Origin of the sequence: Flavobacterium psychrolimnae (assembly GCF_003312425.1) — a bacterium.
GTDB lineage: Bacteria > Bacteroidota > Bacteroidia > Flavobacteriales > Flavobacteriaceae > Flavobacterium > Flavobacterium psychrolimnae.
Genome location: NZ_QNUX01000010.1, coordinates 57,672 through 153,138 on the forward strand (window position 1 = coordinate 57,672; position 95,467 = coordinate 153,138).

Here is a 95,467-nt window from a genome sequence, read left to right on the forward strand (position 1 = left end):
AGTTCAGCGCTATCAAACAAAATCGAAATTATACCAACTACTTTTTACAAATGGAACTTTGGATTTCTGAAAAGCTGCATCTGGAAACTGGAGTGGCATTAAACACAACCAAATATTCGTTAGAAGATGTTTTTGAAAATAATTCCGGCAGTCAAAAAATGCCTTTTACTTTTGGAAATGTTTGGTCGCCAAGAGTTGGTTTGTCCTATAAAGTAAGCAATGGGAAAAATATATTTACGTCCGTCAGCAAAGGATTTTCGGTTCCATCAGTTGCAGAAACATTAACTCCCGAAGGTCAAATAAATACCAATTTGAAACCAGAAATAGGTTGGAATTATGAATTGGGTTTTAAAGGAAATTGGCTTAAAAATAAAGTATACACGGAAGTAACGTTTTATACCACACAAATTGAAAATTTATTAGTGGCACGACGCACCGCCAATGACCAATTTGTAGGGATTAATGCAGGCAGTAGTTCACATTCGGGTTTTGAATTCTTGGTTAATTACAAACTGTTGGAACTAACCCAATTTCAAATTACACCCTATTTTTCAGGAGCGGTGAATAACTTTAAATTCAAAGAATTCTTGGATGGTGACGCGGGTTATTCGGGAAACCAACTTACGGGCGTTCCCGAAAAGCAATTTAATTTTGGAGTGGATTTAAACACCAAAAACGGATTTAGTGTAAACACGTCTTTCCGAACGATGGGTAAAATTCCGTTAAATGATTCCAATACAAAATACAGTGAGCGGTATTCGTTGCTCGATATTAAAACGACGTATGTTTTTACGATTCTTAAAATCCTAAAAACAGAGCTGAATGCCGGAGTCAATAACGCATTGGATACCAAATATGCGGCTAATATTTTGCCTAACGCAGTTGGTTTTGGAAATGCTGCTCCACGTTATTTTTATCCAGGAAATCCCATCAATTATTACGGTGGTTTTTCAGTAGCGTATGTTTTTTAGATAGAAATCCTAAGTCTGCATTTTATTTTTTGATGGCAGCAACTTCTTTCTCGGTTACAACTTTCGTTTGTTTATTGCTCCAAGAAGTCATAATGTAATTCATCACATCAGCCACTTCCTGATCCGTAAGTCCCATTGCCGGCATGCTGCTATTGTACTTTGTTTTATTGACAACAATTTCGCCACTTTGTCCAAATTTTACGGCAGTAATACTTTCATTTCTCTTGGTTTTCAACCAGTCAGAACCGTCAAGAGGAGGGAAGTTCTTAGTGTCTCCTTTGCCATTTGCGCCATGACATTGCATGCAAAAATCAGCATAAATTTCTTTTCCGGGTGACTGAAGTTTTGAAATAACAGCGGTTTCGGTATTCAAGTCAATATAGTTGTCTGCGGAAAATGGGTTTTCGAAAGAGAAGCTTCCCAATACAAACACACCAAATCCCCAAAATAATTTCGTTGTCAACATAATTTAATTCGGTATAATTTTGAGTATTCCTTTTCCTTCAACGCCCATATAAATATAGCCATCCGGACCTTGCACCACATTACGCACACGACCAATATCGGTTGCAATTTTTTGTCTGCCTATAACTTCATTGCCTTTCAATTTTAGCAATTCAAGATATTGGAATTTTAAAGAACCAACCAACAAATGTCCTTTCCAGTCTGGATATTTATCACCGGTTACAAAAGTCATTCCGCTTGGCGCGATAGACGGCAACCAATAATAAATAGGTTTTTCAATGCCAGGTTTTTCGTTTTTTTTACTAATTGTTGTGCCGTCATAATCGATACCATAAGTAACAACTGGCCATCCGTAATTTGCTCCTTTTTTGATAATATTAATTTCATCTCCACCTTGAGGACCGTGTTCATGCGCCCAAATGGCTCCTGTTACTGGATTTTTGGCCATTCCTTGCGGATTGCGATTCCCGTAGGTATATATTGCTTCTTTTGCTCCGGTCTGACCTACAAAAGGATTGTCTTTAGGAATTGTTCCATCATCATTTAATCGGTATATTTTTCCGCCATCGCGTTTAATATCTTGCGGATTTACAAAATGCTCACCACGTTCTCCAATAGAGAAATACAAATAGCCATCGTTGTCAAATACAATGCGGGAACCAAAATGCTGTCCTTTTGTAGTGTTCGGAGTAGCTTTATAAAGTGATTCGATTTGTGTAAGACTTCCGTCCAATAATTTTGCTCGAATGAGTTTTGTGTGGCCGCCGGTTCCTTCACCTTCATCTGAAGCAAAAGTCATATAAATCCAGCCGTTTTTAGCATAATTAGGATGTAAAACAATATCTAGCAATCCGCCTTGTCCTCGAGAATATACTTTGGGAACATTTTTTATTTCGGTTTTTATACCATTTTTCACATGATATAAAACACCACTTTTTTCGGTAACTAACATGCTGCCGTCTGGCAACCAAGTCATACCCCAAGGGATAGCAATATCGGAGGCTACGGTTTCAAGCGTATAGTTTTTTACTTCGTCTTTAAGAGCAATGTCATTGGATTTTACCTGCGCATCGCAACTGAAAGAAAGAAAGGATATAATTGAAAGTGAAACTAATGTGATTTTTTTCATGAGTTAGGTTTTTGAGTCTTTGTAAGACATAAATCTTTTTAAAGGTAGTAAAAGAGGATTTAAATATTCAATTCAGTATATAATTTTTCGTATAATTAACAAAACAATGCGATTTGAGTTCTGTTTTGATTATCAGATTTCAAGTCAAAATTTGGAATGGGGCATAAAAAAACCACCTAAAAATCTAGGTGGTTTTAATGTAATTTACTTATTTCTTAACGCTGTACTTTGTAGTTCTGGCGTCTTTAATTATCCCTTTCCAGTTTAATCCAAAACCAAAATCATACACATTTCCAGCAGCATCCTTATAGGGAATCATGTCATGAGGAACGTCTTCCAGTTGCTTTTCAACAGTTGACATATTCAAAGGCATTTGTAAAGGCAACAATCCGGAAGGTTCTGTTTTACCGGAAACAATATCCAACAATGCTTCTACTTGTACGCCAAATTCTCCCACGATGGCATCAACCTCTTTTTCAAATTCTCCAAAAACCATTGGATTAGAAATATTCACAGATACTAATACTGGCTTTCCATTCATGGCTTTTTTAGTTTCCAGAATGGTATTTAAATCTGGATATGAATTTGATTTTGATGTTTTATTCAAATACGAGCGGTTCGTAATCGTTGGGTCAATCACAGGATCTCCGGCAGCAATACTTTGCGCTCTGGCATCGACTGCGGTATAGTCTTTTAATTGTAAACTGATTGGCACATATCCATTTCCACCGGATTCTCTGTCGGCTCTGCTGTATCCGCCACTGATAGGGCTTTTGATAAATACAATCGCAAAATCCGCTTTAGCAGGATCATCCGTTACTGTGTAATATTTTTTAATTAATTCTAAATTAACCGGATATTCAATTTTTTCAGGTGATGGTTGACCAAAAAAATTGATTCCCGCTTGAGTAACTCTTTTTGGGATATAAACAGTCTTTCCTTTTGCGATTGGTAAGGTTTTATTTTGGTTTTTAATCATCACAACAGACTTTAATTGCGCGTCATATCCTGCTTTCATAAAATCAGGTTTTCCCACAATAGCTTTGGTCTCATTAGGGTCTAAATAAGAGTTTTCGAATAATCCCACTCGGAATATATTCAAAAGCAAACGAACTGCAGATTGCTCAAAACGCTTGCGCATGAATGATTCACCGTGTTCTTTTATTCCCATTTGGTAGGCTTCAAGCACTGGATTAATGTCATTATTCCCTCCAAATTGATCCACTCCAGCCATCAAAACTTTATAATGTCTTTCGGCTACACTTAATTTTTCAACACCCCAAGATTTTCCTGAAAAAACATCTGGTTTAGGTCCTTCATCTGCAGTAATTAACCAATCGGTGCAAACAACTCCATCATACCCGTATTGGTCTCTTAACAAATCTGTAATGATGTATTTACTGAATCCGTTACCCACATTTTCACCGTATTTTTTATCCTGACCATACGAAATCGTGTAATACGGCATCACTGCTGAGGCTTTTTTAGTTGCACCTTTTAATTGAAAAGCACCTTCGGTAAAGGGTTTTAAATGGGTTTCGAAATTATTTCCAGGATACACTGCAAATTTCCCGTACGCAAAATGACCATCACGACCTCCCTCTTCAGGACCGCCACTTGGCCAGTGTTTGACCATCGCATTAACGCTTTGATTTCCCCATCCTTCATAAGCTTTTATCGATTTTGGAGACGTTTGAAATCCATCTACATATGCTCTAGCCATATCTGTTGCCAGTTTTGGGTCTTCGCCAAAAGTACCCACAAAACGATTCCATCTTGGCTCTGTCGCTAAATCAATTTGTGGCGATAGTGCTGTGGTGATTCCCATAGCTCTGTATTCTTTGGCTGCAATAGCACCAAATTGTTCTGTAATAGCAGCATCAAAAGTAGCAGCTAATCCTAATTCTTCCGGCCATTGTGATATAGCGCCACCGGAACCGGCATTGTATTCGGCATCTTTATTGGCTCCATTTCTTGGATCAGAACTGTTATTGGAAGGAATTCCCATTCCAATACCTTCTACTAATGCTTGTATATTATTATTCCATGCTGCGGCCACTACTGGACTTTCAACAGAGGTCATTAGTACATGACGTAAATTATCTTTGGTTAAAAATGCAATTTGCTGATCAGACAAATCAGACGATTTTGCACCACTTTTAGAAAATGGTTTTTCATTATAGGTTCCGGTAAACATTCCTGCTTCGGCTGCAGGAATAGCCTGATGCCTGCTATATAACATTAACCCAGCCATTTGTTCTACCGTCATTTTAGAGGCAAGATCTTTGGCACGTTCCGCTACCGTTTTTCTCCAATCTTCATAAATATCTAACTTTCCATTTTTGTTGAGGTCTTTAAAAGCCAAGCCGTCTGCTTGTATGATTTTAATTCCTGATTTTGGAGAATATCCTAATATTTGTCCTCCTTGGTTTTGAACAATGTTATGGGAATCTTTGGGTGTTTCAGTCCACTTAGTTTGCGCCTTCAATGATACAGCTAGTAACAATAAAGACGGGAGGAGGAAGATTTTTGATTTCATGATGGTTTATTTATCAGTGTAATAGCATTTTATAGTTTCCAAATGTAAAAAATAAATGTGTTATTTCGACACATTGAAAAATTATTTTTTGGTTATTCCAATATGATTTAAATACCACATTAATTATTGCCTCTCATAGCTTAATTATGTTGGTGATTTGTATTTATTGTTTAACTTTGCGTCAAAATATTTAAACAAAATATTCTTTTTTTAAAATTTCGGAATCGTCTTTTGTTTTGAGTAAAATTTGGTAATCAAACAATACTTTTGAACGAATAAATATTTTGAATTCGTTTTGAAAAAATCATACATGAAACCAGTCGGTATTAATTATTTATCTTTAAATAAAAGAAAAAGTAAATGGAAAATAAAAAACCAGATAATGTTGTATACACAGTTGAAGCGGGATATAATGCCAATATTTTGCCTTACGCAACTGGAGTTGGCGCACCCGTAATTCGAGTTGATGATGTGGTTTCTTGGAAAAGTAGAGGAATTGACAATGTGAATAAAGAGCTAGGGAATAAATTTAATGAACTCAAGCTTCAATATGAAAAGTTAATGCAAGAATACGAATGGAACGAATTAGTATACAGTGCTAAATTTTCATTTGAACCCGTTATTGGCGAAATTTATCATTTGTACAGAGATGCTGCAGGCGTAAATTTTCTTTCGTTGATAGGTCCGAACGAATGGAACAAAGAACACATAGGTACTTTTAAACTCAACAGTGATAAAAAATGGATTCTCCTGAATGCAGTTGATTCGCAGCTGTACTAATCTAAAATAATCGAGATAATTTGGAGATAGAGCGTTTCTTCATATTTCTAAAAACAGAATAGTTTTCTAAAATGGCATTGAACTCATAGTGTTGTTTTCTTTGTATTTTACGTGTGATTTTTAATTTTTTTATTCAAGATTGGCAATAAATCCTAATCGTTCTTTTTTAATTGTATTTTTATCCGGGCACTAATAAAAGGAACTATGGAAGAAATTTTAAGACAACAAATTGAGAAAATTGTACCATTAACAGATGATGAATTTCGATTAGTGCTGTCTCACTTTTCGGTTGGTAATTATAAAAAACATCAATATATTGTTCAGCAGGAAAATCCTGTTCCTTATGTTCATTTTGTTGTAAAAGGATTATTGAAATCTTTTTATATAGACAAATCAGGTAAGAATCATGTCCTGCAATTCGCGATGGAAGACTGGTGGATAACGGATAACCAAGGTTTTTATAATAATCAGAATGCCACACTCAATATTGACTGCTTAGAAGACGCACAAACTTATTATATCACTCTTGAGGACAGAGAAAAATTGTGTAATGAATTACAGAAAATGGAATTCTTCTTTTTGCAAAAAATGACGGCCGGAAATATTGCGCTTCAAAACCGAATACTATCGTTGATGAGCAAAAATTCAGAAGAACGATACATTCAATTTATCCAATTATACCCTGATTTGATTCATCGCATTCCTAAAACTTTGATAGCATCCTATCTTGGTATCTCAAGGGAGACATTGAGCCGTTTGTGGAATTAACGTGATATAGGTCACAAATTATATGTGAGGTATGTCCTTTATAATCCATGGAATATTTTAGAATTTTGTACTTGATAAAATTTTAAAACAGAAACATGGAAAATATAGCACTTGTAGTTGGAGCGACTGGAATAACGGGTAGCAATCTCGCAGAAAAACTTATTGACAGAGGCTGGATTACTTATGGTTTAGCCAGAAACCCACGCAAAGACATAGAAAACCTTCAGCCAGTTGCTGCAGATCTTTTGGATTTGGAGAATTTAAAAACAGCTTTAAAAGACATTTCTCCCACTCACATTTACATTACAACTTGGATGCGTCAAGATACTGAAGCCGAAAACATTCGGGTAAATAGCTTGATGATTAGAAATCTTCTCGAGGCATTATCTCCTAAAAAATCAGTGCAACACGTTGCACTTGTTACAGGATTGAAACATTATCTTGGACCGTTTGAGGCTTACGCCAAAGAAGGATTTCTGACCGAAACACCACTTAGGGAAGAGCAACCCCGTCTTGATTTGGAGAACTTTTATTATGCTCAAGAAGATGAAGTTTATGCGGCTGCAGCGCGAGATGGTTTTACATGGAGCATCCATCGTCCGCATACGGTTATTGGAAAAGCGGTAGGTAATTTAATGAATCTTGGTACTACGCTCGCTGTATTCGCCAGCATTTGTAAAGAAACTGGAAAGCCATTTCAGTGGCCGGGTTCAGCAGCACAATGGAATGGACTTTCTGATGTTACGGATGCCAGAGTTTTGGCAGAACATTTGATTTGGGCTGCCACTACTGCAGCGGCTCGTAACGAAGCATTCAACGTGGTCAATGGAGATTTTTTTCGTTGGAAATGGCTTTGGAAAAAAATAGCGGAATCGTTCGGGATTGAGGCAATAGGTTTTGATGGTACTATTCATACTCTTGAAGAACAAATGAAAAATGAAGCTCCGGTTTGGACAAAAATTGCTACGAAATATGATCTTGAAGAGTCTGATTTAAACAAGCTGGCTTCTCCTTGGCATACGGATCTTGATTTAGGACGCCCCATAGAAGTGATGACGGATATGTCTAAAAGTCGTAAACTTGGTTTCCATGTTTTTCAAAGAACGGAAGATTCCTTTTACGATTTGTTTGAACAACTTCGCGCGGACCGATTGATTCCTTAGTCATTTAAAGGTGGTCTACAAAAAAGAGGATTCAAAACAGCACGTTTTGGATCCTCTTTTTTATTTTGTCTCTTTAAGAATGTATGAAGTTGCTTTTTCTGATTTTCTAAAGACTATGCAGTTTTCACTACCGCTTTAAAACAAAAAAGACCTTACATTGCTGTAAAGTCTTTTTAAAAAGCTCCCTCTCTTGGGCTCGAACCAAGGACCCTCTGATTAACAGTCAGATGCTCTAACCAACTGAGCTAAGAAGGAAACTGTATATTTTTATTCTGGTGTGAATGAACGTTTTTAATTGCTTTATTGTGATGTTCGTTTCAGTTGTAAAGCGGTGCAAAGATAGGCTATCATTTGGTTTGTGCAAATAAAAATCAAACTTTTTTTTATTTTTTTTACTTCCCTACAATTGCCTTGTAAATGTCATTTCCGTTAGCAAATAGTAACAGTGTTATAAGTAATACGAAACCAACCATTTGCGCATTCTCTAGGAATTTGTCACTTGGTTTTTTACCACTGATGATTTCATATAATAAAAACATAACGTGACCACCATCAAGTGCCGGAATAGGCAATAAGTTCATTACACCAAGCATTATCGATAATAATGCGGTGATGTTCCAGAAAACTTGCCAGCTCCACGTATTAGGAAAAATATCAAATATGGCCTTAAAACCACCCACTGATTTATATGCACCTGTACTTGGACTGAAAATCATTTTCAATTGTTTTCCGTATCCTACTAATTGATCTTTTCCTCTAGTAATCCCAACCGGAATAGATTCTAAGAAACCAAATTCCTGTTTGCTTACTTTGTAATAGCCTAGTTTTTCCAGTGAAGCCATGCTTAATTGTCCAATACCAATTCCTAGTTTTCCATCACTAGTAACCATAACTGGAACTTTTATTTCTTTCTCGTCTCTTAAAATAGTTGCCGCAATCGTTTTGTTTTTGTTGCTTTCCAAAACCACTTTAGCTTGGTCAAAATATTTTGTCGGTTGCCCGTTCAATGCAAGAATAATATCTTTTGGTTGCAACGCAGTGTTTTTTGATCCAGGGGTAACAGCTCCTACCACAAATGGCATTCTGATATCCAGCAACACACTTTTTTCTTGTTGTGACAATTGATCCACAAAATCGTTTGGCATTTTGATGGCTTGTTCTGTTCCATTTCTTACAATAAGCACTTCTTTTGCCATGATGACTTTCATGGTAAGATCATTGTCAAATTTGACTATTTTTTCACCATCCACAGAAACTATATGATCTCCAGTTTGGAAACCCACTTTTTGCATCGCCTTGTTTTCTACTAACAAACCGTCTTTCAAATCCTCATTAGCAATATAGGTATCGCCGTACGCAAATGCCATTCCGATATATATAATGAAAGCCAAAATAAAATTCACCGTAACCCCACCCAACATAATAATCAAACGTTGCCAAGCCGGTTTAGAACGAAATTCCCATGGTTGAGGTGGCAAAGCCATTTGTTCCTTGTCCATGCTTTCGTCAATCATCCCGGAAATTTTCACATAACCGCCCAAAGGCAACCAACCAATACCATATTCGGTTTCGCCAATTTTCTTTTTGATAAGGGAATATTTAACATCAAAAAATAAGTAGAATTTTTCAACTCTGGTTTTAAACAGTTTTGCAGGAATGAAATGTCCTAATTCGTGAAGTATAATCAGTAATGATAAGCTCAATAAAAATTGAGAAAGCTTGATAACTATGTCCATTTATTTGTCATTGCGAGGAACGAAGCAATCTAATCCTCTTATTAATTTAATTTTATAACTCACAAAAGTAAGGTTTTCTATTTGTTTATTTTACAATAATTGTTCCATACCATTTTAAAAGTTTGTTAATTAATCTAAATTGAATTCTAAGTTTGAGTTGTGAATCTTAACTTTACTTTTTTGAAATGAGTATTTCTTGTTTCTTTCACTTTTAAAATAAAGATATGTCTTCAAAATTATTTTCTCATCTCACAATAAAAAGCATCACGCTAAAAAATAGAATTGCCATTTCACCAATGTGCCAATATTCGGCCCAAGATGGGTTTGCCAATGACTGGCACCTCGTACATCTTGGAAGTCGCGCCAGTGGTGGTGCGGGATTAATCATTCAGGAAGCTACTTCAGTTTCTCCCGAAGGCCGAATTTCACCAGAGGATTTAGGACTTTGGAAAGACGAGCAAATCGAAAAAATGCAGCAGATTAATCAATTTATTATCAGTCAGAAATCGGTTCCCGGAATCCAATTGGCTCATGCCGGAAGAAAAGCAAGTGCCGCATCACCCTGGAACGGAGGCCGAAAAATAGACAAAACAAAAGGCGGTTGGGATACCGTGGCGCCAAGTGCGATTGCGTATCATCATACTGAAAACGCTCCTGTTGCATTAGATGAAGCGGGAATTCAAAAAGTAGTTTCCGACTTTAAATCAGCCACAAAAAGAGCCGTTCAAGCCGGTTTTCAGGTAATGGAAATTCATGCGGCGCACGGGTATTTGTTGCATCAGTTTCTTTCGCCATTATCCAATTTTAGAACAGATGCTTATGGAGGAAGTTTTGAAAACCGAATCCGTTTAACACTCGAAGTCGTGGACGCAGTTCAATCAGAATGGCCGGAAAACTTGCCTTTATTCGTTAGAATTTCGGCTACAGACTGGGCAGAAGGCGGATGGAATGCTGAAGAATCTGTACAGCTTTCTAAAATACTAAAAGAAAAAGGTGTGGATATAATAGATGTTTCTTCGGGAGGATTAGTGTCACATCAACAAATTCCGTTGGGCCCAAATTACCAAGTTCCTTTTGCGGAAAGCATAAAAAATGAAACCGGAATTTTGACTGGCGCCGTAGGTTTAATTACTGATGCCGCTCAAGCCGAGGAAATAATTACTTCAGGAAAAGCGGATTTAGTGTTATTTGCCAGAGAATCCCTTAGAAATCCGAATTTAGGGTTGACATTTGCCCATGATTTAAATGCGGATATCGAATGGCCAAAACAATACGAAAGAGCTAAAAAGTAAGTTTTTGATTTTGAAACATATAAGTCATGTCAGTTTTTTCTAAGATTTCTTAGATGACTTATATGTTTAAATTTTGAAACATATAAGTCATGTAAGTTTTACTTTTAAAAATTATAAAACAACTATATAGAAATATTCCAATTCTTATATGAACTTATATGCCTTATATGTTAAAAAAAGCAATCAGTCTCCATTTTAAAAGAAAAGATATGACAGGTACTTAACTACTTATTTGATTTTAAAAACTTCCATGACTTATATGTTAAAAAAATAGGTTTCAGTCTATATTTTAAAAGAAAAAGAAATGACAAGAACTTCTTTATTTATTTAATTTTTAAAAACTTACAGGGCTTTATTGATTAAAAAACACACGCCAATAATTTGAAAAATAATACCATGCAAAAAATAAAAACTGCTTTACTTTCCTACGGGATGTCCGGAAAAGTATTTCATGCTCCTTTTTTAAATTTTCACCCCGGATTTGAACTTCTTGGTTCTTGGGAGCGAAGCAAAAAATTAATACACCAGGATTTTCCTTCGGTAAAAAGTTACGCTACCATGGAAGAGTTGTTGGAAGATGATGTTGATTTAGTCATCGTAAATACGCCGGTGGAAACGCATTACGAATATGCAAAACAAGTCCTTTTGGCTGGAAAACACGCTATTGTCGAAAAAGCTTTTACCACAACGGTTGCCCAATCGCAGGAATTATCGGCTTTGGCCAAAGAAAAAGGATTGAAACTGGCCGTTTTCCAAAATAGAAGATGGGACAGCGATTTCAAAACCGTCCAGAAAATTATTTCAGAGAAAGTAATAGGTGACATTGTGGAAGCCGAATTCCATTTCGACCGCTACAATCCTATTTTGAGTCCGAAACAACACAAAGAAACGGCCAATTCCGGTGCTGGAATTCTAAAGGATTTAGGACCACATTTGATTGATCAAGCGTTATGTTTATTTGGTTTGCCACAATCCGTTTTTGCGGATATTCGCATCACACGAGAGCATTCGTTGGTAGATGATTACATTGATATTTTACTGTATTATTCCAATTTCCGTGTCCGACTCAAAGCAGGATTTTTTGTTCGGGAAGCAATTCCGGCGTACGTCATTCATGGTAAGAAAGGTTCGTTCCTGAAACCGCGTGGTGATGTTCAGGAAGACGAATTGAAATTAGGAAATAAACCAAATTTAGAAACTTGGGGAACAGAATCCATCGAGAAAAGAGGATTGTTGCACACTGAAATTAATGGAGAAATTGTTCAGGAAATTATCCCCACACTTCAAGGGAATTACTACGACTTTTTTGACGGAGTTTATCATTCGATTACAAATGACGTTATAGAACCGGTTACGGCACAAGATGGTGTTCAGGTTATGCAAATTATCGAAGCTGCGATACAAAGCAGCGCGCAGAAAAAAGCAATTGACCTATAAAATCTACCGCAAATTCGCGGTAACCACCTTAAATAAATAAAGCTATGCTTTGTCAAAATAGAAATTTAGCCACAGATTCACAGATTTTAACCATTATGAAATCTGTGAATCAGTGGCCTTTTTATTTAAAAACCAATTGTTAGACCTATAAAATCTACCGCAAATTCGCCAATTTTTTTACTTTTATAAAAATTAGCAAATTCGCGGTAACCACCTTAAATAAATAAAGCTATGCTTTGTCAAAATAAAAATTTAGCCACAGATTCACAGATTTTAACTTTTATGAAATTAGTGAATCAGTGGCCTTTTATTTAAAAATCAATTGTTAGATTTATAAAATCTACCGAGAATTCGCTAATCTTGTATACTTTTTAAAAATTAGCGAATTCGCGGTAATCATTTTTTATAAACAATAACGTTGTATTTTCCCTCAAATGTGTTGTTTTGACACAACCAATGAATGGTTTTTGTAATTTTGACCGATTAATGCTAAAATAAATCACTTTGATAGATTTAAACTTTTTAGGAAGGTCAAAAACGAAAGCCAAACTCAAGAAAACATACACTGAAGCTAAGGTTTCTTATCTGAACCGAATTCGTTGGGCAGTTTCCATGTTCTACTTTGGGATGGGTTTATGTTTTGCCACTTGGGCAAGCCGAATCCCGGATATCAAAACGACTTTGAACCTCAGCGAAGGCGATTTAGGAAGTATTTTATTCGCTTTGCCATTAGGACAACTAGTAGTAATGCCTTTTTCTGGAAAATTGGTCACTCGTTTTGGAAGCCACAGAATCTTGATATTTGCCCTTTCATTATATGTTTTTAGCATGACAAATTTAGGTTTGGCTGTTGCGGCTTGGCAATTGTCGTTGGGATTATTTGTGTTTGGAATCTTTGGAAATCTATCTAATATTGCCGTAAACACACAAGGCGTTTACACCGAAGTGCTTTTCAAAAAAACCATCATGTCCTCCTTTCATGGGATGTGGAGTTTTGCCGGATTCATGGGAGCATTAGTAGGATTAGGAATGCTGGCTTTTGAGTTAACACCTTATATTCACTTTCTCATTGTGGCCGGAATCGTATTTTTGATGATGGCTTTCAACTATAAATTTTTAATAAAAGCTAAAGAAACTATCCAACCCAAGAAGAAAAAATTGTTCTCAAAACCGGACAGTGCGCTGATATGGTTGGGAATAATCGGATTTTGTTGCATGGCCAGCGAAGGCGTTATGTTCGACTGGAGCGGTGTTTATTTCAAAGATGTCATCAAAGCACCCGGACCATTAGTTATTCTGGGGTACACTTCCTTTATGATTATGATGGCCGGCGGACGATTCTTAGGAGACGGTTTGATTGGTAAATTTGGTCGAAAAACCGTCTTGCAAATCAGCGGCATCATGATATCAGCCGGACTTTTTACAGCCGTATTCTTCCCATTTGTCATTCCCGCAACCATCGCGTTTATGTTCGTTGGTTTGGGAGTTTCCACCATAGTTCCCACAGTTTACAGTGTGGCCGGAAAAACCCCAAATGTATCTCCCAGCGTAGCCTTGACGACAGTTTCAAGCGTCAGTTTTCTGGGTTTTCTTATGGGTCCGCCAATCATCGGGTACATTGCGGAGCTGTCAAGTCTTAGATTTTCATTCGCATTTATCGGCGTATTTGGGATTCTAATCGCCATAATGGTGTCCCGAATCAAAGCAATAGAATAACTATAAATTTTTAGGAGCATTACATTTCGTTTCCATAAAAACGAACTCTCCCGCTGTTCGCAGTATCCACGCCCAAAAGCGTGGGATACTTGCTGCCATCGGGGCTACTGAATTCGTTCAGATTATCTAAGAACTTTCCTCGAAAACAGATTTGATAAAAATATTTTCATTGAAAATCAATATGTTAGTATTTTTTTTAATACATTTAACATTATTATTCTTTCATAGAATGTTTTCATTTGATACTGCATGCAAAATACCACTCAATCAGCAGTATCGTATTTAAGGTTTATACCACTTTTTCCAAAATTCACTTTTAATTATTTAACGTTATCCCATTTCGGATAACGTTTTCAATTTTTGTAGTTCAACCGTTTCAATTCATTGTAGCGGTTGAACTTATTATTGCAATTCCCGCTTATACTGTAACCTCATCATCTGAATTTATGAATAAATTTTACGTTGTGTTCTTTTTTATGATTCATATTGGATGTAGTATTGCACAAAACAGTACGGGTTTTTTTGGAAAAATCGTGGACTCAAAAACCCAAAATCCATTAGGTTTTGTCGTCGTCAGTATTCAAAATACGACTTTAATGCAACTCACTAAAGAGGATGGTAATTTCAGTTTTGATTCCGTTCCCACAGGAAACATACTGCTTTTGATACACAGTCAGGGTTTCAAAGATGGCTTATATCCGGTCGAAATTACCGAAGGAAAAATGCTGGATTTAGGAACCATAACTTTAGAAGAGGACCAATCCACAGAACAACAAAGCAGTATTATCACGCTTATCGAAAGTGATTTTGGCGAGGACAACAGCAGTTCTGAAAGTACTTCCGGACTCTTGCAATCGTCCCGAGATGCTTTTCTGCAAGCCGCTGCTTTCAATTGGGGACAAGCTCGTTTTAGAGTTCGCGGATTAGACAGCGAACATTCCACGATGATGATTAATGGCGTTTCCATGAACAAAATTTATGACGGAAGACCACAATGGGGAGAATGGGGCGGATTGAATGACGCGCTCCGCAATCAGGAATTTACCCTGGGAACTGCGCCTTCGGATTATACTTTTGGAGGTATTTTAGGAACACAGGAAATCAATACGAGGGCTTCCATTTACAGACCGGGTTCCCGAATCTCCTTTTCATCAACAAATACTAATTACAGTTGGCGCACGATGGCAACACATGCTTCCGGCATGAATTCCCGTGGTTGGGCTTTTGTAGTTTCGGCAGGAAAGCGCTGGGCGCAGGAAGGATATTTTGAAGGGACAAGTTATGATGCGAATTCTTTTTTTATAAGTCTTGAAAAAAAATTAAGCGAGAAGCATTCATTAAATCTGACGGCTTTGTACACGCCCAATTCCAGAGCCAAAAACTCTCCAAACACTGCCGAAGTTACGCAGCTGACAAACGTAAAATACAATTCGTATTGGGGTTTTCAAGATGGTGAAAAGAGAAATGCCCGTATGAAAACCATTGAAGAACCTACGTTTATGCTGAATCATTATTTTAAAATTAATGATAAAACTAACTTGAATTCGAGTGTAATGTATCAATTTGGAAAAATTGCTAACAGCAATATCGATTATCAAAATGCCAATAGTCCGGATCCTACGTATTATAGAAAAATGCCCAGTTATTACAGCTCGCTTTATGCACCGGACAACGGAGAATTTTCGGGAGCATTTACTCCGGATTATGAAAATGCAGAAAAAAGCAAAGCAGAATTTTTAGCAAATCCTCAAATTGATTGGGCGGCATTATATCAAGCCAATCAAAATCCAGTTTTTGATACCAATGGAACAATTACGGGCTACGAACCCACAAAAAGTAAGTACGTTTTGTATGAAGATCAAGTAGAGGATGAAACGGCGGTGGCCGCAACAAATTTGACTGCGCAACTGTCAGAAAATATCTTTTTAAATGTTGGAGCGTCTTTCAAAAAACTAAAATCGCATAATTCTCAAAAATTGTTGGACTTGCTTGGCGGTTCTTATTTTGAAGATATCGATGCTTTCTACAGCGGGAATCAATCCCAATCTGATTTGAATCATCCAGACCGTCAAGTAGTTGTTGGTGACACGTACGGATACAATTATAATTATTTCGCCAATACTTTAGAGGCTTTCACGCAATTTAAATTCACGTACAATAAAGTAGATTTTTATCTGGCTCAGAATTTTTCAAGTGCCAATTATCAAAGAGAAGGTTTGTACAAAAACGGAATTTACGAAACCAATTCCTTCGGGAAAAGTGAAAAAGTTGCGTTTGAAAATTTTGGCTTCAAAGCTGGATTCAATTTGAAAATCTCTGGCAAACAGTTGGTGACTTTTAATACGGCACATTTGACCAAAGCGCCTTCTTTGAGAAATACTTTTGCTAATTCCCGATTGAATAATGCAATTGTGAACGGAATCGAAAGTGAGAACATCAGCAGTTTGGACGCGAGTTATGTCTACCGTTCACCAAAACTGAAAGCCCGTCTGACGGCTTATTATTCCCTGATTAAAAACGCAACTCAAATTTCCTTTTTTTATGCCGAAGGAATTTTTGATGATGGCTCGGGCTATCTAAATACCGATGCTTTTGTGAGCCAAACATTAACAAAATTGAATAAGAAGAATATGGGTGCCGAATTTAGTTTGGAATACCAAGTAAGCCAAACTTTTAAAACGACTTTTTCAGCGGCTTTTGGTGAATATACGTATGACAGTAATCCACATGTGACATTGACAAACGATGCCGAAGCAACTCCAGAAAACACCAGTCCGGTTTTTGATTTTGGAACGGCTTCCCTCAAAAATTACAAGCAAGCGGGAATGCCACAACGTGCGTACTCCGTGGGAATTGAGTATCGAGATCCAAAATATTGGTGGCTTAGCGCCAATGTAAATTACCTCACCAACAGTTATATTGATATTTCACCTATTTCCAGAACCGAAATATTTTATAAAAATCCAGCAAGCGGTTTTAATTTTCCAGAAGCAACAGAAGAACGCGCCGCGGCACTTATAAAACAAGAAAAATTTGATCCAACGATGCTGCTCAACCTCGTGGGTGGAAAATCATGGCGCATTTATGGAAAGAATGTTGGGATTTTTGCCAGCATCAATAATGTGCTTGATGTTACCTATAAAACGGGCGGTTACGAACAAGCCCGAAATGCGAATTTCAGACAAATTAATCAGGATGTTTCCAGCGGTACGCCTTCTTTTGGACCAAAATATTTCTACGGATACGGAAGAACGTATTTCGTAAATCTTTATATCAATCTATAAATTAAAGCATATGAAATCAACATTTTACAAATCGGTTCTATTTTTACTGTTGACAATTACATTTGGCAGTTGCGTGACAGATGAGGTTGTGGCTCCAAAACTCATTTGTACGCAGCCGGATTTGGTTACAAATAAATCAGTCAGCGAGGTTTATGCTGTTGCAAACGCCATTGTAACGCAATACAAATACGATGATGTCATCGAGGCGTATGTGGTTTCCAGCGATGAATCGGGGAATTTTTTCAAGTCAATATCCTTTCAAACTTTGGCAACAGCCACAACACCTGCCATAGGATTTAGCGTTCCTGTGGATGCTACAAATTTGTATATTGACTATAGATTGGGCAATAAAGTATACATCAAGTTGAAAGACCAATACACGGATATTTCGTTTGGTGGAATGCGTATCGGAAGCATTTTTGTGAATTCCTATAATGAAGGTGGAGTGGGGCGGCTTTCACAGAATGAGTATAAAAAAGTGCTGAACGCATCTTGCACGAATGTAAAGGAAGAGGTTTTAGTTCGGTCTCTGACCATGTCAGAATTACTGAATGATTCTAATTTGAATACGTTGGTTGAGTTGTCTGATGTTCAGTTTTCAGCTGCAGCAATAGGGCGCCATTATTTTGAAGAAACGAATAATGTTGGCGGTGCTACGAATTGGAGTTTGGTGGATAAACTAGGGAATCAAGTGTATTTTAGAACGAGTAGTTTTTCTGATTTTGCGACTAAATTAGTCCCTAATGGAAGTGGAAAAGTAAGAGGAATTTTGACGAAATACGGGAGTGATTACCAATTATTACCGCGTTCCGAAAAAGATGTGGTTATGACCGGAAACAGAGCGACTCCTTTTTTCTCGCAAGATTTTGAAACGGTTGAAAACAATGTTAAACTAAATCTTCCCGGCTGGGCAAATATGGTCCAAAAAGGAACGCTTTTCTGGAAAGGCACTGTTTATTCCGGAAACGGTTATGCCGAATTTAATATCACAGGAACCAAAGTCGTTTCGAATGTGGCTTGGTTGATTTCGCCAAAAATAGATATGGAGGTTCATACGAAAGAAGTCTTGACTTTTAGAACGGCTCAGCATCACTTAGATGTTGATTCCCAGTTAAATTCTTTGGAAGTTTATGTTTCCAGTAATTTTGACGGGTTGAATATTACTACCGCAACTTGGACTCCGTTAGTTGTTAATTTGCCTAAACAAGCTACGCCTTGGTATCAATTTGTAGGAAGCGGCGCTGTAGATTTATCTTCGTACAAAGGTAAAATCAACATTGCTTTTAAATATACGGGTTCCGGTAAAAACCTGGCTTTGGATGGTGCTTTTCAAGTAGATGATGTTCAGGTTTTTGGAGACAAATAATTTTTATTAAAGGCTTTACTTGAATTACTATATTTGCAGCCTTAACATTTAAATTAAATTATGAAATCTACTTTATTAGCCCTAATTTCTTTATTATTTGTTTCTTGTTTATCTGATAACGAAGCATCTAAACCTGTTGATTACACCGTTCAAAACGAAAAAGAAATCGTGGATTACGTTGCCAAAAATAAATTGACTGCCACAAAAACCGATTCAGGATTGTATTATGTGATTAATGAAGCTGGTGATGGAGAACAACCTACCGCAACCTCTAATGTAACAGTTGCGTACAAAGGGTATTTTACTAATGGAAATGTTTTTGATCAAAGTAATGCTTCAGGAATTTCATTTGGTTTGAACCAAGTGATAAAAGGATGGACGGAAGGAATCCCTTATTTTAAAGAAGGCGGAAGCGGAATCCTTTTGGTACCTTCTCATCTTGGTTATGGGAGTAATGATTACAGTAGTATTCCCGGAGGTTCTGTACTTATTTTCGATGTCAAACTGATTAAAGTAAATTAGTTTAAGGCTATTATTAAATCAAAAAAGGCTGTCTTTTCGGACAGCCTTTTGTAATTAATTATTTTTTAATTTCGACAATGCTTATTGCATAACCTCCACCAGGAGCACTGAGTTGTGCCAGTTTCGATTTGTTAGTTATTGTCATTTTACGAATTGTATACGCTTGTGGATTGGTTTTATAATGCGCATCTTTTGCATCAGCATAAATCGTTGCCTCATATTTTTTTCCTTTTTCCAAGAAATCAAATTTGATCGTTGAGGTACGAGAAGTTTCTCCATTTACATTACCGATAAACCAATTGTTCGTCACTTTTGCTTTACGCGCAACGGTAACATATTGACCCGGTTCTGCTTCAAGGTATTTACTGTCCGACCAATCTACTGCTACATCTTTGATAAACTGGAACGCATCCGGAAAGCGGTCGTAGTTTTCTGGAGTATCAGCTGCCATTTGCAACGGGCTGTACATCGTTATATACAAAGCCAATTGATTTGCAATCGTGCTGTTTACATGGGAGTTGTTGTCCTTATTCATTTTACTTAAATCCATTTCAAAAATCCCAGGAGTGTAATCCATCGGTCCACCCACTAAACGTGTAAAAGGCAATACCGTCACGTGATTTGGTTTAGAACCTCCAAAAGATTGATATTCTGTTCCTCTTGCCGCTTCGTTACCAATTAAGTTAGGGTATGTTCTTGCAATTCCTGTTGGGCGAACTGCCTCGTGAGCATTCACCATAATTTTATAATCAGCTGCTTTTTCTATTGCGAATTGATAATGGTTATTCATAAATTGGTTATAATGATTTCCGCCATTTTCAATGATAGAACCTACGTAACCACTTTTTACGGCATCATATCCATTGTCTTTCATAAACTGATACGCTTTATCCAAATGACGCTCGTAATTACGAACTGAACCTGAAGTTTCATGGTGCATCATCATTTTAACGCCTTTTGATTTGGCATATTCATGCAATCCTTTGACATCAAAATCCGGATATGGAGTCAGAAAGTCAAAAACATAATCTTTGGAGTGACCAAACCAGTCTTCCCAACCTTCATTCCAGCCTTCGACTAAAACGGCATCAAAACCATGTTTCGCTGCAAAATCAATGTATTTTTTCACATTAGCGTTATTGGCTCCGTGTTTTCCATTAGGCTTTGCTTTTGAAAAATCAGTTACGCCAAGTTGCACTGTAGGAAACTCATCCGTATATGCCCAAGAGCTTTTTCCGGTAATCATTTCCCACCAAACACCTACGTATTTAACCGGTTTTATCCATGATGTATCTTCAATTTTGTTAGGGTCATTTAAGTTTAAAGTCATTTTTGAAGCTAGAATTTCTCTTGCGTCATCACTAACAATTATGGTACGCCAAGGCGAATGATTTGGAGCCTGCATGTATCCTTTGTCCCCTTTGGCATCTGGTGTCAACCAAGATTGGAAGACCATGTTTTTATCATCCAGATTCAAATGCATGCATGAATAATCGATTAATGCTGCTTCGTGTAAATTGATATACAATCCGTCCGCGGTTTTTAGCATTAGTGAAGTTTGAACTCCTGTCAAAGAAAAAGAAGTTTGGGATACATTTGCCGTTTTTGCTTTTTCAGCCAATCCTCTAATTTCAGATAATTTTGAGGTTGTATAATCATATTCCTGGGTGTCATAATCACCAGGAATCCAAAACGCGGTATGGTCACCTGTCATGGCAAACTGAGTTCTTTCTTCTTTGATTACAAAGTAAGTAAGGTTTTTTTGCGAAGGGAATTCATAACGGAATCCTAATCCATCGTCAAATAAACGGAAACGAATAACAATTTGTCTATCGGTTTCTTTTTGGTTTAAAGTTACTGCCAATTCGTTATAATGATTGCGAATGGAAGCTACTTCTCCCCAAACTGGTTTCCAGTTTTCATCAAAAGTTGCTGTTTTGGTATCAATAACAGTAAAATCATTTAACAACGATTTTTTGTCGTTTTTCAACTCAAGACCTAATTTACTTGGCTTTACTACTGCTTTATTTTTGTAATTTAAACTGTAACTTGGGGTTCCGTCATTTTGTAAGGAGAACTCCATTACAAATTTTCCATTTGGTGATTTTAACTGCTGCGATTGTGCAGCGCTAAAAAACGCGAGCCACATTAGGGCTGTGAAAAGAAATTGCTTCATTTTTTAAATAGAATTTGATAAATTAATTTTTCAGGTTTGCTAATAGATTCTGATTTTCACGAAATCGATTTATTGAAAAATCCATAGTTTTCCATATTTCGAGAAAGTAAAAGTAAACGCTTTACACGCTACATATTTTTGTCATAATAAAAAAGTAGATTGTATTTCTATTTTTTATATGCAATATACTGAATAACTGTTTATTATGTGAATTTAGTATTTAAAAAAAGTGGTGAATTTATAATAAAAAAGTGGTCTTTGAGATTGTTTTAATCCCGAAGACCTTCTTGAAAAACAGTATTTTTCTATTTTAGATTGGTTCCAATCCGCATTACGTTAGCTTCAAAATCTTCTCGTGGACCTGCTGCTTTGTTTTTGAGTTGGGAACGGTAATTGTAAATTGTGGATACCGAATACCGAAGAAAAGTCGAAATTTTTGCGCTGTCTTTGATGCCCAAACGAATGAGTGCAAAAATCCGTAATTCCGTATTCAGCAGTTCGCCTTCTTTCAATTGTATCTCTTCGTCATCAATCAACAAAGCGCTGAATTCTGCTATGAAATTAGGAAAGAGTTGTAGGAACGTCTTGTCGAAATTCGTGAGAAATGCAGCCAGTTCATTTTCGACAAATTGTTTTGATTTTACGGCACTAATCAGGTCGTTCATTTTTCCCGTTGTTGCCATCACATTCAATTTTCGGCGGTATTCGTCTAATTTTCCGATGTAGTCCGAACACTGATCCATGTAACGACCGATATATATTTCTTTCAAAAGATTGGCTTCGGTCAGCGTATAATTGGTTTCGTTCAATTTCTCATTGAAAGTGTTCAATTCTGCATTTAATTCCGAAAGCTTGCTGTTGGCCAAACTTAAATCCTGCTTTGCTTTGGACAATTTTTTCATTTGCTTAAAAAGTAAAAAAAGCACCGCCAACAGGAACACGGATAATATACTCACACTTATTAAAAAAAGTACCAACTGAAATCGATTGGTTTCATTTTGTTTTTGATACGCCTCGTTAATAATGGGCAGCATCTTCGATATTTCGTAGGTTCGTAGGCGTGCATTACAAAAAAGAGCATCTTCAAGCGAGCGTTTTATGTATTTGTAAGCGCGATCAATATCCCCGTTTTCATACATTAGAAAAGCCAACGAGCGCAACGAAATATATTCTTTTTTGGCCAATTGCAAATCGGAAATGGCCGAAATGGTCAACCATTTTTTTTCTTGATTAAAGTCTTTTTTTTGGTGATACGCCTGCGAAATAATGTAGGCAATAACCGCTCGATCATCACTGTTGTGAGCAATTTTGGGGAAATAGTTCAGCAATAAAGTCAATGTTTCCTTGTGTTTTCCGGCATCAAGAAGCGTACTGGATTTCGCCATAATATAGGCGCTTGATTGTGGTTTGTAATAGTTTAAAGAAGAATCACGGTACTTTTTTGTTAAAACAATATACTTCTTTTTTTCCTGAAGTGAAGCCGCATAATCAGACATATAACCATAAACGACGCTATTTACGGTAAAATAATAACCTCTTAGTTCTGGTGAAGTATTGATGTTAATTCGATTAAGAATATCCGTTGCTTCCTTGTACATTCCTAATGTTCCCATGATTGAAGCTAGATTTAATCGAGCATGATTTAGCTTTTCAATGTCATTTAGTTTTTCGGCGATTTGAAAACTCTTTCGAGCATAAATCAAGGCTGAATCTGATTGATACGATTTATATTCTGCGTACAACTTTCCGTAAACATCATATTTTTGAATATCGGACGAAGTAGAAAGCAGCAGTTCTTTGAGTTTGTTGATTTGAATCTCTTTTTTATCTGAATACAATTGGTAATCCTCAACTGTTTGATCCAATTCCTGCAATAATTGTTCAGAATTATTTTGGGCAAAAAGAAAAACAGGAAGCAGTAACGCAATAAGTACAGTCAAAAAGCGATTCATTCAAATGGTATTAAATTGCTGTAAAAATAATTAAAAATCCAATGGAACTCCTAAAGTAAGCAAGGCAAACGTATGAGATTTTAAAATAACCGCAAATTCGCTAATTTCTTTTGGTCCTTCTTTGGTCTAATATGTCGTTCGACCAAAATACTATCATTATTCACACGTTATGATTTTTTTATAAACCTAGAACTCAATAAGTCCCTTACAAATCATTAAATTTGTAACTTATTCAAAAATATGTTAGAAAAAGAAGTAATAAATTTCGAAAAAACGGCTATAGTTGGTATTGTGACTCAAAACCAAAGTGAAGAGAAACTACGCGAATATCTTGACGAATTGGAGTTTTTGACTTTTACCGCAGGAGGTCAAGTGGTGAAACGTTTTTCGCAAAAAATGGAACGTCCTAATCCTAAAACTTTTGTAGGAACTGGAAAAATTGAAGAGATTCATCTTTTTGTAAAAGAAAATGATATATCGACTTTGGTATTTGATGATGAATTATCGCCTTCACAACAAAAAAATATATCTAAAATCATTACAGAATGTAAAATTCTGGATAGAACGCACCTTATCCTGGATATTTTTGCACAACGTGCCGAAACTTCGTATGCAAGAACGCAGGTAGAATTAGCACAATGTATCTATATGTTGCCGCGATTATCGGGACTGTGGACACACCTTGAACGTCAAAAAGGGGGAATTGGAATGCGTGGACCTGGAGAGACAGAGATTGAAACCGACAGACGTATTGTTCGTGACCGAATCGCATTATTGAAAGATAAAATCAAAGCAATCGACAAACAAATGGGAACGCAAAGAGGCAATCGCGGTTCTATGGTTCGTGTGGCTCTGGTTGGGTATACAAATGTGGGGAAATCGACATTGATGAATGCTGTTGGGAAAAGTGATGTTTTTGTAGAGAACAAACTTTTTGCAACATTGGATACGACCGTTCGAAAAGTAGTTATCAAAAACCTGCCTTTCCTGCTTTCGGATACCGTAGGATTTATCAGAAAATTGCCAACACAACTGGTTGACTCTTTCAAAAGTACACTGGATGAGGTTCGCGAAGCTGATTTGTTATTGCACGTTGTTGATATTTCGCATCCGGAATTTGAAGATCATATTGCATCCGTAAACCAAACGTTATTGGACATCAAGGCAAATGACAAACCCGTTATTATGGTTTTCAACAAAATCGATGCTTACAAGCATTTGACTATTGATGAAGATGATTTAATGACCGAAAAAACGCCAAGACATTACACGCTGGAAGAATGGAAAGCGACTTGGATGAGCCGAGTAGGAGAGCAAAATGCGTTGTTCATTTCCGCTACCGAGAAAGAAAATTTTGAGGAATTCAGAGAACGCGTTTACGAAGCCGTAAGACAAATTCACATCACCCGTTTTCCATACAATAAGTTTTTATATCCGGATTATAAAGATGCGGTGGAAAAAGAAGACAAAGACGAAGAAGAAAACGAATAATTTCAATTTATAGAGTACACAGCTGTCAGTTCGAGCGCAGTCAAGAACAGCGCTAGTGGAGTAACATAATCCCTTTTGATATTTTCAAGAGGGATTTTTTTTGGGCATGCCCCAGCTTCCTCTGCGTTACAGCTGCGTCAGGCTGTTCGCTATAATCTCCCGAAGAAAAATCGGGAGGATTTCCGCTGCCATCCTTCATGCGGATTAACGAGAACGATTATTTACAAATAAAAAGTCCATTTGATGATTTGTAAGATAATTATTAAAGTGTATATTTGAAAGTAATACGCTATGAAGTAGCGCCTATCCATCCAAAATGAGATGTATCTGCGCTATTTTGTGGCGGGTATATACAAGTTAGCGGTAATTTTAAAAAAAAACGTGAAATCAAATAAGAAATGACTGAAAAAAACACTAAGACAGTAGAAAAAATAGCCGTTAAAAAAAAATGTGGAATTATAATGCCAATTGCTTCTAATCCTGATTATCCAAATGAGCACTGGAAAGAAGTTCTTTTAATTTTATCTGAAGCAATTTCACAAACTGAATTTGAACCAAGATTAGTGAGTGATGATGTTGCAATTGGACTTATTCACGATAGAATTGTAAATAATATTTATAGCGATGATATCGTTGTATGTGATGTAAGTTCTAAAAATCCTAATGTAATGTTCGAATTAGGAATGAGACTCGCTTTCGACAAACCTACAATAATAATTAAAGACGAAAAAACCGGATATTCTTTTGATACAGGAGTAATAGAGCATATTAATTATCCATCCTCTTTAAGATTTAATCAGATTGTAGAATTTAAACTTGAGCTTATAAAAAGAATAAATGCTACATATGAAAAATCACAATCAGAACCAAATTATTCTCCATTTCTGAAAAGTTTTGGAAAAACTATAGTTCCAGCCGCAATTAACCAAACAGAAATTCCTGAAAGTAAATTTATAATTTCACAACTTGAAAGTCTAACTAATGAAATGCACTTAATGCGTGTCAATCAAAATGGTAGAAATGAAAATTATACTAAAAGAAAATATGACATAATTTTAAATGAAAAAGACAGAAAAGATTATATAAATTCTTCAATTTCGAAATTCATAAAAATAAATAATCATTTAAAATATGAAGATTTTACAAGTGAAAATTTCTTACCTTTTTTAAGAGATCAAATAACTAATGATGCTAATTTTGTTCCTTCTAGTTTGGAAATAAAAAATAGTCTTAATCAATATTTTGCAAGAAACAATGTTGATCTAAAATAAATAAACTATAGCTAACACGCGCTACAAGCAATTTGGGGATTTGGCTTAATTTAAATATGGTTTTGTATTTGAAAAATTAATGATTAACCGAAAAATAGATTTAAATTTAGTCCCAAACCTCTTTTAGCAAGGTTAACTGTAGTTTTGTAGAAAATAATAATTAAAAATAAATAAATATGAAATGGAATGATTATCCTGAAAATCATCCTTTAGAATCTGGAACGTATTTAATAAGCGTTACAAAACCATATAAAGGTGGCGGAGATTTTACTTTTAAATATGTAGCATATTATAACCATAAAACTAATGAATGGCATAAACAAAATCTCTTTGATGAAAATGATGAAGTACTAGAAGTAATCCAACATCGTATAAATGGTTGGGCGTCTGATATTCCAATTTATTTACGTTAATCTCCCTATCCAACTGTCGCTCGTTGGTCCAGCTTTCTTTTGCATTCCCACTAGCACTCGTTTGTCCACATTCTCTGGTGCTCGTCTGCGACGAGTACCTACTTAAATTAAGAAACAAATTATAGCGTTTGCAACGCGGATCGTTAAAACCGGAGTACCTTTAAATAACTTTACGACTGTTTTATAGTAGCGTTTCTTAAAATCAATATTTGAAAAAAATGTCTGAGAATTACAAAGTTATCGATAGTACAGTGCCTACTTTTATTACTATAACAGTTGTAGACTGGGTAGATTTATTTGTACGACCTAATTATTGTACTATTTTAGATGAATCCTTAAATTATTGTATCAAGGAAAAAGGATTGAGTGTGCATGCTTATGTATATATGACTAGTCATATTCATTTAATTGTAACAGCATTTGATGGTGAATTACAAGGTGTTATTCGGGATTTTAAAAAATTTACATCTAAAAAACTGATAGAAGCGATAAAAGAATATCCTGAAAGCAGGCGAGAATGGCTGTTACGGAAATTTAGTTTTGAAGCTCAAAAATCAGGAAGAGCTAAAAATTATAAAGTATGGCAAGATGGTTTTCATCCCGTTGTATTGGATACTTTGGAAAAATTAGAACAGCGTCTAAACTATATTCATTATAATCCTATTGAAGCCGAAATCGTTTTTCATGAAAGAGATTATGTAAACAGTAGTTATAGAAATTATGAAGAAGATAATACTGTTTTTCGTAATGTAAATGTCGAATCTTTATGGTAATCTGTTTATATTAGCCGCGTTGTAAACGCTTTATTTAGTTCACACAATTAATTAGGTACTCGTTGCAAACGAGCACCAGGGTATAGAGAACTACAGAACAAAAAAAGACCTTTAGAAATTTCTAAAGGTCTTTTTTTTATAAAAATGTGTTTTATTAGAAACCGTAATTAACCCCTAATCCAAATACTTCTCTAACCTGAACGGCTTGAATCGAATTGTCATCATAAATGGCTTGTAAGGCTACGTTAGCCGACAAGTATTTGTTGATTTTCATGATGACATTCATTTGGTAATCAACATCCACGTTTTGAGGATTGTCTAAATAATTGGAATACAAATTCAATCGGTTTTCTATAGATACATTCGTCATGATATTGAATTTGTAGTATGCCGTAATACTGGCTCCAAACTCAAATCGAGTAGAATCGCCTTGCAATACTCCAAAAGAAGGGCCAAATTCAGTAAAATGAGGATGAACAACAACTAGTTTTGCAGTCGCTGGTGAAAAATTGACACTCAAATTATTACTTTTTTTCCACAGCATTCCTGGTCCCAACTGGAAATAAGCCGGAGAGAAAAAATGAGATATTTTATCATCATTTTTGTCCAGTCCAGTGTCCATTTGAGTCTTGAAATTAAAAAACATCGAATAGTACCATTGTCCTTTGGCTTTCTTTCCCCAAAGAGAATTCAGTTCCAGACGATCGTCCGTTTTTGCAGTTTTTTCGTCTCCTTTAATTTTGGTTAAACCATACGCTAAAATAAATTTGTTATCCCAAACGATATCTTCTTTTTTATAATTGAAGTCGTAATTCAGTCCAAAATTCCCCGCAATATTAGAAGTTCCACCACCCAGCCATTGCTTATTATAAGCCGATTGATTAAAAAGCAGTGAGATATTTCCTTTTTTGGTCCAATACTTAATCGTGTCTGTTGACGTTTCTTGTGCAGCAGCAGAAAGCACTGCAAAAAGAAACACTACAGAAAAAGCTATTTTTTTCATGTTTTATAATTTAAATACATTTTAAAGTATTCCTAAACGTAAATATATTATCCCTTTTTAGGTGCTTTGTATAATGGAACGGCAGAGCATGCTTCGCCATACATTATACTTCGAGCAAAAGGTTGCAAGTAATGCGCTGCTAATACATAAGCCCGCATCGGAACCGGTTTTCTGGAGCATCCTTTTATAATAACTGGCTTATTTTCATAAACCGAATAGTCAATTTTAGGCAATAATTCTTCGTATAGTGAAGCGTCTAAATCTTCCAAAGTTCCATTGATGATTTTCTTAGCAAATGGCGCTAGTTGAATGGCAACCAAAATTGAAGCCCAAGCCGGAACAATAGCATCGGTACTGCAATGAATAGCTATATATTGATCTTGGTATTGTGACCAATCGTGATTTTTCAACTCCTCTCTAAAGTCTTTTTCTTTCAATAAAAAACCTTCCAAAAGCCATTGCGAAATATCGATTTGCGTGCGAATTCCTTTTGGATAATAATCTTCGAGATCGAAAACTTCCAAAACACTATTCGCAACTTTATTTATAATTTCATCTTCCATACCATTTTTTTATAGATAGCCTTCAGCCTGCAGTGTGAACAGTTGGGCATATAATTTTTTATTTTCCATTAACTCATTATGCGTTCCTGATTCTAAGATCTTACCTTCTTGTAAGACTAAAATACGGTCTGCCTGTCTCACAGTGCTAAATCTATGAGAGATTATTACACTGGTTTTATCTTTTATTAATCCTATAAATCGTTCAAAAACTTCGCTTTCAGCTTTGGCATCCAGTGCCGATGTGGGCTCGTCTAGAATCATAACCTCAGCGTTTTTCATGTAAGCCCGCGCCAACGCAATTTTTTGCCATTGTCCTCCGGATAGTTCCTGACCTTTGGCAAATCGTTTTCCTAGTTGTTGATCGTAGCCATACTTTAATTCAGAGACAACTTCGTTGGCCAAACTCAATTCAGCCGCTTTTTGTATTCGTTCGTAATCATTAATTTCATCAATTTTGCCGATGGCGATATTTTCTTTCACTGAAAATTCATACTTGAAAAAATCCTGAAAAAGGACTCCAAAATATTCCTGGTAATTGGCCTTATTATATCGATTTATATTGATGCCATCAAGCAAAATTTCACCCGATGTTGGCTCGTAAAACCGAAGCAGTAATTTAGTAAGTGTTGTTTTTCCAGCACCATTCTGCCCAACGAATGCTATTTTTTCTCCAGCTTTTATAACAAAACTAATGTCTTTTACTATTTGATTATCAGATTCCGGATAAGCAAAATAGACGTTTTTAAATTCAAATCCGGTTTTGATTTTTTCTGGCAACGGAACCTCCTTTTCATTTTTATATTCGGACGGAATGTCAAGAAAATCAAAATAATCTTTCAGATATAAAGAGCTTTCGGATATCCGAGTAAATTTCGAAAAAAAATCTCGCAGACTACTCATTAAACGATTGAAACTCCCGGATAAAAAAGTTAATTCACCAAGTGTAATTCCGCCCGAAAGAACTCTGTAAATTATAAAAACATATGCTGCATAATAACTAATTGATCCTAAAACATTAAATAAAAACCCATAACTGGAACGTTTTACAACGAGGGATTTATTTAATTTAAAATAGCGCGTTGCAAGGGTTTCAAATCTTTCGACCAGAAAGCTAGTTAATCCAAAAAGCTTAATTTCCTTTGCCGTTTTATCATTAGCGCCAATAAATCTAAGGTAATCCAATTCCCTTCTTTCGGAAGTCCAGCTTCTAGCCAGCGAATATTGTTGTTGACTGAAACGTACTTCGTTAATAAAAGACGGAAAAATGCTTAAAATTAATAAGACAATTAAATAAGGTTCAAAATAAATCAATCCTATTACAAGCGAAAAGATAGAAATAGTAGTTTGCGCCTGACCTAAAACATTCGACATTAAATCGACACGACCTGCCGTTTGCGTTCGTGCTCGGTCAAGCTTGTCGTAAAATTCAGAATTTTCCAGCAGACTAATATCGATTTCATTAGTCTTTTTGATAATTTTAATCGAACTATTGATATTGTACTGATCTCCAAGAATTCCATCGGTAAGTGAAATTGCCCGACCTACCAAATCAGATAACACGACGAGTATAAACTCTATTGCTACAGAATGCCATAGCGCAGAATAATCCTTTTCGCCGTGTGTTGTAATTTGGATGATGGCATCAAAAATGAGTTTTCCAACCCATAAAATTGCAACGGGCAACAAAGCCGCAACGATTCTGCAAAAAGCTGATGTCAAGAATAACGTTTTGTTAGTACGCCAAATTTCTTTGAAAAAGCGGGGTATAAAAAAAAGCGAATCAAAAGAAGATTTTAGTCCAATTTTTTGATCGTTTAAAGATTTGGGTTGAGTCCGCGCCATTTTAAAGCATTCCCAATTCTAATTTTGCTTCCTCGCTCATTAAATCTTTACTCCAAGGCGGATCAAAAGTGATTTCTACTTCAGCATCTTTTACATTCTCTAACGATTTTACTTTTTCTTCTACTTCTCTTGGTAAACTTTCTGCAACTGGGCAGTTAGGAGAGGTAAGTGTCATCAGGATTTTTACTTCATAATCTGTATTGACCATCACGTCATAAATCAATCCTAATTCGTAAATATCTACAGGAATCTCCGGATCGTAAATAGTCTTTAATATTTTTACGATTGATTCTCCTAATTCTGTGGTGTCTATTTCTTGTGTCATAATTTTGTCTGTTTTTTAAACACATAAGTCATATAAGTTTCTCTTTTTAAAGAAGATATAAGTATGTGTAAGTTTTTATTTTAGTTTTTAATATTTTTAAAACATATAGGTCATGTAAGTTTCTTTGTTCAAAGTAAAACATTCAACTAATTTGCTTATATGACTTAGATGTTTAATTTTTTTTAGTCTTCAAGCCGCCTATATAATTCATTCACCATTGTTTTTTGACCTTCGTAGAAAATATTTTTCACATTAAAATTAATCAATAAACCAATTGGCGCATTTAATAAATTCATATAAGTAAGTAATTGTGCTTCATAAATCGGGTTTATTTCACTTACCGATTTTAATTCAACAACAAGAGCATTTTCAATAAATAAATCACATCACAATTTAGATTCTAATTCATGTCCTTTATATTTTAAAGGGACCAGTAATTCAGAAGAATAATTTATTTTCCGTAATTCTAATTCTTTTTTTAGGCATTGATGATAAACACATTCCAATAGACCCGGACCTATACTTTTATGAACTTCAATTGCTGCTCCATTAACCTGATACACTAAATCTTTGAGATAACTCCTCGTTATGTTTATAGTCATCAGCTTAAGTTGGTAAAGTTAGTGTATGTTAATTTGAATTAAAAAAACTGATATGACTTATATGTTTGAAATCAATTCTGTGCATTGAACGCTAAAGCATACATTTTTATATTTTTTATCATCGATACCAATCCGTTAGCTCGCGTTGGTGATAAATGTTCTTTCAAACCTATTTCGTCAATAAAACCCATGTCGGCTTCGAGAATATCAGATGCTTTTTGATTGGAAAAAGTCCGAATTAATATCGCAATAATACCTTTGGTCAAAATGGCGTCACTGTCGGCAGTGAAAACAATTTTATCATCCGTTTGTTCCCCCTGCAACCATACTTTTGACTGGCAGCCTTTAATCAGATTGTTTTCGGTTTTGAATTCTTCTTTGATTAAAGGAAGTTTTTTTCCTAATTCGATGATGTATTCATAACGCTCCATCCAGTCGTCAAACATGGAGAACTCATCAACAATTTCCTCTTGTATCTCTTTAATTTTCATACTATGCTGAATTTATTTCAGTTTTATTCTTTAGCTAATGACGTTATTGTATCCACTAATTTCTTAATTTCTTTTGGTGGAAAACCATGATCAAAACTATCCGTTTCATAGGTTTTATCTTTGAAGGTGATTTTCAAATTGGCGATAGCCGCACCGTCATAAAAACGTTTTTCGGTTGGTGCTTTTAATTTGGATAAACTATCCAATTCCACCTTTTTAAAACAATCCACTAATTCTTTCCAGTCGGCATCCGAAATTTTCGTTGGTACCGGTTTATCATTTCCGTCTCTGTCTTTTGAAACCGTCAGCATCTGATTTTTCACTGTTATTTTTTGATAAAAACCTCTTGTGTTGGCAGTGTATTCAATAACAGCGGTTTCAATATCTTGTGCTTTGGCGCTATCGCAACCGTTGCCCAGAAAAATAGTCAGAAATAATAAGGATAGAATTTTCATGTGTAGATATTTTTAATTTTTTTTAGGACAACATGAGTTGCGCTTTTTTAATAGCTTCAACCATAACATCAATTTCTTCTTTGGTATTATAAAAAGCAAATGAAGCTCGTATCGTTCCTGGAATATTAAAGAAATTCATAATGGGTTGCGCGCAATGATGACCTGTTCGTACTGCTATTCCTAATTTGTCAATTATGGTGCCAATATCGTACGGATGAATCCCTTCAATGTTAAACGAAATTACGGAAGTTTTTTCTTTGGCGGTGCCAAAAATCTTTAAACCTTCAATTTCTAATAATCGTTTCGTCCCGTATTCCAGTAATTCTTTTTCTTGTTGTTGAATGTTGTCAAAACCAACTTCATTCATATAATCAACGGCAGTTCCCAGAACGATTCCTCCGGCAATATTTGGTGTTCCGGCTTCAAATTTATGAGGCAATTCCGCATAAGTAGTTTTCTCGAAAGTCACTTCTTTGATCATTTCACCTCCACCTTGATACGGCGGTAATTTATTCAACCAAGCTTCTTTTCCGTATAAAATTCCGGTTCCTGTTGGCCCACATATTTTATGTCCTGAAAAAACATAAAAATCACAATCCAATTCCTGAACATCTGGTTTCAAATGCGGAACAGCTTGCGCTCCGTCAATCAAAATCGCCGCACCAACTTCATGTGCTTTGTCAATCATATATTTAATTGGATTGACCGTTCCAAGAGCATTCGAAATGTGATTAACGGTAACAACTTTAGTTTTATCCGAAAGTAACTTGTCATACTCTGACATAATCAATTCGCCATCAAGATTCATTGGAATAACTCGCAAAGTCGCTCCCGTTTTCTCGCACAACATTTGCCAAGGCACAATATTGCTGTGGTGTTCCAATGCCGAAACTAAAACTTCATCACCTGGGTTCAAAATCGAAGCAAATCCATTAGTAACTAAATTGATTCCATGGGTTGTTCCCGAAGTAAAAAGTACTTCATGAGCAAATTTTGCATTGATATGATTTTGAAGTTTACCGCGTGAAATCTCGTACGCATCAGTTGCTAATTGACTTAACGTGTGAACGCCGCGATGAATATTAGCGTTGATTTCCTGATAATATTTTGAAATCGCATCAATCACCACTTGTGGTTTTTGCGAAGTGGCTCCATTGTCAAAATAAACCAATGGTTTTCCGTTTACTTTTTGTGAAAGAATAGGGAAGTCGGCTCTAATTTTATTAATGTCTAACATTTTGTCGGCTTGTTTTTTTAATGTTTTTATTGGTCCGAAATAAAGCCAACAGTCAACATTTTTTTAGAAAAGCTAATTTGGAATTAACCTTTCATTATTTAGAATTTTTCTAAATACAAAAGTAGTGAAATTGGAATTAATTTTTAGCAAACACTTGTTAATAAAACTTGATTTTCTCAATTCGGTATCGGTTCAAAAATGTGGTTCTTTTTCATTAAATTGCTTCAAATTAATTCTCTATGAAAAAATTCTTCAAGTTCGTTGGTTTTGCTTCTTTTATCGGAATCTTTTATGTTGGGTTCACTACTTATCCAAAACTGGATTTAATTTCTGGCTTTTCAGCCAAAAGTATCGCTTCGGGGCATTTTATTGATAATCGTTCGCAAGAAATGATTGAGAAAGGCGACAATGATATCGACATGATTGATTTGGCCAAAAACAAAATTGAAGAAGCCGGAAAGTTTGCCGTGGCTTCGGTTTATGGTTTGAAAGAACGAAAAGCAATTTACCGCGAAGGTTTGGGAGCGACTTTAATCAATGATGATTTTGATATGTCAAAACCGTATTTGGTTCCCAAAAGAACAAAGTTGAACAACAATTTACCTTTTCCATATGGAAATAAGGAGCCTAAAGACACCATTTTTGCTAATGTTGATTATACTAAATTGAATGCGGCTGTCGCCAATGCTTTCGATAAAAAAGGAGAATTGAAAAAGAGAACGCGTTCCCTATTGGTGATTTATAAGGACAAAATCATAGCCGAAAAGTATGATACCGGTTTTGATAAAAACAGCAAAATTCTAGGTTGGTCGATGACAAAAAGCATTACCAGCGCTGTATTTGGAGTTTTAGAAAAACAAAGGAAATTTGATATTGATGATCCTGCGCCGATTAAGGAATGGCAAAATGATGAACGTAAAATTATCACCACAAATGATTTGCTGCACATGAATTCCGGTTTAGAGTGGGAAGAGAAATACGATAAAATTTGTGATGCAACTCAAATGCTTTTTCAGGCCGAAGATATGTCACGCGTACAACTGGAAAAACCTTCGGCATTCAAACCCAATACGAGATGGAATTACTCCTCAGGAACGACGAATTTACTTTCAGGTATTTTGCGAAAGCAATTCAAAACACATCAAGAATATTTAGATTTTTGGTATACAGATTTAATAGATAAAATAGGAATGAACTCGATGGTAATCGAAACCGATATGGCAGGGAATTATGTGGGCTCGTCTTACGGTTGGGCTACAACACGAGATTGGTCTAAATTTGGTTTACTGTATTTACATAACGGTAATTGGAACGGGGAACAAATTTTCAATGAAGGTTGGGCAAAATATACCGCAACTCCTACCAATAGATCTGAGGGAAGATATGGCGGACATTTTTGGCTCAATGCCGGCGGACATTTTCCTGATGTTCCAACAGATATGTACTACTGCAGCGGTTTTCAGGGGCAAATGGTGGCAATTATTCCGTCACTTGATTTAGTGATTGTTCGAATGGGTTTAAAAGAAGATCCTAATTTTGATTTTAATGGTATGTTGAGAGGAATTGTAGGGAGTTTGTAGGGTGTCGAGTAATGATGTTTATAGTAAATTGTTTATGTATTTAAGTGTTGCTTAAGTACACTAATAAGTTTACTTTATTTACTTATAGTAAATATATTTGTTTACTTTTGTTATTTATAGTAAACTAATTAGTTTACTTATTATTTAATATCACTTAAAAATGAGAACAAATAAACAAATAATACTAGAACAATTAGATCAGAAATCCAGTTTGTTAGTAGAGGCAATGAAAAATCCGGTTTCTGAAAATGGTTGGGTCTTTTCTATAAGAAAAGGATTAAACATGACATTGGAACAATTAGGTAATAAACTTGGTATAAGCAAACAAGGTGTTCGAAGTATAGAGGAAAGTGAAACAAATGGTTCTATTTCGATAAAATCTTTAAAAGAAGTAGCTAAGGTTTTAGATATGCAATTAGTTTATGGTTTTGTACCTAATAAGGGTTCTTTTAGCAGCTATGTTGAAGATAAATCTAAAGAATTAGCAAAGAGAATTGTAATGAGAACTCATCAAACTATGCAATTGGAAAATCAAGGAAATAGGGAAATAATAATTCAAAAGGCTATTGAAGATTTAGCATTCGAAATCAAACAAGAAATGCGCAGAAGCTTATGGGATTAAATTTAGAGTACCAGAATGGGCAAACTCCTTTAAATGAAGAAGAGAAAGACGGGCTGTTAATAAAAACAATTGGTACTTTACAAGAATTAGATGAATTTGAACAGCTAAATATCGAAAAAGCCATTGAATGGACAATCAGAAGTAAATTTAAAACCGAAAATATATTAACTGAGAAATTTGTAAAACAAGTTCACAAAAAAATGTTTGGTGGAGTCTGGAAATGGGCTGGGAATTTCAGGAAATCGGAGAAAAACATCGGTGTATCTTGGATTAAAATTGGTATTGAACTCCATTGTTTATTAGATGATACTAAATATTGGATAGAAAATAAGACATATTCTCCAGATGAAATAGCGATTAGATTTAAACATAGGATTGTAAAAATTCATTGCTTTCCTAATGGTAATGGTCGCCACTCAAGAATTATGGCAGATATTATTATAGAAACTATTTTTGACAAGGAAATTTTTACTTGGGGCTTTAAAAATCGATTTCAAGCAGATGAAATCAGATATAATTACATTGATGCTTTAAAGGAAGCAGATAATGAAGATATTTCAAAATTGTTAGATTTTGCAAGAAAATAAAAACCGTCTTGTTTATTAAACAAGACGGTTTTTTATATTTGTTTTGAACTATATTACAAATCAAATCCCAATTTCACGCCTAATTTTGTGGCGATAATTTTGGTGATACGCTGTTTTAATTCTGGTATTTTTATGTTTTCAATAACGGCATTCGAGAACGCATACATCAATAACGCTTTGGCTTCTTTTTTAGGAATTCCACGTTGTTGCATGTAGAACATTGCTGTTTCGTCTAATTGTCCAACGGTACAACCGTGAGAACATTTTACGTCATCAGCAAAAATCTCCAATTGCGGTTTAGCATTTATTGTCGCTTTGTCGCTTAATAAAATATTGTTGCTTTTTTGGAACGCATTTGTTTTTTGAGCATCTTTTTCCACATACACTTTTCCATTGAAAACGCCCGTAGAACGATCAGCATAGATTCCTTTATAATCTTGGAAACTTTCGCAATTTGGAGTAGAATGTTTCACTAAAGTATAATGATCTACGTGTTGTTTTTCACCAATAATCGTGATTCCGTTTAACGTACTTGTCAATCGTTCCCCAAAGTGATAAAAATTCAAGTTGTTTCTTGTTAAGTTTCCTCCAAAAGAGAAGGTGTGAACCGAAACGTGGCTTTCTTTTTGTTGAGAAACGTAGGTGTTATCTATTAAATTCGCTTCAAGCGTATCGTTTTGAATTTTGTAATAATCAACGATAGCACGTTTTTGAGCAAAAATCTCGGTAACAGAATTCGTTAACACAGGATTTTCGTTTAAACTTTGATGACGCTCGATAATTTGAACATGAGAATTCTCACCAACAATCACTAAGTTTCTCGGCTGAACCAAAAGAGCTGCTTCATTACCTGTTGAGAAATACATAATCTCAATAGGTTTGTCGGCCACTTTACTTTTTGGAATGTTGATATACGCTCCTTCAATAGCGAAAGCCGTATTCAAGGAAGTCAGACTTTCGTCTTTGTTGGCAATTTGGTTAAAATAAGTATCAATAACCATTTTGTATTTTGGTTTGGTCAATGCCGATGACATCAAGCAAACATCAATTCCTTCGTGTGTGGTTGACGATAAATGCGAACTGAAAACACCATCAATAAACACCACTTTATAGGTGTCTATTTCGTGTAAAAAGTATTTTTTTACGTGGTTGAATTCAACTGCGTTTTCTTGCTTTGGAAAAACGGTAAAGTCATTTTTTAAGATGGCGTTTAGCGAAGTGTATTTCCAAGCTTCGTCTTTTTTGGTTGGGAAACCTTTATTTTCAAAGTTTTTTATGGCGGCAGTTCTCACGTCATGAAGTTCAGAATGAACATCCACACGCTCTTCGAAAGCCATAAAAGACGATAGTAATTTTTCTTTTAATTCCATTTTAATTTAAGTCTTAAAGTCGAAAGTCGAAAGTCGAAAGACTTTGGATTGTCAACGTAACGTTATTTATGTGTCTTTAATCTGAAAGTATTTAAAGTTATATCGAGGTTACCTCTTTATGACTTTAGACTTTATGACTTTGGACTCAGATATTTAATAAAACCACCTAACAATTTTGATATTTCTGTTACTGATTCTAAAAGTTTTTCAAATTCTTCTTTAGTAATATAATCCAAATCAAATGCTAAATATAATTGAGAACGAACTTCTCCAGCGGAAGCTTTTGCAACATATAAAAAGTAAATAAACTCTTTGTCAGTATTTCTCTCAAAACCTTCAGCAATATTTGATGATATAGAAATTGAAGCCCGTCTAATTTGCCTAATGAAATCAAAGTCTTTCTTGAAATTTGTATTTTCAGTAATTAGGTAAATTCTTTTATTAAAAACTCTTGCTTTTTGCCAAGAATTAATTTCTTCGAAAGAATTAAATTTCCCCATTACTTTTTTCTTTTGACTTTATGACCTTCGACTTTAGACTATTTTAATTTTAAGCTTCTTGTTCTTGTTTAATCCAATCGTATCCTTTTTCTTCCAGTTCGTGCGCTAGTTCTTTTCCGCCGGATTTTACAATTTTCCCGTTGTAAAGTACGTGAACAAAATCAGGAACGATATAATCTAATAAACGTTGGTAATGCGTAATTACCACGATGGCATTTTTGTCGCTTTTTAGTTTATTAACACCATTAGCAACAATTCGTAACGCATCAATATCAAGTCCAGAATCGGTTTCATCAAGAATAGCCAATTTTGGTTCTAGCATTGCCATTTGGAAAATTTCGTTACGTTTTTTCTCTCCACCAGAAAAACCTTCGTTTAGAGAACGAGACAAAAATTTACGGTCGATTTCTAATAATTCTGATTTCTCACGAATCACTTTTAGCATTTCGTTTGCAGGCATTTCTTCCTGACCGTTTGCTTTGCGTGTTTCGTTGATAGCAGTTCTCATGAAGTTGGTAACTGAAACTCCCGGAATTTCCACTGGATATTGGAACGAAAGAAAAACACCTTTGTGTGCTCTTTCTTCTGGTGCCAATTCGGATAGGTCTTCTCCGTCTAAAGAGATTTCACCTTCGGTTACTTCGTAGTTTTCGTTTCCTGCAATGATAGACGCAAGGGTACTTTTTCCAGCACCGTTTGGTCCCATAATCGCGTGAATTTCTCCTGCTTTTACTTCAAGGTTAATTCCTTTTAATATTTCTTTATCACCTATCGAGGCGTGTAAATTTTTTATTGATAACATGTTTCTATTTTTAAACCATTAAGGTATTAAGATTCATTAAGTTTTGTTTTGTAATCAGAGATTACCCTACACTTCCTTCTAACGAAATTTCTAATAATTTTTGTGCTTCTACGGCGAATTCCATTGGTAACTTATTCAATACATCTTTACTGAAACCGTTTACGATTAAAGCAATAGCTTTTTCGGTTGGAATTCCACGTTGGTTGCAATAGAAAACTTGGTCTTCGCCAATTTTACTTGTCGTAGCTTCATGTTCTATTTTTGCCGATGGATTTTTACTTTCGATGTAAGGGAAGGTATGCGCGCCACAATTGTTCCCCATTAATAAGGAATCACATTGTGAAAAGTTTCGGGCGTTATCTGCGTTTGGCGAAATTCTTACCAAACCACGGTAACTGTTTTGTGACCTTCCAGCAGAAATTCCTTTAGAAATAATAGTCGATTTAGTGTTTTTACCTAAATGGACCATTTTGGTTCCCGTATCGGCTTGTTGGAAATTATTGGTTACCGCAATCGAATAAAATTCTCCTGTTGAATTGTCTCCTTTTAAAATAACAGAAGGATATTTCCAAGTAATGGCAGAACCAGTCTCTACTTGTGTCCAAGAAATTTTTGCATTTTTCTCGCAAATTCCTCTTTTAGTCACAAAATTATAAACACCACCTTTTCCTTCTTTGTTTCCAGGATACCAGTTTTGTACGGTTGAATATTTGATTTCGGCATCGTCCAAAGCGATTAGTTCTACTACAGCAGCGTGTAGTTGATTTTCATCACGACTAGGAGCCGTACAACCTTCAAGGTAAGAAACATAACTACCTTCGTCAGCAACTAATAATGTTCTTTCGAATTGTCCTGTTCCTGCCTGATTGATTCTGAAATAAGTTGAAAGTTCCATTGGGCAACGAACGCCTTTTGGAATATAACAGAAAGATCCATCAGAGAAAACTGCTGAATTTAGCGCCGCATAAAAGTTGTCTTTTTGCGGTACAACTGTTCCTAAATATTTACGTACTAATTCTGGATGCTCTTTGATGGCTTCAGAAATACTCATGAAGATAATTCCTTTTTCGCCTAATGTTTTCTTGAATGTAGTCGCTACTGAAACTGAATCCACAACGATATCCATCGCTACATTATTCATCATTTTTTGCTCATCGACAGAGATACCTAACTTTTTGTACATTTCTAAAAGTTCCGGATCTACATCGTCCAATGTTTTATTGGGATCTACCGCTTTGGGAGCTGAATAATAGGAAATCGCCTGAAAATCAGGTTTAGTGTAATGCACATTTGCCCATTCTGGTTCTGTCATTTGCTCCCAAGCGCGAAAAGCCTCCAGACGCCAATCGGTCATCCATTGTGGCTCTCCTTTTTTGTGCGAAATAGCGCGAACGATATCTTCATTTAAACCAATAGGAAACGTTTCTGATTCCAATTCGGTGTAAAATCCGTATTCGTATTCTTTAGTTTCGAGTTCGATTTTTAAGTCGTCTTCTGTATATTTTGACATAATTTTATTTTTTAAAACCACTAAGACTTAATTGGCTTAATTTCTTAATGGTTTAAATCTTTTGTTATTGGTTATAATGAAAATGATTCCCCACAACCACATGTTCTATTGGCATTAGGATTATTGAAAACAAATCCTTTCCCATTAATTCCTCCTGAGAATTCTAATATTGTCCCGGCTAAGTACAGAAAAGATTTTTTTTCAACAGCGATAGTGATATCGTTGTCTACAAAAATTTTATCGTCGTCGCTTTTTGTTTTATCAAATTTTAAATCATAAGACAATCCAGAACATCCGCCGCTTTTTACACCCACTCTTACGTAGTCGATTGCAGCGTCAAAACCATCATCTTGCATTAAATCGATGATTTTTTTTCTTGCTGTGTCAGAAACTTTTATCATAGCTTATATTGATTTTGTCTAAATTAAGGACAAAGATAGTGTATAAAATGCTTTTTCCATAATTGATAACATTTTTATAACCAATGTAAAAATAGAAAAAAGCTATTTGAAACAGTAAAAAGCATTTGAATTCCCTAACTTTGAGACCTCTCAAAAAACAGAAAAACCATGAAACTATATCCCATAGAAACCGGAAATTTTAAATTGGATGGCGGCGCTATGTTTGGCGTGGTGCCAAAAACCATTTGGAACAAAACCAATCCAGCCGATGAAAATAACCTGATTGATATTGCGGCACGCTGTTTATTAATTGAAGATGGCAACCGATTGATTTTGATTGATACGGGAATGGGAAACAAGCAATCCGAGAAATTTTTTGGGTATTACTCGCTTTGGGGAACACATTCCATGGATAAATCGTTGGCTAAATATGGTTTCCATCGCGATGATGTTACCGATATTTTTATGACGCATTTGCATTTTGACCATTGCGGTGGAAGCGTACAATGGAACGCTGACAAAACAGGATACGAACCGGCTTTTAAAAATGCGAAATTCTGGTCTAATGAAAATCACTGGGAATGGGCAACAAAGCCGAATCCAAGAGAAAAAGCATCGTTTTTATCCGAAAATATTTTACCGATGCAGGAAAGCGGACAGCTCAATTTCATACAAAGACCCGAAGGAGATTTTTTAGAAAAATCGGAACTGGGTTTTGGCATCTTCTTTGCTGATGGACATACAGAAAAGCAAATGATTCCGCACATTCAATATAAGGACAAGACCATCGTTTTTTGCGCTGATTTATTGGCGACAGCCGGACATATTCCAATTCCGTATGTGATGGGATATGATACCAGACCTTTATTGACCATGCCAGAAAAAGAAAAATTCATGAATGCCGCTGCTGATAACAATTATTATTTGTTCTTGGAACATGACGCACATAATGAAATCATAACCGTACAAAAAACGGAGAAAGGCGTTCGCTTGGCAGAAGTTTTCACCTGCGAACAAATCTTAACATAGTGTTAATCATAACGCCTTTTGTAACAAAAAAAATTATTTTAGACAAATATTTCAAATTAACAAAAACATTTTAGATGAATACCATTAAACCTATTTACATTTCTGCTTTTGCACTTTTAGCATTAGTAGGATGTGGCGCTTCAAAACAAGTTTCAAATGCTTCTAATTCTGGACTGGTTGCCATCAGCGCTCCTTTGAACATCACTAAAAAATCGCCTATTACTGAAAACGATTTAAAGCGTTGGAGTCATTTAGATATTGTATCCGATACTATTCCTGGAATGAGTGTTGATAAGGCTTACGCCGAATTATTAAAAGGTAAAACTGGCGTTCCAGTTATTGTTGGGATTGTAGATTCTGGTGTGGATATTGAGCACGAGGATTTGAAATCAGTGCTTTGGACCAATACGAAAGAAATTGCCGGAAACGGAATTGATGATGACAAAAACGGATATATCGATGATATTCACGGATGGAATTTTCTTGGAGACAGTACCAAAGAAAATTTGGAATACGAAAGAATCATCAAAGACAAAACTTTAGTTGATGACGCTACATATCAATCGGCGAAAGCATTAAATGATAAAAAAGTGGCTGATGCAGCTACAGGAAAAATGCGTTCAGAGCAAATGCTAGAAACTATCGCTGCAGGTGATGCTATTTTAGTAAAGCATTTTGGCAAACCGGTTTATACAATTGAAGAGGTAAATGCAATTGTTTCGCAAGAACCGGCAACACAAAAAAGTAAAGCGGCTATGCAACAAATGCTTTCTTATGGATTGCCAGTAGCGGAACTAAAAGTGGCTGTTCAAAAACAATTAGACGGTCAAATTGCGCTTATCAATGGTGATCATTTAAAAACAGATTACCGTAAAGTAGTTGGTGATAATCCAAATGATATTACCGATACTAAATACGGAAACAATAATGTGATGGGTCCAGACAAGAACGAAATTCTTCATGGAACTCACGTTGCCGGAATTGTTGCTCAAAGCAGAAACAATGTCTTAGGTGGAGATGGTGTTGCTAATAACGTTCAAATCCTTACCGTTCGTGCAGTACCAGACGGTGATGAGTACGATAAAGATATTGCACTTGGAATTCGTTATGCTGTTGATAATGGTGCCAAAGTAATCAACGGAAGTTTTGGAAAAAGTTTCTCTCCACACAAGCAATGGGTTTATGATGCTATAAAATATGCTGAGAAAAAAGATGTATTAATCGTTCACGCAGCGGGTAACGATGCAAAAGACATTGACTTCGCTGAAAATTTCCCTAACGATTCTGAAGATAAAGTAACTGAGTTTGCTGATAATTTAATCACAATTGGTGCTTTGAATTTTGAATATGGAAATAAAGTTGTGGCTCGTTTTTCTAACATTGGAAAAATCAATGTAGACGTTTTTGCTCCTGGAGTAAAAATCTATGCTACTACGCCAAACAATAACTATCAGTACCTACAAGGAACTTCAATGGCTGCGCCAAATGCTGCCGGAGTTGCTGCATTGATTCGTTCGTATTACCCAAAATTATCAGCTCAACAAGTGAAACATATTTTGATGGATTCAGGAGTTGCTATTACAACTGATGTTGTTGTAGGCGGAAAAGCAAATGATACTCGTCCTTTTAGTGCTTTATCGCAATCAGGAAAAATAGTAAATGCTTACAACGCATTACTTATGGCAGAAAAAATGTCTAAAAAATAACAGTTCAAATATTCATCAATGGAAGGCCAATTTGTCCTTCCATTTTTATTTTTAACCTATATGAAAAAACTACTTTTACTATCTTTTCTTACTTTAAGTTTTGGAAGTCTATTGGCTCAAAACACTTCGTATTGGCAGCAACATGCCGATTACAAAATGGACGTAACAATGGATGTCAAAAATTATGAATACAAAGGCAAGCAAGAGTTGGTTTATACCAATAATTCTCCTGATACTTTAAGAAAAGTATATTACCACCTTTATAATAACGCATTTCAACCCGGAAGTGAGATGGATGCTAGAATCCAAAGTATTAGAGATCCGGACGCAAGAATGGTCACTAAGATAAAAGTGGGCGAGAATGAATGGAAACAAAGTCGAATCAAAACCTTGAAACCTAACGAAACGGGGTATTTGAATATTACTAATTTTACACAAGATGGTGTTAGCGCTACCGTAGAAGCAGTTGGTACGATTTTGGAAGTTACTTTGGCTAAGCCAATATTGCCAAATTCTAAAACCACTTTTAAGTTGGATTTTGACGGTCAGGTTCCACTTCAAATTCGTCGTTCCGGAAGAAATAATGCTGAAGGAGTAGAATTATCAATGGCGCAATGGTACCCAAAAATTGCCGAATTTGATTTTGAAGGATGGCATGCAGATCCATATATCGCCAGAGAATTTCATGGTGTTTGGGGAAATTTCGATGTGAATATCACCATTGATGCAGCATACGTTTTAGGCGGTACGGGTTATTTGCAAAACAAAAACGAAATAGGTCACGGATATCAGGATCCAGGCGTTGTGGTAACACTTCCTAAAGGAACTAAAACACTGACTTGGCATTTTAATGCACCAATGGTTCATGATTTTACTTGGGCAGCTGACAAAGAGTACATTCACGATGTAGTGAAAGGGCCTAATAATGTCGACTTGCATTTCTTGTACAAAAACAATCCAAAATTCATTGAAAACTGGAAAAACTTACAGCCAAAAACTGCTCAGTTAATGGCGTTTTATAATAAAACAGTTGGAGATTATCCGTACAAACAATACTCTGTAATTCAAGGTGGCGATGGCGGAATGGAATATGCCATGTGTACTTTAATTTTAGGACAAGGAAGTTTTGAAGGTTTATTAGGTGTAACCGCTCACGAAATGGCGCACTCTTGGTTCCAGCATGTATTGGCTTCCAATGAATCAAAACACGGTTGGATGGACGAAGGTTTCACTTCATTTCTAGAAGATTTAGGAATGAATGAAATTGCAGATAAAAAAGTAGAAAACCCATTTAAGGGAGCGTATGCCGGATATTTTTCAATGGTAAATTCAGGTAAGGAATTGCCACAAACTACACATGCAGATCGTTTTGACGAAAACAGAGTCTACAGCATCACTTCGTATAGCAAAGGAGAACTTTTCCTGACACAATTAATGTATTTGATAGGGAAAGAAAATCTGATGAAAACTTTAAAAAAGTATTACAGCGATTTTAAATTTAAACATCCTACGCCAAATGATATCAAAAGATCTGCCGAAAGAATTACGGGAGCAAATCTGGATTGGTATTTGACGGATTGGACACAAACCACAAACACTATTGATTACGGTATTAGAGAACCAAGAGATATTGGTGAAAAAACGATTGTAACATTAGAAAGAATAGGCAGGATGCCAATGCCAATTGATTTGTTAGTGGAGTATACAGATGGAACAATGGAGAGTTTTTACATTCCATTGCGCATGATGAGTTTCGAAAAAGAAAATCCGAATCCAACTATAAAAAGAACGGTTTTAGGCGATTGGGCTTGGGCCTATCCTACAATGGAATTCATGATTGCAAAACCAAAAAGCGCCATTATGAAAATAACCATTGATCCAAGTGGCTTAATGGCTGACATCAAGAAAGAAAACAATACTTACGAATTAAAGTAATATTTAAAAGCTTGAATGAACATGCCCCAAAAAGTTAGTCACTATTTGGGGCATTTTTTATGCAGTTTAACGATATATTGGCCTTGGGAAATTACCTTCTAAATTTAAAATATTCTGATAAAGTATGTTTTTTGTTTTTCAACATTTCAGAAACGAGTTCCATTCCAATAACTGAAAATGTGATGCCATTTCCGCCAAAGCCCAAAACAAAATAGGCGCTTGGAAAATTGGGGTGTTTGCCAATGTAAGGTAAGCCGTCTTTGGTCTCGCCAAAAGTACCCGCCCAAACAAAATCCATTCTGAAATCATAATCAGGTAAAATTTTCTTTAGATATTTAGTCAATTTATCGGACTTTTCGTTAAGTAAGGAATCTCTTTTTGCAGCGTCTACAAAATCTTCATCCTCGCCGCCAATAAGCAATCGATTATCATCCGTGGTTCGCATATATATGTAAGGCTCCGCTGTATTCCAAAAAAGAGTGTCGTTAAGATGCGATTGATCATCCTCAAACCGTTCTCCCACAATGGCGTAAGTAGAAAGTAATTTTACAAACTTGTCTTTAATGATTTCGGTACTTTCAAAACCGTTGCAGTAGATTATTTTTTTGGCAGTGATGGTAGTTCCATGTTCGGTTAGAACGGTGACGCCATTTTGTTTGTAAGTAACTTTTTTGATATCGGTTTTATCAAAAATCTGTAATCCTTTTTCGTGATTGTACGCTAGAATATCGTGAGCTAATTGGAATGCATCAATACTGCCGCCTTGTTCTGACAAGATTCCGCCATGCGAATGTTTGATGTGAAATTTTTTATCAATTTCATCGGCTTCGAGCCATTTTACAGGCATTCCAATTTTTTTTCGAGCTTCGAATTCTTTTTTTAACCAACTAACATCTTTCTTTAATGCGGCAAAATAAAGCGATTCTTTTTTCTTGAAACCACAATCTGATTTTACTTGTTGCACTATTTTCTTCAAATCATCAATCGATTTATAGCATGCCCAATAACTGTTAACGGCAGCTTTTTCGCCAATCAAATCTATAAGTTGGTGCAAAGGAACGTCAATCTCATATTGTAACATGGATGTCGTAGCCGATGTACTTCCGTGACCTATTTCTCTGCGATCAATCAGCATGGTTTTGTAACCATCCGCCATACATTGATGAGCTATAAGACTGCCAGTTATTCCACCGCCTACAATTAGAATTTCTGTGTCCAGATTTTCTCTTAATGACGGATACGAGTTGATGATTCCGTTTTTTACCAACCAAAAAGGTTCACTTGATTTTAGTTTCATGGCGCTGCGGTTTTTATCAAATTTAGTAAAAATATTTTTTGCACGATAATTAAGAAAAAAACAAAACCTATTATAAAAGTATAGAATGGTTATGTCCTTCTGAATTTTTTAATTAGTTATCAAGTGTTTCTTTGTTGGAAAAACAATAATTGCACTAAATAACTTAATATAAATTTAGTTATTGAATAAGAAAGGTATTTTAAATTAAAAATGTATCCTTGCTATTATTTCTGAATTAATAGATTTAGGTACATTTTATTCGTAAAAAGACAGCTATTAATAACAGAAATTTTTATAACGGACCTTCAAATTGTAACTAATCATGAAAAAAATAATTTGTTTATTGCTATTTTGTATATCATTTTCTACGGTGGGACAATCCAAAGAAAGTGATTTCTTCAAATTTTACAAAGGCGGGACTAAATATATGAAACCCGTGAAATATGTTCTTTTTGATACTACTTCAGGAGACACTAAAAAAGAAGTTGCTAATAAAATCTATTTTTACATGGGAGGAGAAACTTTTATTTTTGATGTCAAGATCAATAAAATGGATACTTGCTTACTTGACAAATTAAAATTCACCGTCGATAAATCAGAAGATTTACAACAAAAGGCGTATCAGTTTTACAAGGAAAAAAAGCAAATAGAGGAAAGAAAAATGAAGTTAAAAAATCCAATACTGTATCCGGTAACTGATTTTAGTGCATACTTTAAAATTTATGTATTAGAAAAAACTCATAAAAATACGCTTTTAAAATATGAAGTAGATTGGATATATTCTTCCTTTTAAAAACGAAGGATACTTGTGGATTTTAGCATGCTATTTAAAGATTAAGTATAGCTTGATCCTAATAAAACCAAAAAAAGTCTAATGTAAGAATTAGACTTTTTTTGGTTATGTTTTTAAGGGAACTATCTCAAATGCTCCAGCATATCTGTAGTCATGCTTTCCAAATCAAATTCATGTTTCCATCCCCAGTCCTTTCTAGCTTCAGCATCATCAATACTCGCAGGCCAGCTGTCGGCTATTTTTTGACGGAAGTCCGGCTCATAAGTAATGGTAAATTCAGGAATATGTTTCTTGATTTCGGCAGCAATCTCCGTTGGCGTAAAGCTCATTGCAGCTAAATTGTACGAAGAATGAATTTTTATTTGGTCAGCCGGCGCTTGCATTATTTGGATGGTCGCAGCAATAGCATCATCCATGTACATCATTGGCATTTTAGTTTCTGAGGATAAAAAACATTCGTATTTTTTGTCCGAAAGTGCTTTGTGAAAAATATCCACTGCATAATCTGTAGTTCCACCACCAGGAGGCGATGACCAGCTGATTAAACCCGGATAACGGATGCTTCTTACATCTACACCAAAAATATTATGATAGTATTCACACCATCTTTCGCCGGCTTGTTTGCTGATTCCGTACACCGTTGAAGGTTCCATAATCGTGTATTGAGGCGTGTTTTCTTTGGGAGTTGTTGGTCCAAAAACCGCAATACTCGAAGGCCAGAATATTTTTTTTATTTTTCCGGCTTTCGCCAAATTCAAAACGTGAAACAACGAATTCATATTCAAGTCCCAAGCAAATGCAGGGTTTTTCTCGGCTGTTGCCGATAACAATGCAGCCATCAAATATACTTCGTCGATTTGGTGTACTTCGACCAAATGTTCAATTTGATTAAAATCTAAAGCGTTCACGACTTCAAATGGACCGGAATTCACCACATCAATATTTAGCTTTCGGATATCCGAAGCAATTACATTTTCGGTTCCGTATATTTTTCGCAACTTTTGCGTAAGCTCTGTTCCTATTTGGCCGCAAGCGCCAATAATCAATATTTTTGTACTCATTTTTGTCTGTTTTGAAAAACAAAGATAACGTTTTCGCAAATAACATAACTTTGATGAAAATGATTATAAAAATCTTAAAATAGTATTTAAAAACATGTTTATTTTCTTAAATTTTCATGTTTTTAAGCATAAAAATCAGTCTGGCAATATTAGATTGTTATTCCAATACTGGAATTCATTATTGTAAATTTACTTTGTAACTTTGCACCTAAATTAATGGAAATTTTTAAAGGGTCATAATTGCTTCTTTTTTAAAAAATTACAACTGTATTTGAATTACTTTCATCCATTAAAAAATGATAAATTGACGCACATGAAATATAAAATAGCCGTTTTCTTCTCTCTGGTTTTTGTTTTGTTCTCTTGTAAAAATGACAATCAAAAACGAATTGCGGAAAACAAAAAAGAGATACAAAAAAGAGAAATCATATTTGCAAACATACAGAAAGGTTGGGTTTTATACGATGAACCAGTAACCGAAGCGGGTGAAAAAAGTATTGCATCTTGGAACGAATGGCGTATGTTTTTGGCTGAATTAGCACAAAAGCCTAAAAAAACGATTGGAGCTTTTCAGCAAAAATCGAAAGCGCTTTCGAAAAAAGCAATGGCTTTGAACGATAATATTCCTTACGAATACAACAAGCCTCAAATAAAAAGTAGGATTTCGACTTTGATTACTAAAGTACGATTGTTGGATTTATTCATTCATTTGGATAATATTCCAGATAAGAAAGTCACTTTATTAGTGTCGGAAATCAACTTGGAATTGGTTTCGCTACAAAGACAAATGGACAAAATTGTGGAGAAAAGTAAAATTCCAGTTGAAGAAGGAGAATCTGATTTATTGAAAATGATGGATACTTCAAGAGCCATTCCTAACACACCAGTCATCGATCCAAATATACCACGCGTTGAGTAAAAAAATCTTATACAACACCTACGATAATTCGCCAAAAACCCAGCAAATAGTTGCTCGTTTATTAGAAAACAATCAAGTAAAAATGCAGCTGTCGGGACTTTTGGGTTCTGCAGTTTCGTTTGTAATTCGTTCTGTATTTAAACAATCGGAGCTTCCTTTTTTAGTTATTTTAAACAATAAAGAAGAAGCGGCGTACTACTTGAACGATTTAGAACAGATGATTGGGGAGCAAGATGTCCTATTTTATCCCGGTTCATTTCGTCGCCCGTACGAAATCGAAGATACGGATAACGCGAATGTTTTGCTTCGCGCCGAAGTGTTAAACCGAATCAATTCCCGCAAGAAACCGGCCATTATTGTTACCTATCCCGAAGCGCTTTTCGAGAAAGTAGTAACCCGAAAAGAATTGGACAAAAACACGTTGAAAGTTGCTGTTGGGGATAAGATTTCCATCGACTTTATCAATGAAGTTTTGTTCGAATACGAATTCAAAAGAGTTGATTTCATTACGGAACCCGGAGAATTTTCGGTTCGTGGAGGAATTGTCGATGTGTTTTCATTTTCGAATGATAATCCGTATCGAATTGAGTTTTTTGGAGACGAAGTCGAGAGCATCCGTACGTTTGATGTTGCGACGCAATTGTCTATTGAAACACAAAAAAAGATTACAATAATCCCAAATGTGGAAAACAAAGTTTTTCAGGAAAACCGAGAAAGTTTCTTAGATTATATTTCGGAGAAAACAGTGATTTTCATTCAAAATACCGAAGATTTTTTATTGCAATTGGATAAACAATTTGGCAAAGCCGAAGAAGCTTTCGCAAAATTGTCGCAGGAAATAAAGCGGTCTTCGCCAGAACAATTGTTTTTGAATCAAGAAGCATTTATAAAAAGAGCGTTGGATTTTTCGATTGTAGAATTGAGTTCAAAACCTATTTTTAGAATCACCAAAAAATTCGAATTTCACATTCAGCCACAACCATCGTTTAACAAACAGTTTGATTTGTTGCTGAATAATCTGAATGAAAATCATTTCAACGGTTACAAGAATTATTTGTTTTGTTCGAATGATGCCCAAGCCAAACGATTTCATGATATTTTTGAAACGCTGGATGAAGCGAATTCTGAAAATATCCGCAAGCAATACAACACCATTGTTTTGCCTTTGTACCAAGGATTTATTGATGAAGAAAACCAAATAACCTGTTACACTGACCATCAGATTTTTGAACGCTACCATAAATTCAGCATCAAAAACGGCTATTCGAAAAAGCAGAATATTACTTTAAAAGAACTGACGACACTTTCGGTTGGGGATTATGTGACGCACATTGATCACGGAATTGGACGTTTTGGAGGATTGCAAAAAATACAAGTCGAAGGCAAAACGCAAGAAGCCATCAAGCTCGTTTATGCCGATAATGATATTGTGTATGTGAGTATTCATTCGCTGCACAAAATTTCAAAATACAACGGAAAAGACGGAACACCGCCCAAAATTTACAAATTAGGTTCGAATGCTTGGAAAATTTTAAAACAAAAAACAAAGGCACGGGTCAAACATATTGCATTCAACCTGATTCAGTTGTATGCTAAAAGAAGACTCGAAAAAGGATTCCAGTTTGCGCCCGACAGTTATTTGCAAAATGAACTGGAAAGTTCTTTTATTTACGAAGATACGCCGGACCAAACCAAATCAACGGCAGAGGTAAAAGCTGATATGGAAAGCGACCGTCCGATGGATCGCTTGGTTTGTGGTGATGTAGGTTTCGGGAAAACCGAAGTTGCCATTCGTGCGGCTTTCAAGGCTGTGGATAACAGCAAACAAGTTGCGATTTTGGTTCCTACAACCATTTTGGCCTACCAACATTATCGAACTTTTACAGAACGATTGAAAGATATGCCCGTTTCTGTTGGTTATTTAAACCGTTTTAGAACGGCCAAACAAAAAGCGGAAACTTTAAAACAATTGGCCGAAGGAAAACTGGATATTGTTATAGGAACCCATCAATTGGTTAATAAAAATGTAGTTTTCAAAGACCTTGGATTGCTGATTGTGGATGAGGAGCAAAAATTTGGTGTTAACGTAAAAGACAAACTCAAAACCATTGCGGCGAATGTTGATACGCTAACTTTAACAGCGACGCCAATCCCGAGAACTTTGCAGTTTTCACTAATGGCTGCACGCGATTTATCAGTTATTACAACGCCTCCGCCCAATCGTTATCCTATTGAGACGAATGTGGTTGGTTTTAGTGAAGAGATGATTCGGGATGCGATTTCGTATGAAATCCAGCGTAACGGACAGGTTTTTTTCGTCAATAATCGAATAGAAAATATCAAGGAAGTAGCCGGAATGATTCAGCGTTTGGTCCCAAATGCCAGAGTTGGAATTGGTCACGGCCAAATGGACGGGAAGAAACTGGAGGAATTGATGTTGGCTTTCATGAATGGAGAATTTGACGTTTTGGTGGCTACAACCATCATCGAAAGCGGATTAGATGTTCCGAATGCGAATACGATTTTCATCAACAATGCGAATAATTTCGGGTTGTCTGATTTGCATCAAATGCGAGGTCGAGTAGGGCGAAGCAACAAGAAAGCATTCTGTTATTTTATTTGTCCACCATATTCTGCGATGACCGATGACGCCAGAAAACGAATTCAGGCATTGGAACAGTTCAGTGAATTGGGTAGCGGATTTAATATTGCGATGAAGGATTTAGAGATTCGTGGTGCCGGAGATTTATTGGGTGGCGAGCAAAGTGGTTTCATCAATGAAATAGGTTTTGATACCTACCAAAAAATCATGAACGAGGCCATCGATGAATTAAAAGAAAACGAATTCAAGGATTTGTATCCGGAGGAAAATAATCTGGAAACTAAAGAATACGTCAAAGACCTGCAAATCGATACTGATTTTGAGTTATTGTTTTCTGATGAATACATCAATAATGTTTCGGAGCGATTGAGTTTGTACAATGAATTAGGCGCAGTCAAAAACGAAGAAGAACTGATTGTTTTCCAAAATAAATTGATTGACCGTTTTGGTCCAATGCCGCCACGAGCCAAAGCATTAATGAACAGTATTCGTATCAAATGGATTGCGACTCGTATTGGAATCGAAAAATTAGTGATGAAACAAGGTAAGATGATTGGGTATTTCATTTCGGATCAACAATCCGATTATTACCAATCTAATCGTTTTCATAAAGTACTGCAGTTTGTACAAAAACATCCTAATTTATGCAAAATGAAAGAAAAGCAAACGCCGGCTGGATTACGACTTTTGTTGACTTTTGACAATGTGAAGAATACCAGAACTGCTTTGGAATTAATGGAGAAGTTGGGTGGGGAATAAGAAATTTTTAAATGGGATTCTATTTTGCACTTAATTCAATTTTTTTTATCAAAACGAAATATTTTTAAGATTAATTTCTTTTTTAATATTTGAAAATGAAATAGTTAGTTAAATTTTAGGATTTGTTTTTTTAACACAATCAAAAAAGATAACTTTGTTATACTAAAATTTTAAGTTATGAATTTAGCCACCAGAAAATATAATTTTATTCAAGAGTTGACTACAATAGACGAAAGTTTATTGGAAAAACTTGAAATTATTTTAAAAACTAGCAAAAAAGATTGGTTCACTGATTTGAATTCAGATGAAAAACTTGAAATTGAAATCGGTTTAAAACAAGCAGAAAATGATGAATTTATTAGTCACGAAACTGTAATGAATAGATTTTCTAAATGGCGTTAAAGATCAAATGGACGCCACAAGCCGATAACGGTTTAGCAATTGTTATTGAATATTTAGAAGCAGAATGGACTTTTAGAGAAATTTTGCAATTGGAAGAAAATATCAACCAAGTTACCAATCAGATTAGTCTTTTCCCTAACTTACATCCAAAATCTGAAACCTATAAAAATCTTCACAAAGCAATAATAGATAAAAATAACTACTTTGTTTACCGAGTAAATTATAAAAAATCAAGTATTGAAATAATTAATTTTAGAGGAACTAAACAAAAACCGAAATATTAGAAAACTAATCTAATTCTTCAAATCTTTAATCACTTTAAAAGCCACATCTACTTGTTCTTCGCTCACTAAAATGGTAAACTCATTAGAAGTCGAAATTACTTCATTGATGATGATTCCTTCCCAAGCCAAACGCTGAAAAATGAAATAGTAAATTCCAGGAACGACAATGTTTTCTTTGGGTAATTTTACTGTAATCGAAGCCAGGTTATCTAGTTTTTGAATCAGTTTTTCAGTAGCAAAATGCTTGTCTACTAAATGATTTATACTGTTGCTAACCACAATATTCGTTTCATTCACTCCTCTAGATGAAGTGTAAAAAATATCCGGTAGCGTATTGATATCTGTAATTAAATCGGCTTGTTTATTCAAAACGGTGTCGGATGCAGCAAAAGTATAATCGGTCAAAGCCGAACGAACGGTGATTTCTCCGATATTTTTGATGACTTTGTTAATCTTATGGTTCAACCTGAAATCCAGTTCTTCTGTTAGTCTTTTTAAAGCCATAACAACTGCACCTTGTTTTACTTCCTTGCCAAATTCACTTTCTAATTCAGTCATTATGTTTCGGGATAATGAGGTCAGATTGATGATACCTAATGATAATGCATTTAGTAAAAAAGGCTTTGTTTTGATGTAGTTTTCTACAATGGAAGAAACAGTTTTCATGATGTAATTTTTTTTAGTTGGTTGTTATATACGCGTAGTTAGTGTGTAAATAGGACGCAAATATAAATAAAAAACAATTTGTTACAAATATAACATCAAGAAAAAACGGTTAAAAGTGATAAAAAGCATCGATAAGGTGCTCAATTACAAAAGATTTCCCTTCTTTATGGATGGCTATTATGTCAAAACGAACTTCAATATCCAAATTTCTTTCGTTGACAAAAGCGTCCACGGCCTTTACAAGAAGCTGAATTTTTTTTGGTTTTACAAAATCTTGTGGCAAGCCAAATTCTAATGAGGAACGGGTTTTGACTTCAACTATGGCAAGTGTATTTCCTTTTTGGGCAATAATGTCTATTTCGGCTTTTTGGAAGGTCCAGTTGGTTTGCAAAATCGTGTAGCCGTCTTTCTGTAGAAATTCGACAGCCATTTCTTCTCCAAGTTTTCCGAGCTCATTATGTTCCGCCATTGAAAAATTTTGTTTTAAGTTTAAGGTTTCAAGTTTTTAAACTTCTGTAATCAAATATCAAATTGCCTTTATTCAAAAACCAGCGTACTGCATTTTTCATTGACATCGATAGTCACATTATTCCCTAAAATCAATGCTCTATTGTCTTGAATATGTCCGGCAGGGAAATTGTACAGGACAGGAATATTGTATTTTTTGGTAACATCTTCAATAATTTCTATGGCGTTTTTTCCCCACGGAATGTCATTATCTTTCATTTTTGTCATGGAACCCACAACAATTCCTTTGATACTTTCCAGACACCCATTTCGTTTTAAATTCATCATCATGCGGTCAATATGATACAAATATTCGTCTAAATCTTCTATAAACAAGATTTTATCAGTACAATCAATCGCGGATGGGGAACCGAACAAACTGTATAGAATCGATAAATTTCCGCCCACTAATTCTCCGGTAGCTTTTCCGGGTCTGTTCATCAGGAATGGATCTATTTCGTACGATAGTTTTTCGCCAAATAACGCAATTCGTAAGGTTTCTATGGCTTGAGGAGTTGCTCTAGGAGCGGTTATTGGCATGATTCCGTGAATGGATTTGTAACCCATTGTATTCAAATGATTGTGTAAAACGGTCACATCACTGAAACCAACAATCCATTTTGGATTTTTTTTAAACGCAGTAAAATCCAATAAATCAATCATTCGTACAGTTCCGTATCCGCCTTTTACACACCAGATTGCTTTGATGTTTGGATTGTCTAATTGCTGCTGAAAATCGGCTGCACGTTGTTCGTCGGTTCCGGCTAATTGGTCATTATCTAAACCTATTGTACTTCCAATGACTACTTCCAAACCCCAACTTTTCAATAAAGCAATAGCGGGTTTCAGGTTGTCATCTGTATTTTTTCTGGCTGTTGCCAAAATTGCTACGGTATCTCCTTTTTGTAAACTTGGCGGTGTAATCATGTTGTATTGGGCTTGGCTGTTGAAAGATTGTAAAACAAAAATAAGCAATAGAAATTGATATAAAACAGGACGGCGTGGTGTAAAAGTTAATCGGTTTTTGTTCATGCTTTAATGCTTTTCTGAAAAAATTCTAGTGGTAAAGTTTTTAAATGATAAAAACAAAGATAGACAATTAGAAAATAATTCTAAGTTCAGGTTCAAATGACTATTTTTACAATAGCCAGATTCTAAAATAGAATCTAATTAACGACTGGAAATAAATAATACTTATGAGAATTACGCACTGGGTTCCTATTCTTTTTTTATTTTTTTCGATAGCTAAATCTACTGCACAACAGAAAAAATACGTCATTCACACCGTTGCGTTTTATAATTTTGAAAACCTTTTTGATACCATAAATGATCCGGATACTTTTGATGAAGAATGGACGCCAACGGGTTTGCAGCGATGGACTTATGATAAATATGAAAAGAAATTGGGGAATTTAGCCCGCATATTATTCGAAATTGGTTCAGCTGAAAATACTGATTCGCCTACGTTTATTGGCGGATGCGAAATAGAAAACCGAGGTGTTTTGGAGGATTTAGTCAAACAACCTAAATTAATCGAGAAAGATTACGGAATCATCCATTTTGATTCGCCGGACAAAAGAGGAATCGATGTGGCGCTTTTGTATCAGAAAAATAAATTTCAGCCTACGAGTTACAGTAATATTCCGTTGTATATTTATAAACAAGGAAGCACTGCGAACGAAAATTCCAAAGCCAGTTCAGAAGAAAAAACAGATGACGAATTGCAAATAAGCACCAAAAATTATCGGGTTTATACACGAGATCAGCTTTTGGTAACTGGATTTCTCGATGGTGAGGAAATCAATATAATCGTCAATCACTGGCCGTCACGTTCTGGCGGCGAGAAAAAATCTAGTCCATTTCGCGAGGCCGCCGGCGCATTAAACCGAAAAATAATAGACTCTTTACAACGGATAAATCCAAACGCAAAAGTGATTACGTTGGGTGATTTGAATGACGGACCGTATAATAAAAGCGTCAGAATTGGGCTTGGCGCCAAAGCAAAAAAGGCAGATGTGCTTCCGTTTGGAATTTACAATCCATTCGAAGAAATGGCCAAAAAGGGATTTGGAACCATCGCATTTCGGGATGCTTGGGATATTTTTGACCAAATAATGGTTTCCGAAACCTTACTGCTAACGGATTATTCGAGCTTTCGATATTGGAAAGCAGGAATTTACAACAAGTCATTTTTGATACAAAACAGCGGACAATACAAAGGCTATCCGTTGCGACATTCCACCACCGAAATAGGATTTAGTGACCATTTTCCCGTCTATATTTATTTGATTAAGGAAAAAAAATAACCATTTATTATTTCATAAATTTACATTTAAAATAAAAATCATGGCAATAGCAAAACCTTTCAACCTTAATAAATGGATTGACGAAAACCGTCATCTGCTCAAACCGCCCGTTGGTAACAAGAATTTATACACAGAATCCGGAGATTATATCGTTATGGTGGTTGCGGGTCCAAATGCCCGAAAAGACTATCATTACAACGAAACCGAAGAATTGTTTTACCAACTCGAAGGCTCCATAAAAGTCATTGTTCAAGACGACGGAGAGCGCAAAGAAATGGAATTGCATCCCGGCGATATGTATCTTAATCCAGCTAAAATTCCGCATTCTCCAGTTCGTTCCGAAGGTTCTATTGGACTTGTCATCGAACGAAAAAGAGCCGGACAAGGATTTACAGACGGCTTGCTTTGGTTTTGCGATACTTGTAATCATAAGCTTCACGAAGTCTATTTTGAATTGCATAATATCGAGAAAGATTTCTTGCCTCATTTCGAACATTTCTACAATTCGGAACACTTGAGAACTTGCGAAAAATGCGGAACTGTAATGGAAACGGACCCTCGATTTGTTGCCAAAAAATAATTTTCAGGAGCTCATCCTGATAGAAGCGGCATCCTTTATAGGTCTCGTAAAAAACGAGACCTATAAAGGATGCCGCTTCTATCAGGGCTAAAAAATGAAAATATAAGTAGTAACGTTTACTATTTAACCTTAAATCAATATATTTGTAAAAAAATATAACAATTTTTAATAAAAAAGTTACAATGATAACAATAGCAGATCAATTCGGAATGAAGGAAGCATTGGCGCAATTGGGTGTAAAAGCCATAAATGAAGGAACATCAACCGGGATAAACCATTTTTCAAATGGGGAAATTCTTGAAAGTTATTCACCAGTTGACGGTCAGCTAATAGGTACTGTAAAAACAACTACGGCTGCTGATTATGAAAAAGTAATGCAAACCGCTACCGAAGCTTTTAAAACATTCAAAATGATGCCTGCGCCACAACGTGGTGAAATCGTGCGTCAGTTTGGTGAAAAATTGCGAAAAAATAAAGAAGCTTTAGGCAAGTTAGTTTCCTATGAAATGGGGAAATCATTGCAAGAAGGATATGGTGAAGTTCAGGAAATGATAGACATTTGTGATTTTGCAGTGGGATTATCGCGTCAATTACACGGATTAACAATGCACTCCGAACGTCCAGGACACAGAATGTATGAGCAATACCACCCAATGGGAGTTGTGGGAATCATTTCGGCTTTCAATTTTCCAGTTGCCGTTTGGGCTTGGAACACGGCTTTAGCTTGGATTTGTGGCGATGTTTGTGTTTGGAAACCATCTGAAAAAACACCACTTTGTGGAATTGCCTGTCAAAATATTATAGCCGAAGTAATTAAAGAAAATAACCTTCCGGAAGGAATTTCATGTTTGATAAATGGAGATTACAAAGTGGGTGAAATGATGACTAACGACAAGCGTGTGCCATTGATTTCTGCAACGGGTTCTACTCGTATGGGGAAAATTGTTGCGCAAGCAGTTGCAGGTCGTCTTGGAAAATCATTATTGGAATTAGGCGGAAATAACGCCATCATTGTAACTCCGGATGCTGATATCAAAATGACGGTTATTGGTGCTGTTTTTGGTGCGGTAGGAACGGCAGGACAACGTTGTACATCAACACGTCGTTTGATTATTCACGAAAGTATTTATGATAAAGTTAAAGATGCAATTGTATCGGCTTACAAACAATTACGTATTGGAAATCCTTTGGACGAAAACAATCATGTAGGTCCTGTAATTGATAAGCATGCTGTGGAAATGTACAATAAAGCATTAGAAAAAGTTGTTGCTGAAGGCGGGAAAATCCTCGTTGAAGGCGGCGTGCTTTCTGGTGAAGGATTTGAAAGTGGTTGCTACGTAAAACCAGCAATTGCAGAAGCTGAAAATTCTTTCGAAATCGTGCAACACGAAACTTTTGCACCTGTTTTATATTTATTGAAATATTCAGGAACTGTGGAGAATGCTATCGCAATTCAAAACGGAGTGGCGCAAGGATTATCATCTGCTATTATGACAAACAATTTGCGTGAAGCAGAACTTTTCCTATCCGTAGTAGGTTCTGATTGTGGAATTGCAAATGTAAACATAGGAACTTCCGGTGCAGAAATTGGTGGTGCTTTTGGTGGTGAAAAAGAAACTGGTGGAGGAAGAGAATCAGGTTCTGATGCTTGGAAAGTATATATGAGAAGACAAACGAATACGATTAATTATACTACAAGTTTGCCATTGGCACAAGGAATCAAATTCGATTTGTAGCAACAAAATATAATAAACTAAAAAAGGCAATTTGAATAGTTCAAATTGCCTTTTTTTATTTCAAATTCTTTGTAAACTTTCAGGATAATCTTTCTACAAATTGAAAGAAGCACCAATATTAAACGTGAATTGGTTGTTCAACTTATCAAAACCTATTGGATTTGTTTTATAACTGGCAATTGGAATTCCAGCTTCGGTGAAAACACCAAAACCTTCGGTAAAGAAATAACGGAAACCTAAATGCGCACCAAAATTTCTTAGTCCCAAATCCAATCCTGGATAAATATCCATTTTTGGATCTAATTCAAAAACATTTCCCAAGTTTGCATTGAAACGTGCTTTAACATCTATTCTATCGCCAAAATCAGGTTTGTTTCCTAAATCATCTTTAGAAACAGACAACAAATAAGAGGTAACAAATCCGAAAGACATGTTTTCTCCAAGACCAAAATCAGAAGAAACACGAATTCCTGATCCTCCGTTTTGGAAGTTAGCTCCAACATCAAATTTAACGTCGCCTTTTCCTTTGAAAGCCTGAGCATTGATCAAACCAACAGTCAATAGTAATATTAATGTAATAATCTTTTTCATATGAAGATAAAATTTGTTTTTTATTGGAATATGGAATTTGCATATCTTGATTGGTGTTTGCGACCAATTTTCGGTTGTGCTCATTTCATACTCTTATTTTTTTAAGTGGTGCAAAAGTAGTTCAATAAAATCTAATTTCTTCCTTTCTCGTCAAAATACAGTTGGCTCAAAGGTTCGCTTTGCCAAAATTCCTTGCTGTCAACATCCATAATAGTCAAGGGTCCTTTGAAAGCCGCTCCGGTATCTACGTTCCAAACATTTGCCTTTTGTACGGGCGTGGTTTCACCAATACGGGTAACGGGCGTGTGACCAATATAGATTTCTTCGTATAAAGTAAAACGTTTTGGATAAAAAGGGTGGTCAATTTTCATTGTTGTGTCTAATGCCAATGCGGTTTCCCACAAGGTTCTGTCCCAATAAAAAAGCCCAGGGAAATATTCAAAATCTACACCGTTCATATTGGTAAAACCAGCATGAACATACAAACGTCGCTGTTCGTCCAGATGATAATTATCCAGAGATTTCAGGAATTCAATGTGTTTTTGCTTCGTTTCTGCGCTGACAGATTCGTAGGCCAAAACCGTAGCTTCCCCGCCATGTTTGTACCACAACAGATTGTCTTTGCTTTCATCAAGCCATTCCAGCAGTAAATCATCGTGGTTCCCGCGAATGCAAATGCAATTTTGTTTGGTTTTTAAATCAATGATAAAATCAAGTACCTGAGGAGATTGGCTCCAGCCATCAACGTAATCGCCCAAAAAAATTAGGGTATCTTTTTTAGTAACTTTGGCTCTTTCCATAATTTGGTGCAGCGCTCGCAAACCACCATGAATATCGCCTATAACAAGTGTTCTCATGTACTGTATTTCTTTTTATTAATGAAAAAATAGCAGAAAATAAGCACTATTTTTCAAGTCATAAAATTAAGTAAAAGTGTGATGAACCAAGCTTTTTTAGTTTATTATTTTTTAAAAAATTAAAGAATTCGTGTTTTAACGTGAAATTGAAATATCACTGTTTTAGGTGATTGTTTTATTTAATTTTTCGGATTAGTTTTACAAAAAATTAAACTTTTTTCAAATGAGTACACTTGTTACGTTATCGTTGCTGTTAGCTAAAATGATTTGTCAAGTCTTAAAAGAATTGTTGGCTTTTATTCAATAAAAAAGCTAATAAATTTGTTTTAAAACTACTTTATAATCAGATAAATGCTTAAAATTCACCTACAAATATTGGTTTGTTTCCTTTTGTTAAGTTGTGCAACCAATAAAAACTTAACTATTGAAAAATTCAATAACCAAGAATTTGAAATCAAGTTAAATAGCGCTAATTGGCTGGATAATTCCAGAAACAGATTAATTCCGGTAGTGTTTTATTTACCAATTGTAAATGATAAAATTTCAAATCAACAATTGGTAATAATCAGTCATGGATATGGAGAAAATAAGCCTTTCGCAAATAAATCATATTCATACTTAACAGAAAAGTTAGCATCCAAAGGCTATTATGTAGTCAGTATTCAACATGAATTACCAACGGATGATTTGTTGCCTTTGACGGGAATCCCCCAAATTGTGCGACGATCAAATTGGGAAAGAGGAGCGGAGAATATCCTGTTTGTTCTGAATGAATTGAAAAAAATTAAACCAGAATTAGATTTCAAACATGTAAACCTAATTGGACATTCCAATGGAGGTGATATGACGGTTTTGTTTGCTCATAAATATCCAAAATTAGTTGATAAAATAATTTCGTTAGACAATCGTCGGATGGAATTGCCCAGAACTTCCCAGCCTAAAATTTACTCGCTTCGCTCCAGTGACCAACCTGCAGATGAAGGAGTTTTGCCTACTGTTACAGATCAGGAAAAGTTTGGAATAAAAATCATTAAACTCCCAAATACCATTCACAATGACATGAATGACAGCGGAAATAAAAAACAAAAAAGAGAAATTAATGCTTATGTATTGGGCTTTCTTACCGAGTAAAATTTATAAAATAATTATAACTACTGCACATCATATTTCATCTTTCTCAAAATACGCAACGCTTCTTTAAACGATAAATACACTTGGTTGAAAGGTTTTAACAGTATTTTTGCATCAATCAGTTTTTGCTTGGCTTCTTCAAAACCGTTGAGGTAACAAATCATGAATGTTGAGGGTAAATTCTCTAAATCTTTGTGTTCCCGTTCGGATAACGAAACTCCTTTTTGGAGTTTGTTCAGCAAAGCAATATTGGAATTGTAAATGTGAAATAACATTTTCTTGTTGAATTCTGGAGGCTGAAACAGCATCTCTCTTTCAATTTTGTAATAGCCATTATCATGAAAATGAATCGTTTGTTTTTCTAAAGGATAATAGCTCGTTTTGTCATTTAAACCCAAAGGAACATATTCAATAATAGTAAAAGTATCTTCATTATAAGTGATTTCGACTACATCCTGAGCCGAGTAAAACAGCTTGATTTGTTCGTTTATTAATTCGATATCTACGCGTGATAAATACGTTTTCTCACGAGATTTTTTGGCAATTCCAGCCCAGCAAATCACAAATAATTCTTTGAATACTTTATACTTTGGGGCCATATCTTTGTGGCGAAAATTCATGAAATCAATCACGCCATCAAGTGTGTTTTCGATGCTGTTTCTGGAGTTATTTTCAATGCCAATTACGGTTTCCGTATTCTGATAATTTTTTTCAATTTCACCTTCGACTGGCATTGTGTTACTGCCTCGCCGTATAAAAGTACTGTTGGCGGGAATCGTGTGAATTCCTTTTTTGAAATGGGAAGTTTTGCTTTTTGGCTTGACCGTTACTAGTCCGATAACTTTATCTTTTGGCAAATTTGGGAATGGCACATTTTCGTACTGAATTTTCGGAGGATTCTCCAGATAAGCATTCACTAAATTCTGAATCCGACTGTCATCAAAAAAATCATCCCCAACGATAAGATTGTCATGATCTTCCACTCCCACCACAATATAGGAATTGTTTGTAGGATTCGAATTAGACAGCGCGCAAATGTGTTTGAGAAATTTGGCTTTTCCTTCCCGAGTATGCAAATTCAACTGGCGCTTTTTGTCATAAAAACTACCCTCATCATTGTGAGCAAGCAGGTTTTTGATAAGAATGCGTTTGTTGATCATACAATTAGATTTTTAGATTTCTTAGACCGTTGGATTCTTAGATTCTCCTAATAATCTAAAAATCCAACAATCTAAAAATCAAATTTAAATATCTCTTTTTAAAATAGTCGCCGAGGCTTGCGCTGTGGGTAACACCAGCAAATCGGCAATATTTACATGGTATGGTCTGGAAACTACAAAGTGAATAATATCAGCGATATCTTCCGGATGTAAAGGTTCAAAACCTTTGTAAACATTAGCGGCTTTCTCCGTATCGCCTTTAAAACGCACTTCGCTGAATTCGGTTTCTACGGCACCGGGATGAATGGCACCAACCCGAATTCCATACGGATTCAAGTCCATGCGCATGGCTTGGTTCAAGGCGTCAACGGCATGTTTGGAGGCACAATAAACGTTTCCGTTCGGATAAACTTCTTTTCCGGCAATGGAACCAATGTTGATGATATGACCTGATTTTCGTTCGATCATTTGCGGGATAATTGCTTTCGAAACATATAAAAGTCCTTTGACATTGATGTCAATCATGGCGTCCCAATCATCTAAATCTCCGTTTTGAATGGGATCTAAACCATGCGCATTTCCGGCATTATTAATTAAAACATCAATTGTGGAAAAAGCTTCCGGGATGGAATTGATGCTTTCAAAAACCGCTTTTTTGTCGCGAACATCAAAGGACAAAGTATGCACTTCCGTAAAATCCGAAAGTTCTTTTTCAAGAGCCTCTAATCGGTCTTCACGGCGTCCACAAAGAATAATTTTATAGTTGTTTTTAGCTAATATTTGTGCTGTTGCTTTACCAATTCCGCTGGTTGCTCCAGTCACTAAGGCTGTTTTAGTCATGAGTTTTTTTCTGTTTTTTGATTCTAAAGTTGCTGAACTGAACACTATTTTAGGCTACATCATCGCCCATGCTTGCGGTCCAGATGGCAAACCAATCTTCTTTGTCTAATTCTAATTCGACGGCTTTCATCAATGATTGAATTCGGGCAACATTTACGGTTCCTGCGATAGGAATTACTTGCGCAGGATGTTTTAAAATCCAGGAAAGTAAAATCGAATCCGAACCTAAATGGTATTTTGAAACTAAGGTCGCCAGTAATTGTTTCAATCTTCTGGTTTGTGGAATATCTTTTCTAAAAACAGATCCCAGCGGATTCCATGACATCGGTCGAATGTTGTTGGCTTGCATATAATCAAAACTTCCGTCGACCATTGGCTCAAAATTCGTTGCCGAAAATTGCACTTGATTGTATAAAACTTCTGTTTTTTGACTAATTAATTCTGTTTGTGAAGACGTAAAATTAGAAAGTCCAAAATCGATGATTTTCCCGTCTGATTTTAGTTTTAAAACCGCCTCGGCAATTTCATCTGCCTGCATCAAGGGACTTGGTCTGTGGAGCAAAAGAACGTCTAAATAATCCGTCTGTAAATTTTTTAAGGAATTCTCAACGGACCAGATAATGTAATCTTTGGAATACTCGTAATGTTTAATTTTATTGTCTCGGTTTCCGGTTACCATTTGGATACCACACTTCGAAATCAACTGTAATTTTTCTCGTGCAATTTTACTGGAAGCGAATGCTTTTCCAAAGTCGGTTTCGGTGGTGTAATCTCCGTATATATCGGCATGGTCAAAGGTGCTGATTTTGTTTTCTAAACACACATTAATCATGTTTTCCATTTCTTTGGTATTGAGATTTTTATCCCAAATTCCCCAATTCATTACTCCCGCTACAATGGGTGATAATTTTGTTTTGCTCATGGTTTTTATTTTTTATTGAAATGCGTAAATCTTGTAATTCAAAGTATATTTTTCAAAGTTCTTAAAAATATAAAAATTGTATCACAATTAGTCCTTAAAATTAAGGCTTTTATTGAAGTTTTAACCATTTTTTAACATCTTACTTCTAAAAAAAAATTCAATTTGCACCTTCAAAACGAAGGCATTAAATTCAAGGTTTTAAAAATAATAAAATGGAAGAAAATACGGCGACTTTAGACATCAGAGCAATCAATGAAAAAATAGAAAGAGAGAGTGCTTTTATAGACCTTCTCACAATGGAAATGAACAAGGTTATTGTGGGTCAAAAGCACATGGTGGAGCGTTTGTTAATCGGACTTTTGGGTCAAGGGCATATTTTATTGGAAGGTGTTCCCGGATTAGCAAAAACCTTAGCGATAAACACCCTTTCTCAAGCCGTTCAAGGATCTTTTAGCAGAATCCAATTTACACCGGATTTATTGCCAGCCGATGTTGTGGGAACAATGATTTACAACATTAAGGCTAATGAGTTCTCCATAAAAAAAGGACCAATCTTCGCTAATTTCGTCCTTGCCGATGAGATTAACCGTGCGCCAGCCAAAGTGCAATCAGCATTATTGGAAGCCATGCAGGAAAAGCAAGTAACTATTGGCGACACTACTTTCAAGTTAGACAGACCATTTTTGGTGTTAGCGACTCAAAATCCAATTGAACAAGAAGGAACGTATCAATTACCTGAAGCTCAGGTCGATCGTTTCATGTTGAAAACAGTTATTGATTATCCAAAAATGGAAGATGAACGTTTAGTGATTCGTCAAAACTTAAAAGGAAGTTATGAAAAAGTAAATGCTGTAGTTTCTGTGGAACAAATTTTACGAGCTCAAGAAGCAGTTCGTGAGGTTTACATGGATGAAAAAATAGAAAAATACATACTTGATATCATTTTTGCCACGCGTTATCCAGAAAAATACAAATTAGTTGATTTGAAACCATTAATCAGTTTTGGAGCATCACCACGTGGAAGTATCAATTTGGCGACTGCCGCAAAATGTTACGCTTTTATCAAACGTCGTGGTTATGTAATTCCAGAGGATGTTCGTGCTGTAGTTCATGATGTATTGCGTCACAGAATTGGAGTTACTTATGAAGCAGAAGCCGAAAATATTACTTCAGTAGACATCATCAACAAAATCGTAAACGAAGTAGAAGTACCTTAAAGTTTGTTTAAGGTTTAAAGTTTCAAGTTGTTGGATTACGAACTTGGAACGTTAAACTTTTAAACTTTAAACAAATTAAAAATGGATACAAAAGACCTCTTAAAAAAAGTACGGAAAATAGAAATCAAAACCCGAAGATTGAGCGATCACATCTTTTCGGGAGAGTATCATACGTCTTTCAAAGGGCGTGGAATGACTTTCAGTGAAGTGCGTCAATACCAGTACGGAGATGATATTCGTGCGATTGATTGGAATGTAACCGCACGTTACAACGAAGCGCACGTAAAGGTTTTTGAAGAAGAACGTGAATTGACCATGATGTTAATGGTTGATATTTCGGGTTCAGAAAGTTTTGGTTCAAAAAATCAATTCAAGAAAGATATCGTGACCGAAATCGCTGCAACAATGGCTTTTTCAGCGACTCAAAACAACGATAAAATAGGTTTGATTTTGTTTTCGGATGAAATCGAATTGTACATTCCGCCAAAAAAAGGAAGATCACACGTACTTAGAATCATTCGAGAATTGATAGAATTTCAGCCTAAAAGCCGAAAAACAGATATTGCTCAAGCTCTAAAATTTTTATCGGGAACCCAAAAAAAGAAAGCGATTGTGTTTGTAATTTCTGATTTCATGTCGGAAGATTATGAGCACACTTTAAAAATTGCTGCAAAAAAACACGACATAACTGGGATTCGCGTGTACGACATTCGAGAAGAAAAAATGCCGGATTTAGGAATGGTTTCTATGCTTGATGCTGAAACCGGAGCAGTAGAATTGATAAATACCGGTTCGAAAGCAGTGCGAATGAATTATGAAAAACAATACCGTGATAAAGTCAACTATTTTAAAGAAACGTTCAGTAAATCAGGTTCCGGTGTTGTAAACACAAGAGTTGACGAAAGTTATGTGACGAAATTATTAAGTTATTTCAAATCGAGATGATGATTTCAGATTTTTGATTAACGATTTTTGATTTTAGATTTTGTAGAAGTGGAAAATGGATTTTAGATTGGGAAAATAAAAATATAATCATAATAAGTGAATAAGCAAGAATTAGAAAATAGATTGATAGATTTTGCAGCAACAATAATAATCGTTGCAAGCAAATTTGAAAAAAACTATGCTGGAAATCATCTTGCTGGGCAAATTATTAGATCTGGAACTTCTCCTGCTTTAAATTATGGAGAGGCACAAAGTGCAGAAAGCAGTAAAGATTTTATTCATAAAATGGGCATTTGTTTAAAAGAGTTAAGAGAAAGCTTTGTTTGTTTAAAAATTATTGAAAAATCAAGTTTAACGTCCGATTTAACAAATCTAACTATTGCAAAAACTGAGGCTAATGAGCTAATTTCTATTTTCGTATCAAGTATTAAAACAGCTAAAACAAATCTGAAATAAATTTAGATTTTTGATGAAAAGCGGATCGAAGTTTCGGGATCAAATCTGAAATCAAAAATCGTTAATCTTCAATCAAAAATCGAAAGAGGTTCAATAATAAAAGATGAAAAAACAATTATACCTACTACTATTGCTGCTTTCGACTGCGGTTTTTGCACAACAAAAGCAAGTAGTCACAAGTATTGACACCACTAAAAATAAAATTGGTGCGGAATTTAAACTGTCCATAAAAACTACTGTTGATTCTTCGTCTAAAGTGATTTTCCCTAAATTGAAAAACTTTGGAGCTTTAGAGGTGATTCAGTCTTATCCTATTGATACTGTCAAAATGGACGGCCGTTATGAATTAATCAAAAAATACGGTTTAACCCAATTTGATTCCGGTAGATATGTGGTTCCAAGTATCAAGATTTTTATCAACAGCAAACCGTTTTTGACAGATTCACTTTTGGTTGAAGTCGCAAATGTTCAAGTAGATACTTTGAAACAAAAAATGTTTGACATCAAGGACATTGCTCCAGCTGATAACCAAATTGGAGACTGGTGGAAATACCTTTTGATTATTGCTTTGATTGTAGGTATTGGAGCGTTTATTTATTGGTTTATTAAAAAACGCCAAGAAAAGAAACTACATGAAGAAATTTATAAAACTCCAATCGAGAAAGCGACTACTTTGCTGGATACTTTAGAGAAAAAGGAACTTTGGCAAAAAGGAGAAGTAAAAGCCTATTATAGTGAATTGACTGATATCGCAAGAAATTATATCGAAGAAGCAATAGAAATTCCGGCTATGGAAAGCACGACTTCGGAACTGATTCAGGGTCTTAGAGCAGCTTCTGTAAAAAAGAAAATGACGCTTTCGCAAGAAATTATCGAAAATCTAGAGCGTGTTTTAAAACAAGCCGATTTAGTAAAATTTGCCAAGTCAAAACCATTGGATTTTGAAATCACAGAAGACCGAAATAAGATTCAAAAAGCAATTCTGACATTAGACAATTCAATTCCTGTGCAAATTCCGGTAGAGGAAGACATGTTGTTGAATGAAGCGCAAAGACAAAAACAAATCCAAATTCAATTGCGCAAACAAAGGAACAAACGCATCGTAACTGCGGTGGCTTCGGTTGTTTTTTTATTGGCAGCGACCACTACTTTTTTCATTGTTACCAAAGGGTTTGATTATGTGAAAGACAATATTATTGGTCATCCTACAAAAGAATTATTGGAAGGTGAATGGGTAAAAAGTGAGTACGGAAATCCAGGAATTATCATAGAAACACCAAAAGTGCTTAAGAGAGTGGATTTGACAAAAACACTCCCTAAAGACGGAATGGCTTTGATCAAAGAAATGCAGTCTTTTGCTTATGGAAGTGTTTTGGACCGTTTTTATGTGATGGTTTCTACACTAAAATTCAAAGCAGAAACGCAAATTGATTTGGCAAAATCTATGGATGGCGCGCTGCAATCACTTGAAGCGCAAGGAGCTCAAAACATGATTGTAAAACAAGAAGATTTTGAAACCAATGAAGGAGTTAAAGGATTGAAAGCTTACGGAACGTTCTCCCAAATTGATAGTGACAATAAGACTACTGCAAAAATGTATTATGAAGCAATATTGTTCAGTCAAGAAGGCGGATTGCAACAGATTTTAATTTTTCATGAAGAAGGAGATAAGTATGGCAACGAAATATCAGAACGCGTTTTGAATGCTGTCGAATTAAAACAAGCAAGTAAATAATGGAGAAAATAACATTTTTAAACCCAGAATTTTTTTGGTTGCTTCTACTGATTCCAGTTGTAATTGTCTGGTTCATGCAAAAAAAGAACCATCAATCAGCCACCTTAAAAATAAGCTCGTTAGAAGGATTTAAAGGAACAGGATCGTATTTAACCAAGTTAAAACCGATGTTGAATGTGCTTCGGATTTTGGCTTTATGCTCTTTGATTGTAGCCATGGCAAGGCCAAGAACGGTCGATGTGAGTAATAAAACTAAAACGACGAAAGGAATTGATATCGTCATGGCGATAGACGTTTCCGGAAGTATGCTGGCCAAAGATTTGAAACCAAACAGAATGGAAGCCCTGAAACGAGTGGCCGCTGATTTTGTTGAAGAACGACCAAATGACAGGATTGGACTTGTGGTTTATGCCTCTGAAGCGTACACAAAAACGCCGGTAACCAGTGATAAAGCTGTAATTCTGGATGCCATCAACAGCATTAAATATGATAATGTTTTGCAGGACGGAACCGGAATAGGAATGGGATTAGCGACTGCTGTGAATAGATTGAAAGACAGTCAGGCAAAAAGCAAGGTGATTATTCTTTTGACTGATGGTGTGAATAATGCTGGATTTATCGAGCCGGAAACAGCATCGGATATTGCCAAACAATACGGAATCAAAGTGTATACCGTTGGAATTGGAACTAATGGAATGGCCATGTTTCCGTACGCTATTGCACCAAATGGGAAGTTTCTGTTCCAAATGATGAAAGTGGAAATTGACGAGCAGTTGATGAAAAATATTGCCAGAAAAACAGATGGAAAATATTTCAGAGCTACAAGCAACAGCAAATTAGCGGAGATTTATGCTTCCATCAATAAACTGGAAACAACTGAAATCGAAGAATTAAAATTCTATGATTACGATGAAAAATTCAGACCTTTTATATGGTTCGCCGGTTTTTTATTATTGGTAGAAGTAGGATTAAGGAATACGGTCTTTAAAAGCTTTATATAATGACAGTCGCAAACTGAAAACTGTAACTGAAAACTGCGACTAAAAGTAAAAAAATGGAATTAGACGAAAAAAAATATTTATATCTTCTCTTTATACTGCCCTTGGTGGTGTTGGTTTTTCTGTTCAATTTATATTGGAAAAGAAAAAAACAACGCGAGTTTGGCGATTTAGAAATGGTGAAAAAACTGAGTCCGGAAAGTTCAGTTTTTAAACCCGTTTTGAAAGTAACAGTTTTGATTTTGGCTTTACTTGGACTCATTCTTGGTTTGGTAAATCCAAAGATTGGTACCAAAATGGAAACCGTGAAACGAGAAGGAATTGACATTGTTTTTGCAGTGGATGTCTCCAAAAGTATGTTGGCCGAAGACGTAGCGCCAAACCGATTGGATAAAAGCAAGCAAATTGTTTCGCAAATTATTAATCAGTTAGGTAGTGACAGAATAGGAATTGTGGCGTATGCAGGAAGCGCTTTCCCAGTATTACCCATCACTACGGATTATAGCGTAGCTAAAATGTTTCTCCAAAGCATGAATACTGATATGGTTTCCTCCGTAGGAACATCATTCAACGAGGCTATCAAATTATCGTCAACGTATTTTGATGATAAAAAAACGAGTAAGTTATTGATTATGATTTCGGATGGTGAAGACCATAACGAAGGTGCTGATGAAGCCGCCGAAGAAGCGAATAAACTTGGAATTAAAATTATTACAATTGGTGTTGGAACTGAAAAAGGAGGTACAATTCCATTAAAAAGAAATGGAATTGTCGAAGGTTTCAAGAAAGACAATAACAACGAAGTAGTGATAACAAAATTGGTTCCGGAAAGTCTGACAGCCATTGCAAAAGCCACAAAAGGAGGCTATGTAAATGGTAATAACACCAAAGAGGTTTTGGAATATGTTAAGAATGCTTTGAATAATATTCAAAAAACAGAGTTTGAAGCGACCGAAATGGCAGATTTTCAATCCCAATTTCAATGGTTCTTGGGTTTTGCCTTTTTGCTGTTATTTGTTGATGTATTTCTATTGGAAAGAAAAACGAGTTGGGTTAAAAAGTTGGATTTATTTAACGAGAATAAATAATTATTTCTAAAAGGCTTCAAAACCTTCTGGATTTATAGATACAATAAATGAAAAGATTTAAAATTATCATAATTGCCTTTTTAATCGTTGCTTTCTCCGGGAAAGCCGAATTGCATGCGCAACAAAAAGATCGAATTCTGCCCAAAGGAAACCAAGATTATGCGGATAATAAATTTGTGGATGCGGAGGCTAATTACCGAATTTCGGATTCAAAATTTCCTAATAAAGCAGCTGCGCCTTTTAATCTTGGAAATAGTATTTACAAGCAAAAACAATCTTCTGAAGCCAAGTTTGCTTACGCAAAAGCGTTAAAAAATTCGAAAACAAGACCTCAGAAACACCGTGCTTTTCATAATCTTGGAAATGTGTTCATGAATGAAAAAGATTATACGCAAGCGGTAGAAGCGTATAAAAATGCCTTGCGCAATGATCCAACTGATGAGGAAACCCGTTATAATTATGCTTTGGCAAAAAAAATGCTGAAAGATAATCCGCCAAAGGACGATAAGAAAAAAGACGAGAAAAAAGATCAGGAAAAGAAAGACGATAAAAAGGACGACAAGAAAGACGGCGAAAAAGACAAAAAGGACGATAAAGAAAAAGATAAGAAAGACGACAAAGGAGATCAGGACAAACAAAACAAAGATCCGAAACCCAATGATAAGGGTGAACCAAAACCTGCGCCAGGAGGGATTTCAAAGGAACGTTTAGAAAATCTTTTGGATGCTGTAAATAAAGAAGAAAAGAAGATTCAGGACAAAGTGAATGCCCAAAAAGTAAAAGGAAAACCAGTTAAAACGGAGAAGGATTGGTAATTCAATTAGAGAGTTTGAAAATGAAAAAATATATAGCGGCGATTGTTTTATTGGTTTGTGGCACACTCAGCGCTCAGGTTCAGTTTGAGGCCAGAGTGAGTAAAACTACTCTGGGCTTAAATGAAAGACTGCGTATTGATTTTATGATGAATATGGATGGAGATAATTTTGTCCAACCCTCTTTTGATGGGTTTAGAATTATTGCCGGGCCCAGCCAGCAAGTGAGTCAATCATGGGGAGGTGGTCGTAGTTCTTTTGAAAAAGTATATTCTTATTTTCTTACACCTAATCAAAAAGGGACATTCATAATTAAGCCGGCGGCTATTGAATACAACGGTCAAATCTATAAAACGGCACCTGTAAAAATCATTGTGACCGCCGCCACGGAACAGCCTAGAGACCCAAACGATACTCAAATGTCTGGGGATGAAAACCTATATCTGGTTGCTGATGTTTCTAAAACAAATCCATACATCAACGAACCCATTACTGTAGTTTATAAATTGTATTTTGGTAACATTGGAATTTCAAATCTTGGAGAATCAAGTAAGCCTAAGTACAATGATTTTTGGAGTCAAAATATCGAGATCAAACAACCTGTGGCCGAAGAAGGGATTTTCAAGGGCCAGAATTTCAGGTTTATTGTGCTGAAAAAAGTAGTGCTGTATCCGCAAAAATCGGGCAGACTTAAAATTGAGCCATTGTCATTAGCGGTAGATGTGCAATTACCAACCAATCGTAGGGACATGTTTGGTCGTATGATGCTTACAGAAACTACTAAACGTGTTTCGGCTGGAGCCAAAACCATCAACGTTAAGCCATTACCTGAGGCAGGAAAACCAGATGATTTTAGCGGTGCGGTTGGAGATTTTGATTTTAAAGTTACACCATCAAAGACTAATTTGAAACATGGAGAAAGCCTTGATTTGGTTGTAAGTGTAACAGGAAAAGGAAATTTAAAACTATTCAGTTTACCAAAACCTGTAGTGCCAAATGCGCTGGAAATGTACGATGCGGTTCATAGCGAAGACATCAGCACACCACTTTCTGGAATGGCTGGAAAATCGTCGGATAGTTATGCAATAATTCCGCAATACAGAGGAAATTATCCGGTCAAGCCAATGCAGTTTTCTTATTTTGATTTGAGTTCCAGAACCTATAAAACGTTGAGTTCTCCGCAGATTATGATTAATGTTTTGGATGGTCCTACACCAGCTGATTCTACAGCAACAAGCGGAAATAAGAATAAAATTGCAGCTGTAGAGGAATTTAAAACGATCAAGTCAAAAACCAATCTTGTTACCATTGACAAAGAGGATTTCTTTGGATCGAATTTGTTTATTGGATTGTTATTGCTTCCTTTTTTACTGGTACCAATAATTGTTTTATTCAAAAAGAAGAAAGAGGCTATGGATGGTGATATTTCCGGAAACAGAATCCGAATGAATAACAGACTGGCTAAGAAATATTTATCAGAAGCGAAGAAACAACTCAACAACAAAGAACTGTTTTACATTGCGCTGGAAAAAGCGATGCATAATTTCCTGAAAGCGAAATTACACATTGAAACTTCAGAAATGAGCAAGGATAATATTCAGGAATTATTGTTGTCCCGAAATGCAAAACCAGATGCTGTAAATGATTTTATTGCACTTACTGAAAATTGTGAAGTGGCTCGTTATGCACCTTCGTCAAGTGTTACGATACAACAGGATTTTGATAAAGCGGTATTTATAATCTCTGAATTAGAAAAACAAATTGCTTAATAAAAGTGTTAAAATTAATTTTTGATTAAATAAACTTTGCGCCTTTGTGCCTTCGTGGCAAAAAACCATAATGATGAAAAACATTCTATACATACTATTACTTTCAACCCAGCTTTTCTTTGCCCAAAACGGCTTCGAAAAAGGGAATGCATATTATGCAAAAGGAAAGTACACCGAAGCTGTAGCAGCTTATGAAAGTGTTTTAAAAGACAATAAGCAGTCCTCAGAATTGTATTTTAATTTAGGAAATGCGTATTATAAATTGAATGAGGTAGCGCCTTCGATTTATAATTATGAAAAAGCATTGGTACTGAATCCAAACGATAAGGAAAGTATAAACAACCTGAAATTCGCTCAAAAAAGAACCATTGATGAGATTAAAGTAATTCCAAAAGTGGGTTTTGGAAAGTTACTTCGGGATTTCACCGGAATTTATCATTACAATACTTGGGGATGGATTTCTGTAGGGTTGGCGACATTTTTTTTATTGTTTTTTATCGGATATTATTTTTCACAAAGAACACTTTCTAAACGTATTTTCTTCTTTGGAATGTTTGCAGTATTTATTTTGATGGTCATTGCTTTATCTGCTGCAATTATTGAGAAAAGTCATTTTGATACAGAAAAACCAGCCATAATTTTTGCCGAAAGAACAAATATGAAGTCGGAACCCAGAGATGGTGGTAAGCCATTATTAGTATTGCATGAAGGAACAAAAGTATTTGTTTTTGAAACCATTGGAAAATGGAAAAAAATACAACTTACTGATGGAACCGAAGGCTGGATTGAAACTAGTGCGATTAAGGAAGTGAAATAATAATATTCACTGTGAATTTCACTTACTTTTTCTTTAGACTACTATACCATTCCTTTAGTGACGGATACATATATCCCGCTGTTTTTTGGATTGGATTGTAAAAAAGAGAATTGTCCAAAGTTTCTTTTTTGGCTAAAATATTATTGTAATTTATTTTTTCGAAAACTGCAAAGACAATACTGATAATCAAAATTGTTTTCAGCACTCGGAAAAAACCACCACCCAATTTATTCAACCACCCTAAAAAAGCAAAATCGGCAATTCCTGTGAGGAACTTTCCTAAAATTATGACTACCACAACCACAGCAATAAAAGTAAGTATAAAGGCAACAACTTGAATAGTATTGGGATTCCACTTCACATATCCTACTAAAATATCTCGCATAAAGGAAGAAAATTTGACAGCAAAATAAATTCCCGCCAATAGCGAAACCAACGAAGCTAGTTCGACAAAAAGACCATTTCTAATTCCTTTATAAAAAGCGAAAGCGAGTAGCACACCCAAAATAATATCTAAAAACCCCATAAAGCTTAATTAAGAAAATTATATCCGCAAATATAAAAGAATTGTTCTTTACCATTGTCAGTTTTCAAGTTCTTATCTTTGCCAAAATAATTTTATGAGCGAGGATTTCATAATTCATAATTCATAATTCATAATTCAAAAAAATGTCAAGAGACACGCAACTTAAAGAACGCTGGGAACAGCTTGTCAATATACTTTCCAATCAATTTTCGCAAGGTGAAGATTTAGATTTAGACGCCATAATTTATTTAATTGGCGTTCAGGAACTCGGAAAAGTTCACAGAGAGTTCAAAAAAGACGAAAAATTAAACCTGATGCACATCGCAATTTGCCGTTTATTAGAACCGTATGGTTTTTATGAATTCGAATTTTTTGATGAAGATGGATGGCCACATTACAAAGTAAAAGAGGAATTACCACCCTTAAAAGCTGGAGAACAATCGGTTTTGATGAAAGAAGCCATTGTAAATTATTTTTTGGAAAGAGAAGTAATAGAATAGCTAATTTAAGTAACATGTTTAGTTTTAAATGTAATGCAACAAACTTGAAACTTTAAACTTGAAACTTGGAACAAATTTCTTAAATTTGCACTCTCAATTATGCAATGAAAATGATAGATAAGATAAAAGAATATATTGGCGAAGCACAGGCTTTTTCAACGCAAAATGCAGCAGAATTAGAAACATTCCGAATCAAATTTTTAGGAAGCAAAGGACTTTTGAAAGAGCTTTTCGCCGAATTTAAAAATGTTCCTAACGACCAAAAAAAGGAATTTGGACAGGTGATTAATCTGCTTAAAACTTCTGCCGAAGAAAAAGTAAAGACCATTCAGGAAGCTTTGGAAAACAAAGAAGAAAGTAAAGGCTTTTACGGGGATTTGACTCGTTCTGCGGAACCAATGATTATTGGCTCTCGTCACCCTATTTCATTGGTCAAAAACCAAATTATAGATATCTTTTCGAACATTGGTTTCAACGTTTCCGAAGGTCCTGAAATCGAAGACGACTGGCATAATTTTACCGCGCTAAATTTACCGGAATACCATCCGGCGCGTGACATGCAAGACACGTTTTTCATTCAAACCAATCCTGATATTTTGTTGCGCACGCACACGTCATCGGTGCAGGTGCGTTATATGGAAAATAATAAACCGCCAATTCGAACTATTTCTCCTGGAAGAGTATTCCGTAATGAAGCTGTTTCGTCTCGTTCTCACTGTATTTTTCACCAAGTGGAAGGATTATATATTGATAAAGATGTTTCTTTTGCCGATTTAAAACAAACGCTTTTATATTTTACCAAAGAGATGTTCGGAAAATCAAAAATCCGTTTGCGTCCGTCTTATTTTCCGTTTACCGAACCAAGTGCTGAGGTTGATATTTATTGGGGTCTAAAAACAGAAACTGATTATAGAATTACCAAAGGAACTGGTTGGTTAGAAATCATGGGTTGCGGAATGGTAGATCCTAACGTTTTGAAAAACTGTGGCATCAACCCTGATGAATACAATGGTTTCGCATTCGGGATGGGAATCGAAAGAATTGCCATGTTGTTATATCAAATCGGCGATATCCGTATGTTCTACGAAAATGACGTTCGTTTCTTAGAGCAATTCAAATCAAGTATATAAAAGTTAAAATTTTTGATCAGCGATTTTTGATTTTAAAAGTTTAAATCTGCAATCAAAAATCGTTAATCATCAATCAACAATCAAATAAATGAAAGCCGACATCATCATACCCGAAGTAGAAAACGTATTTTTTGCGGCAGTCCAGGAATGGAGTGACGATTTCATGGAAAAAGTATGGTACGCTTATTTAGTCAATGACAGCGATTTCTTAATCGAAAGTGTTATGGTGGTTTCTAAAGCTTTTGGAACTATTGACGGCGAAATGAAAAAAACATCACTTTTGCGTCATGCTTTTGTCGAAGTACCAGCGGTTTCTGTGGTGAAAGTTGAGATGATCGAGAAAAGTGTTTTGGCACTAAATAATGAGTTCATGCTTACGTTTTTCATGGACGGAAAATTATACGATAAAAAGTTCATTTTCAAAGCAAATTCCATTAACGAAACAGAAGTCGAAGAAGTACCTATTTTATTTGTTGACGGCGTTATCGTGAGATAAGCTGGTATTACTTTCTCTTTTTATTTTCTTCTTCCAACTAAAATAACTGACCACAAATATCCCTGCTAGAACAAATAATAACATTCGGGATAGATTCTTTTTTGACAAAAAGGCGTCTTCAAAAGACATTTCGAACAGGTCAAATCCAGCCATGATGAAAGAAACCATAAACCCCCAAATCAACCCGTTTTTAACTTGGAATTTCCATCTTTCGCTCATAAAATGATTTATTAGTTTTGTTGTTTAACTTTTGATTTCCAAGTAAAATAACCCAAAATAAATATGCCGACCAAGATATAAGCGGCTGCGCGAATATAAAAATTTGGCGTAGCAACCTGTTCCGAAAAAGGGATTTCTTTGATATCAAACAATACATTGAAAACCGTCATAAATACACCCCAAATTCCGCCAGTTTTAATCTGATATTTCCATCTTTCTCTCATGAAGTGATTGTGTTTGGTTGTTATATGAAGCTGAATTAATCTAGCTTATCAGTTAGTTTTTTGAAAACAGCTTTAGCTTCCTGACCTTCGTATAAAATACTGTAAACGGCATCAATAATTGGTGTTTTGGCACCATACGCCTGATTAAGTTTGTACGCGCTTTTTGCGGCATAATATCCTTCGGCAACCATACTCATTTCCATCATTGCTGATTTTACGGTGTAGCCTTTACCAATCATATTTCCGAACATTCTATTTCTGGAGAATATAGAATAACCGGTAACTAATAAATCGCCTAAATAAGCAGAATCATTGATGTTACGTTTCATTTTGTGGACTTTTTTGATGAATTTTTTCATCTCACGAATCCCATTACTCATCAATACTGACTGAAAATTATCGCCATAACCAAGACCATGCGCCATTCCTGCTGCAATTGCATAAATGTTCTTTAGCATAGCAGCATATTCAGTTCCTATAATGTCATCTGTAATTTTAGTTTTGATGTAATTTCCAGATAAATTTTTAGCTACGGTTTTAGCTTTGTCTGGATCACCACACGCAATGGTAAGGTAAGAAAGACGCTCCATGGCTACTTCTTCTGCATGGCAAGGACCGGTAATAACACCAATATTGTAATAAGGAATGTCATATTTTACATGGAAATGTTCGCCTACAATTAAGCTTGTTTCTGGAACAATACCTTTAATTGCTGAGAAAATGATTTTATCTTTTAGAGAAACGGTCAATTTTGCTAATTCACCATCCAAAAAAGCAGATGGAATAGCAAAAATTATGTAATCTGCATACGCAACAGCTTCATTGATGTCGCTAGTAAGTTTCAGTTTATTGATGTCGAATTCTACAGAACTCAAATAGTTTGGATTGTGTTTGTAGGTTTTAATGTGCTCAATAGCAGCTTCGTTGCGCATATACCAAGAAATTTCGGTAAGATTTACGCATAGCATTTTTGCTATGGCTGTCGCCCAACTTCCACCACCTATTACTGCGAATTTTATATTTTCAGCCATTTTTTTATTGAATTTAATCAAAAGTACTTAAAAAACCATCAATTAAGCAAATTTAATTATTCTTAGAAATGCTCTATTTATATAGTTATAGGATATAATTGTCTTAATATTTTAAATTTAAAATAAATATTTTTGATTTTTCATACAATATAAATATAACTGTTTCGTTATCAATATTTATTGTTTAAAAAATTAACAAAAAATGTGGATTGAGTTAGTTAGTTATATTTTAGAATTTTAAAAGGCGTTCCCAAAAAATGAGAACGCCTTTTTATTTAAAACAGATTGATGTAATGATTATATTAGATTAATAACTCATTTCAACAATTGATTTCACCTTTTCTAAAGTGATATTTTGTTTTTCACCTAATCCTAACCAACCTCTTTCTTTAAAACGATCCACTATAAAATCTGCCGTTTTATCATAATCTTTGGTATAATCAGATAATTTAGTGTCCATTCCCATCGTGTGGAAAAATTCAACAGTTTTGTTGATGGCTTCATTTGCGATTTCATCATCAGTTCCAGTTAAATTAAAAATACGTTTTCCGTATTGTGCCAATTTTCCTTTTTTGGTTTCAAACATCACTCGGTATAAGTTTGGACCTACGACAGCCAAAGTTCTGGCGTGATCAATTCCGTACAAAGCGGTTAATTCGTGTCCAATCATGTGCGTTGCCCAATCCGAAGGAACTCCTTTTTGGATTAATCCATTTAGAGCCATCGTGCAACTCCACATAAAGTTGGAAGCCAAAGCATAATCTTTAGGATTTTCAACAACTTCTGGACCCACTTGAATCAAAGTTTGCAAAATACTTTCGGCAATTCTATCCTGTAGATATCCTTCGTGCGGATACGTTAAGTATTGTTCCAAAACATGAGTGTAAGCATCTACAACTCCGTTTTGCAATTGTCTTTTTGGCAAAGATTCAATTACGGTTGGATCGCATATAGAGAATTTTGGAAACAAAGCGCTACCGCCAAAAGCTAATTTTTCCTGAGTAGATTCGATGGTTACTACAGCTCCTGAATTCATCTCGCTTCCAGTTGCCGGTAAAGTCAATACAGTTCCAAAAGGAATCACTTTAGACAAATCTTTGATCAATAATCTCTTTTGAAGAATATCCATTGGATTTCCGTCAAAATTTACGGCTGCCGAAATGAATTTTACGCCATCAATTACAGAACCTCCACCTACGGCAAGGATAAAGTCTATGTTTTGTTCTTTGATAACCGCAACTGCTTTCATCAATGTTTCAAAATGCGGATTTGGTTCAATTCCTGCAAATTCTAAGATTTCAAAACCTTTTAGATTGTTGATAACCTGCTCGTGAATTCCATTTTTGAAAATACTTCCACCGCCATACGCCAAAAGTATTTTTGCTCCTTGTGGTACTAACGTGGATAATTTTTCAATTTGTCCCTTTCCAAAAACTAAATTGGTAGGATTGTATAATTCGAAATTTAACATCTTCTTATTTTTTTGAATTCAATTGGTTTAATAATTTCTCCGCAACTAGTTTAGACGAAGCTGGGTTTTGACCTGTAATCAATAATCCATCTTCTACTGCATAAGGCTGCCAATCCCCAATTTTTGAATAAGTAGCACCGTTAGCTTGCAACGCATCTTCTAATAAAAATGGAACTACATTGGTTAATCCAACCGCTTCTTCTTCGGTATTTGAAAATCCGGTTACTTTTTTACCTTTAACTAAAAATTCCCCATTTACTTTTACGTTTTTCAACACTGCTGGTGAATGACATACAAAAGCAACAGGCTTGTTATTCGTGTAAAAAGATTCAATTAAAGCACTTGAAGTTGAATCCGTTGCCAAATCCCACAATGGACCATGACCTCCAGGATAAAATACAGCATCATAATCAGCTTGTTTAACATCAGCTAGTTTGTGTGTTTTACTTAGTTTAGCTTGTAGCTCAGTATCTTTATCAAATCTTTTGGTATCTTCAGTTGCCGAAGATGGATCTGAACTTTTTGGGTCAATAGGTGGCTGTCCTCCTAAGGGCGATGCAATATCAATTATCACTCCTTTATCTGCTAACTCATAATAAGGAGCAGCAAATTCTTCAATCCAAAATCCTGTTTTTTCTCCTGTGTTCCCTAATTCACTATGACTAGTTAGAACGAATAATACTTTTTTCATACCTTTTTTATTTTGTGCAGTTGCTGTAATACAACTTGCGGTTAATGCTATAATGGCAAATAATGCGATTTTCTTCATTTCTGATTTTCTTTGTACAAATTTAAGGCGAATATGCTATTAGTAAAAATAATTTAAATTATGTTTGTGATAAATATATTTATATCATGGTCAATCTCGAATGGTATCGAACGTTTAAATCGGTTTACAAAAACGGTAATTTTTCTTTGGCTGCCAAAGAATTATTTATCAGTCAACCTGCTGTTAGTCAGCAAATATCCATGTTGGAAGCCCATGTAGGTTATAAACTTTTTAATCGAAAGTCTAAAGGCGTGGAACCAACGGAATACGCTAAGTTACTCAATAATTTAATTATTGAAGCACTGGACCGACTGGAAAATGTGGAGAATGGTTTTCGTGCCAAAGCGTTCAATGCCAATCGATTAATTTCTATTGGGATTTCAAAGCATTTGATGCGAAGTTTGGGAAGCGCTTTGGTTTCCAAATTTGATTTTATCGATTTTAGCTTTCATGAAAACGATACGCTTTTTGAATTGGTCGATTCTAAAAAATTAGATTTTGCGGTTGTAACCAAACAATATGACACGTTTGATACCATTCAGAAAAAGATTGGAGAAATTAAACAAGTGATTGTAGGTTCTAATACTATCGATGCTTCCGAGTTGAAGTCTAATATTAAAACAAAGGATTTCTCTGCAACGGAACAGTGGTTAAACGACCAAAAATGGTTCAGTCACAATGCGCAAATTCCGCATATCAAATTATTTTGGTTGCATGTTTTTAATAAAAAAAGACCTTCGATGATTCCTAATTATATCATTCCATCCGAATATGAAATGCTCGAAATCATTTCGAAAAACACAGGAATAGCGGTTGTTTGGGATTGCAATGCGAAAAGTTTAATCGAAGAAAATAAAATCCAATTGTTATGGAACAGCAAGCAAATGCCAAGTACGGAAGTGTTTGTATTATCCGGTAAAAACGATAATTTGAGTACGATTTTTGAAAATATTCAAATAGAATTGAAAAGGGTTTTGGAGTGATAGTAATTATTACAAAGGCTATTTTTTCAACACATAGAAACATAGAATTATGTGGTAAAAGCAAGAAAAGCTTAGCTTTTAATTAGTTTACATAGCTATGTGAGAAAATTATTTTCTAAACAAATCTGCTTAGGTAATTTTACTATGCGTCTATGTGTTTAAATATTAGGCTATTTAAGAAAATTATTTACTTGAGTTACTTCTTATAAAAATTATTGTGATCAATGTATTCCCAAACTTTTGCAGGCAATAATGGCTGCACATTTTTTCCTTTCTTGATATTATCCCGAATAAATGTCGACGATATTTCTACAACCGGAGCATCAATCATGTGGATTTTTGGATGGTCTTTAAACAGTATATTCTCAGTTTCAATTGCAATTCTTGGATAAACATAAATATCATGGTTTTCGAGAATCACTTCGTAGTTTTTCCATTTGTGCAAAGATTTTAAATTGTCTTCGCCCATGATTAAGGAGAACTCATATTTTGGATATTTTTCTTCTAAATGAACCAAAGTATTTATTGTGTAATTAGGCTGGGACAATTTGAACTCAATATCTGAAGGTTTGATTTTAGGAAAATCCTCGGTGGCAAGATGCACCATTTGCAACCGATGGTAATCATCTAGCAATGTATTTTTTTTCTTCAAAGGGTTGTGTGGTGTAACCACCATCCAGATTTGGTCTAAATCAGAATGCTCCGCCATGTGATTGGCAATGATGAGATGCCCAACATGAATGGGATTAAACGTTCCGAAATAAAGACCTATTTTCATTAATTTAAAAATTAAATGATTTAAAGATTAGAAATAACTTTGAATTTTTCAATTCTTTAATTTTTCAATCTTTTAATCCTTAACATAATTCTTTACCAATTGATATGCTTCTTCAAGAGCTATAGGCAAATCGTAGTTTTTTATAATCACATCAAATTGTGGTGCTGTTGCCAGTTCTACAGAAGCTTTAGCGATACGCATGTTGATTTTGTCATCGCTTTCGGTTGAGCGTTCCTTTAATCTTCTTTTTAGTTCATCCACGCTTGGGGGTTTCACGAAAACGGCTAAAGTTTCTTCGGGGAATTTATGTTTGATGCGCAATCCGCCAGATACATCAATATCAAAAATTACATTCTTTCCTTTGGCCCAGATGCGTTCCACTTCACTTTTCAGAGTTCCGTAGAAATTATCGCGATACACTTCTTCCCATTCCAGAAAGTCTTCGTTCTTGATGTGTTTTTTGAATTCTTCGGTAGACATGAAATAATAATCTTTTCCATTTACTTCTTCGCCTCTTGGTGCGCGGGAAGCTGCCGAAATAGAGAATTCAAGATTCAAATCTTCTTTACTTAATAAATGTCTAACGATAGTAGTTTTTCCCGATCCTGATGGTGCTGAGAATACGATTAATTTTCCTCCTGTGCTCATTTTATGCTGAATTTATTTCAGTATCTGTTTATGTTTTCCTGCAAGGTTTCTAAAACCTTGTAGGTATGTTATAAAATTAATCAACCTGCAAAGTTAACAACAGTGCAGGTTAACAATTACAATACGTTTAATACTTGTTCCTTGATTTTTTCCAATTCGTCTTTCATTTGAACGACTAATTTTTGCATTTGTGCGTGATTGGATTTAGAACCCATCGTATTGATTTCGCGACCCATTTCTTGGGTAATAAAACCTAATTTTCTACCATTGGCCTCAGCTCCGTTGATGGTTTCCAGGAAATAATCCAGGTGATTCGTCAAACGCACTTTTTCTTCGGTGATGTCTAATTTCTCTAAGTAATAAATTAATTCCTGTTCGAAACGATTTTCATCTACATTCACTTTAAGTTCTGAGATTGCAGTTTGCAAACGGTCTTTTATCGCCTGAACGCGTTCTGGATCAAGTGCCAAAGCTTCGGTCATGTATTGACGAATATTGCCAATTCGCAATTGAAATTCTTTTTCTAGAGACATTCCTTCATCTTTTCTAAAATTCAGGATGTTTTGCAACGCTTCTTCGATAACGGTTTGGATTTGTACCCAGTCGTTTTCATCGATTTCATCGCGTTCTATTTTCATGGTGTCCGGCATGCGAATTGCCATTTTCATTAGTTCGGTTTCATCAGCATCAGCATATACTTCTCTCAATTGGTTGATGTATGCTTTTACAATCGGCACGTTCACTTTAGTAGAAGTTTGTTCCGCGGTACTTTCGATAAAAATAGAAAAATCTACTTTTCCTCTTTCCAGTTTTAGTGCAATTTGGTTGCGTAAACCCAATTCCATTTCGCGGTACAGCGAAGGCATTCTCACATTCAAATCCAAACCTTTACTGTTTAAAGATTTTACTTCTACCGTGATTTTTTTGGTTGGTAATTGCAAAGTCGCTTTACCAAAACCCGTCATTGATTGTATCATATATTTTTCTAAAAGAGTTCAAAGATAATAAAAAAGTGGTCAGTCGTCCGTTTTTAGTATTCAGTGCTTTTTTTATAATTCTAAAGTAACGCAAGAATACTGATCACTGATTAGTCTTTTTCTGGGTCACCAAATGAACGCCGACAAATATCAAAATGGCCGAACCAATTTTCACCAAACTCAATTCGTCTTTGCCCAGACTTATCGCAAAAATAGTCGCAAATAGCGGTTGTAAATAAATAAAAACGGCAACTGTGGTGGGTTTTAATTCTTTCATCGAAAGCAAATTCAACAAATAAGTCAGGAAAGTCGAAAAAACCACTACAAACCCTATTTTCCAGCAAATATCCATCGGAACCAAAGCCCAGTTCACAGTTTGAAATTGGCTCCAGCCAAAAGGCAAAACCATAATAAAACCAAATAAATAAATCCATTTTACAAACGTAAACGCATTGTATTTGTCCATTAATTTCTTGACGATAATCAGATAAAATCCATAAGAAATGGCATTGATCAAAACCAGAAAATTTCCCAATCCGGCATTCGTTGCACTGCCAATGGATTTTCCGTACAGAATTAGAAAAGCAGTTCCTATCAGACCAAGGATAATCCCAAAAACCATTCGTTTTTGCATGCGTTCTTTCATGATAATGGCTGAAAGCGTCAAAACAATCATGGGTGTCGAAACCATGATTACCGCCGCGCTAATAGGAGAAGTAAGGCTCAGTCCTTTGAAAAAAGTAAGCATATTAAACGCCACACCAAAGAAAGCTGCCGCAATAATTCGAGGGAAATCATTGATTGCAATTTTCTCTTTTGGCATAAAAAGCCAAACCAGCCAAAACAATAGCACCGAACCGCCCACGCGTAACAAGATGAAACCATAGGCGTCAATATACAACGGCATGACATCTTTGGCAATGGTAAACGTGACACCGTAAATTATAGAGACAATTGTGGCGCCAATAAGTGCAAGATTTCTTTTGGACATTATACCAAAGCTTTCATTACCTGCAACATATTTTGTTGGGTATTGCCAATGTAAATTTTGTCTTTGATGATAAAAACAGGACGGCTCAAAAACGTGTAATGTTCCAAAATGTATTTTTTGTAATCGTCTTCGGTCAACGATTTGTTCTTCAAATCCATTGATTTGTACAACTGTGCTTTTTTGCTGAAAAGCGCTTCGTAACTGCCGGAAAGCTCACGCGTTTTTTCTAATTCGGCTACAGTAATTGGGTCTTGTTTGATGTCATGAAATTTAAAATCATGTTCTTTCGGTAATGATTTTATAATTTTTCTGCAGGTGTCGCAAGAAGCGAGATAGTATATTATGTCCATGTAAATAGCGATTTCTTTGTGCAAAGAAAATTCATTTGACACGGAAAATGATTATTTTTATCAAAAAAATAAAAAAATGAATCAATTATTCGACGTCAGCACTACAAGCAGAAATATGGTTTCAAAATTTCTATCGGGATACAATCTTGACCAACTCAACACGATTCCGGAAGGATTTAGCAATAATTTGATTTGGAACATCGGTCATATAATCGTGTCGCAACAACTATTGGTTTACAAACTTTCTGGTTTGCCAATGATGGTTTCTGATGAATTAGTCGAGAAATACAAAAAGGGAACCAAGCCGGAACACATCGTAACCCAAGCCGAAGTGGACGAAATCAAATCGTTATTGTTTGAAACTATTCAACAAACAAAAGTAGATTATGACAATCAAATTTTTAAAAACTACATGGAATATACCACTTCAACAGGCGATCACGTTTTACGAAATGCCGAGGATGCTATGGCTTTCAGTAATTTCCATGAAGGGCTTCACATTGGAAGTATGATGAGTATCCGAAAATTTATTTAGGATTTATTCCTATAAATATTGGGAGCTTAATCCCGCTATTCGCTCCTATCTTTTCCTTTTTAAAGAAAAAAGGAAAAGGATATCCGCTTCTATCGGGGCTAGGGAATCGTTAAAAAACACTATTTGGTCTTTAAAAAAACATTTCATTTTTTAAAGATCATTTATTATTTAACCGCCAAATAATCATTCACTTCAGTGTACGGCAATAATAATTCTTTTGGTCCGTCTGCATACGATGCGGCTTCGTAGGAATTGTAATAAAGCAACAATCCTTTATCGGTGTAAAATATATTTTGGGGCAATTGGAATTTCTCTTTCTCAAACATCAATCCGGTTGCATTAATGGATTTGTTTGCAGGAATTTTGTATTTTATTCTGAATTTTTTTTCGGCGAAAGCCTTGAAAGCTGCTTTATCATTGAATAATTCATCATTCGAGATTGATTTTCCAGTATTTGGGTCAAAAAGCAGTGAGCGCAAACCTTGGTATCCATGAGCGCCACCGGTGTAGGTGTAATGTTTGATTTCAATATTCAATACAGCATCGGATTGGTATTTTACATTTCCTTCAATGTCAGCTTCCCACCCAAATTTGTCATTGGGAAATTCTTTCTGAAGTTTCTCGTAGGAATCAATAAATGAAGCTAATAAGCTATCATAATTAGTTGCTGAATAGGGCTTTTCACCAAAATAAATAATCTCTTTCATTACTGAAAACACTTTTTTATTAATGCTGTCCGCAACAACCGGGACGGCATTTGCAACGGGTATTTTTACACTAATCGACGGACAATTTTCTTTGCAGGGCATTGTGGTTTTTTTCTGAAAAGATTCTTCTTCAAAAACCAATTCATTTGAACATTGCGCAGCTGAAAAAAGCAGTAAAGTGTAAATTATAAAGTGTTTCATCTCAAAATTGTTAATTATATACAAAGGTATCAACTTGTGGCTTGGTTAAAATAAATTAAAGGGTAAATTTGTGAAACAATTTTGCATTAAAAATTCAACTTATGAAATTCAATACTAAAGTCATTCACGGTGGACAGCACCACGACCCAAGCACAGGAGCAGTTATGCCTCCAGTTTATCAAACCTCAACTTTTGTACAAACGAGTCCTGGGCAACCTATAAATCCAGATTATGAATACAGTAGAGCTGCGAATCCTACCCGAAGCGCGCTTGAAAACGCCTTGGCAAGTATTGAAAACGGAACACGAGGATTGGCTTTTTCATCAGGATTAGCGGCAACTGATTGTGTTTTGCGTTCTTTTAAATCTGGTGATGAAATCATTGCGATGGACGATTTATACGGCGGAACGTACAGAATGTTTACCCGAATTTATAAAGATTCCGGAATAAAATTCCATTTTGTGGATATGAATGACATCGAGAAATTCAAGTCATTAATCAATGAAAATACAAAACTAGTTTGGGTAGAAACACCAACAAACCCTTTGATGAAACTAGCCGATATTCAAGAAATTGCTAAAATCACCAAGGAAAATAAAATCCTTTTTGCGGTTGATAATACTTTTGCAACGCCTTATTTGCAAAAACCATTGGATTTAGGTGCTGATATTGTAATGCATTCGGCGACTAAATATTTGGGAGGCCATTCTGATGTTATTGCCGGCGCTTTAATTGTAAAAGATGAAGCACTTGGGGAACAATTGCATTTTCAACAATTTGCGACAGGAGCAACATTGGGACCAATGGACAGTTTCTTAGTGCTTCGAGGAATTAAAACCTTGCATTTGCGTGTGGAAAGACATTGTGAAAATGGTGGAAAAGTGGTGGAGTTTTTAAACAATCACCCAAAAGTCAAAACAGTTTATTACCCGGGATTATCGAGCCATCCGTATCATGAAATTGCCAAAAAACAAATGAGTGGTTTTGGAGGAATGGTGTCATTTACTTTTGTTTCGGGCAAAAAAGAAGATGCAATTGATTTTCTGGAAAAATTAAAAGTTTTCACATTGGCAGAATCTTTAGGCGGAGTGGAATCATTAGCAAATCATCCTGCTTTGATGACGCATGCTTCCATTCCGGAAGACAAGCGTAAGGAAGTTGGTATCACAGATGATTTGGTTCGATTAAGCGTAGGTATTGAAGATGCGGAGGATTTAATCGAAGATTTGAAACAAGCATTAGCGTAACTGAATATCTTAAATAAAAAAGCTCCAATTCTAATTTAGGATTGGAGCTTTTACTTTTATATCAATTGTCTAAGTGCTATTGCAAGTAATAAATATATCCTACATTAAACCAAACCAACCAATCGTTTGCTTTGTTTTCTTTATAAATCTCCGGATTTGGATTTAAGCCATCGACCCAGTTCGAAAAGAAATATTGAAATCGTAAATCAACCATTAAATCCGATAAAGGCGCTAATTTATAACGGGTTCCTACACTAGTAACAACGGACCAAACGGTACCGCTCTCCGAAGAAAATCCATAAGGACGACCGTCTGTTGGAGTTAGATATTTTGGAAATGTTGTCAAAGGAGTTCCCAACGGACCAAGAGTAGATGAGGCTTCAGCATTGTAATAACTAAATTGCCCGCCAAGACTGATAAATGGACCTAGACTGCCTGTTCTTGCTGTAAAATCACGAATGCTCCACGGGAAAAATTCCAGTTGCATGCCAAGATTAGTTACTGCTGTACTACCAGTCATTGCTTTCAATTGCTCTTTTCCTAGCGAAGGTTTTCCTTCAACATATTCTCCAAAATGCTCTAATTCGGTTTTATTATAGGATAGTTCAGACCTAAGTTTAAAGTGGTCATTGAAATACGTTTCAGGCGTATAACAATTACATTCGGCTTTGTACGAAAAGTTTAAATAATGAATAATTCCGATACCCAATCCAGTGTTTCCGGCGTTTGTCGATAAATCACTGCGTTCTCCATAATCCGACTGAAAAGCTACTGGCCCGGCAATGATTCCAACTTCATGCGAAAAACCGCCAAATTGTGCATTTGAACTGTTAGAAAACCCAATAAAAATTAGTAAAAGTGGTATTATTTGTTTGATCATTAGGGTGTAAAATTTTCAAATCCTGACAAATATATAAAAACATCATTCATTTATTTAAATAAATCTAAAATTAAAAATAAGCAGACAAATTCTTATTTACTTACGAAAGTGGTAGTCATTAGGTTTAAAAGTGTCTATCTTAAACATAATTGTTTGTGAATGGATAATAAAAAGATAATTCTATTGATAAATTCAAAAAACTGAGTCCGAATATTTTTATAAAATGTATCTTTGTAAATTATAACGAAATCGTTTTCTTAATTAATTATTTATAATCTATGTTACTAAAAATAAATGATTTTATGGCTCAAGTTGAAGCCAAGAATCCAAATGAACCTGAATTTATTCAAGCTGTTAGGGAATTTGCAGAAACTGTAATTCCATTTATTGCAGAGCAAAAAAAATACGATGGTAAAAATTTGCTTCTTCGAATAGCCGAACCGGAGCGTTCGATTATATTTCGTGTTCCTTGGGTAGATGATAAAGGAGAAATTCAGGTAAATAGAGGTTTCAGAATTCAAATGAATTCAGCAATTGGACCTTACAAAGGCGGAATCCGTTTTCATCATACTGTAAATTTATCGGTACTTAAATTTTTAGCATTCGAACAAGTATTCAAAAATAGTTTAACCACTTTGCCAATGGGCGGAGGAAAAGGAGGATCTGATTTTGATCCACAAGGAAAATCTGATGGTGAAGTAATGCGTTTCTGTCAGTCTTTCATGACTGAATTATGCAGACACATTGGGCCACAATTAGACGTTCCTGCTGGAGATATTGGTGTTGGAGCAAGAGAAATTGGTTATTTATTTGGTCAATACAAAAGAATCAAAAACGAATTTACCGGAGTGTTAACTGGTAAAGGATTGGCTTACGGAGGATCATTGATCAGACCTGAAGCTACGGGTTATGGAGTAGTTTATTTTGCGGAACAAATGTTGAAAACTATTGGTCAAAGCATTAATGGTAAAACAGTTTCTATTTCTGGATTTGGTAATGTTGCTTGGGGTGTTGCTTTAAAAGTAAATGATCTTGGTGGAAAAGTAGTTACTATTTCAGGTCCTGATGGTTATATTTACGACGAAGAAGGAATTTCTGGAGACAAAATTGATTTCATGCTTGAAATGAGAGCAAGAGGTGATAATAGAGCAGAAGCTTATTTAGAAAAATATCCAAACGCAGTTTTCCACAAAGGAAAAAGTGTATGGGAAGTGAAAGTTGATGTGGCAATACCTTGTGCTACTCAAAATGAATTGAACGAGGAAGATGCTAAACATTTGATTGCAAACGGTGTTATTTGTGTAACAGAGGCAGCAAATATGCCATGTACATTAGAGGCAATTAAACAATTCTTGAAAGCTAAAGTACTTTTTGCACCAGGAAAAGCAGCAAATGCTGGTGGTGTAGCAGCGTCAGGATTAGAGATGACTCAAAACTCTATTCGTTTGAACTGGACCAGTGAAGAAGTAGATACAAGACTTAAGGAGATTATGGTTGGAATTCACAATCAATGTAAAAAATATGGTACAGACGAGGAAGGTTATGTGAACTACGTAAAAGGAGCAAACATTGCCGGATTTGTTAAAGTTGCTGATGCAATGCTAGCTCAAGGAGTGGTGTAAATCAGGTTTAATTATAATTTAAAATGCCTTCTGCCGATGTTATCGGTTGAAGGCATTTTTTTTATGTAACAAAATGCTAAGACTTCCGTTTGTTCTATATTTGTAAACCAATAGTCATACAAATAATGAAAAAGAGCGTTTTATATTTTTTGCTTCTGCTTTTTGTGCAAATGGGTTTTGCCCAAAGCGATTTGTCATGGCAGGGTTATTTCTCTTACAACGAAATTAAAGATGTCTCTGAGGCTCCAAGTGCTGTTTTTGCCGCTTCTGAGAATGCATTATTTTCTAAAAATACAACAACAAACCTAATCAAAACCACCAATACTATCGATGGACTTTCAGGACAAACTATTTCATCTTTATACTACAGCGCAACATTTAATAAAACAATTTTAGGCTACGAAAACGGACTGATACTTGTAATCAATCAGGCAGACGGAACCATATTGAATGTGGTCGATATCATCAATAAACAATTGCCCGCAAATTTAAAAAAAATCAATCACTTCATGGAATTTGAAGGTATTGCTTATGTTTCTTGCGATTTTGGAATCGTACAATTTAATTTAGCGACCATGCTTTTTGGTGATACCTATTTTATTGGTGATAATGGAGCCGAAATTATTGTGAATCAAACCGCAGTTTTTAATGGGTTTATTTATGCCGCTACCAATAATGGAATTAGAAGAGCTGCAATTGCTAATGAAAACCTTATCGATTTCAATCAATGGACAACCATTGCTGCTGGAAACTGGTCTGGAATAACTGCTTTCGGGACTGATTTGTATGCTACAGATACTTTTGGGAATGTTCAAAAGCTTTCTGCTACATCAAGTTCTTTTACAGGATTTACTCAGCTTCCCCAGCGCTCAGTCGATATGAGGGCAACAACAGATTATTTGATAATGACAACTTTGAACAGTATTTATATTTACAATAGCCAAATGGTTTTGGTGCGTCAAATAAATACCAATCAGATTCCGGAAACTAATTTGGGTTTTTCCTGCGCTACTATAATAGGAGATTCAGTTTTCATTGGAACAAAAGAAAACGGATTAATTACCACTTCACTTGCTTCGGCCGTAACCTTTGAAAATATTACCCCTATTGGTCCTGCGCGAAATAATATATTTTCGTTGCAGGTTACACCAAATGTACTTTGGGCGGTTTATGGAGATTATACTGCAGGTTACAATCCATATCCGTTAGATAGCTACGGTATCAGTAAATTTAATGAGAAAGGATGGCTTAATATCCCCTACGAGAAAGTTTTAGGCGCACAATCAATGACAAGAATTGCAATTAATCCAAGCAATGAAAACGAGGTTTATGCAAGTTCTTTTTTTTCGGGATTATTAAAAATAGAAAATGACGAACCTAAAATATTGTACAATCAAACCAATAGCGGTTTAGAATCTTTGACTTTTGTGGGGCCTGATTATATAGATATAAGGATAAATGGAACAGCATTTGACAAATCTGGAAATCTTTGGGTTACCAACAGCCGTATAAAAAACGGATTGAAAGTATTGAAACCTGGTGGCCAATGGCAAAGTTATGCTATGGACGCTATTTTAGCATCGCCAATTGACAACAGTTTTGGTGCGATGGTCATTGATAAAAATGGAACCAAATGGCTATCTACCAGTGAAGATGGTGTCGTTGGGTTTAATGAAACTAACAATAAATTCAAAAAAATAACATCAGGACCTGATACCGGAAATTTGCCAATTTCAAATGTGAGAACGGTTGCGGTAGATACCAGAAATCAATTGTGGATAGGAACCACAAAAGGGTTACGGGTTCTGCCCAACGTCAGCAGTTTTCAATCAGAGGAGCAGATGACGGCAAATCCTATAATTATTTTAGAAGATAACTTAGCGCAGGAATTGTTGTTTGAACAATTTATCACGGATATTGCTGTTGATGGTGCCAATAACAAATGGATTGGCACGGGAGATTCTGGTTTGTTTTTGGTTTCGCCAAACGGTCAGGAAACAAAATATCATTTCACGATAAATAATTCGCCGTTGCCCAGTAATGTAATAAATGACATTGATATCAATAGCACCACTGGCGAAGTTTTTATTGCTACGGCAAAGGGAATGGTCTCTTTCAAAGGGGTTTCGACTGCCGCCAATGATGATTTGAGTAACGCGTACGTGTATCCAAACCCTATGCGTCCGGAGTATCAGGGAACCGTAAAAATTGCCGGACTGTTGGATAGAGCGAATGTTAAAATCACCGATATTGGTGGAAATTTAGTATATGAAACTACCTCTGAAGGTGGAACAATAGAATGGGATACCACGGCTTTTGGTAAATACAAAGTTGCTTCCGGTGTGTATATGATTTTTATTTCGGCACAAGATGGAGTGGAAACCAAAGTTAAAAAAGTAATGATAATCAGATGATTTAGAAGAGTGAATTAATTTTTTAATCTTTAAATTTTTCAATCTTTAAATTAAAATTGTGCAAGTCAAAACCAAAGCCATCGTCCTTTCGTCATTAAAATTTCAGGAAAAAAGCTTGATTGTCAAATGCTTCACATTGTCGCATGGTTTGAAATCGTACTTTGTTCGAGATGCTTTTTCGAGCCGAAAAGCGAATCAGAAAATCGCTTATTTTCAGCCTTTAACGATACTCGAAATTGAAGCTGTTCATAAAAATAAAGGGACTTTAGAAAATTTCAAAGAGATAAAAATTGCAACTCCTTTTCACTCGATTCATTCGGATATTTATAAGAGTACGATTGTGATGTTTATTTCAGAAATGTTGCATCATTCCATTCACGAAGAAGAAACGAATGAGCATCTTTTTACTTTTCTGGAAACCGCATTGCATTGGTTGGACAATCACGATGAAATTGCTAATTTTCATCTGATTTTATTATTAGAAACTACAAAATATTTGGGCTTTTATCCTGATATTTCCGATTTGGACATGCCTTTTTTCGAAATGAACGAAGGTATTTTTACGCCTTTTCATGCCGTTAGTTCGCTTACGGAACATGAAAGTAATTTGTTCAAAAAACTGATAGATTTGAAATTCGATAACAATCAAAAAACATTTCATGTTATCGAAAGACAAATTGTTTTACGAATTCTAATAGATTATTACAGTTTTCATTTGGACGGCTTTAAAAAACCAAAATCATTAGACGTTTTAAAAGAAGTTTTCTCTTAAAATCTTGGGCGTGCCCCTGTGTAAAAACTCCGGGTCACGCTGTCCGCTGTATCTTTTATTCCGTAAACTCCATAAAAGGATGCCGCTTCCATCCTTCACGCAAAACCACATGATAAATTGTACAAAAACAAAAAACTTGTAGCTCATTTTGTACTATTTGTTTGTATATTAGCAATGAAATAACGTGTTATAAAGCAACTACAAAGCGCTTTGTTTTGGGTGTATATGCGCAATAAAGTTGCGCATATTTAATAGTTAGCAGCTATTTTAAAAAAAATCAAACATGAAAAAAGTAGTTTTTTTATTATTAATTATTTATTGTGGTTCTTTTATTAACTGCTCATCGACTCATTCTAATAAAATAAGTAGTTCACTTGGTGGAAGTGGAAAATTAGACGACCAAACTTATCAAAATTTGCTTAATTTGTTAGAAAAGTACGATGGAAATAAACCTAAAGATACTATTATAATCAAATATGATTATCAAGATAGCAGCTGCTGGAATATGTTAGATATGGAAAATCAAGATTATATTCTAAAAGGCGTAGAAAACTCTCAAGCGAGAATTAAAAAACATATAGATAAAAGACCTAGTATTTCAATATACAGATTCGCTGAACTTGGAAATCGATTTAATAATATAATTTTGTTAGACAAAACTATTCTGAAAGATTCTAATAACTCAATACTTAATTTGATTTTTGCTAATGAGTCATCTTGTGGTAATTCAATAATAATTATGCCTGGACAAAAATATATCTACAAAAAATCTGATTCTCATTTTGAGCTTTTAGAAATATCAAAAAAAAGAATTATAGATATTCTAGAAAAATAAAAACAGCTGCTAACAGCTAGAGATTCGTTGCGTGCGCAGCACGAACAATGAAACTCCGGTTGAACGGAACCGTTCACTGGCAGGAACTATGGAGTTATCGTAAAGTT

89 protein-coding genes, 1 tRNA gene and 1 pseudogene (1 of these 91 running past the window's edge) are annotated in these 95,467 nt (G+C 35.4%); 48 read left to right on the top strand and 43 right to left on the bottom strand.

Going from position 1 to position 95,467, the window contains the following annotated elements:
- A protein-coding gene (locus tag DR980_RS11285) for a TonB-dependent receptor family protein (RefSeq protein ID WP_113636203.1) crosses the window boundary here: on the top strand, positions 1–971 show its end. The gene continues 1,108 nt to the left of window position 1, outside the view; only the last 971 of its 2,079 coding nucleotides appear in the window; the start codon falls outside the window, past its left edge; it ends in the stop codon at positions 969–971.
- 22 nt (positions 972–993) lie between these two features.
- On the opposite strand, the gene DR980_RS11290 is transcribed toward DR980_RS11285, so the two are convergent.
- From DR980_RS11290 to DR980_RS11300, 3 genes are all read right to left on the bottom strand, one after another.
- Positions 994–1,437 carry a c-type cytochrome gene (locus tag DR980_RS11290; RefSeq protein WP_113636205.1) on the bottom strand — a complete coding sequence of 148 codons (444 nt, stop codon included), beginning with the start codon at positions 1,435–1,437 and terminating at the stop codon, positions 994–996.
- A gap of 3 nt (positions 1,438–1,440) precedes the next feature.
- The gene (locus tag DR980_RS11295; protein ID WP_113636208.1) at positions 1,441–2,565 is read right to left on the bottom strand and encodes a PQQ-dependent sugar dehydrogenase; all 1,125 of its coding nucleotides are present in this window, start codon (positions 2,563–2,565) and stop codon (positions 1,441–1,443) included.
- 208 nt (positions 2,566–2,773) lie between these two features.
- Complete coding sequence (locus DR980_RS11300; protein WP_113636210.1) at positions 2,774–5,104, bottom strand: glycoside hydrolase family 3 protein; 2,331 nt, start codon at positions 5,102–5,104, stop codon at positions 2,774–2,776.
- 360 nt (positions 5,105–5,464) lie between these two features.
- Between DR980_RS11300 and DR980_RS11305 the strand changes: the two genes are divergently transcribed.
- The 3 genes from DR980_RS11305 to DR980_RS11315 all read left to right on the top strand — a co-directional run bounded on the left by DR980_RS11305 (position 5,465) and on the right by DR980_RS11315 (position 7,815).
- Positions 5,465–5,884 carry a DUF2452 domain-containing protein gene (locus tag DR980_RS11305; protein ID WP_113636212.1) on the top strand — a complete coding sequence of 140 codons (420 nt, stop codon included), beginning with the start codon at positions 5,465–5,467 and terminating at the stop codon, positions 5,882–5,884.
- A gap of 204 nt (positions 5,885–6,088) precedes the next feature.
- Positions 6,089–6,652 (top strand): Crp/Fnr family transcriptional regulator, encoded by a 564-nt coding sequence (locus DR980_RS11310; RefSeq protein ID WP_113636214.1) that lies wholly within the window; start codon positions 6,089–6,091, stop codon positions 6,650–6,652.
- A gap of 95 nt (positions 6,653–6,747) precedes the next feature.
- Entirely contained in the window at positions 6,748–7,815 is a 1,068-nt protein-coding gene (locus DR980_RS11315; RefSeq protein WP_113636216.1) for an SDR family oxidoreductase, read from the top strand.
- Positions 7,816–7,996: 181 nt separating this feature from the next.
- On the opposite strand, the gene DR980_RS11320 is transcribed toward DR980_RS11315, so the two are convergent.
- Both DR980_RS11320 and rseP read right to left on the bottom strand, forming a co-directional pair.
- Positions 7,997–8,070: transfer RNA gene (locus DR980_RS11320), tRNA-Asn, on the bottom strand.
- A gap of 137 nt (positions 8,071–8,207) precedes the next feature.
- On the bottom strand, positions 8,208–9,551 hold the full coding sequence (gene rseP / locus DR980_RS11325; RefSeq protein ID WP_113636218.1) for an RIP metalloprotease RseP: 1,344 nt from the start codon (positions 9,549–9,551) through the stop codon (positions 8,208–8,210).
- A gap of 224 nt (positions 9,552–9,775) precedes the next feature.
- On the opposite strand from rseP, the gene DR980_RS11330 reads away from it, so the two are divergent.
- The 6 genes from DR980_RS11330 to DR980_RS11355 all read left to right on the top strand — a co-directional run bounded on the left by DR980_RS11330 (position 9,776) and on the right by DR980_RS11355 (position 19,168).
- The gene (locus DR980_RS11330; protein ID WP_113636220.1) at positions 9,776–10,843 is read left to right on the top strand and encodes an NADH:flavin oxidoreductase/NADH oxidase; all 1,068 of its coding nucleotides are present in this window, start codon (positions 9,776–9,778) and stop codon (positions 10,841–10,843) included.
- 396 nt (positions 10,844–11,239) lie between these two features.
- Positions 11,240–12,280, top strand: a complete 1,041-nt coding sequence (locus tag DR980_RS11335; protein WP_113636222.1) for a Gfo/Idh/MocA family oxidoreductase — start codon at positions 11,240–11,242, stop codon at positions 12,278–12,280.
- Positions 12,281–12,784: 504 nt separating this feature from the next.
- On the top strand, positions 12,785–13,996 hold the full coding sequence (locus tag DR980_RS11340) for an MFS transporter (protein ID WP_113636224.1): 1,212 nt from the start codon (positions 12,785–12,787) through the stop codon (positions 13,994–13,996).
- A gap of 446 nt (positions 13,997–14,442) precedes the next feature.
- The gene (locus tag DR980_RS11345) at positions 14,443–17,280 is read left to right on the top strand and encodes a carboxypeptidase-like regulatory domain-containing protein (protein ID WP_113636226.1); all 2,838 of its coding nucleotides are present in this window, start codon (positions 14,443–14,445) and stop codon (positions 17,278–17,280) included.
- Positions 17,281–17,290: 10 nt separating this feature from the next.
- Positions 17,291–18,646, top strand: a complete 1,356-nt coding sequence (locus DR980_RS11350) for a DUF5689 domain-containing protein (protein WP_113636228.1) — start codon at positions 17,291–17,293, stop codon at positions 18,644–18,646.
- Positions 18,647–18,706: 60 nt separating this feature from the next.
- Positions 18,707–19,168, top strand: a complete 462-nt coding sequence (locus DR980_RS11355; RefSeq protein ID WP_113636230.1) for an FKBP-type peptidyl-prolyl cis-trans isomerase — start codon at positions 18,707–18,709, stop codon at positions 19,166–19,168.
- A gap of 58 nt (positions 19,169–19,226) precedes the next feature.
- Here DR980_RS11355 and DR980_RS11360 read toward each other — a convergent pair whose 3' ends face one another.
- Positions 19,227–21,344 (bottom strand): glycoside hydrolase family 97 protein, encoded by a 2,118-nt coding sequence (locus DR980_RS11360; RefSeq protein ID WP_113636232.1) that lies wholly within the window; start codon positions 21,342–21,344, stop codon positions 19,227–19,229.
- 305 nt (positions 21,345–21,649) lie between these two features.
- Complete coding sequence (locus tag DR980_RS11365; protein ID WP_113636234.1) at positions 21,650–23,296, bottom strand: DUF6377 domain-containing protein; 1,647 nt, start codon at positions 23,294–23,296, stop codon at positions 21,650–21,652.
- 240 nt (positions 23,297–23,536) lie between these two features.
- On the opposite strand from DR980_RS11365, the gene hflX reads away from it, so the two are divergent.
- The 4 genes from hflX to DR980_RS11385 all read left to right on the top strand — a co-directional run bounded on the left by hflX (position 23,537) and on the right by DR980_RS11385 (position 27,244).
- Positions 23,537–24,787 (top strand): GTPase HflX, encoded by a 1,251-nt coding sequence (gene hflX, locus DR980_RS11370; RefSeq protein WP_091258583.1) that lies wholly within the window; start codon positions 23,537–23,539, stop codon positions 24,785–24,787.
- Between the two features lie 398 nt (positions 24,788–25,185).
- Positions 25,186–26,058, top strand: a complete 873-nt coding sequence (locus DR980_RS11375) for an RNA helicase (RefSeq protein WP_113636236.1) — start codon at positions 25,186–25,188, stop codon at positions 26,056–26,058.
- Between the two features lie 176 nt (positions 26,059–26,234).
- Positions 26,235–26,471: a hypothetical protein gene (locus DR980_RS11380; protein WP_113636238.1), complete on the top strand. Its 237-nt coding sequence runs from the start codon at positions 26,235–26,237 to the stop codon at positions 26,469–26,471.
- Positions 26,472–26,689: 218 nt separating this feature from the next.
- The gene (locus DR980_RS11385; RefSeq protein ID WP_113636241.1) at positions 26,690–27,244 is read left to right on the top strand and encodes an REP-associated tyrosine transposase; all 555 of its coding nucleotides are present in this window, start codon (positions 26,690–26,692) and stop codon (positions 27,242–27,244) included.
- Between the two features lie 154 nt (positions 27,245–27,398).
- On the opposite strand, the gene DR980_RS11390 is transcribed toward DR980_RS11385, so the two are convergent.
- The 8 genes and pseudogenes from DR980_RS11390 to DR980_RS11425 form a co-directional block, all read right to left on the bottom strand.
- Positions 27,399–28,247 (bottom strand): DUF3078 domain-containing protein, encoded by an 849-nt coding sequence (locus DR980_RS11390; RefSeq protein ID WP_113636243.1) that lies wholly within the window; start codon positions 28,245–28,247, stop codon positions 27,399–27,401.
- Positions 28,248–28,294: 47 nt separating this feature from the next.
- A complete protein-coding gene (locus DR980_RS11395) occupies positions 28,295–28,810 on the bottom strand; it encodes a DUF2480 family protein (protein WP_113636245.1) in 516 nt (171 codons plus the stop codon).
- Between the two features lie 9 nt (positions 28,811–28,819).
- Positions 28,820–30,652 (bottom strand): ABC transporter ATP-binding protein, encoded by a 1,833-nt coding sequence (locus DR980_RS11400; protein ID WP_113636247.1) that lies wholly within the window; start codon positions 30,650–30,652, stop codon positions 28,820–28,822.
- A 1-nt stretch (position 30,653) separates the two neighbouring features.
- Entirely contained in the window at positions 30,654–30,977 is a 324-nt protein-coding gene (locus tag DR980_RS11405) for an SUF system Fe-S cluster assembly protein (protein ID WP_113636249.1), read from the bottom strand.
- Positions 30,978–31,159: 182 nt separating this feature from the next.
- A pseudogene (locus DR980_RS11410) lies at positions 31,160–31,579 on the bottom strand (GxxExxY protein).
- A gap of 71 nt (positions 31,580–31,650) precedes the next feature.
- A complete protein-coding gene (locus DR980_RS11415) occupies positions 31,651–32,070 on the bottom strand; it encodes a SufE family protein (protein ID WP_113636251.1) in 420 nt (139 codons plus the stop codon).
- Positions 32,071–32,093: 23 nt separating this feature from the next.
- Complete coding sequence (locus DR980_RS11420) at positions 32,094–32,525, bottom strand: hypothetical protein (protein ID WP_113636253.1); 432 nt, start codon at positions 32,523–32,525, stop codon at positions 32,094–32,096.
- 22 nt (positions 32,526–32,547) lie between these two features.
- Positions 32,548–33,762, bottom strand: a complete 1,215-nt coding sequence (locus DR980_RS11425; RefSeq protein WP_113636255.1) for an aminotransferase class V-fold PLP-dependent enzyme — start codon at positions 33,760–33,762, stop codon at positions 32,548–32,550.
- Positions 33,763–34,001: 239 nt separating this feature from the next.
- Between DR980_RS11425 and DR980_RS11430 the strand changes: the two genes are divergently transcribed.
- From DR980_RS11430 to DR980_RS11440, 3 genes are all read left to right on the top strand, one after another.
- Positions 34,002–35,342: a serine hydrolase domain-containing protein gene (locus tag DR980_RS11430; protein WP_113636257.1), complete on the top strand. Its 1,341-nt coding sequence runs from the start codon at positions 34,002–34,004 to the stop codon at positions 35,340–35,342.
- Between the two features lie 160 nt (positions 35,343–35,502).
- Positions 35,503–35,964 (top strand): helix-turn-helix domain-containing protein, encoded by a 462-nt coding sequence (locus DR980_RS11435; RefSeq protein WP_113636259.1) that lies wholly within the window; start codon positions 35,503–35,505, stop codon positions 35,962–35,964.
- Positions 35,955–36,551, top strand: a complete 597-nt coding sequence (locus DR980_RS11440) for a mobile mystery protein B (protein WP_113636261.1) — start codon at positions 35,955–35,957, stop codon at positions 36,549–36,551. Before DR980_RS11435 ends, DR980_RS11440 begins: the two co-directional genes overlap by 10 nt.
- A 53-nt stretch (positions 36,552–36,604) precedes the next feature.
- Here DR980_RS11440 and sufD read toward each other — a convergent pair whose 3' ends face one another.
- The 5 genes from sufD to DR980_RS11465 form a co-directional block, all read right to left on the bottom strand.
- Entirely contained in the window at positions 36,605–37,921 is a 1,317-nt protein-coding gene (gene sufD / locus DR980_RS11445; protein ID WP_113636263.1) for a Fe-S cluster assembly protein SufD, read from the bottom strand.
- A 131-nt stretch (positions 37,922–38,052) separates the two neighbouring features.
- Positions 38,053–38,421: a four helix bundle protein gene (locus DR980_RS11450; protein ID WP_113636265.1), complete on the bottom strand. Its 369-nt coding sequence runs from the start codon at positions 38,419–38,421 to the stop codon at positions 38,053–38,055.
- A gap of 49 nt (positions 38,422–38,470) precedes the next feature.
- Positions 38,471–39,223, bottom strand: coding sequence for a Fe-S cluster assembly ATPase SufC (sufC, locus tag DR980_RS11455; RefSeq protein WP_099714056.1), 753 nt, complete (start codon positions 39,221–39,223; stop codon positions 38,471–38,473).
- A 61-nt stretch (positions 39,224–39,284) separates the two neighbouring features.
- On the bottom strand, positions 39,285–40,733 hold the full coding sequence (sufB, locus tag DR980_RS11460; protein ID WP_113636267.1) for a Fe-S cluster assembly protein SufB: 1,449 nt from the start codon (positions 40,731–40,733) through the stop codon (positions 39,285–39,287).
- A gap of 71 nt (positions 40,734–40,804) precedes the next feature.
- Positions 40,805–41,134: a HesB/IscA family protein gene (locus DR980_RS11465; RefSeq protein ID WP_113636269.1), complete on the bottom strand. Its 330-nt coding sequence runs from the start codon at positions 41,132–41,134 to the stop codon at positions 40,805–40,807.
- A gap of 168 nt (positions 41,135–41,302) precedes the next feature.
- Between DR980_RS11465 and DR980_RS11470 the strand changes: the two genes are divergently transcribed.
- The 3 genes from DR980_RS11470 to DR980_RS11480 all read left to right on the top strand — a co-directional run bounded on the left by DR980_RS11470 (position 41,303) and on the right by DR980_RS11480 (position 45,804).
- Entirely contained in the window at positions 41,303–42,163 is an 861-nt protein-coding gene (locus DR980_RS11470; protein ID WP_113636271.1) for an MBL fold metallo-hydrolase, read from the top strand.
- Positions 42,164–42,237: 74 nt separating this feature from the next.
- Positions 42,238–43,869, top strand: a complete 1,632-nt coding sequence (locus DR980_RS11475) for a S8 family peptidase (protein WP_113636273.1) — start codon at positions 42,238–42,240, stop codon at positions 43,867–43,869.
- A gap of 60 nt (positions 43,870–43,929) precedes the next feature.
- Positions 43,930–45,804 carry a M1 family metallopeptidase gene (locus DR980_RS11480; RefSeq protein WP_113636275.1) on the top strand — a complete coding sequence of 625 codons (1,875 nt, stop codon included), beginning with the start codon at positions 43,930–43,932 and terminating at the stop codon, positions 45,802–45,804.
- 91 nt (positions 45,805–45,895) lie between these two features.
- On the opposite strand, the gene DR980_RS11485 is transcribed toward DR980_RS11480, so the two are convergent.
- Positions 45,896–47,101 (bottom strand): NAD(P)/FAD-dependent oxidoreductase, encoded by a 1,206-nt coding sequence (locus DR980_RS11485; RefSeq protein WP_113636277.1) that lies wholly within the window; start codon positions 47,099–47,101, stop codon positions 45,896–45,898.
- Positions 47,102–47,423: 322 nt separating this feature from the next.
- Here DR980_RS11485 and DR980_RS11490 point away from each other — a divergent pair, with 322 nt between their 5' ends.
- Positions 47,424–47,894, top strand: a complete 471-nt coding sequence (locus tag DR980_RS11490; RefSeq protein ID WP_113636279.1) for a hypothetical protein — start codon at positions 47,424–47,426, stop codon at positions 47,892–47,894.
- Positions 47,895–48,016: 122 nt separating this feature from the next.
- Here the strand turns inward: DR980_RS11490 and DR980_RS11495 are convergent, their stop codons facing one another.
- Positions 48,017–48,955, bottom strand: coding sequence for an L-threonine 3-dehydrogenase (locus tag DR980_RS11495; protein ID WP_113636281.1), 939 nt, complete (start codon positions 48,953–48,955; stop codon positions 48,017–48,019).
- A gap of 313 nt (positions 48,956–49,268) precedes the next feature.
- On the opposite strand from DR980_RS11495, the gene DR980_RS11500 reads away from it, so the two are divergent.
- The 4 genes from DR980_RS11500 to DR980_RS11515 all read left to right on the top strand — a co-directional run bounded on the left by DR980_RS11500 (position 49,269) and on the right by DR980_RS11515 (position 53,921).
- Complete coding sequence (locus DR980_RS11500; protein ID WP_113636366.1) at positions 49,269–49,874, top strand: hypothetical protein; 606 nt, start codon at positions 49,269–49,271, stop codon at positions 49,872–49,874.
- On the top strand, positions 49,867–53,235 hold the full coding sequence (mfd, locus tag DR980_RS11505; RefSeq protein WP_113636284.1) for a transcription-repair coupling factor: 3,369 nt from the start codon (positions 49,867–49,869) through the stop codon (positions 53,233–53,235). The genes DR980_RS11500 and mfd overlap by 8 nt, the downstream gene beginning before the upstream one ends.
- Before the next feature lie 177 nt (positions 53,236–53,412).
- Complete coding sequence (locus DR980_RS11510) at positions 53,413–53,637, top strand: hypothetical protein (protein WP_113636286.1); 225 nt, start codon at positions 53,413–53,415, stop codon at positions 53,635–53,637.
- The gene (locus tag DR980_RS11515; RefSeq protein WP_113636288.1) at positions 53,628–53,921 is read left to right on the top strand and encodes a type II toxin-antitoxin system RelE/ParE family toxin; all 294 of its coding nucleotides are present in this window, start codon (positions 53,628–53,630) and stop codon (positions 53,919–53,921) included. The genes DR980_RS11510 and DR980_RS11515 overlap by 10 nt, the downstream gene beginning before the upstream one ends.
- Positions 53,922–53,930: 9 nt before the next feature.
- Here DR980_RS11515 and DR980_RS11520 read toward each other — a convergent pair whose 3' ends face one another.
- From DR980_RS11520 to DR980_RS11530, 3 genes are all read right to left on the bottom strand, one after another.
- Positions 53,931–54,587 (bottom strand): aspartate kinase, encoded by a 657-nt coding sequence (locus tag DR980_RS11520; protein ID WP_073354429.1) that lies wholly within the window; start codon positions 54,585–54,587, stop codon positions 53,931–53,933.
- Between the two features lie 109 nt (positions 54,588–54,696).
- Positions 54,697–55,056 (bottom strand): YraN family protein, encoded by a 360-nt coding sequence (locus tag DR980_RS11525; RefSeq protein WP_113636289.1) that lies wholly within the window; start codon positions 55,054–55,056, stop codon positions 54,697–54,699.
- Positions 55,057–55,124: 68 nt separating this feature from the next.
- The gene (locus DR980_RS11530; protein ID WP_113636291.1) at positions 55,125–56,126 is read right to left on the bottom strand and encodes a S66 peptidase family protein; all 1,002 of its coding nucleotides are present in this window, start codon (positions 56,124–56,126) and stop codon (positions 55,125–55,127) included.
- Between the two features lie 164 nt (positions 56,127–56,290).
- Here DR980_RS11530 and DR980_RS11535 point away from each other — a divergent pair, with 164 nt between their 5' ends.
- The 3 genes from DR980_RS11535 to amaB all read left to right on the top strand — a co-directional run bounded on the left by DR980_RS11535 (position 56,291) and on the right by amaB (position 59,716).
- On the top strand, positions 56,291–57,400 hold the full coding sequence (locus tag DR980_RS11535) for an endonuclease/exonuclease/phosphatase family protein (protein WP_113636293.1): 1,110 nt from the start codon (positions 56,291–56,293) through the stop codon (positions 57,398–57,400).
- 40 nt (positions 57,401–57,440) lie between these two features.
- Positions 57,441–57,980, top strand: a complete 540-nt coding sequence (locus DR980_RS11540) for a 3-hydroxyanthranilate 3,4-dioxygenase (protein WP_113636295.1) — start codon at positions 57,441–57,443, stop codon at positions 57,978–57,980.
- Between the two features lie 182 nt (positions 57,981–58,162).
- Positions 58,163–59,716: an L-piperidine-6-carboxylate dehydrogenase gene (gene amaB, locus DR980_RS11545; RefSeq protein ID WP_113636297.1), complete on the top strand. Its 1,554-nt coding sequence runs from the start codon at positions 58,163–58,165 to the stop codon at positions 59,714–59,716.
- A 93-nt stretch (positions 59,717–59,809) separates the two neighbouring features.
- Here amaB and DR980_RS11550 read toward each other — a convergent pair whose 3' ends face one another.
- Both DR980_RS11550 and DR980_RS11555 read right to left on the bottom strand, forming a co-directional pair.
- Entirely contained in the window at positions 59,810–60,307 is a 498-nt protein-coding gene (locus DR980_RS11550; RefSeq protein ID WP_113636368.1) for a DUF6646 family protein, read from the bottom strand.
- A gap of 131 nt (positions 60,308–60,438) precedes the next feature.
- Positions 60,439–61,164 (bottom strand): metallophosphoesterase family protein, encoded by a 726-nt coding sequence (locus tag DR980_RS11555; protein ID WP_113636299.1) that lies wholly within the window; start codon positions 61,162–61,164, stop codon positions 60,439–60,441.
- A 351-nt stretch (positions 61,165–61,515) separates the two neighbouring features.
- Here DR980_RS11555 and DR980_RS11560 point away from each other — a divergent pair, with 351 nt between their 5' ends.
- The gene (locus tag DR980_RS11560; RefSeq protein ID WP_113636301.1) at positions 61,516–62,295 is read left to right on the top strand and encodes an alpha/beta fold hydrolase; all 780 of its coding nucleotides are present in this window, start codon (positions 61,516–61,518) and stop codon (positions 62,293–62,295) included.
- Positions 62,296–62,315: 20 nt separating this feature from the next.
- On the opposite strand, the gene DR980_RS11565 is transcribed toward DR980_RS11560, so the two are convergent.
- From DR980_RS11565 to DR980_RS11575, 3 genes are all read right to left on the bottom strand, one after another.
- Positions 62,316–63,455 carry an ATP-binding protein gene (locus DR980_RS11565; protein WP_113636303.1) on the bottom strand — a complete coding sequence of 380 codons (1,140 nt, stop codon included), beginning with the start codon at positions 63,453–63,455 and terminating at the stop codon, positions 62,316–62,318.
- An 84-nt stretch (positions 63,456–63,539) separates the two neighbouring features.
- Positions 63,540–64,295 carry an SDR family NAD(P)-dependent oxidoreductase gene (locus DR980_RS11570; RefSeq protein ID WP_113636305.1) on the bottom strand — a complete coding sequence of 252 codons (756 nt, stop codon included), beginning with the start codon at positions 64,293–64,295 and terminating at the stop codon, positions 63,540–63,542.
- A gap of 49 nt (positions 64,296–64,344) precedes the next feature.
- Entirely contained in the window at positions 64,345–65,217 is an 873-nt protein-coding gene (locus tag DR980_RS11575; protein ID WP_113636307.1) for an aldo/keto reductase, read from the bottom strand.
- Positions 65,218–65,429: 212 nt separating this feature from the next.
- Here DR980_RS11575 and DR980_RS11580 point away from each other — a divergent pair, with 212 nt between their 5' ends.
- From DR980_RS11580 to DR980_RS11620, 9 genes are all read left to right on the top strand, one after another.
- Positions 65,430–66,434 (top strand): AAA family ATPase, encoded by a 1,005-nt coding sequence (locus DR980_RS11580; RefSeq protein ID WP_113636309.1) that lies wholly within the window; start codon positions 65,430–65,432, stop codon positions 66,432–66,434.
- An 81-nt stretch (positions 66,435–66,515) separates the two neighbouring features.
- Positions 66,516–67,379, top strand: coding sequence for a DUF58 domain-containing protein (locus DR980_RS11585; protein WP_113636311.1), 864 nt, complete (start codon positions 66,516–66,518; stop codon positions 67,377–67,379).
- Positions 67,380–67,475: 96 nt separating this feature from the next.
- Positions 67,476–67,835 (top strand): four helix bundle protein, encoded by a 360-nt coding sequence (locus DR980_RS11590; protein ID WP_113636313.1) that lies wholly within the window; start codon positions 67,476–67,478, stop codon positions 67,833–67,835.
- Between the two features lie 103 nt (positions 67,836–67,938).
- Positions 67,939–69,570 (top strand): hypothetical protein, encoded by a 1,632-nt coding sequence (locus tag DR980_RS11595; RefSeq protein ID WP_113636315.1) that lies wholly within the window; start codon positions 67,939–67,941, stop codon positions 69,568–69,570.
- A complete protein-coding gene (locus tag DR980_RS11600; RefSeq protein ID WP_113636317.1) occupies positions 69,570–70,571 on the top strand; it encodes a vWA domain-containing protein in 1,002 nt (333 codons plus the stop codon). Before DR980_RS11595 ends, DR980_RS11600 begins: the two co-directional genes overlap by 1 nt.
- A gap of 53 nt (positions 70,572–70,624) precedes the next feature.
- A complete protein-coding gene (locus DR980_RS11605) occupies positions 70,625–71,656 on the top strand; it encodes a VWA domain-containing protein (protein ID WP_113636319.1) in 1,032 nt (343 codons plus the stop codon).
- A gap of 47 nt (positions 71,657–71,703) precedes the next feature.
- Positions 71,704–72,471: a tetratricopeptide repeat protein gene (locus DR980_RS11610; RefSeq protein ID WP_113636321.1), complete on the top strand. Its 768-nt coding sequence runs from the start codon at positions 71,704–71,706 to the stop codon at positions 72,469–72,471.
- A 20-nt stretch (positions 72,472–72,491) separates the two neighbouring features.
- A complete protein-coding gene (locus DR980_RS11615) occupies positions 72,492–74,237 on the top strand; it encodes a BatD family protein (RefSeq protein ID WP_113636323.1) in 1,746 nt (581 codons plus the stop codon).
- A gap of 73 nt (positions 74,238–74,310) precedes the next feature.
- Positions 74,311–75,054, top strand: coding sequence for a tetratricopeptide repeat protein (locus DR980_RS11620; protein WP_113636370.1), 744 nt, complete (start codon positions 74,311–74,313; stop codon positions 75,052–75,054).
- A 22-nt stretch (positions 75,055–75,076) separates the two neighbouring features.
- On the opposite strand, the gene DR980_RS11625 is transcribed toward DR980_RS11620, so the two are convergent.
- On the bottom strand, positions 75,077–75,580 hold the full coding sequence (locus DR980_RS11625; protein ID WP_113636325.1) for a CvpA family protein: 504 nt from the start codon (positions 75,578–75,580) through the stop codon (positions 75,077–75,079).
- 143 nt (positions 75,581–75,723) lie between these two features.
- On the opposite strand from DR980_RS11625, the gene DR980_RS11630 reads away from it, so the two are divergent.
- The 3 genes from DR980_RS11630 (at position 75,724) to DR980_RS11640 (ending at position 77,706) form a co-directional block, all read left to right on the top strand.
- On the top strand, positions 75,724–76,080 hold the full coding sequence (locus DR980_RS11630) for a hypothetical protein (protein WP_113636327.1): 357 nt from the start codon (positions 75,724–75,726) through the stop codon (positions 76,078–76,080).
- A gap of 110 nt (positions 76,081–76,190) precedes the next feature.
- Positions 76,191–77,210, top strand: coding sequence for a phenylalanine--tRNA ligase subunit alpha (gene pheS, locus DR980_RS11635; RefSeq protein WP_113636329.1), 1,020 nt, complete (start codon positions 76,191–76,193; stop codon positions 77,208–77,210).
- Between the two features lie 88 nt (positions 77,211–77,298).
- Entirely contained in the window at positions 77,299–77,706 is a 408-nt protein-coding gene (locus DR980_RS11640; protein ID WP_113636331.1) for a hypothetical protein, read from the top strand.
- On the opposite strand, the gene DR980_RS16265 is transcribed toward DR980_RS11640, so the two are convergent.
- The 5 genes from DR980_RS16265 to DR980_RS11660 all read right to left on the bottom strand — a co-directional run bounded on the left by DR980_RS16265 (position 77,677) and on the right by DR980_RS11660 (position 81,420).
- The gene (locus tag DR980_RS16265; RefSeq protein ID WP_146779239.1) at positions 77,677–77,925 is read right to left on the bottom strand and encodes a hypothetical protein; all 249 of its coding nucleotides are present in this window, start codon (positions 77,923–77,925) and stop codon (positions 77,677–77,679) included. The two genes, DR980_RS11640 and DR980_RS16265, sit on opposite strands and share 30 nt — an antisense overlap.
- An 11-nt stretch (positions 77,926–77,936) precedes the next feature.
- Complete coding sequence (locus DR980_RS11645; RefSeq protein ID WP_113636333.1) at positions 77,937–78,149, bottom strand: hypothetical protein; 213 nt, start codon at positions 78,147–78,149, stop codon at positions 77,937–77,939.
- Positions 78,150–78,184: 35 nt separating this feature from the next.
- On the bottom strand, positions 78,185–79,180 hold the full coding sequence (locus tag DR980_RS11650; protein WP_113636372.1) for an NAD(P)H-dependent glycerol-3-phosphate dehydrogenase: 996 nt from the start codon (positions 79,178–79,180) through the stop codon (positions 78,185–78,187).
- A gap of 307 nt (positions 79,181–79,487) precedes the next feature.
- Positions 79,488–80,651 (bottom strand): iron-containing alcohol dehydrogenase, encoded by a 1,164-nt coding sequence (locus tag DR980_RS11655; RefSeq protein WP_113636335.1) that lies wholly within the window; start codon positions 80,649–80,651, stop codon positions 79,488–79,490.
- Positions 80,652–80,655: 4 nt separating this feature from the next.
- Positions 80,656–81,420, bottom strand: coding sequence for a type 1 glutamine amidotransferase domain-containing protein (locus DR980_RS11660; RefSeq protein ID WP_167400562.1), 765 nt, complete (start codon positions 81,418–81,420; stop codon positions 80,656–80,658).
- A gap of 86 nt (positions 81,421–81,506) precedes the next feature.
- On the opposite strand from DR980_RS11660, the gene DR980_RS11665 reads away from it, so the two are divergent.
- Positions 81,507–82,403: a LysR family transcriptional regulator gene (locus DR980_RS11665; protein ID WP_113636337.1), complete on the top strand. Its 897-nt coding sequence runs from the start codon at positions 81,507–81,509 to the stop codon at positions 82,401–82,403.
- A gap of 196 nt (positions 82,404–82,599) precedes the next feature.
- Here the strand turns inward: DR980_RS11665 and nadD are convergent, their stop codons facing one another.
- The 5 genes from nadD to DR980_RS11690 form a co-directional block, all read right to left on the bottom strand.
- Entirely contained in the window at positions 82,600–83,181 is a 582-nt protein-coding gene (gene nadD / locus DR980_RS11670; RefSeq protein ID WP_113636338.1) for a nicotinate (nicotinamide) nucleotide adenylyltransferase, read from the bottom strand.
- Positions 83,182–83,253: 72 nt separating this feature from the next.
- Positions 83,254–83,829 carry a guanylate kinase gene (gmk, locus tag DR980_RS11675; protein WP_113636340.1) on the bottom strand — a complete coding sequence of 192 codons (576 nt, stop codon included), beginning with the start codon at positions 83,827–83,829 and terminating at the stop codon, positions 83,254–83,256.
- Positions 83,830–83,945: 116 nt separating this feature from the next.
- Complete coding sequence (locus DR980_RS11680; protein ID WP_113636342.1) at positions 83,946–84,806, bottom strand: YicC/YloC family endoribonuclease; 861 nt, start codon at positions 84,804–84,806, stop codon at positions 83,946–83,948.
- Positions 84,807–84,909: 103 nt separating this feature from the next.
- Entirely contained in the window at positions 84,910–85,797 is an 888-nt protein-coding gene (locus DR980_RS11685; RefSeq protein WP_113636344.1) for a DMT family transporter, read from the bottom strand.
- Positions 85,797–86,147, bottom strand: a complete 351-nt coding sequence (locus tag DR980_RS11690) for an arsenate reductase family protein (protein ID WP_113636346.1) — start codon at positions 86,145–86,147, stop codon at positions 85,797–85,799. The genes DR980_RS11685 and DR980_RS11690 overlap by 1 nt, the downstream gene beginning before the upstream one ends.
- 76 nt (positions 86,148–86,223) lie before the next feature.
- Here DR980_RS11690 and DR980_RS11695 point away from each other — a divergent pair, with 76 nt between their 5' ends.
- Positions 86,224–86,682: a DinB family protein gene (locus DR980_RS11695; protein ID WP_113636377.1), complete on the top strand. Its 459-nt coding sequence runs from the start codon at positions 86,224–86,226 to the stop codon at positions 86,680–86,682.
- 164 nt (positions 86,683–86,846) lie between these two features.
- On the opposite strand, the gene DR980_RS11700 is transcribed toward DR980_RS11695, so the two are convergent.
- Positions 86,847–87,590 (bottom strand): DUF3298 and DUF4163 domain-containing protein, encoded by a 744-nt coding sequence (locus DR980_RS11700; protein ID WP_113636348.1) that lies wholly within the window; start codon positions 87,588–87,590, stop codon positions 86,847–86,849.
- 101 nt (positions 87,591–87,691) lie between these two features.
- Here DR980_RS11700 and DR980_RS11705 point away from each other — a divergent pair, with 101 nt between their 5' ends.
- A complete protein-coding gene (locus tag DR980_RS11705; RefSeq protein WP_113636350.1) occupies positions 87,692–88,837 on the top strand; it encodes a cystathionine gamma-synthase in 1,146 nt (381 codons plus the stop codon).
- Positions 88,838–88,913: 76 nt separating this feature from the next.
- Here the strand turns inward: DR980_RS11705 and DR980_RS11710 are convergent, their stop codons facing one another.
- A complete protein-coding gene (locus tag DR980_RS11710) occupies positions 88,914–89,717 on the bottom strand; it encodes a THC0290_0291 family protein (RefSeq protein WP_113636352.1) in 804 nt (267 codons plus the stop codon).
- A 278-nt stretch (positions 89,718–89,995) separates the two neighbouring features.
- On the opposite strand from DR980_RS11710, the gene gdhA reads away from it, so the two are divergent.
- The 4 genes from gdhA to DR980_RS11730 all read left to right on the top strand — a co-directional run bounded on the left by gdhA (position 89,996) and on the right by DR980_RS11730 (position 95,360).
- Positions 89,996–91,339: an NADP-specific glutamate dehydrogenase gene (gene gdhA / locus DR980_RS11715; RefSeq protein WP_113636354.1), complete on the top strand. Its 1,344-nt coding sequence runs from the start codon at positions 89,996–89,998 to the stop codon at positions 91,337–91,339.
- Positions 91,340–91,464: 125 nt separating this feature from the next.
- Positions 91,465–93,753, top strand: a complete 2,289-nt coding sequence (porZ, locus tag DR980_RS11720; RefSeq protein WP_113636356.1) for a type IX secretion system anionic LPS delivery protein PorZ — start codon at positions 91,465–91,467, stop codon at positions 93,751–93,753.
- 58 nt (positions 93,754–93,811) lie between these two features.
- Positions 93,812–94,525: a DNA repair protein RecO gene (gene recO / locus DR980_RS11725; protein ID WP_113636358.1), complete on the top strand. Its 714-nt coding sequence runs from the start codon at positions 93,812–93,814 to the stop codon at positions 94,523–94,525.
- A 283-nt stretch (positions 94,526–94,808) separates the two neighbouring features.
- Positions 94,809–95,360 carry a hypothetical protein gene (locus DR980_RS11730; RefSeq protein WP_113636360.1) on the top strand — a complete coding sequence of 184 codons (552 nt, stop codon included), beginning with the start codon at positions 94,809–94,811 and terminating at the stop codon, positions 95,358–95,360.
- Positions 95,361–95,467: the final 107 nt, after the last annotated feature.

Excerpts from the sequence above, each read along its gene's own strand:
- DR980_RS11290 (WP_113636205.1), bottom strand. The coding sequence starts at position 1,437 with ATGTTGACAACGAAATTATTTTGGGGATTTGGTGTGTTTGTATTGGGA.
- DR980_RS11295 (WP_113636208.1), bottom strand. The coding sequence starts at position 2,565 with ATGAAAAAAATCACATTAGTTTCACTTTCAATTATATCCTTTCTTTCT.
- DR980_RS11300 (WP_113636210.1), bottom strand. The coding sequence starts at position 5,104 with ATGAAATCAAAAATCTTCCTCCTCCCGTCTTTATTGTTACTAGCTGTA.
- DR980_RS11305 (WP_113636212.1), top strand. The coding sequence starts at position 5,465 with ATGGAAAATAAAAAACCAGATAATGTTGTATACACAGTTGAAGCGGGA.
- DR980_RS11310 (WP_113636214.1), top strand. The coding sequence starts at position 6,089 with ATGGAAGAAATTTTAAGACAACAAATTGAGAAAATTGTACCATTAACA.
- DR980_RS11315 (WP_113636216.1), top strand. The coding sequence starts at position 6,748 with ATGGAAAATATAGCACTTGTAGTTGGAGCGACTGGAATAACGGGTAGC.
- rseP (WP_113636218.1), bottom strand. The coding sequence starts at position 9,551 with ATGGACATAGTTATCAAGCTTTCTCAATTTTTATTGAGCTTATCATTA.
- DR980_RS11330 (WP_113636220.1), top strand. The coding sequence starts at position 9,776 with ATGTCTTCAAAATTATTTTCTCATCTCACAATAAAAAGCATCACGCTA.
- DR980_RS11335 (WP_113636222.1), top strand. The coding sequence starts at position 11,240 with ATGCAAAAAATAAAAACTGCTTTACTTTCCTACGGGATGTCCGGAAAA.
- DR980_RS11345 (WP_113636226.1), top strand. The coding sequence starts at position 14,443 with ATGAATAAATTTTACGTTGTGTTCTTTTTTATGATTCATATTGGATGT.
- DR980_RS11350 (WP_113636228.1), top strand. The coding sequence starts at position 17,291 with ATGAAATCAACATTTTACAAATCGGTTCTATTTTTACTGTTGACAATT.
- DR980_RS11355 (WP_113636230.1), top strand. The coding sequence starts at position 18,707 with ATGAAATCTACTTTATTAGCCCTAATTTCTTTATTATTTGTTTCTTGT.
- DR980_RS11360 (WP_113636232.1), bottom strand. The coding sequence starts at position 21,344 with ATGAAGCAATTTCTTTTCACAGCCCTAATGTGGCTCGCGTTTTTTAGC.
- DR980_RS11365 (WP_113636234.1), bottom strand. The coding sequence starts at position 23,296 with ATGAATCGCTTTTTGACTGTACTTATTGCGTTACTGCTTCCTGTTTTT.
- hflX (WP_091258583.1), top strand. The coding sequence starts at position 23,537 with ATGTTAGAAAAAGAAGTAATAAATTTCGAAAAAACGGCTATAGTTGGT.
- DR980_RS11375 (WP_113636236.1), top strand. The coding sequence starts at position 25,186 with ATGACTGAAAAAAACACTAAGACAGTAGAAAAAATAGCCGTTAAAAAA.
- DR980_RS11380 (WP_113636238.1), top strand. The coding sequence starts at position 26,235 with ATGAAATGGAATGATTATCCTGAAAATCATCCTTTAGAATCTGGAACG.
- DR980_RS11385 (WP_113636241.1), top strand. The coding sequence starts at position 26,690 with ATGTCTGAGAATTACAAAGTTATCGATAGTACAGTGCCTACTTTTATT.
- DR980_RS11390 (WP_113636243.1), bottom strand. The coding sequence starts at position 28,247 with ATGAAAAAAATAGCTTTTTCTGTAGTGTTTCTTTTTGCAGTGCTTTCT.
- DR980_RS11395 (WP_113636245.1), bottom strand. The coding sequence starts at position 28,810 with ATGGAAGATGAAATTATAAATAAAGTTGCGAATAGTGTTTTGGAAGTT.
- DR980_RS11400 (WP_113636247.1), bottom strand. The coding sequence starts at position 30,652 with ATGGCGCGGACTCAACCCAAATCTTTAAACGATCAAAAAATTGGACTA.
- DR980_RS11405 (WP_113636249.1), bottom strand. The coding sequence starts at position 30,977 with ATGACACAAGAAATAGACACCACAGAATTAGGAGAATCAATCGTAAAA.
- DR980_RS11415 (WP_113636251.1), bottom strand. The coding sequence starts at position 32,070 with ATGAAAATTAAAGAGATACAAGAGGAAATTGTTGATGAGTTCTCCATG.
- DR980_RS11420 (WP_113636253.1), bottom strand. The coding sequence starts at position 32,525 with ATGAAAATTCTATCCTTATTATTTCTGACTATTTTTCTGGGCAACGGT.
- DR980_RS11425 (WP_113636255.1), bottom strand. The coding sequence starts at position 33,762 with ATGTTAGACATTAATAAAATTAGAGCCGACTTCCCTATTCTTTCACAA.
- DR980_RS11430 (WP_113636257.1), top strand. The coding sequence starts at position 34,002 with ATGAAAAAATTCTTCAAGTTCGTTGGTTTTGCTTCTTTTATCGGAATC.
- DR980_RS11435 (WP_113636259.1), top strand. The coding sequence starts at position 35,503 with ATGAGAACAAATAAACAAATAATACTAGAACAATTAGATCAGAAATCC.
- DR980_RS11440 (WP_113636261.1), top strand. The coding sequence starts at position 35,955 with ATGGGATTAAATTTAGAGTACCAGAATGGGCAAACTCCTTTAAATGAA.
- sufD (WP_113636263.1), bottom strand. The coding sequence starts at position 37,921 with ATGGAATTAAAAGAAAAATTACTATCGTCTTTTATGGCTTTCGAAGAG.
- DR980_RS11450 (WP_113636265.1), bottom strand. The coding sequence starts at position 38,421 with ATGGGGAAATTTAATTCTTTCGAAGAAATTAATTCTTGGCAAAAAGCA.
- sufC (WP_099714056.1), bottom strand. The coding sequence starts at position 39,223 with ATGTTATCAATAAAAAATTTACACGCCTCGATAGGTGATAAAGAAATA.
- sufB (WP_113636267.1), bottom strand. The coding sequence starts at position 40,733 with ATGTCAAAATATACAGAAGACGACTTAAAAATCGAACTCGAAACTAAA.
- DR980_RS11465 (WP_113636269.1), bottom strand. The coding sequence starts at position 41,134 with ATGATAAAAGTTTCTGACACAGCAAGAAAAAAAATCATCGATTTAATG.
- DR980_RS11470 (WP_113636271.1), top strand. The coding sequence starts at position 41,303 with ATGAAACTATATCCCATAGAAACCGGAAATTTTAAATTGGATGGCGGC.
- DR980_RS11475 (WP_113636273.1), top strand. The coding sequence starts at position 42,238 with ATGAATACCATTAAACCTATTTACATTTCTGCTTTTGCACTTTTAGCA.
- DR980_RS11480 (WP_113636275.1), top strand. The coding sequence starts at position 43,930 with ATGAAAAAACTACTTTTACTATCTTTTCTTACTTTAAGTTTTGGAAGT.
- DR980_RS11485 (WP_113636277.1), bottom strand. The coding sequence starts at position 47,101 with ATGAAACTAAAATCAAGTGAACCTTTTTGGTTGGTAAAAAACGGAATC.
- DR980_RS11490 (WP_113636279.1), top strand. The coding sequence starts at position 47,424 with ATGAAAAAAATAATTTGTTTATTGCTATTTTGTATATCATTTTCTACG.
- DR980_RS11495 (WP_113636281.1), bottom strand. The coding sequence starts at position 48,955 with ATGAGTACAAAAATATTGATTATTGGCGCTTGCGGCCAAATAGGAACA.
- DR980_RS11500 (WP_113636366.1), top strand. The coding sequence starts at position 49,269 with ATGAAATATAAAATAGCCGTTTTCTTCTCTCTGGTTTTTGTTTTGTTC.
- DR980_RS11510 (WP_113636286.1), top strand. The coding sequence starts at position 53,413 with ATGAATTTAGCCACCAGAAAATATAATTTTATTCAAGAGTTGACTACA.
- DR980_RS11515 (WP_113636288.1), top strand. The coding sequence starts at position 53,628 with ATGGCGTTAAAGATCAAATGGACGCCACAAGCCGATAACGGTTTAGCA.
- DR980_RS11520 (WP_073354429.1), bottom strand. The coding sequence starts at position 54,587 with ATGAAAACTGTTTCTTCCATTGTAGAAAACTACATCAAAACAAAGCCT.
- DR980_RS11525 (WP_113636289.1), bottom strand. The coding sequence starts at position 55,056 with ATGGCGGAACATAATGAGCTCGGAAAACTTGGAGAAGAAATGGCTGTC.
- DR980_RS11530 (WP_113636291.1), bottom strand. The coding sequence starts at position 56,126 with ATGAACAAAAACCGATTAACTTTTACACCACGCCGTCCTGTTTTATAT.
- DR980_RS11535 (WP_113636293.1), top strand. The coding sequence starts at position 56,291 with ATGAGAATTACGCACTGGGTTCCTATTCTTTTTTTATTTTTTTCGATA.
- DR980_RS11540 (WP_113636295.1), top strand. The coding sequence starts at position 57,441 with ATGGCAATAGCAAAACCTTTCAACCTTAATAAATGGATTGACGAAAAC.
- amaB (WP_113636297.1), top strand. The coding sequence starts at position 58,163 with ATGATAACAATAGCAGATCAATTCGGAATGAAGGAAGCATTGGCGCAA.
- DR980_RS11550 (WP_113636368.1), bottom strand. The coding sequence starts at position 60,307 with ATGAAAAAGATTATTACATTAATATTACTATTGACTGTTGGTTTGATC.
- DR980_RS11555 (WP_113636299.1), bottom strand. The coding sequence starts at position 61,164 with ATGAGAACACTTGTTATAGGCGATATTCATGGTGGTTTGCGAGCGCTG.
- DR980_RS11560 (WP_113636301.1), top strand. The coding sequence starts at position 61,516 with ATGCTTAAAATTCACCTACAAATATTGGTTTGTTTCCTTTTGTTAAGT.
- DR980_RS11565 (WP_113636303.1), bottom strand. The coding sequence starts at position 63,455 with ATGATCAACAAACGCATTCTTATCAAAAACCTGCTTGCTCACAATGAT.
- DR980_RS11570 (WP_113636305.1), bottom strand. The coding sequence starts at position 64,295 with ATGACTAAAACAGCCTTAGTGACTGGAGCAACCAGCGGAATTGGTAAA.
- DR980_RS11575 (WP_113636307.1), bottom strand. The coding sequence starts at position 65,217 with ATGAGCAAAACAAAATTATCACCCATTGTAGCGGGAGTAATGAATTGG.
- DR980_RS11580 (WP_113636309.1), top strand. The coding sequence starts at position 65,430 with ATGGAAGAAAATACGGCGACTTTAGACATCAGAGCAATCAATGAAAAA.
- DR980_RS11585 (WP_113636311.1), top strand. The coding sequence starts at position 66,516 with ATGGATACAAAAGACCTCTTAAAAAAAGTACGGAAAATAGAAATCAAA.
- DR980_RS11595 (WP_113636315.1), top strand. The coding sequence starts at position 67,939 with ATGAAAAAACAATTATACCTACTACTATTGCTGCTTTCGACTGCGGTT.
- DR980_RS11600 (WP_113636317.1), top strand. The coding sequence starts at position 69,570 with ATGGAGAAAATAACATTTTTAAACCCAGAATTTTTTTGGTTGCTTCTA.
- DR980_RS11605 (WP_113636319.1), top strand. The coding sequence starts at position 70,625 with ATGGAATTAGACGAAAAAAAATATTTATATCTTCTCTTTATACTGCCC.
- DR980_RS11610 (WP_113636321.1), top strand. The coding sequence starts at position 71,704 with ATGAAAAGATTTAAAATTATCATAATTGCCTTTTTAATCGTTGCTTTC.
- DR980_RS11615 (WP_113636323.1), top strand. The coding sequence starts at position 72,492 with ATGAAAAAATATATAGCGGCGATTGTTTTATTGGTTTGTGGCACACTC.
- DR980_RS11620 (WP_113636370.1), top strand. The coding sequence starts at position 74,311 with ATGAAAAACATTCTATACATACTATTACTTTCAACCCAGCTTTTCTTT.
- DR980_RS11625 (WP_113636325.1), bottom strand. The coding sequence starts at position 75,580 with ATGGGGTTTTTAGATATTATTTTGGGTGTGCTACTCGCTTTCGCTTTT.
- DR980_RS11630 (WP_113636327.1), top strand. The coding sequence starts at position 75,724 with ATGTCAAGAGACACGCAACTTAAAGAACGCTGGGAACAGCTTGTCAAT.
- pheS (WP_113636329.1), top strand. The coding sequence starts at position 76,191 with ATGATAGATAAGATAAAAGAATATATTGGCGAAGCACAGGCTTTTTCA.
- DR980_RS11640 (WP_113636331.1), top strand. The coding sequence starts at position 77,299 with ATGAAAGCCGACATCATCATACCCGAAGTAGAAAACGTATTTTTTGCG.
- DR980_RS16265 (WP_146779239.1), bottom strand. The coding sequence starts at position 77,925 with ATGAGCGAAAGATGGAAATTCCAAGTTAAAAACGGGTTGATTTGGGGG.
- DR980_RS11645 (WP_113636333.1), bottom strand. The coding sequence starts at position 78,149 with ATGAGAGAAAGATGGAAATATCAGATTAAAACTGGCGGAATTTGGGGT.
- DR980_RS11650 (WP_113636372.1), bottom strand. The coding sequence starts at position 79,180 with ATGGCTGAAAATATAAAATTCGCAGTAATAGGTGGTGGAAGTTGGGCG.
- DR980_RS11655 (WP_113636335.1), bottom strand. The coding sequence starts at position 80,651 with ATGTTAAATTTCGAATTATACAATCCTACCAATTTAGTTTTTGGAAAG.
- DR980_RS11660 (WP_167400562.1), bottom strand. The coding sequence starts at position 81,420 with ATGAAGAAAATCGCATTATTTGCCATTATAGCATTAACCGCAAGTTGT.
- DR980_RS11665 (WP_113636337.1), top strand. The coding sequence starts at position 81,507 with ATGGTCAATCTCGAATGGTATCGAACGTTTAAATCGGTTTACAAAAAC.
- nadD (WP_113636338.1), bottom strand. The coding sequence starts at position 83,181 with ATGAAAATAGGTCTTTATTTCGGAACGTTTAATCCCATTCATGTTGGG.
- gmk (WP_113636340.1), bottom strand. The coding sequence starts at position 83,829 with ATGAGCACAGGAGGAAAATTAATCGTATTCTCAGCACCATCAGGATCG.
- DR980_RS11680 (WP_113636342.1), bottom strand. The coding sequence starts at position 84,806 with ATGATACAATCAATGACGGGTTTTGGTAAAGCGACTTTGCAATTACCA.
- DR980_RS11685 (WP_113636344.1), bottom strand. The coding sequence starts at position 85,797 with ATGTCCAAAAGAAATCTTGCACTTATTGGCGCCACAATTGTCTCTATA.
- DR980_RS11690 (WP_113636346.1), bottom strand. The coding sequence starts at position 86,147 with ATGGACATAATATACTATCTCGCTTCTTGCGACACCTGCAGAAAAATT.
- DR980_RS11695 (WP_113636377.1), top strand. The coding sequence starts at position 86,224 with ATGAATCAATTATTCGACGTCAGCACTACAAGCAGAAATATGGTTTCA.
- DR980_RS11700 (WP_113636348.1), bottom strand. The coding sequence starts at position 87,590 with ATGAAACACTTTATAATTTACACTTTACTGCTTTTTTCAGCTGCGCAA.
- DR980_RS11705 (WP_113636350.1), top strand. The coding sequence starts at position 87,692 with ATGAAATTCAATACTAAAGTCATTCACGGTGGACAGCACCACGACCCA.
- DR980_RS11710 (WP_113636352.1), bottom strand. The coding sequence starts at position 89,717 with ATGATCAAACAAATAATACCACTTTTACTAATTTTTATTGGGTTTTCT.
- gdhA (WP_113636354.1), top strand. The coding sequence starts at position 89,996 with ATGTTACTAAAAATAAATGATTTTATGGCTCAAGTTGAAGCCAAGAAT.
- porZ (WP_113636356.1), top strand. The coding sequence starts at position 91,465 with ATGAAAAAGAGCGTTTTATATTTTTTGCTTCTGCTTTTTGTGCAAATG.
- DR980_RS11730 (WP_113636360.1), top strand. The coding sequence starts at position 94,809 with ATGAAAAAAGTAGTTTTTTTATTATTAATTATTTATTGTGGTTCTTTT.